Genomic DNA, 115,343 nt, shown 5'->3' with positions numbered 1-115,343 from the left:
GGTGTCCTGGGTGTCGCTGGCGTCGAAGAACATCTCGACGGTGAGCTTGCTGGGCTGCGACCCCTGGTACTCCGGCGGCCCGGAGCTCTTCGCCCCCTTGGCCGGAGTCCGCTTCCAGGAAGCCGCCTTGGTCAGGCTCAGCTCCTTCGGATTGAACTGGAAGTCGATCCGCCCGCACGGGCCGCCGGGCGTCAGCCCGCCCCCGGTCGGCGGGGTCCGCAGCTCCAGGTAGGCGTGCTCCAGCTTGGGCCGGGCCGAGCCGCCCTTCGCGGCGGACGCCACCCCCGACGTACCGGCGGCACTGAAGGCGATGGGTCCTGCCCCGGCCATGTGCTCAGCCCTCCATCACATAGCCGTGATGGGCGATCTCGATGGTCTCCATCGCGACCTTCGGCGACTCGGGTGTGAAGGACGGACCGGTCCAGCGCACGGGAACGACCTCCAGCAGCCCCCACTCGGCCACCTTCCGCCCGTCCCCGGTCCGCGCCTCGATGTGCGCGGTCTTGCGGCTGAAGCCGGTCGTCATCGTGGCGAACCAGCGCGCCACCTTCTCCGTCTCCCGGGTGAGCGGCCGGGACAGCTTCACGTTGGAGTACTTCAGGCGGGTCGGCAGCTGCCAGAGGTGGCCGTTGTTGCCGCCCTCCTCACGGGTTTCGAGCACCACTTCGCAGCCCAGGCCGTCACATGTGTTGAACGACCCCAGCTCGATGTCGTCGATGGTCACGACGAAGCAGACGCTGACGGCGGGGTCGCCGTCCTGGGCGGTGGCCATGACTCGTACCTCTCTCACTGGGCGGTGATCGGTTCTCACTGGGTGGTGATCGGTGACGCGTGGCGATCAGTGGCGGGCGGTCATCAGTGACGGGGGTTCATCGGTGGCGGGCGGTGACCAGTGGCGGGCGGTCATCGGTGGCAGGTGGTCATCAGTGGCGGGTGTTGATCAGGAATCCGGCGCGTTCGCGTTCCAGTCGGAGATCGGCCTTGAGAAGGCGGCTGAGCGGTGCATACAGGGCCCGGACCAGCTCGTCCGTCACGGCGGGCGCACCGCCCTGACCGGGCCCGGCCCCAGCGGCCCCACCGGCACGGGACTCCGGGGAACCCCCTGCGTCGGGGGACGCGGGATCGGATCCCGCCTCCATGTCCGGTACGGAATCGGGTACGGGGTCGGGTTCGGGTGCGGGATCGGGCGGCGGGGGCTCCTCGCTGATCTCCGCATCCCGCTGCACGACGGGCCGCGAGGTACCGGAGGAGAACGAAGGGAACGAAGGCGAAGCGGCGGACGGAAAGACCACGCTCCCATCGGCCATGCGCTGGGCGACCCCGGCCGCGACGGCGAAGGCACCGGCGGTGGGGATGCCGCTACGGCTGCCGCTCCCGGCCAAGCCCCCGGCGCCCGCCCCCGACAGGGACGCGGGGACCGGCGGGGGCCCTCCGCCCGCCCTTCGCTGCACGGGAAGGCGCGGGGGCATGGAGGGCGCACCTCCCGGGAAGGGGCCGAGCGCGCGCTGCACCGCGGCGGGCGGGGCGGCGGTCAGACCCACGGGAGCCACCGCCGACGCTCCCGGAGCCCCGGTGGTCCACCGCACGGGGACGGCAACGGGAACGGAGCCCGGCACGCCATCCGGCGCGACGGAGGAAGGACCGGCCCGCGAACCCTCCCCGTCCGCCGGCGAACGCTGCACGGCGGGCCCCACCGCCCCTGCGCCCCCGCCGCTACTGCCGGCGGTACGGGGCACCAACGGCCGGTCGCCGAGCAACGGAGCAGTAAAGAGGGCGGGCGCGGCAGGTACAGCGGACGCGGCAGAAGCGGCAGAAGCGACGGCGGAACGCTGAACCGGTGCCTCACCGGCACTCGTCCCCCCGTCTCCACCACCGCCACCGTCTCCGTATCCACCACCGCCACCGTCTCCGTCTCCGTCGCCGCCACCGCCGTACACGACGCCGACGAGCGGATCGTCACCGAGAAGCGGCGCGGCGACCTCGCCCGCGTCCGCGCCACCGGAGTCCCCGGCCACCCCGGCCGCCCCGGCCGCCCCGGCGCCGCCCTCGCTCGTGCCCCCGGGCACGGACGCGGCGGCCTGCCGCTGGGCCGTCGGAGGCAGACCGGGCAGAGGCGCACCGAGTCCGGGCACGCGCCGGGTCGGCTCCCCCGCCGGAGCCGAAGGCTCCACCGCACGCTGAACAGCGCCCGAGGCGCCTGGTGCCGAGGGTGCCGAGGGGGCCGGAGGTTCGAGGGACGCTACGAGGGGTCGCTCACCGACGAGTTGGCGTACGGGAAGATCGGCGACCGCGCCCTCGCCGACCGACGTCAGGGCGGGCTCACCACCCCCGTGAACACGCTGTACGGGGGCGGGTACGGATACCGCTGCGGGTACGGCAGACGGCGCGGGAACGGAACCCGCCGCACGCCCCGGCACGGTCTCCCTCCGCATCGGCATCTCGACGGACCGCTGGGCCGTGCTCGCGGCGCGCGGGCCCACCGGCGCCGGAGCGGTGATCCCGTGGACGAGCCCGGCGGGCGCCTCGGGGCTGACGAGGTGCCCCAGCGACGTACCGAGCGCGGTGTCCTGCCGGGTGGTCAGCGACTGCTCGAACCCGGAGGTGCCCATGACGAGATCCTGCTCGGCCACGGTCCGCTGGATGGGCGCGATCCGGCTCACATCGACACGTTCGCTCCGGGCACCCGCGTCAGCCGCCTCGGCCGCCTCGGCCGCCTCGGCCGCGTCACCCGTATCCGCCCGTGGACCGTCCGCGGCGGCCGGCGACGCGGACGCATCGCTGGAACGACCGCCGCGCAGCCAGGACATCAGCCCCATGGATCTCTCGTCCCCCCTGCGCTACTCGCTACCGCCCGTTGAGGCGAGCGACCTGTGCGACGAACTTCAGGCGTTCCGGATGTTCCAGGTCCAGCAGGTCGTCGAGCGGCCAGTGGAAGTGATAGGCGAGGTACGCGACCTCCTCGTAGAGCAGGTCGGCCGCGTACGTCACGATTCCCCCAGGCGGCCACCGGCGAGATCCACCGCGAACTCCTCCTGGCAGGACGGACAGGTGACGGCGGCGCGTGTGTGGCCCTCGGCATTGATCCGCCGATAGAAGTCCTGGAGGAACGCCAGGTCGGAGGCGAACAGATCCTCGATGACGCCCGGGTGGATGTCCTCGACGGTTCCGATCCGGGTGACGACGCGGGCGATGAGCACGACCGACAGGTACGCGGAGTTCTCCCGCACCCGGTCGTCCCGCAACGGCACCAGCTCGTCGCGGGCGGTCGCGAGCCGCATCACTCCGCTGCGGTGCACGACGCCCGCGTCATCGACGTACCCACGAGGCAGCTCGAAGGCGAACTCGGTGCGCAGGGGCTCGGGTTGAGGCGCCCGGGAATGCTCCACCCGCTCCGCCGGCCCGGCCTGCTGCTGCCCCGGGGCCTGGAACTGGACCGTACGCCGCATCAGTCGAGTTCCATGCTCTCGTAGGTGATCGCCAGCTTCTCCGTCAGGACCGAGGTGTCACCGGCCTTGAGCGTGCCGATCTCCAGGGACTTCGGCCAGGCGTTGATGAGCTTGTAGCGCTTGATCGGCATGCCCTCGTAGTCGTAGACGATGACGGCGCCGTTGCGTCGGGCATCCGTCATGCGGCCGAACCGGGAGTCCTTGATCCAGCGCTCGAAGCTGTTGTCCTCCGTGAGACCACGGGTGACGGTGACCTCTCCGGCCTTGGGGCGGCCGGGCAGCTTCTTGATGGCGTACTTGCCGTCGGCGGTGTTCTGCTTCAGCTCGATGACGTCCTGCTCCATCTTCAGACCGCTGACCTCGGTGATCTGCTTGATGATGACGCTGTCGAATTCGAGGCCGAAGGAATGCCCGACGGAACTGTCGAGATCGGGAAGTGGCACAACAGACTCCTTACGCCGTGCTCAGAAAGCCGTGCTCAGAAATAGGCCGGTCACCGATCGGGACGTCATCCCGGTCATTCGTCGATCCCTCCGGTGCCGCCCGTCAGCTGGGAGAGCCGGAACACCACGAACTCGGCCGGCTTGACCGGCGCGACACCGATCTCACAGATGACCTGACCTGCGTCGATGCTCTCGGGCGGGTTGGTCTCGCGGTCGCACTTCACGTAGAACGCCTCGTCGGGCGTCAGCCCGAACAGCGACCCCTTGCGCCATTCGTTGACCAGGAACGCCGAGACCGTACGGCGGATACGGGCCCACAGCGCATCGTCGTTCGGCTCGAAAACGACCCATTGCGTACCGGCGAGGATCGACTCCTCCAGGTAGTTGAAGAGCCGCCGCACATTCAGGTACCGCCAGGCCGGATCCGAGGCGAGGGTCCGCGCCCCCCACACCCGGATGCCCCGCCCGGGGAAGGCCCGGATGCAGTTGAGCCCGATCGGATTGAGCAGATCGTGTTCACCCTTGGTCAACTGCGTCTGCAACACCACGGCGCCCCGAACGACTTCGTTCGCCGGGGCCTTGTGCACTCCCCGGGTGTCGTCGTTGCGCGCCCAGACCCCGGCGATGTGCCCGCTCGGCGGTACGAGGACGGGGCGGCCGCCGGACGCGGGGGTGGCGATGCCGATCCAGGGGTAGTACAGGGTCGCGTACTTGGAGTCGAAGTTGGCGCGATCGGTGCGCCAGCCCTTGATCTGCTGGGGCGAGAGGCCCGGCGGCGGGTCGAGGATGGCGACGCGGTCACCCATCAGCCGGCAGTGCGAGATCAGTCCCTGCTGGACGGCGATCACCGCGTCCAGATCCAGCAGTCCGCGTTGCAGGGCACTCATCAGGTCGGGGACCGCCACCATGGTGACCTCGTCGACCGCTTCCAGGCCGCCCAGCCCGGTCCGGCGGTCGGCGTCACCGACGTACAGCTCGGGGGTCAGCGACCCGGCACCACCGGCGGCGGGCGCGGCGGGCGCGAGGGTGACGGACTGCGGCTCGGGCCGGGCGGGCGCGGCGCCGCGCCCCGACTCCCGTACCTCGATGAGCTCGGACCTGGCGTTGACCCGGGTGGCGACGTTCTCCTTGCTGCGCTTCGTCGTGACGGACGGGTACGTCTCGGCGACCTGGCCGTCGCGCTTCACGATGAGCTGGAAGACATCGGAGGGCGGATCGTCGCCCTCGGCCTCCGCGACCTCGACGCTGATCTCCCCGGTAACGCCGGGCCGGGGCTTCACGGCGTACGGCCCGACCTGGACCTCCGCCCCGGCCGCCGGCTCACCCGTCTCCCCGTCGCCGTCCCGCGCACCACTGTCGTCGATCCGGACGACGTAGCAGATGCCACCGCCGTTGGAGAAGAAGCCGTGGACGGAGGAGGCGAGGTACGCACCGTCGACGAAGTCACCGAAGGTACTGACGAACTGGCTCCAGTTCGTGATCAGCGTCGGCTCGTCGAAGGGTCCCCGCTGGGCGAATCCCACGAAGGCGGCGACGGACGTGCCCACCCCTTCGATCGGCCGGGATCCGGAATCGACCTCTTCGACGTAGACGCCCGGGGACAGGTACGACGGCATATGAGCCTCTCCTTGACGCGCTCCTCGACGTGCTCCTCGCCCCGTGCCTCGACCGGGGAACGCCGGCAATTCTCGCCACTCGTTCGATCACCGGGAACGGATGCGTGGCCGCCCCGCCGTGCACCGGCGGCTGCCCGAAGAGGCAACGTGACAGCCCCGTACGAACCGTCCGGGGGTGCCCCCGCCCTCGCCCGCGCACACTCCGCCCGACCCTGCCCGCGCCCGGCACCCTGACAGGCACCACATCCGGGCAACCCACGGCCGGCGGGAGGGTCGGGGAGTGAAGGCGGTTCCTGAGAAGGCCCCCACGACACCGACCCGTACCGACACCGTCGCCCGCACGGACCGGCCCCCCACGGCCCCGTCACCCTCGCCGTCCGTGGACCGCCGCTCGCTCCAGCGGCTCCAGCGGGCGGCGGGGAACGCGGCGGTGTCGCGTCTGGTGGCCCAGCGCTACACGGCCCCGGTGAAGCCGTCCCCGGCCCAGGCCCCGGGTTTCCGGGCGGTCAAGGCGGACGTGGCGGCGAAGAGGACACGGATCGCCGTTCACCCGCCCGCGGCCGCGGAGTCGAAGGCGTCGCAGGACGCGGCCGTGGCGCCCCCGGACGACAAGGAGGCGCAGGGCAAGGCGGCCAACGCCGAGAAGATGAACGCGGCGAAGCCCGGGGAGTTCGACAAGAAGGCGTTCGTCGACGCGGTCAACAAGGCGATCGACGCGCAGGCGCCGAAGAACCTCGACCAGGCCGACAAGTTCTCCAAGTCCGGCAAGGCCGACAAGATCAAGGACGAGGTCGACGGGAAGGTCACCGACGGCAAGGAGTCCTCGGCCAAGGACATCGACACGGCGACGAAGGCCCCGCCCGACACCTCGGCCGCCAAGGACAAAGAGGTCACTCCCCTCACCCCGGACCAGCCCCCGGCGAACCCGGGCGCCCCCTCGGCGTCCGACGCCGTACCGGCGAAGCAGCCGGCGGCGGTCACGGACTTCTCCGAGGGCCCGGCCGCCAACGACCGGGCGATGGCGGACGCCGAGATCACCGAGGAGCAGCTCGCCAAGGGCAACGAGCCGGAGTTCGACGAGGCGCTCTCCGCGAAGAAGACAGCCGAAACGGACTCCGCGAAGGCCCCGGCGAAGGGCCTGGCGGCCGAGGACCAGCAGCTGGCGGGGGCGAAGCAGAACGCGGCGGCCTCCGGCGCCCAGGCGATGACCGCCCTGACCGCGACCCGTGCCGCAGCCGGGAAGCAGGTCGACGGCGGCAAGGGCGACACCAAGTCCAAGGACGAGAAGAAGCGCGCCGAGGTCACGGCGAAGCTCCAGAAGGTCTACGACGGCACGAAGAAGGACGTCGAGACCACGCTCTCCGACCTGGACAAGAAGGTCGACACGGCGTTCACATCGGGCGAGAAGGCGGCCCGGGACGCGTTCACGGCGGACCACAAGCGCCGGATGAAGAAGTACAAGGACAAGCGGTACTCGGGCATCGGCGCCGGAGTGAAGTGGGCGAAGGACAAGCTCATGGGGATGCCGAAGGAGGCGAACAACCTCTACCAGGAGGCCCGCAAGCTCTACGTGTCCCAGATGCAGACGGTGATCTCCGCCGTCGCCGACCTCATCGGTACGGAACTGGGCAGGGCGAAGGCCCGTATCGCGAAGGGCCGCACCGAGCTGAAGGCCGAGGTCGACAAACTCCCCGCGGACCTCAAGCAGTTCGGCGAGGAAGCGGCGAAGGACTTCGCCGGCAAGTTCGAGGACCTGGAAGCCACGGTCGACGAGAAGTCCGAACAGCTCGTCCAGGACCTCGCCAACAAGTACACCGCCGCCCTGAACAAGATCGACGAGGAGATCAAGAAGCTCCAGGAGGCCAACAAGGGCCTGATCGACAAGGCGATGGACGCGATCGTGGGCGTCGCCAAGACGATCAACGAGCTGAAGAACCTCCTGTTCGGCATCCTCGCCAAGGCCGGCTCCGCGATCATGAAGATCCTCAAGGACCCCATCGGGTTCCTCGGCAACCTGGTCAAGGCCGTCGGCGCGGGCCTCAACCTCTTCATCACCAACATCGCCGAACACCTGAAGACCGGCGTCGTGTCCTGGCTCCTGGGCACCGCGGTCAAGGCGGGCCTCGAACTCCCCGCGAAGTTCGACCTCAAGGGCATCATCCAGCTCATCGGCTCGCTGCTCGGCCTGACCTGGGACAACATCCGCGCCCGCGTCACCCGCAAGGGCGTCCCCGACGAAGCGATGACCGCCGTCGAAACGTCCGTCCCCGTAGCGAAGAATCTCGCCCGCGAGGGCCCGGCAGGCGCGGTCAAGGAAATCCAGGCCGAGGCCGGCGACCTCAAGGCCACGATCCTGGAAAAGCTGACGAGCTACCTGATTCCCACGGTCATCGTCGCCGGCATCACCTGGATCCTCTCCCTCCTCAACCCGGCCTCCGCCTTCATCCGCGCGGTCAAGGGAATCATCGACATCGTCACGTTCATCGTGACCCAGGGCGCCCAGGTAGCCGACTTCGTCAACGCGGTCCTGGACGCGGTCATCGCCATAGCCAACGGCGGCGCCGCAGGCGTCCCGAAGCTGGTGGAAGCCGCCCTCGCCACCAGCATCCCGTTGTTGATCGGGTTCCTGGCCTCACTACTGGGCATCGGCGGCCTCGCCAACAAGGTGAAGAGCGTGTTCCACGCGGTGTCCCGCCCCGTCAACAGGGCCATCGACAAGATCGTCGACTTCATAGCCAAGAAGGGCAAAGCCCTGTGGGACAAACTCAGGAAGAAGGATGAAAAGAGCCCTGCAGGAAAAGGCCCAACCGCGAAAAGCCGGGCCGTCAAGGAAGATAAAGCAATCAAGGACGCAAACCGCCTACTGAACCGCAAACCGCCAAAGGAGGTCGTTTCCGATCGACTGCCCATTATCTCCCATCGGCACGGCATTCCATTGCATCTCGTAGTGGAGTCGAAAAATACCCATACCGAACGGGTCCACGTACAAACGATGTCGAGCAACAGCGCGAACTTGCCGACCGACAGCGACCCGGCTTCAAAGGTAGATCTCGTGGGTAAGAATTTCGTCGAACATGGAGAACAGCTCATACAAAAAGCGCATACCGACTGGTGGGACAAGCAACTAAAACATCCGGAAATCACAAACGGAAACACAAACAGAAAAATATGGGAAGACATTAGCATTCTCCCACCGACGAGCGTGCTGGCGAAAAGGCATCTTAACGATAGGAGCGCGCACGAGAAGGTAACAAAGGACTACTACTCCGACGATCGTAGCGATCCCAATAGAAGCCACTTCTACACCAAAGTTTTCGGAGACTCACAGAAATATTCACGAGAGAAAGTCGTCGGATTACTCGGCAATGCTGCGCTGAATACGATTCGCAAGGTTGGCCTCGAGAGCGCACGTCAGTCGCAAAACGGAGAAGCCGAAAACGCCCTCAAGAAGATGCGCTTCCTTCCAAACGAAAGCCACTATGGTCGATTCGACCCATTCCCCAAGGGCACCAAGACTCCGGATCGCGAATTGGAGAAGGCAATCGAACAGATCAGCGCTCCACCCAGGGAGAAGATCACCACCTTTCTTCAGCTGATCATGGAGGGCGAGACTGTCGGAACAATTAATTGGGGGACGTTCAAAGATCTCTGGGATAACCATGGAAATTCGAGAGCGTACGTGAAGACAAAATTCCGCGAAGCCGATGGAGGCAAGCACGAATGGATTCCGACGAACTACATCGCCGATGTGCTGCATTTTGCAGTGGAGCACAGAATGAGGGGGCGCCTCAAAGCCGCACGGGACTGGCTCACCTTGCATCATAAATTGCGCTCGTTCACTTCGGACGTGATCTATAGCGTGGAGATACCGCCCGGGTCCGAACGGATTACAGAAAGAGGCTCTATATTGGCTCATGCAGGTGCGTTCTTCACCGTCGACGGCCGGACATTCATCTTCAACGACGGCGATGACCCGTGGCACAAGGGACTGCGTGGATTATTTGATGACTTCATAGGAGCCAATCGGTCAGGAACTGCGTTACAGTTTTTGGAACTCCTTCAGGCCAAACTTCCCAAGCCTGGGACCGCCCCCGAGATCGAGCGGCTCATATGGGATCCAGAAGTCCGCCCCATCCCAGCTGCCATGCAAAATGTCGAGGTCGATGCAATATATCGCAGCATTACGGTAAATCCAGATGGAGTTGTCCGGACGGACGACCGCGCAAGAATAACTTTGGGTGATCTGGAAACTCTTCAGAAGATCAACTACGCACGGGTGCGCGCCGACTTTCAGAAGGTCCACGACATTCTTAGCGGGGAGTGAAGAACTCATGGGGAGCCCCATGGAGCCCGAGATCGTGAAAGGCGTTGAGCTGGCCCGGCTGCACAAACGACTGCGAAGGGATGATAGCGACACGATCAAAGAGCTTCATGTGGCTCACGCGAAATCCTTAACCGGACTCGCAAACTTTCCAGACCTTGAGATCCTCATTCTTGCTGGCTGTGATCCAGTAGCTCCTGAAACCCTGCCTACTCTGGAGCACCTTCTATCACTACGGATTCACGACAGCGGCCTCCGCGGCCTTGAAGGTATGAACAAATTCCCAAGTCTGCGCCTGCTGGCAATGCCAAGAAACTGGATTCACGATGCATCCCCGCTTCTGGATTGCAATCTCGCAAGTCTTGAGATCGAGGGTAACCCGTTGTCGCGGAACTCGTATGAGGTAGTTCTCCCGGAGCTGATGCGCCGCGGATGCGATGTTTCTCGGTCGCAGGAGCGTGAATGGAGAGCATCTCTCCGCATCAGGGAGACAAACATTCCTCTCAGCTGTTACGAGAACAGTGGCCAATATTATCTTTGCAGTCCAGGCCTTGAAATCACTGAAAGTCCTGACACCGACCACCCCGAGATCGAAATCGACGAGGTGGAAAATCTGCTGGACAGGGACCCGAATAAGCTCCTGGACCTGTTCCGTCAGCGAGGAGGCGTTTGGCCGCCTCCGGACCTCTGACAGCACCACTTAGATCAAATTGTGGGCTGGACGCCGATGCCAGCGTCAACCGGACCGGCTTCCGGCGCTGATGGAGTCCTTGGGGTCGTCGCGTACGTGCGCGCGGTCACCCTCGCGGAGGCCGATCCCATGGGTGCATACAAGGCGAGCACGGCCTAGGCTTCCTCGCGGTTCGTCGTCGCCCCAGTGACCGAGGAGACGGCCGCCCGCGCCATCGACACTGTCGTGGCGGCCACCGCTCCGCGTGTACAGAAGCCTGTGGTCGTGCTCACTTCGGATACCGAAGACATGCTCATTCCGTGCGGCACGGCTGTGGCCGTCGTCGAGGTCTGACCCGACGGTGCCGATCGCCGACCCGAAGCTGTTCAGGGCTGTGTCGCGCCTCGACCTCGCGTGAGGCAAACCGCACGTATCAAATCCTGCAACTCCCTCTTCCCAACGTCTTATTGATGACCCCTTCGCTTGATCGACCCACTCGGGCACCTGGAACGGGAGACGCATCATGTGTGCGAGAAGTGTTCTGGACCGGCTCGCTGCCACAGCGAGCTCCGCGCTGACCGCCGTGGGGGTGGGCCTGCTCGGGGCTTCTCCCGCCGCGGCCGTCGACTACTACAAGCTTCCCTACCCGGCGGGTGAGGCGTACACCGTCATCCAGGGGCCGGCGGGGACGTACTCGCACACCAGCCCGTACAACGAGTACGCCTCAGAGCGGCATCGAGGTCATCATCCGGCACTCCAACGGGCAGTGCACCCACTACGGGCACCTCAACCGGGCGACCTACAACACCGGTGACTGGGTTCCGCAGGCAGGGCCGGATCATCGGCTGGTCGGGCGGTATGGGGGCGGCCACCGCGCCGCGCCTGCACTTCCAGGTCATCAACTGCAACACCCGGGTAGTTATCCCCGCCCTCTCCAGGGCTGGACTCCCTACACCGGAACGGCTGCATAAGCTGAAGGCAGATGGTCGCAAACCGATTCTCGCCCCTGGAGTGACTGGCCTCCGTAGCGTCACGTCGCCTTGGCGTCACCTGCCACACCGTCAAAGGGCTTCGTGTCCAACCGGTGGGTCTACCAGACAACAACCTTGTGCGGTCGGTCCTAGACCGGCGATCGGCCAGCCCGTCATCCGGCAGTCCCCAAGTCATCGAACTCTCCCGCCTTAGCCCCTCTGATCCAGGCATCCATCTCGGCCCGAGTGAAGAAGACCACGCCCGCTTCAGGGTGATTGCTGTTGCGGACAGCTATGCGACCGTCATTCAAGGGCGCGACCTCCACACAGGCGCCCTGGTCGCCACTGAAACTGGACTTCCGCCATGCCGCATCCGCCAACACGGCGTGTGGATCGGCAGGGTCAAAGCTGTTCATGTGTACTCCTCCGCGATGTCTCGCACCATCTTGATCGACGCGTCCGGACTCAAAGCGAGCGCTACCAGGTGTTCGAAGGCCACATTATGCGCATCGATTTCGTGGGCCCCTTCGAGGTACAGGGCTCCAGCCCGGTGCTCCACGTACGCGACGCCCGGATCGGCCGGCCAGGGAAACCCCAGGATCTGGAACGGGCCTGCGGCCATGCCGGGGTGAGCACCGTGCGAGTACGGAAGGACCTGCACCGTGATCTTCGGGTGCTTGGCCATCTCGGCCATGTGAATGAGCTGGTCCCTCATGAGCGCCGCACCGCCGACCACCCTGCGCAGTACGGCTTCGTTGACGACCGTCCAAAGACGCAGTGGTTCAGTGTCCCGGCTGAGCGCAGTCTGTCGGGTCATGCGCAGGTTGATGTGTCGTTCCACATCCGCGTCGGCCCGCTCGGCAGTTCCGCGACGCGTGATGGCATCGGCGTACGCCCGGGTCTGGAGCAACCCGGGAACAGCTTCACTCTCGTAAGCGCGGATCTGTGAGGCTCCCTGTTCCAGCCCAACGAACAACGAGAACCAGCTCGGCACCGGGTTCCCGTCGAGCCTCTCCCACCAGCCCTTCTGGCGAGCGTTCTTGGCTGCTCCGAGGTAGTCCTCCCAGCGTTCTTCCGGAACGTTGTAGAGAGGCAACAGCACTTCGTCCAGGTCGCGCACAACGACTGGACGTTCAGCCTTCTCGTAGTAGGAGACCTTCGCCACGGTGCACCGCAGCGCCTTGGCCACCTCCCGCTGGTCCAGGCCCGCTTGCCTCCTGAGCCGGCTCAGTTCGAAGGCCAACCACCGCCGCCACACCGTGGGGCTGGATGTCTCCGTCACCGCACACTCCTTCCCGTAACTCGGCGCGGCTGTTGAGTCTCGCGCTCGGTTGAAGTACCTGCTTGCCTCATGGTGATGCCCCTCTGCAAGGACGCTCTGGCACATCACCTGTTTGAGCGACTAGTGGTCTGTTGAATGCAAATTTAGACTCAACAACAAGTTGCCCGACGGAGAGGCCTGACGTGCACTCAGCATCACAGCAGCCCACAGGACCACCCCACGACGTGGCCGGTTCTGCCGAGTGCGCGCCGTTCGTGGCGGAGGATTTCCAGATCCTCCTGGAAGACCTCGTCATGGACTCGGCACCACGGATGTTCGCCGTCGTCCAGGAACTCGGTGAACGGGAGGATGCATGGGTGGCTGCGTGGGGGCTGGCCTTCGAAGACCGGGCGGAGGTCGTCGGCATCCACGGCAGTACCCGGATGAGCCTCCGCTCGCCGGAGGCCGCACTGCGGTACTTCAGCCCGGACAAGGCGACCCGTCCACGACTGATCTGGGTACGCCCCGTTTCACTGGACGGGTAGCTGACGCCGCCGCAGGAGGTGGAGACAACTTCCCTCCCAAATGCCGTCCACGCCAGACCCACATGCTGAGAGGGCCGAGGACTCGCGGATCCATGAGTTCTCACACATCGGCCACCCGCACAGGCAGCGCCTTCAACCCGTTGATGAAGTTCGACACCAGGCGGCGCGGTGGGGCCGCCTGGTGGAATGTGCCCGGAGGCAACGCGCGGCACGTCTCCTCGTACAGGACCCGTAGTTGCAACCGCGCGAAGTGCGCCCCCAGGCAGACATGAGGGCCGTCGCCGAAAGAGATGTGCGGGTTCGGGGAGCGGGCCAGGTCCAGGGTGAACGGGTCGGGGAAGACGCGTTCGTCGTGGTTGGCCGAGGCGTGGAAGACGACCACCTTGTCGCCGGTACGGATGCGCGTGCCGGCCAGAGTCGTGTTCTGACGGGCAGTGCGGCGGAAGGACAGGACCGGGGGATGGCGGCGGAGCAGTTCGTCCACGGCGGTGGTGAACCCCACCTCGCCGTCGCACAGGCGGCGGTACGCATCCGGGTGCTGGGCCAGCAGGTGCAGGCCGCCGGGGGCCGCGCTGCGTACCGTGTCGTTCCCGGCCACCACCAGCAGGAAGAAGAACATCTCCAGTTCGGGCACGGTCAGTTCGGGGTCCTTGGCGAGGGCCGTCATCACGTCGTCGGCAGGCTTCCGGCGCTTGTGTGCGGCCAGCTCGTGCGCGTAGTCGAACATGTCGCGCAGTGACGCCGGAGAGCGCGGGTTGACCGGCTTGCCGTCCGGGCCGAGTGTCGGTGTCCCCGCCTCGTCGGGGTCCTGGTAGCCGATGACCCGCTGGGTCCAGTGGAGAAGGAGGCCCCGGTCGCTGTCCGGTACCCCCAGCAGGTCCGTCAGGTTGAGCAGTGCGTAGTCGTCGGTGACCTGGGTGACGAGGTCGCAGGTGCCATCGCCGCCCCGCGCCTCGGTGACCGCCCGGTCGAGCAGGGAACGGGCGCGCTCCCGGACAGCCGCCTCGAAGCGGTCCACCCGCCCGGGGGTGAAGGCGCGGCTGACGAGCGTACGCAGTCGCCGGTGGTGCGGTGGGTCCTGGTTGAGCATCATGCGGCGGACGAACGGCAGGTCGGCGGGGTCGGGGTCGCGGATCTGGGTGGCGCCGAGGTACGAGGAGTACGTGGAGGAGTCCTTCAGGACCCGGACCACGTCCTCATGCCGGGTGACCGCCCAGAATCCGGGGCCCGCGGGCCAATCCAGTACCTCCGGCTCCTCCTGCCACGCGACGGGGTGGTGATCGCGCAGGTGGCGGTAGCGGTCGTGGGGGATGCCCCGCGCGTACTGCCTCGGGTCGAAGACGTCCGGTGCGGGGGTTCGGGGGCTGGACCCGCTCACGCCCGTACCTCGAACAGCGTCCACCGCTCGGGCGGCTGAGAGCCTGTCGGGTGACCTCTGATCGGGCGGCCACGCCCTGGCACGCACGTTTCCGGCGTGCCGAAATGCCCTGGTAGCTCCGCTACGAGGCCATACCGGCGCCTTGGAATCGCACGCACCATGCCGCGTCCACTCGCCGATCGAAGGCCACCCGACAGGCTCTGAGGGAACTCCGGACGAGGGGCGACGGGCGGGTTCACTGCTCGTCGTCGAGGCCCTGGACGTCGACAGGCCGTGTTCCGTCGAAGGTCACGAGGATTCCGTACGGATCCGCCAGCCGGAACCGGCTCTCGGCAAAGCGGATCGCCCAGGTCCAGCCAGCCCAGTTCCTCGGCCGTGAGTTCGAACTGACGCTCCCGGAGTCGGGTGCGGCAGTACTCCATGGCTTGGCCGACGAAGACATCTAAACGGCTCACCACGTCGTGAGCGAGCCGGAGGGCCGGCTCGTCCGGCGGGGCGGCCGGCTCCATCACCAGACTCGCACCGGCCGGGTCCGCGCCTGCCGGCTCCGGAAAGTACCCGGTCCAGCGGGCCAGTGATGGAGGGCTCTCCGTCCGCACCAGCGCGAGCCCGGCGATATGCAGGGTCGCGGGCAACCCGGCTCCAGGGCCGCGCTCTTCAACGCCGGGCTCCACCGCGCGGGCCTCCACCGCGCCGGGCTCTTCGCCTCCCGAGCCGCCCGGTGGTACACAGTTGTCGGACATCGGCCCAGGCTAACCTGGGCCCACAACGTCATCGAGTGGTGTGGTCAGGTTCCCAGGCCGGCATCTCGTGCCAGCAGTGCGGCCTGCACCCGGTTCTCGCAGTCCAGCTTGGTCAGAATCCGGCTCACATACGATTTGACTGTGGCCTCGCTCATATGGATCCGCTGCCCGGCGTGAGCGTTGGACAGGCCCTCACCCAGAAGCGCCAGGACCTCCAGCTCGCGGTTGGTCAGCGAGTCCAGCCGGCGGCGGGCCTGCTCGGCCCGGTGAGCGCTCTGGCTGGACGCCAACGAGTCCACGACACGGCGGGTGGCACCCGGCGACAGGTACGCGTCTCCGGCCGCGGCGGCCCGGACCGCGCGGATGAGTTCCGCGGGCGCCGAGTCCTTGAGCAGAAAGCCCACGCCGCCCCCGGTCAGTGCGCGCAGTACGTTCTGCTGTTCCCCGAAGGTTGTCAGGATCAGCACCCGCGTGTCAGGCACGGTCCGGTGCAGCTCGGCCAGCGCCGTCAGTCCGTCCATGACCGGCATCTGGATATCCAGCAGCACGACGTCCACGCGGCGGGTCCGGGCCAGTTCGACCGCCTCACGGCCGTTCTCCGCTTCGCCGACGACTTCGATGTCGTCGGCGGAGGAGAGAATCATCCTGACGCCTGCCCGGATGAGCGGCTCGTCATCCGTGACGAGAACGGTGATCATGAATCCCCTGCGCGGTGCTGGAGTATCTGCCTGCGGTCACTCGCCATCATCCCTGACCGAGCGCCCGGCATTTCTCAGTTAGTCACCTCGAAGGACTTCTTCTCAATCAACTTGCCGTCCTTGAAGCAGAACCGGAAGACCGGCTCCATGTTTGGCTTGCCGCTCGACTCCGTGGACGTCAGGCTGAGGCACTCCGCGCCCTTGGGCACGGGCGGCGCACCCGATTCCAGGCCGTCGGTCACGAAGCGGTTCTCCTTGGGCAACTGCTTGCGGATCTCTGCCTCGGACTGGCCCACCTTCACCGCGTCGTACTGCTTCGGCTCGATCCTGGCCTTCTCCGCCTTGTCCAGAAGGACGTATCCCCCGACGCCGACGGCGGCGATCACCAGCAGCAGAGGGATCAGTACCGCCAACCCGCAGCCGATGGCTATGCCGCTTCCGTTCTTCCTGCTCATTGCCTTGGCCAGCTCCTTCAGGGCGTTCCCGTTCATGACAGGACCACCCTCGCCCGAGGAGTCCCCGGGGGTCTGCTGCCAAAAGGCGCCTGTTGGATCGACGAACGTCGTCGCCACGTTGCCGGGCGCGGGGCTCGGGACACCGCCTTCCGGCGATGTGTACGGCAGCACGCCCGCCAGCCGGAAGCCGCCGTCCGCCGTCGGGCCCGCGTGCGCCATGCCCCCGATGAGCCGGGTCCGCTCACCGAGCCCGGTCAGCCCCTGGCCTCCGCTCACCACGCCCCGGCCGTTGTCCGTCGTCCCGGTTGCAGGTCCGTTGGCGACCTCCACCACCAGCGAGTCCGGCTCATACCGCAGCTCGACGGTGATCGGCGCGCCGGGGGCGTGCTTGTGGGCGTTGGTCAGGCCCTCCTGGACGATGCGGTACGCCGCATGATCGGCGGTCGGGGGGAGCGGGCACGGCACGCCGGAGTGCCGCAGCTCCACGGCGGCGCCCACGCTCCGGGACGTTCCCACCAGGCCCTCGATGCCCGCCACCCCGCGCGACAGCTCCGTGATGTCCTCCGCCGCAGCCGCGACGCCCGGGGCGGTGCGGTCCTCGTTTGGGACCTCCCTACCGTCGCGCATCACCTGTACCACCTCGCGCAGCTCGTGCATCGCGGCCACCGACGCCTCGCGCAGCACCCCCACCGCCTCCCGCTGCCGTCCGGTCAGCTCGCGGTCCACCTCCAGCGCGCCCGCGTGCACCGAGATGAGCACCAGCTGATGGCCGAGGCTGTCGTGCATGTCCTGCGCAATGCGCTGACGCTCCCGCGCCCGGGCCTGCCCGGCGATCATCGCGCGCTCACGTTGCTGCTGGGCGTCGTACTCCCGGAGCGTGTCGGCCAGCGTATGGTGCTGCGCCCTGTAGAGGCCGGCCAGGCCGGGCGCGATGATCGCGACCAGCGGCCACAGAACGCCGAAGACCGAGCGGGACAGTGAGAGGTGAGGCAGCGCCTGCACGACTGCCAGGCCGACGTTGAGGACGTATGCGAGGGCGAAAGCGGCGACGGCCTTGCCGCCCCCGTCGATCCGCCGCCCCGCCGACCACGCGGCGACAAGGACCAGCGGAGCGAGAGCGCCGAACAGGACAGAACCGCCGGCGGCCACCAGCAGCACGGTCGCGGGCAGCGTCCGGCGCAGGAGTGACAGCGCTGCGATCGCCAGCCCGGCGGCAGCGATCCGTACGGTGCCGCCGTGGTCCAGGGCCGCGAGACCTGCTCCCAGCAGCCCGACCACTACGCTCAGCAGCGATTCGCCCACGATGCGCCAGGGAGACCACATTCCGGGGGCCAGGAGAGCCCTGCCCGGGGCAGCCGCCCGCAGGGTCGCCGAACGCAGCCACCCCGCCAGTGCCTGGCGAGCCGGTACGTCAGGGGCCGTAGATTCCACACGAGTCACCTGGCTACGTTAAGACCCTCTCGACCCCCTTTGCGCCGGCCATAGGTCGCGACGGCCAACGACGAAAGTCCCCACCGGCCTCGGCCGGGAGCTGTCCGGTACCTGCTTTTCACGGGGCCGCCAGGACGTGGAAACCGCGTGGTCGCCCGGTTCGCGGTGCCGGTATCGTCCGGTCCCACGCCCCGCCGTACCAGCGGCCTACGTTCAAAGAGCGATACGGATGACCGGCCGACGAGCGGTGACGACCTTGTGGCGGCCCACCGGCCCCGGGGAACTGGACCTGGTCCGCGAGCTCGACTGGCGTGCCTGGCCGCCCCGGCTGCCCGAACAGCCGATCTTCTACCCGGTCCTCACATGAGCCTCAGAGCCTGTCGGGCGGCCGGTTATGCGTGAAGCGTGACGGTCGCGATCTGCCCTCCGGGCATGGCGACGACCCCGGAATGATCACGTGGTGTGTGCCAGTGCGAAAACTCCGAGGCCGTCAGCGGCCCATGCTATCCGTCCAGCCTGACCGATGAGATGTGGGAGATCATCCAGCTGCTTCTTCCCGTGCGTGACCTGCGAAGAGGCGGCGGCGTGCGCAAGTACGGGGACCGGTTGGTGCTCGACTCGCTCTTCTACGTGCTGCGGTCGGGCTGCCAGTGGCGGATGCTTCCGCGCGATCTGATGCCCTGGGACGCGGCCCACCGCTGGTTCACCAAGTGGCGGCGGGACGGCACCTGGGACCGCGTCCACGACGAGCTCCGCCACCAGGTCCGGGTCGGGGCCGGACGCGATCCCGAGCCGTCGGCCGCCGTGATCGACGCCCAGTCGATCAAGACCAGCGAGGGCGGCGAGGCGCGTGGGTTCGATGCGGGCAAGCGAACGACAGGGCGGAAGAGACACGTGATCGTGGACACGATGGGCCTGCTGCTGGTCGGTTGCCGTCACCTCCGCGTCCCTGCAGGACCGGGCGCCGGAGGCCGCATCGTCCTGGCCCGTCTCGCAAAGGGATTCCGCACGGTCAGCCTGGTGTGGGCCGACGGCGGATACGCCAACTCCGTTGATTCCACGCTGCTTTCATGGGCCCACGACACGTTGAACATCGTTGTGGAGATCGTGAAGCGGACCGACGACGTCAAAGGCTTCAAGGTCTTGCCCCGCCGCTGGGTGGTGGAGCGTCCTGCCCCGCCGCTGGGTGGTGGAGCGAAGTCTCGGCTGGCTGGTCCGAAACCGTCGGCCGGCCCGCGACTACGAACGGCTTACCGCGACCTCCGAGGCCATGATCAAGGTGGCGATGATCCGCCTGATGCTCGTCCGGCTCGCCGGTCAGCCATCACGGTGGAGCCATGAATCCCACCGCAAGACCGCCCGAACCAAGACCATCGAGGACCTCATCACAGCGTAATCAACCGGCCACCCGACAGGCTCCGAGACAGGCCGGACGCGGGAACCCGAAGCGCCCCGAGGATTCCGCGCACCCGCTGCGGCGCGGGTGCCGACGTCCGCCGGATGACGGAGCCGCCCATCGAGTGGTCGATCAATGCGGTCACGCTGACTCCCGTCACGGTACGGCGATGATCTCCGGTCACCTAGCCCGCCCGTCCACGGTGGTGGCAGGAAACGGTCCGCGCAAGGGCACACGCGGGAACAGGGTCATCGTCGGCGTGGTCACCCCTCGTGGAGGCCGAAGCGTTCCGGGGTGCTCTCAAGGGAGGCAAACCGCATCTGCCGAATCCTGCAACCCCCTTTCATGGACGTCGAGTTGATGACACGTTCGTTTGATCGACCCACGCCGGGCACCTGGAACGGGAGACGCATCATGCTGTGTGCGAGAAGTGTTCTGTACCGGTTCGCTGCCACAGCGAGCGCCGCGCTGACCGCCGTGGGGCTGGGCCTGCTCGGGGCTTCTCCCGCCGCGGCCGTCGACTACTACTACGAGCTTCCCTACCCGGCGGGTGAGGCGTACACCGTCACCCAGGGGCCGGAGGGCACGTACTCGCACACCGGCCCGTACAACGAGTACGCCTGGGACCTCGGGCTTCCGGCGAACTACGAGGTGTCCGCCGCGCAGGGCGGCACGGTGCTCGTGTCGGACTGGTCGCCGTACTGGCAGAACGGCATCGAGGTCATCATCCGGCACTCCAACGGCCAGTGCACCCACTACGCGCACCTCAACCGGGCGATCTACAACACCGGTGACTGGGTTCCGCAGGGCCGGATCATCGGCTGGTCGGGCAGCACCGGGGCGTCCACCGCGCCGCACCTGCACTTCCAGGTCATCGACTGCAACACCCGGGTCGGTATCCCCGCCACGCTCCAGGGCTGGACCCCCTACACCGGAACCGCCCCGGTGAGCGTCAACACTCGGGCCTGACAGCCCCGGCGCACCCCTGGCTCACGGGCCCCCTGTCAGCGTGACGGCCCGGAGCCCTCACCCCTGCACCAGCCCCAGATACGGCCCGAACTCCGAGGCCAGGGTCAGCCGGCCCAGTTTCTGGTACTCCCGCTGGATCGCGTGGATCAGCGTCTCCATCGTCACCACGCCGCCCGTGTCCGCCGCCAGGTACGCCGCCGTCACCGCGATCGAGCGGATGTTGCCGCCCGCCAGCTCGAAGTTCTCCGCGCAGAAGGCCAGGTCCAGGTCCTTGCCCCTCGGGAGCAGCGGGCCCAGGCAGCGTTCCCAGAGGACCTGGCGCTGGTCCGGGTCCGGGACGGGGAAGTCGATGACCAGGTCCAGGCGTCGGGTGAAGGCGTCGTCCAGGTTGGCCCGGAGGTTGGTGGCGAGGATGGCCAGGCCGTCGAAGGACTCCATGCGCTGTAGGAGGTACGCGGACTCCACGTTCGCGTAGCGGTCATGGGCGTCCTTCACGTCGGAGCGCTTGCCGAAGATCGCGTCGGCCTCGTCGAAGAGCAGGACGCCGTTCACGCCCGCGGCCTCCGTGAAGATGCGTTCCAGGTTCTTCTCGGTCTCACCCACGTACTTGTCGATCACCGTCGCCAGGTCGACCGTGTACAGGTCCAGGCCCAGGTCCGCCGCGATCACCTCGGCCGACATCGTCTTGCCGGTGCCGGAGTCGCCCGCGAAGAGGGCCGAGACGCCGCGGCCCCGGCCGCCTCCCGGGCGCATGCCCCACTCCCCCAGAACCCGGTCGCGGTGCCGGGCGCGGGCGGTGAGTTCACGTAGCTGGGCGTGGGCGTCGGGCGGGAGAACCAGGTCGTCCCAGGTCACCGCAGGTTCGATGCGTCGGGCGAGGCGGTCCAGGCCGGCCGCGTTCTGGGCGCGGGCGCCCTGGCGTACGTGGTCGGCGGTGAGGGTTCCGCCGTTGAGGCGGGCCGTCCGGGCGGCGCTGTGCGCGGCGCCCGTGACCTGTTCCGGGGTGAGGAGGAAGGGGGCCAGCAGGTGGTCCGCGTCGATCGTGGGCGGGACGGGGGCCGGGGCCAGGTCCCGGTACGCGTCCGTCCACAGGGTCCCGCGCGCCGAGGGCTCCACCCGTGGGGCGTGCAGGAGCAGCGGCGGGGTGGCCGACCAGGACGCGTCCCACGGCACCCTGCCGACCATGACCGTCGGTACGGGGGTGGCGGTGAGAAGCCTCAGCAGGTGCGGGTGCTCCCGGGAGACCGCGTCCAGCGGGGCGCAGACCAGGCCCGCCCCGGTCAGTCGCGCCTCGCGGACCAGCGCCCGTACCGCCTCGGCCGGGGCGGGGTCCTCGGCCAGCCGGGCCAGGTCCAGGCCCAGGACCCCGAGGCCCGCCAGGCTGAGCGCGGAGGCAGCCAGCGCCGTACCCGCGCCGCCCTGGTCCTCGCTGAGGTAGGCCAGCGGAACGCCGTCGGACAGGACCCCCGCCAGTGGTCCCGGGTCGCCCACGCCCGCCACCGCGTGCCAGGGGGCCAGCAGGTCGGCGAGGCGTGGGGCCGGGGTGTCGTCGCCCAGGAGATGTGCGGTGACCCGGTCCGGTACGCGAAGGGCGCGGCTGAGGAACGGACGGTCCAGGTCCTCGACCAGGAGCAGCCTGCCCTCACGGAGCGGGGCGCGGGCCGACAGCCGTCCGCGTGCCGCCTGATCGGCGGGGGTCGAGCCGCAGAGGCCCAGGGCCAGGCCGATGGACGGGCGGCGGCGGGTCACGTCGTCGTTGAGGTAGCCGTAGAACGCCTCGAAGCGGTCGTCCAGGTCCGGTACGAGGGCGATGAGCAGGATCTCGATGTCGAGCGGGGTGAGCCCGAACTCGGTTGCCAGGGAGGTGAGCCGGGACGCGGGCCGCGCGGGGGCGTCGGGGACGGACGGGGCGGACAGGGCGGCGGGGGCGGACGGGCCGAACGGGGTGACGGAGGCTCCCGGGCCCTCCGGGACGGGCGGACCCTCCGGAACAGCCGAGCCCTCCGGGACGTGCAGGGACTCCGGAGCCACCGCGACCGGATCGGGGAACCCGCGTACCGCCTTCTCGTCCAGCAGCCTCACGATGTTCTCGTCCGTGAGGTACAGACCGCGGAACGCGTCGTCCGGGTCGGGATCGGTGCGCTGCCGGGCCTCGACCGCACGGCGTACCCGCTGCTCGACGGCTACCGCTCGGGCGAGCAGGTGGCGCAGGCTCGGATCGGCCGACGCGACCACGGGGGCAGGGGCAGGGGCAGGGGTAGCCGACGGTACGGGGCCGGGGTCGGCCGGGGTCGTCATGCGGTGCTGTCCTCCGTACGGCCGTCCCGGTCCTGGGAATCACGGTTCTCGGTGATGCGGAGCGAGAGGCCCCGCCGGGCCCCCGCCGTGCCGGAAGCCACCGGTTCCTCGCGGCCGGGGCGGGCCGGACGGCCGGGGCGGGACCCGTACACCGGCAGCCCCTTGCGGCCGGGCTGGTCCTGCGTCTCGCCCTCGGTTTGGGCGGGTATGTCGCCGAACCGCGCCTGGAGTCCCTCGTCCCCCACCGGGGGACCTGCCTCGTATCTCGGCGAGGCCGTCACCGGGACGCTGATCACCAGGTCCAGCGAGGGCTTCAGCTCACCGCCCAGCGCACTCCACACGTCCGCGAACGAGCGGTCCTCGGGCGGCGGCAGCGCGATCGACATCGGTACGGCGGCCCCGATCTCCGCCAGTGAGCCGGCCAGCCGCTCCGGGGGCAGCGCCTCGTAGCACAGCAGACACGCCAGCAGCGAGGACAGCAGCCGGTGCTCGTCCTCCGGGCGCTTCGTCCACGCCGTGATCAGGTACGACAGCTTGAAGTAGCGGGGCGGACGGCGGCGCGCGACGACCGCGCCGCGCTCGTCGTACTCGTTGTGCAGGCCGCGCTCGCGGCGCCTCATGTCCTCTCGGATGTCGTAGAGGTAGAGGTTGACCATGGGCGCGTTGACCTTCGCCGCCCACTCCCGCGTCGGCGCATCGAAGACGACCGAGATCTGACCGCCTTCGAGCACTTCTGCCCGGATCAGCGACCGTAGTACGTCGTCGACCTCGTGGATCATCCGGCGACCGCCCTCAACATGCTCGTCCCCCTCATGACCGTCGTACAGGTCATGACCGTCGTACAGGTCATGCCCGTCGTCCAGGTCATGCCCGTCGTCCAGGTCATGCCCGTCGCGCAGGTCACGCCCGTCGCGCAGGTCACGCCCGTCCCGCCCGTCCCGCCCCTCAGGACCGTCCCGCAGATCATGAGCGTCCCGCGAAGTCCGGTGGTTGCAGGTTGCGTTGGACGACCAGGACCGGTTTCCGGAGGCGGGGAAGGTCGCGTGCGTCCGCCCGCAGGACGCGCGGGCCGAGCGTGTCCTTGCGCAGCACCAGCATCTGCACCTCGAAGGTGCCGTCGCGGCCCACCCGCACACCGGACCGGTCGGCCGTGATGCCGATGTTCCACGTGAAACGTACGGTCTCGCCCGGCGGATAGTCCTTGCCCCGGGCCAGTACGGGCTGTCCCGGTCTGGCCACCTGCGGAGTGACGGTGAGCGAGGGCTTCAGGACCCGCAGCCGGTCCGTGGCCTTGTTGTTCGCCGTACGCCGGTCGGGCAGCGTGCCACGCACGGAGGCCCGTACGTTCCCGGTGACGGCCGCCCGGTACGTACCCGTCTGCGTCACCTCGATCCGGCCGCCGGCGGGGATCGTGCACGGCTTGGCCGCCGTGCAGCGGTTCAGGGACGGCAGGCTGCGGTCCTTCGCCCTGGAGGGCTTGGGCCAGGTCGCGCCGATGACGACCCCGGTCGCCGTGTCCGGGCCGGCGTTGGTGAGGGTGAAGTGTGCGCGGGCCGGGCGACCGACATACGTGCGGTCCGGGCGGACATCGGCCTTGACCGCGAGGTCCGAGGAAGGCGGCACGGGGGCCTCCAGCACCTCGAACTCCGCCGTGTCCGTACCGGTGTTCCCCGCCGTGTCCGTGGCCGAGCAGGTGACCGTGGTCCTCCCGACCGGGAACAGCGAGCCGGACGCGGGTGTGCAGGTCACCGGCAGCGTGCCGTCCTGGGCATCCGCGGCCGTGGCCGTGTAGCTGATCCGCACCCCGTCGTCGTCCTTCGCCCTCGCCGTACGGTCGTCCACGGTGACGACCGGGGCGTTGATGTCGTTCACGTCGATGCTGATCTGCTGCTGGAAGTCCGGATCGGGCTCGGCGGTGGGCCCGATGGTGTCCGTCCCCGGCACCTGGGTGCCCAGCAGGAACTGAACGGTGCAGGTGAGGGTGGTGCCCTGCGGTGCGTCGGCCGAGACGTCGACCGTCTCCGCGAACTCGGCGGTCTCACCGCTGGTCAGCCGACGGGTGGGCGGATCCAGCGCGACGGTGAGGTGCGGGTCGCAGTTGTCGAGGCGGTAGCCGACGGAGACGGGGAGGTTCTTGAAGCCTTCGATGATCGCGTCGGCGACCTTGTTCTCGTCAATACCTTCCAGCAGCCGACCGTCGGTGGCGTTGATGATGCGTGTGGCCTGTCCGCGCTCGGTGGGCGGATTCTCGACGTACTTCGGGTTTCCCGCGTCGCCGTTGCCGTTGAGGCCATCGCCGATCGAGGTGTCCACCTCGACACCGATCACCCGGACGCCCTTGTCCTGCAGATCGAAGATCGTGTCGTCGATGGTGTGGCCATTGCTGGGCGCGTGGCTGGAGGCGTCACTGACCAGGACGACGACGGGACTTGCACCCTCGCGGAACACCGTCGTGCCGCCCGACCCATTGGCGATCTGCCACAGACCGTTGATCCAGTCCTCGGAAGGCCCCCGGCTCTTCTGGCCGAGATCGAACCTCAGGCCGTTCACGCCCGTCTGCACGTCGCCGAGATCGTCCGTCAGCCCTTGGAGCACCTTGAATCCCGCGTCGACATCGCCCTCCTGGTCGCCGAACGTGGCGACGGCGAAGCGCGATTTGGGCTGCTCGCCCAGGATCTTGCCGGTGATGACGCTGACGTTCTCCTGAAGGTTCGTGATCGCACCGTCCATGCTGAGTGTGCCGTCCACCAGCAGCACTACCTCCGGCATCGGCGGGATCGCGGGCGTACGCACCCGCTTGTCCACGCCCGTCGAGCCGCCCGGGTCGAGGGCCTCGCGCAGGCTCGCCGGAGTGACCCAGGGGTCAGGGGGCACCGGTACGGCCGTGGCCACCCCGGTCACTCCCGAGGCGGGGGCCAGTCCGGCGGCCAGCAGGAACAGGACCAGCGCCGACGCACGACGCGGTCCGGCCGGCCCGCGTGATCCTTTTCCTGGCTGAAACCACCGCACGGAATTCCTCCCCCGAACCCGACCCGACCGGTTCGCACGGTCCCGTACGAACCGGGCACCCGCAGTGGAAAGCGAGCCCATTCCACGGGAAGCCGTCACTGCCCTTTGAGGCAATGCGGCGGAACGGGAAGATCAAATAAGGCCCTGCCGCATCGCATACGCCACCGCGTGGGAGCGATTGCGCAGTTGAAGACGGGTCATCACCGAATGGAGAACGTTCTTGATCGTGCGTTCCGAATAGGCGAGCTTCGTCGCGATGTCCGCGGTGTCGTAACCCTCGGCGACCAGCCGCAGCACGTCCACCTCCCGCGCCGCCAGCCCGGTGAAGTGGAGTCCGCGCGGACCCAGCACCTGCCCCTGGAGCCTGCCGACCTCTTCGAGAAGGCGTCCGAGCAGGTCGGAGGGCAGATGGCCTTCACCGCGAGCCACCGTCCCGATGACATGCACCAGGTGTTCCGGCGTCGACTCGGAACGCCTGACCACACCGGCGACCCCGCACTCCGCCGCACTCACCAGCTTCTGCTCATCGATGTCCGTGGTGACCAGAACCGCGCGGGCGCTGCTCGTACGCTGGATGTGACGCAGCGTTCTCAGGACGTCCTCGTCGACCGTGTCCACGACCACGACCACGACCTGGGGCGATTCCCCGGCCTCGTCCCAATCCGTGACGCTGACCTCGGGACGGGCCCGTAATTGGCTGGCCACACCCGCCTGAGAAATTGGATCTTGGGCTCTTAACGCGACAGTGATCCGCTCCATGGCAATGCTCCCCCTGGGCAACAGCCGTAAGCATCACAGCACGCCCAAGCTTCACAGCATGCCCAAAGCCTCACCGCTGCATTCGTCAGCCTCATGAGCTATGAGGCGGTCAGAAGATTCCCTTGATTACCAAAGAGGAAACTAAAAGGTTGTTACGGGCAGTAAATCTGCCCGAAAGTGTTCCTTCACAGCCGATGCCTGCCCCCGCCATCGACCTTACGGTCCGCCGTATGAGTCTCACGGCAAGTCTCGACGAGTCGTCCGTCGCCGCCGCACCGGGCGAGGAGACGGCCTTGCCCCTGCAGATCCTCAACTCCGGCCGGACCGTCGAGGAGTACCGCTTCGAGGTGGTCGGCGACTGTGCCGCCTGGTCCGCGGTGGAACCGGCGGTCCTGTCCCTGTACCCGGGCGACTCCAGGACCGTATCGCTCATGCTGCGGCCGCCGCGGAACTCCACCGTACCCGCGGGCGAGACCCCGTTCGGGATCCGGGTGGTGCCCGCCGGCACGCCGGACGGGACCGTGGTTCCCGAAGGCCGGGTGACGGTACTGCCGTTCACCGAAACGACCGCCGAACTGGTGCCGCGCGGTTCGCACGGCTCACGCGGCGGGCGGCACCAGCTCGCCGTGGACAACCGGGGGAACACACCGGTCACCGTGCGGCTCGGCTCCCGGCCCGGTTCGGAACTCGCGAGCGTCGCCTTCGCCGCGTCCGAACTCCGGATCGCCCCGGGGCACGCGGAGTTCGGGAAGCTGCGCGTGCGGCCGGCCAAGCGGATGTGGCGCGGTACGCCGGTCACGCACTCCTTCCAGGTGTACGCCGCCACACAGGTGGCCGAGGGCCAAGAGGCGGTGGAACCGGTCCTCGTCGACGGCTCCTACCAACAGGACCCGGTCCTTCCGCGCTGGCTGCCCCGGGCGCTCATCACCGCGGCCGTGCTGCTGATCGCCCTGGTCGGTCTCTGGTACGCGTTGCTGCGCCCGGCCGTGAAGTCGGCGGCCCGGGAGGCGGTCACGCCCGAGGCGCTACGTTCCGCGGCGGCGGCCGACACGAGCGGGGCACCGGACCAGGGCGGCGACCCGGCCGGGGCGGGCTCCGGCGGCGGCGACTCCGCAGGGGCGGGCACGGGCGGCGGAGCGTCGAAGCCCGTTCCGTCACCGGCCCCCGCCGCTCCCGGGGACGGCGCTCCCGGGGACGGCGCCTCGGCGGCAGCCCCGACCAGCGCCCAGGTACGGGTCAGGGACTCGGTGGGCGGCGGCTCGAACACCTCCACGGCGCTGGAGGTACCGGACGGGCACACATTCCAGCTGACCGACATCGTGGTGCAGAACCCGCAGGGGGACGCGGGAACGGTGACCGTCTCCGCCGGAAAGGACAACCGCGTGCTGAGCCTCGGGCTGGAGAACTTCCGGGACTCCGACTACCACTTCGTGACACCGATCCTGGTGCCCGCGGGCGGCAAGGTGACCATGACCATCGACTGCCGGAAGGTCGGCAAGCCGGTGGGCGCCCCGGCGCCTTCCCGATGCTCCGAGTCGCTGTTCCTCGGCGGCACGATGCGGCCGGACTCCGCGGGCTGAACCGCCCGGGACGCTGCGCGGGGCGGGCGGTGCAGGCACGCAGGCACGCAGGCACGCAGGCACGCAGGCACGCAGGCACGCAGGCACGCAGGCACGCAGGCACGCAAACAGTGCGCGCGGGCGGTTCGTCACCCGGTGCCTTCAGGCCGGTGGGGCTTCTTCCTCCTCCTCCGGTTTCTCCTCCGCACGCTGCACGAACGAACCCTGCACATCGGCCGGTTGCTCGTCCTCGTCCTCCGTGGCCGCCCGCTGCACTGCGGGAGCGGGTGCCGGCTCAGGTGCCGCCGGCTGGGATGCCACTGACTCGGGTGCCGGGTCCGACAGCACCCGGTCCGCGTTCGCCACAGCCTCCCGCTCGAAGCGGTCCGAGGGGTCACTGACCCGGATGCCGCCGGGCGCCTCCGTGCCCTCGACCGGCCCGCTGCGCTGCTGCATCACATGGGTCAGCTCATGCGCCAGCGTCGTACGGCCCTGGGGTGACGACGGATCGTACGCATCGCGCTGGAAGACCACGTTGTTGCCCACCGTGTACGCGTGCGCCCCGACGCCCTTCGCCGACTCGTGCGCGGCGGAGTCGTTGTGGATGCGTACGTCGGAGAAGTCCGCGCCCATGCGGCTCTCCAGGTCCGTCCGTGTCTCGGTGTCCAGGGGCGAACCGCCGCCGGACGACACGACATCGTGCACCGGAGAGCGCGGTGTCTCCTGGGCCTCCTGGGACTCCTCGGCCTGTTCGGACCGGGCGGCCTTGGAGCGCTGGATCAACGGACCGAGCGCCCCGTTGCCGACGGTCCGCTGAAGCACGCCCATCCCGGCCGTGCCGACCACGTCCGCGCGCCCTGCTGCGGCGGCCCGGAAGAGGTGATGCGAGTCCGCCCCGCCGTCATGGGCGTCGGCCGCCCTCGGCGCGGCAAAGGCGTCGCCATGCCCGAGCCACCCGCGCTCCTCCTCGTGGACGCTCTCCTGGTGGAAGGCGTGGTCATGGTCCCGCTCAGGGTCGTACTCGTGCCCGTGCTGATGATCCTGATCGTGGTCGTGGTCGTGGTCGTGTGCGTTCATCGTCATCTCCCCTGACCGCACCGGTCTCGGTCCTCCACCATCACGGGAGGCCCCCTGCCCCGTCCAGCCCCCGCCCGGCCCGTCCGGGGCACCCGCTGCTGCCTCTTCGGGCAGCCGGCCGGGCCGAGCATCGCGGTCATCCGGTCGCGCAGCCGCCGCGCCCGCTCCCGGCCGAACGAGCGGCCCGGTCGAGGACGGCCAGCAGTTCGTCGCCGACGTCCCCGGGGCGAGCAGCACATCGGTCATGTCCGAGTCCAGCAAGAGCTGGAGCGACCGCTTCAAATTCGTGACGGTTACACCCTGTGACTCGCTCCGCCAGGACGCCGAAGCCGTGCCTGTCTTGCGACGTTTCGTTCTGTGACGAGATCAGCACCTGCCCGCACCCGCGTGGCACTAGCGTCGGACGCATGATCGTATGGCTCAACGGCACCCACGGTGCAGGCAAGACGACGACCAGTGCACTCGTGCAGCAGCTGATCCCGGATTCACGGGTGTTCGATGCCGAGAAGGTCGGCGAGACACTCATGAACATCTCCCCCGGGCTGCCCTGGACGGGCAACTTCCAGCACTGGCCGCCGTGGCGACCGCTGGTGGTCGAGACCGCCCGCCATGTACTCGACTACACCGGCGGCACTCTGGTGATGCCGATGACTGTCCTGGTCGAGGAGTACTGGCGCGAGATCAGCGCGGGCCTCGCCCAACATGACATCCCGGTCCGGCACTTCGTCCTCCACGCCGACCAGGAGACTCTTCGCGGACGCATCGCGGGCGACACTGTTCTTGGCCCCGACTCCCCGTTCCGTCTCGAGTACCTCGAACCCTACGCCGAGGCAGCCCGCACGTGGCTGCACAAGGAGGCCGAGGTCGTCGACACGACGAACCTCACGCCCGCCCAGGCCGCACAGCTGATCGCGGAGGCCGTCAAGGGCTGAGTCAGCCGGCACACCCCGGCTGCCGACAGACAGCGACCCGGGCGAGAAGCGCAAGGCGAGAGACGAAACGGTTCGACTCGCCTCCCGCCTCCCGTTCGGGTCGCCTCGCGTCGCCCTCCCGCATCCCTCCCACATCCCGCCCTTCTCGCCCATCAGCAGCAGCTGGACTCGCCGTCCCCTGCCGCTCTCGGGATGATCGAAAGATGACTCGAAGCAAGAACGGCAAGGCCACTACGGTGCGGATCGCCCAGCAGCCCGAAGCGGACGAGCTCCTCGGGCGCAGCCCGCTGGCCGCCCTCGTCGGCATGCTGCTGGACCAGCAGGTACCGATGGAATGGGCGTTCACCGGCCCGTTCACGCTGGCACAGCGGATGGGATCGGACGACCTGGACGCCGGGGAGATCGCCGCCTACGACCCCGACGCCTTCACCGAACTCTTCACCGCCAAACCGGCCCTGCACCGCTATCCCGGCTCCATGGCCCAGCGGGTGCAGCAACTGTGCCAGTTCCTGGTGGCGGAGTACGACGGCGAGGCAACGGCGGTGTGGGCCGACGCCAAAACCGGGGACGAGCTGCTGAAACGGCTGAACGCGCTGCCCGGCTACGGCACCCAGAAGGCGCAGATCTTCCTGGCGCTGCTCGGCAAGCAGTTCGGTGTACGACCCACAGGGTGGCGCGAGGCAGCCGGTCCGTACGGCGAGGACGGCTCACGCCGCTCGGTCGCCGACATCACCGGCCCGGACTCGCTCGCCCAGGTGCGCGCGCACAAGCAGGAGGCGAAGGCAGCGGCCAAGGCCGCGAAGACGGCGAAGCAGGGAACCAAGAAGTGATCAGGAAACGGTCGCAGGTGGGACGCCGCCCATGAGGGGCCACGTATCGAATAACAACTGATCACAAACGGCCACAGCGGTTCACAGAAGTCACCTCACTCGCTAGCTTTCCCAGCACATCTGTTCAGATCGGAAGGACTCCTGTGCACGCAACACGTCGCAGAGCCATCGCGGTTGTGGCCGCCACCGCCCTGGCCACGCCGCTGCTGATGGCCGCGTCCCCGCACCAAGGCCACCCGTCCTCGCACGACCCCGCGAAGGACGCCGCCAAGCTGTCGCGGAAGCTGGTGCAGCGCTCGTCCGCTCAGGACGCGTACCGGCATCTCCAGCAGTTCCAGGCGATAGCCGACTCCACCGAAGGACACCGCGCCGCCGGTTCGCTGGGGCACGACGCCTCCGCCGCCTACGTCTACCGGCTGCTCCAGAAGGCCGGCTACCAGGTCTCGTACGAGAACTTCGACTTCATCTACACCGAGACCCTCGCCGAGAAGCTGTCCGTGGTCTCCCCCACGCCCCGCGACGTCACCATCAAGGCGATGACGTACACCCCGTCCACCAAGGTCGGCGGCCTCACCGCGGAGCTCGTCGGGGTCCCCGCCGACGACACCACGGGATGCGAGGCCGGCGACTACGCCTCGCAGACGTTCACCGGCAAGATCGCGCTGATCAAGCGCGGCGGCTGTTCGTTCGCCGAGAAGCAGGCGGCGGCCGCGACGGCGGGCGCGGCCGGCGCGGTCATCTACAACAACACCGCGGGGGTCCTGTCCGGCACCCTCGGCGATGTGCCCTCGGGCAAGATACCCACCGGCGGCCTCACCCAGGCCGAGGGCGAGAAGCTCGTCGCCGATCTGGCCAAGGGCGAAGTGAAGGTCGCCTTCGAGATCCGGGAGCTCCAGGAGAAGCGCTCCACCCGCAACGTCATCGCGGAGACCCGCGGCGGCGGCGCGGCGAAGACCGTGATGCTCGGCGCCCACCTGGACTCGGTCACCGAGGGCCCCGGCATCAACGACAACGGCTCCGGCTCGGCCGGCCTCCTCGAAGTCGCCCTGGAACTGGCCAAGTCCAAGGCCAAGCCCGCCAACAAGGTCCGGTTCGCCTGGTGGTCCGCCGAGGAGAACGGCCTCCTGGGCTCGGAGGCGTACGTCGCGGGGCTCACCGAGGCCCAGCGGGCCCAGGTCAAGCTGTACCTCAACTTCGACATGATCGCCTCGCCGAACGGCGCCCAGTTCGTCTTCGACGGCGACAACTCCGACAACGTGGGCGAGGGCCCCGGGCCGGAGGGCTCCGCCCAGCTGGAACGCGACATCAACGACTTCCTCGACCGCTCCGGCACCCCGCACGAGGGCACGGACTTCACCGGACGCTCCGACTACGGGCCGTTCATCGAGGTCGGCATCCCCTCCGGCGGCACGGACACCGGCGCCGAGGAGATCAAGTCCGCGGCCCAGGCGGAGAAGTTCGGCGGCGAGGCGGGCATCGCGTTCGACCCCTGCTACCACGCGGCCTGTGACGACCTGGACAACGTCGACATGGAGCTGTTCGACTCGAACATCGACGTGATCGCCAACGCCGTCGGCACCTACGCCCACGACATCGGCTCGCTGACCCGCCCGGTCGCCTCCACGCCCACCACGGGCGGGCCCGGCAGCGGCGGCGGCCTGCGCGACGGCCACGCGCACGGAGTCACCGAGTAACACGGGCGCCCGAGCGGGCCCCACGTCCCGCACGTCCCGCACCTCAAGGCGGCCGGCGCACATCGGCGCCGGCCGCCGCTCCCCTCGCCCGTACGCCTACCTCGCCGTGCGCCGCCGGACACGGGGCGGCTCTCAGCGCCTGCGGCGCGCCGTACCGAACAGCGACCGCGAGATCTCCCGCCCCAGCTGGGTCCCCACGGACCGTGCCAGGGACTTGAACATCCCGCTGCCGACCACCTGCCCGACCAGCGAGGTGTCCTCCTTGCCGCGCCCGCCGGGCGTACGCGCCGGCGCTTTCACCGCTTCCTCGACCGCCGCCCGGTCAGCCGCCTCCCGAGCCTCACTGGTCTCCTGAGCCTCACGGGTCTCCCGGTCCCCCTGCCCCGCGCCCGCCTCGCTCTCCGCGCCCGCCGCGCCCGCCGCGCCCGCCGCGAGTCTCTCGTAGGCCGACTCCCGGTCCACGGCCTCGGCGTAACGCCCGTACAGCGGCGATCCCTTCACGGCGGCGTCCAGGACGTCCGCCGCCACCGGGCCCATCAGCGACTCCGGCACCCGCAGCCGAGTCGCGGCGACCGGGGTCGGCGCGCCCTTCTCGCTGAGCACGGTGATCACGGCCTCGCCCGTACCCAGTTGTGTCAGCAGCTCCTCAAGGTCGTACGGAGAGTCCGGAAAGGTCTTCACCGTCGCGCGCAACGCCTTCGCGTCGTCGGGCGTGAAGGCGCGCAGAGCATGCTGCACCCGGCTTCCGAGCTGCCCCAGCACGGGTGCCGGTACATCCTGCGGGGACTGGGTGACGAAGAAGATCCCGATGCCCTTGGAGCGGATCAGCCGCACGGTCCGGGTGATCGATTCGAGGAACGCCTTCGACGCGTCGTTGAAGAGCAGGTGCGCCTCGTCGAAGAAGAACACGAGCTTCGGCCGGTCGAGGTCGCCGACTTCGGGGAGATCGTGGAAGAGGTCGGCGAGCAGCCACATCAGGAAGGTCGAGAAGAGCTGCGGCTTGTCCTGGACCGCGGCCAGTTCGAGTACGGAGACCAGCCCGCGCCCGTCCGGTGCCTGCCGCAGGAAATCGGCGGTGTCGAACTCCGGCTCCCCGAAGAAGTCGCCCGCTCCCTGCTGCTCGAAGGCGGTGAGCGAGCGCAGGATCACCCCGGCGGTGGCCGTGGAGAGCCCGCCGATCCCCTTCAGCTCCGCCTTCCCGGTGTCCGACACGAGAAAGGCGACGACGGACCGCAGATCCTTGAGGTCGACCAGCTCCAGCCCCTTGGCGTCCGCGTAGTGGAAGATCAGCCCGAGCGACTGTTCCTGCGTCCGGTTGAGCCCGAGCACCTTGGAGAGCAGGACCGGCCCGAAACTGGTGACCGTAGCCCGCAGCGGAATGCCCGGCCCGATGCCGCCGAGCGCGTAGAACTCGCTCGGGAAGCCTGTCGCCCGCCAGGTCTGGCCCACCTGCCCGGCCCGCTCCGTCACCTTGTCGCCGGACACCCCCGGGGCCGAGACACCGGAGACATCACCCTTGATGTCGGCGAGGAAGACCGGAACACCGTTCGCGGAGAGCTGTTCGGCGATCAGCTGGAGGGTCTTGGTCTTCCCGGTGCCGGTGGCACCCGCGACCAGTCCGTGCCGGTTGAGCATTCCCAGCGGGATGCGGATCTGTGCCGCGGGAAGACAGACGCCGTCCCACAGGAGCGCGCCCAGATCGAGGGCGGTGCCGGACGCGGAGTACCCGGCCGCGATGTCCTGGGCCGGCTGCGGCAGCGCCCCCGTACCGTCGGCCGCACCGGCCCCGGAGCCCGCACCCGCACCCGCCCCCGCACCGGAGCCCGCCCCCGCCCCCGTCCCCGTACCGTCAGCCGTATCCGCACCGGGGTGCGCTTCAGAGCCCGTGCGCGCGCCGGCGGCCGCACCGGCGCCCGCTCCGGCGCTCGCACCCGGGGCCGCGCCCGCTTGCCCGCCCGCGTCCGCGCTCCCACTCATGACGACCCCTGTCCCGGTATCAAGCGCTATATGGCATTTCGCCCAGCATCGCAGTACCGTTCCCCGGCTGCGCCCGGAGCCCCTTGCCCGGTAGGCTTTCCGTGTGATCTTCAAGCGCATCGGAAATGGGAAGCCATACCCCGACCACGGCCGGGAAAGCACCCGACAGTGGGCGGATGTCGCGCCGCGTCCGGTTCGCCTGGACCAGCTCGTGACGACCAAGGGTCAACTGGACCTGGAGACCCTCCTCGCCGAGGACTCCACGTTCTACGGCGACCTGTTCGCCCATGTCGTGAAGTGGCAGGGCGACCTCTATCTGGAGGACGGCCTGCACCGCGCGGTCCGCGCGGCACTCCAGCAGCGCCAGGTACTGCACGCCCGCGTCCTGGAAATGGGCTGACCCACCCACGTACCCCCGGCGCGATTCAGGCCTTTCGGGTGCTTTAGCGCGCATGCGGGTGCCATCGATTGATCATTTAGTACGCATCATCACCAGGTCGCACTACGCTGCGCCCATGAGCATGCTCACTCCCCCCGGCATGGGCGGAAAGTACCGCATCACGGGCGACAAGTACCCGCGGATGCGCCGTCCCCGTCACCGCCGCAAGCTCGTCCTCGCGGGCGTCTCCGCCGTGGTGGCCCTCGGCCTGGCCGGCTGGGGCACGCTGCAGCTCATCGACGTCTTCACGGGCGGCGACAAGAAGGCCACTGCCGCCGATCACAAACGCGAGTGCCCGACCGCGAAGCCGGCACCGCCCCCGAAGGCACTGCCGAAACCGGCCGGGATCAAGGTCAACGTCTACAACGCGACACCGCGCGGCGGGCTCGCCAAGGCCGCCGCGGACGAGCTGAAGAAGCGCGGCTTCACCATCGGCAAGGTGGGCAACGCCCCCGCCGCGTACGACAAGAAGGTCCCCGGCCCCGGAGTGCTGCTGGGAGCGCCGACAGCGGCGAACGGCACGTTCCCGGTGCTCGGTACGCAACTTCCGGGGACGGTGCAGAAGACCGACGCCCGGAAGTCCGGGGACATCGATCTGATCCTGGGCACGAAGTTCAAGGCGTTCAGTACGCCGCAGGCGGCAGCGGCGGCGCTCACGGCGCTGTCCAAGCCCGCAGCGGCCCCGCCGTCCTGCTGAGGCCGCACCCGCGACTCCTGAGGGACCGGCGACGGCGGGGGCAGTACCCGGACCCGCCTCGCCCCGTCCCCGCCACGCCCGAAGAGCTAGTCCGCCGTGCCGTACATGCGGTCGCCCGCGTCGCCCAGCCCCGGCACGATGTAGCCCTGCTCGTTGAGCCGCTCGTCGATCGAGGCGGTGACGACGGTGACCGGAGTGCCCGCCAGCTCGCGCTCCATGACCTCGACGCCCTCGGGCGCCGCGAGGAGCACGACCGCGGTGACATCGTCCGCACCGCGCTTGATCATTTCCTTGATCGCCGCGACGAGCGTTCCGCCGGTGGCGAGCATCGGGTCCAGGACGTAGATCTGGCGGCCCGAGAGGTCCTCCGGCATCCGGGTCGCGTACGTCTCGGCCTGGAGCGTCTCCTCGTTACGGATCATGCCCAGGAAGCCCACCTCGGCGGTCGGCAGCAGCCGCACCATGCCGTCCAGCATGCCGAGACCGGCGCGCAGGATGGGCACGACCAAGGGGCGCGGATACGAGAGCTTCACACCCGTCGTCGGCGTCACCGGGGTCTCGATGTCGACCTGCTCGGTGCGCACATCCCTGGTGGCCTCGTAGGCGAGGAGGGTGACCAGCTCGTCGGCGAGCCGCCGGAAGGTCGGGGAGTCGGTGCGCTTGTCGCGCAGCGTGGTGAGTTTGTGCGCCACCAGCGGGTGGTCGACGACGTGGATCCGCATGGGTCAACAGTAACCGCGCCTTCCGGCCGTCTGCGCTGGCATCAACCACCTGTTCGGGGGGAAGGTGGGGGCATACGGACCCGGCGTTGGGGTGGTGTGTCGATGCAGGACGGGGAGCGGCGGAAGCGGGAGCGGCCCCCGCGCGAGGTGGCGGAGGCATTCGAGGCACCCTGGCCGGACCGGACGGGCGACGCGCGCGACGCGACACCGGACGTGCTGGACGCGCAGGAGAGTGACGCGGCCCGGCGCAGACGACGCGCGCAGTTCCTCCGGGAGCTCCACGAGGCCAAACAGCTGCGGGACCGGGTACAGCCGCGCAGAGCCCGTGCGGCCCGTATGCGCCAACAGATGCGGATGCGTACGTTCCGCTGGTGACCGCCGTGGCGAACGGGTGGTCGGCCCGGCCCCGGATCGCCCCGGTCGGGAGCACCGCCGAGCAGGCAGTCCTGGAACTGATGGCCGACGCAACGTCGGAAGAGTTCTCGCGGGGCGCTTGTTTCTGCCACGATGCCGATTGGGCGGGGCACAGAGCAGGCGGATCACCGTCTGCCCTCCCGCCGGACCGATTCGCCTATGACCAGTGGGAGAGTCACGGTGTACTTCGCCGCACTGCTCGCGCGCACCGAAGACGGGTGGGAAGCGAGCGATACAGAGCTGGACGATGTGGAGACCCTGTCCGATCTGATGGATCTGGCCCGGGACGCCTCGGTGGACGAGGACACGGTCCTGGTCTTCATCGAGCAGGAGGACGCCTGGTTCGGCGTCATCCGGGTGGACGGTGAGGAGGACCCCCGTATCTACGTATCGGACGCGTCCGCCGCCGCCCGCTCCTCGTACGGAGAGATCCTGCTCACCGACGAACTCCTCGGCCGCGAACCAGAGGCCGAGGACGAGATCGCCGCACTCGAAGAGCTTGTCGACCTCGACGGTACGGAGGACGGCGAGCCGGACGGGACCGGCGGGGCGAGGCATTCCGTCCCCGCTCCCGCGGCCGGAACCATCGACGCCATCGACCCGGACGACGACCCCGACGCCGTACCGGCGGGGCCGATCGGAGAGCTCGGGATCCTCGCCGACCTCGGAATGTCCGAGAAGGAGCTGCTGACACTGCGGACCGACGCCCTGGTGGAGATCGCGGACGCGCTGGGAGCGGCCGAGGTCCTGGAGACCGTCCGTTAGGGTCCGCGGGTGACCGCACGACCGCCGAAACCCTCACCCCCGCCCGCCTCCGATCCTGGACGGGGTCCTCTACAGGACCCCCGGGACCCCGTACGCGATCCATGGCAGGCACCGATGCGCCGCGCCCTGGCCGAAGCGGCGCAGGCGGCGTCGTCCGGCGATGTGCCGGTCGGCGCCGTCGTCCTCGGCCCGGACGGCACGCTGCTCGCGGTCGGCCACAACGAACGCGAGGCCACCGGCGACCCGACCGCACACGCGGAGATCCTGGCCCTGCGCCGAGCGGCCACCGCCCTGGGCGAATGGCGCCTGACCGACTGCACCCTGGTGGTCACCCTGGAGCCCTGCACCATGTGCGCGGGCGCCCTCGTCCAGTCCCGCGTGGCCCGGGTGGTCTACGGAGCCCGCGACGACAAGGCGGGCGCCGCCGGCTCCCTCTGGGACGTCGTACGCGACCGCCGCCTCAACCACCGCCCGGAGGTCATCCCGGGCGTACTGGAGGAGGAGTGCGCGGCCCAGCTGACGGCCTTCTTCCGCACGCTCTGAGATTGGATTTCGATCCACGGCCCAGGATGGTCTAAGCTCTCTCTCGGTAGCGTGTCCGAGCGGCCGAAGGAGCTCGCCTCGAAAGCGAGTGTGGGGAAACTCACCGAGGGTTCAAATCCCTCCGCTACCGCCATCGACGCCCTCCTGAACTGCGGAAACGCAGATCGGGAGGGCGTTCGCGCACTCCCCGGGTGACGACGGCTGGACGGCCGCTTCGACCCCGCGTTCCCCGCTTGAGCGGGGGTGCCCCCTGGGGCGATCCACTTTGCAGGCAGCAACAGCATGGTCCCCGCGCACGCGGGGCTGCTCCTTCCTTCCTCAGCGACTGCCGCTCAACACCTCACGTTGGGGAGTGTGCGTGCGTCAAGTAACACCAACAGAGCGGCCGCTTGCCCATAAACCCTTAACTGGGGGGATCCATTTTGTAGGTGATAGCGCATTCGGGCAATAAGGGCCGACGCGCCGCTTCAAGCGGCATCACGAATAAAACACCTCGCGAGGCGCATCCTTGGAGGAAGTCGTCACCAATCGCTTCTTGCAGGTCAGTTGAATGCTGCCCCCATACAGGACCGGCCACAGCCTGGCTTTAGAGCGTGGGCATATTATTCTGCATATCCGAAGAAGCTTGAATACCACTAGGAGCGGAAATGGCCAGACCACATGTGGACGCTGGACAAAGCCCCGACCCGTCCCCTTCCCTCGTCGTCGCCCTCGTCTCGGCCGGCCTGGCCACACCGACCTTCCTCGAACGGTTCGCCCGCGCCCCCTGGGCCGGTGGCATCTCAGTGGTCATCGTGATCGTCGTGGTCGCCCTGATCACCCGTGGCCGTCAGCGTCGCTGCACCGCCCTCGCCGCAGATGGCCAGTGACGCTTTGCACACCTAGGCATTCCGACTCCACCCAGCGGTCACTCGGTCAACGCGCACAAGGTCTCAGCTAGAACCCCTCAGCCAGCAGGCGCACATACCTCGCAACCGTCACATATAGGCCTGTCAACAAATGCACGGCAGGCGCCCCCAAGGTTTTTACGACTTCGGGGGCGCCTTTTCTCTTCTGCCGAGGAAACCTCGCTATGCCGACCACCACACACTTGCTTGGGATACACCTACTGTGCGCCGCAAGTCCTGGGCAAGGCAGCCCCTCGGCATAGATGGCTTTTCGCGTATCCAGACCCACGATCAAGGCCGTCAACTACGGCATCGACAATGGTGTCCCGGGCCTCATCCACAACGCGCACGACTTCCCGCAGGCGGCCCAAGGACGGGCAGGGGCCGACCGACCACACGTCGCACAGCGAGCGCTGCGTGGTCGAGCAGCACCCGATGCGGCACCACGGCATCGCCCGCCGGTCGCTGCAGCGACTCGTTCACCACACCACCACCGCCCAGACGATCTTGCCGAGAGGGCGATTGTCCACGCCCCATCGCACCGCCAGCGCCTCAACCAGCTGCATCCCCCGGCCACGGACTCGTTCGTCCGATGCCGGCCTGATACGCGGCCTCCTCCTGCAGGCGTCGTGCACCTCGATACGGCAACTACCCGACTGGGCTGCCACCTTCACCATCAGCGAGTCGCCCGGCTCCGTTCCGTATCGCACCGCGTTGGTCACCAGTTCGCTCGCGACGAGTTCGAGGGTTCCGAGCGCGTCCTCGGTGACGGACGGCTCCTGGTAGGCGGCCACCTCTCTCACATAGCGCCGAGCAGCTCGGACCGACTCAGGCTCGGCGGAGTAGATCGCCTGCGGCGGCACACCCAGCGGGCCACAGGTGCGGGTCGGCGGTAACGCTCGCGGAGGCATGGCCATCGTGGGGACCCCTCGGGTATGGGCCGACCAGACGCACGTCGCTCTGCATCGGCCATGACTGCAACTCTTCCACCTAGAGTGACGCCCAACATCAGTGTCATGCAAGCCATTCACTCGAATGTGCAAATCTGCATTCAGCCGAGAGAACGGCCGGAAGGAAGAGGTGTTCGAAGGTGACAGCACGGCGGGAAGCGCGGCAGACTGAACGTGGCCAAAAGGAAGCGGGAGGGTACGTGTCGGCACCGACAGTCAGACGGCGGCAGCTCGGCCGAACCTTGCGTTCGATTCGGGAAAAGCTGGGACTCAAGCAGGAAGAGGCTGCGGAGAGCACCGGCGGTCGGATCTCGCCCGCCAAGCTCTCGCGTATCGAGACGGCTCGGAATGCGGCGTCGGCCAGCGACGTCGAGGCGCTTCTCGATCTTTACGGCGTCACCGACGCAGACCTACGCCGCGACATGATTCGCCTCACGCGGGAGGGTTCGCAGCGCGGATGGTGGCAGTCGTACCGGTCGGTCCTGTCGCCGGTATACGAAGACTTGATCAGCCTCGAAGCGGAAGCGAGCACCATCCGTACGTGGCAGCTCGCGTCTATCCCGGGCCTGTTGCAGACCCCGCAGTACGCGCACGCCGCGATTGCAAGTACCGCAATGTCGAAGGCAATCACCGACCGCGTGCAGGCGTTGGTCGAGGTCAGGCTTGCCCGGCAGTCGGTGCTGTCCCGTAGCGAACCGCTGCGTCTACGAGCAATCATCGGTGAGGCCGCTCTTCACACCCGACTGCCCGACACTTCAGTGATGCAAGACCAGTTGTCGCGTCTCGTGCACTTCGCGTCGATGCCCAACGTCGATGTTCAAGTGCTCCCGATCACAGCGCCGCTCACCGTTGGGCAGACCGGCAGCTTTTCCATCCTCGGTTTTGGTGAGCTGGCAGAGCTGAGCGTGGTGCACCTGGAGCAGCTGACCAGCGCCCTCTACGTCGAAGATGCGACGCAGGTCAGCACGTATGCCGACGCGCACGAGTCGCTAACCGCCGCTGCACTGTCGGTCGAGCAGTCACTCGACCTGATCACACACGCAAGGGACCAAAATCCATGACTGTCGCCGACTCCTCAACTCTGACCGTGACCTGGTGGAAGTCCAGCGCCTCACACGCTCAGTCCGACTGTGTCGAGTGCGGCGTCATCAGTCCGTCGGCCGTCGCCATCCGCGACAGCAAGTACCCGGCCGGCCCCGCCCTGCTTTTCAGCAATGAAGCGCTCACAGCGATGGTGGGAGCAGTCGCCACCGGACGCCTATGATTCACCGCTCCCAACTCGGCCGCTCCTGCCGTTCTCCTGTGCGGTTCGCGACCTGACACGTACGCGGACCGCAGAGGCGCATGAGAACTGCCGGTACGGCACACGTCAAAGCCCCCTGAAGTACGGGAAGTGCCCTATGCCCGAGTTTTGCAAAGTGAGTAAAAACAGGCTCCTGCCCACCTGAACACGCAGGTCAACAACTGTGGTCCCCGCGCATGCGGGGTTGGTCCCCTCCCCGGAGACGCCCTCATGGCCACCCGCCGGTGGTCCCCGCGCATGCGGGGTTGGTCCCTCGACAACATCGTTGTCGCCCATCGCGAGTCCGTGGTCCCCGCGCATGCGGGGTTGGTCCCCCGCCCGGCGCAGCCCTGTTCAGGGGCCGGTAGTGGTCCCCGCGCATGCGGGGTTGGTCCCGTTGCTGCCGAGCATCAAGGCGCTGTCGGAAGGTGGTCCCCGCGCATGCGGGGTTGGTCCCCGCCGCAGCGGGCGCAACCACTCCCAGTGCGAGTGGTCCCCGCGCATGCGGGGTTGGTCCCCGCGTCTACACCGACAGGGGCGCAGCGCACGGGTGGTCCCCGCGCATGCGGGGTTGGTCCCCCGGCGTCGTCGCCCCGGACTCCGAAGCACATGTGGTCCCCGCGCATGCGGGGTTGGTCCTTCACGCTGGGTTCTCCGCCCATTCCTGACTGTGTGGTCCCCGCGCATGCGGGGTTGGTCCCATCCAGTACGGGCTGGTCGAGATGCGCCGCGAGTGGTCCCCGCGCATGCGGGGTTGGTCCCCGCGCATGCGGGGTTGGTCCCTTCGCCCAGTACCCGGCGAGGGACGTGGTCTCGTGGTCCCCGCGCATGCGGGGTTGGTCCCTGGGACCAGGTACGCCAGTCGCCGAGCACATGGTGGTCCCCGCGCATGCGGGGTTGGTCCACGTGGCAGCGATGAGTTCGGCGACGCCAGGGGGTGGTCCCCGCGCATGCGGGGTTGGTCCCGTCCGGGTCTCCAGCACCGGGCTCCGCGCGACGTGGTCCCCGCGCATGCGGGGTTGGTCCCCAGCGCCCGTACGGCGGCCACACCGACCAGGAGTGGTCCCCGCGCATGCGGGGTTGGTCCCAAGTCCCGCGTCGCCCTGCACCACCTCATGGAGTGGTCCCCGCGCATGCGGGGTTGGTCCCGCCGCCGGAATACGCCGCTGCGCGGCCTGGCGGTGGTCCCCGCGCATGCGGGGTTGGTCCCCAGACTGGTTCGGGGCTGCTTCGCTGTGGAAGGTGGTCCCCGCGCATGCGGGGTTGGTCCCGACCGGCTGATGAACAACGACCTGCCCGCGGAGTGGTCCCCGCGCATGCGGGGTTGGTCCCCAGGTTCTAGCCGAGCTGGGGAAAGAACTCGTGTGGTCCCCGCGCATGCGGGGTTGGTCCCAGTGAGGGTGACGTGACCAGTGAAGAGATTCGGTGGTCCCCGCGCATGCGGGGTTGGTCCCGGCTCCAGGCCGCTATGCACGCTGACGTCCAAGTGGTCCCCGCGCGCGCGGTTGATCCCTCGTACGGGATCCAGAGTTCCGGTGATCACCGCCAAGTTCCCGCACAAGCTGCGTCGGCACCCGAGGTCAGGGGCGTGTACTGCTCACTGAACTCGCTTCCCTCGCCTCCGCCGGGCGAGCCCTCATCGTCGGCCATCGGGCGCGCTGCCTGCGGCCCACGCTCCCCGTGCTCCCGAACAGGGGCCCAAGCACGACACACCCAGCACATCAGCCCAGAGACACAGACGTGACGAATCGAGCAATCGCAGTCCCCAGACGGTCAATTCCCACCCTGCACACGAAGACCCCAATGACCGTCACTTCATATTCGGTCAGTTCTCACCCATTTTCGAACAGCTCACCCCGCCTCGCATCACGCCCTATCGAATAGCCCCATGCCCAGCGATCTTCCCGAATGCCCCACCGCCTACGCCAAGTTGTCCGCCGCATCCCGGACCGCCTGGGGCAAGCACGACCGGAAGACCGAGCAGTGGCTGCCCCTGTGGCGGCACATGGCGGACAGTGCTGCGGTCGCCGGGAAGCTGTGGGACGCGTGGGTGCCCGCGAATGTGAAGGCGCTCGTCGCGGAGGTGTTCCCGCGCGGGGCCGCCGATGCCCGGCAGGTTGCCGTCTATCTGGCCTGTGTCCATGACATCGGGAAGGCCACCCCCGCCTTCGCCTGCCAGGTGGACGGGCTCGCCGACCGGATGCGTCGAGCCGGGCTCGACATGCCGTACGAGAAGCAGTTCGGCGTGGACCGCAGGATGGCCCCGCACGGGCTGGCCGGGCAGTTGCTTCTTCAGGAGTGGCTGGCCGAGCGGTTCGGGTGGAGCGGACGCGCTTCCGGGCAGTTCGCCGTCGTAGCGGGTGGGCATCACGGGACGCCGCCGGATCATCAGCAGATCCATGATCTCGGTCTCCATCCCCGGCTGTTGCGTACCCGGGGCGACAGCGAGGATGCCTGGCGTTCGGTGCAGTACGAGCTGATGGACGCGTGTGCACGACGGGCCGGGGTGGAGGAGCGGTTCGCGGATTGGGGCTCCGTACGGCTGCCCCAGCCGGTGCAGGTGGTGCTCACGGCGATCGTGATCGTCTCGGACTGGATCGCCAGCGCGTCCGAGCTGTTCCCGTACGAGCCGTCGTCCTGGTCGCCACTCGGGGCCGTGGGCGAGGCCCGGCGGCTCGGCGCCGCCTGGGCCGGGCTCGATCTGCCCGGACCGTGGACGGCGGCACAACCGGACGGCACAGCAGCCGCGTTGTTCCGGGAGCGGTTCGACCTGCCTGAGGGCGCCGGGATCAGGCCCGTACAGGAGGAAGCCGTACGGGTGGCCCGGCAGATGCCTCCCGCCGGGTTGCTGATCATCGAAGCGCCCATGGGCGAAGGCAAGACCGAGGCGGCCTTCGCGGCGGCGGAGATCCTGGCGGCCAGGACCGGGGCCGGGGGCTGTCTGGTGGCCCTGCCGACGCGGGCGACCGGGGACGCGATGTTCCCCCGGCTGCTGAGCTGGCTGGCGAGGCTCCCTGACGACGGACCCCGGTCCGTCGTCCTCGCCCATGCCAAGGCCGCCCTCAACGAGGTCTGGTCCGGGATGACGCGGGCCGGTCACCGTACGATCGCCGCCGTCGAGCTGGACGCCCCGGACGCCGCCGTGTCCCGCGCCGGAGCCGCCGATCCGTCCCACCCCTCCGAGCTGCACGCCCACCAGTGGCTGCGGGGCCGGAAGAAGGCGCTGCTCGCCTCGTTCGCCGTCGGCACCATCGACCAGGTCCTCTTCGCCGGACTCAAGAGCCGGCACCTGGCGCTGCGGCATCTGGCGGTCGCGGGCAAGGTCGTCGTCATCGACGAGGTCCACGCCTACGACGCGTACATGAACGCCTATCTCGACCGCGTACTGGAGTGGCTGGCGGCCTACCGGGTGCCCGTCGTGATGCTCTCCGCGACGCTTCCGGCGAAGCGGCGCAGGGAACTGGCCGCCGCGTACGCCGGTGAGGAGACGGGCGAGCTCGCCGACGCCCTGAACCTCCCCGACGACGCCTACCCCCTGCTCACCGCCGCCGCGCCCGGTGGAGCCGTCCTGACCGCGCGCCCCGAAGCGGCTGCGGGGCGCCGTACCGAAGTGACGCTCGAACGGCTCGACGACGACCCCTCGCGGCTCGTGGAGCGACTGGCCGAAGAGCTGCGGGACGGCGGGTGCGCACTGGTCGTACGCAACACAGTCGACCGGGTACTGGAGATGGCCGGGCACTTGCGTGCGCACTTCGGCCCGGACGCCGTGACCGTGGCCCACTCGCGGTTCCTGGCGGCCGACCGGGCGCGCAAGGACACCGACCTGCGCGAGAGGTTCGGCCCCGGGGGCGACCGGCCCGCCGGACCGCACATCGTCGTGGCCAGCCAGGTCGTCGAACAGTCCCTGGACATCGACTTCGACCTCCTGGTCACCGACCTCGCCCCCGTCGATCTGATGCTCCAGCGCATGGGGCGGCTGCACCGCCATCCGCGTACCCGCCCGCCCCGGCTCGTACGGGCCCGTTGCCTGGTGACGGGTGTGGCGGACTGGAGTGCCGACCCGCCCGAACCCGTACGCGGTTCGCTCGCCGTCTACCAGGGGCCGCACACCCTGCTCCGGGCGCTGGCCGTGCTCGGGCCGCATCTCGACGGAGCCCCGGTGGTGCTGCCGGACCACATCAGCCCGCTGGTCCAAGCCGCTTACGACGAGCGGCCTGTCGGCCCGAACCGGTGGGCTCCTGTGCTGGCCGATGCCCGGCGCGCGTACGCGACCCGGCTCGCCGACAAACAGGAGCGCGCGGATGTGTTCCGGCTCGGTCCGGTACGCAGGGCGGGGCGGCCCGTAGTCGGCTGGCTGGACGGCAACGCGGGAGACGCCGACGACAGCCGCAGTGGACGGGCTCAGGTACGCGACAGCGAGGAGACCCTTGAGGTGCTGGTCGTCCAACGGCACGAGGACGGCCGGCTGACCACCGTGGGCTGGCTCGACGGCGGGCGCGGCGGACTGGACCTCCCGGAGCACGCGCCTCCGACACGCCAGGCCGCCGAAGCGGTGGCCACGAGCGCGCTGACGCTTCCTCGGCCGCTCACCCATCCGGGTGCAATCGACAGGACCATCGCGGAGCTTGAGCGATGGGTGGTTCCGGCCTGGCAGGTGAAGGAATGCCCCTGGCTGGCCGGCGAACTGCTGCTCGTCCTCGACGAGGAGTGCCGGACCCGCCTGTCAGGCTTCGAACTCCACTACAGCTCGGCCGACGGACTCCGTGTGACCGCCGTCGGCGCGCCCAAGGCAAAGGGACCCGACCCCATGGCGCCGCCCTCCTTCGATCTCGTCTCCCGGCCCTGGCTGCCCGTACAGCGCAAGGACGGAACCACCGCCGAACTGTCGCTCCTGGAGGTCTTCGCCCAGGCGGGCAGCGTACGACGGTTGGTGGGTGATCTGCCCACCCAGGAACTGGCCCTGCTGCGACTGCTGTTGGCGATCCTGTACGACGCCCTCGACGAGGCGGGGGGAAGCGCGGCAGGCGCTCCGGCGGAGCTGGAGGACTGGGAGGAGCTGTGGCGTGCGGAGGATTCGCTCTCCGTCGTCGCCGGGTATCTCGACCGGCACCGCGAGCGCTTCGATCTTCTCCACCCCGAGCGCCCGTTCTTCCAGGTCGCCGGGCTGCACACGGAGAAGCACGAGGTCGCCTCGCTGAACCGGATCGTGGCCGACGTACCGAACGGAGAGGCGTTCTTCTCGATGCGCCGGCCAGGTGTGGACCGGCTCGGTCTCGCCGAAGCGGCTCGCTGGCTGGTCCACACCCACGCGTACGACTCGTCCGGCATCAAGTCCGGGATGGAGGGCGACGACCGGGTCAAGGGCGGGAAGGTCTACCCGCAGGGCGTGGGATGGGCGGGCGGTCTCGGCGGCGTCCTCGCGGAAGGCGCCACGCTGCGCGAGACGCTCCTGCTGAACCTGATTCCGACGGGCGAGGGCATCCTGACGGCGGACCGGAAGGCTGATCTGCCCGTCTGGCGTCGCGAGACACCGCCCGGCCCCGGCGTGCTGGAGCACGACCCGTCCGTGCCCCGGCCTGCCGGTCCGCGCGACCTCTACACCTGGCAGTCCCGGCGACTGCTCCTCCACAGCGAGGGCAGCGACGTCACAGGGGTCGTCCTCGGCTACGGCGACCCGCTCGCCCACGCCAACCGGTGGAAGGCGGAACCCATGACGGGCTGGCGGCGCAGCCAGGCACAGGAGAAGAAGCTGGGCCGCCCGCTGGTCTACCTGCCGCGCCAGCACGATCCGAGCCGAGCCGCCTGGCGCGGTCTGGCAAGCCTGTTGTACGCGCAGAAGTCGGACAGCGATACGACGGGCAGGGGGACGGACCAGAGCCGGCCCTCCGGAGTAGTGAGATGGCTGACCCTGCTGACCAGTGAGGGCGTCCTCCCGAAGCAGTCGCTGATCCGTACGCGGCTCATCGGTGCGGTGTACGGGACGCAGCAGTCCGTGGTCGACGAGGTGGTCGACGACGGTGTCACCCTGCCTGTCGTCCTGCTCCACCAGGACCGCCCGCTGTACGGCGCGGCCGCGGTCGACGCGGTGGCGGACGCCGAGCGGGCCGTTGCCGCTCTGGGGCAGTTGGCCGGGAATCTGGCACGTGCGGCCGGTTCGGAGCCGGGACCGCCCACGGACACCGCCCGCGATCTGGGGTTCGGGGCGCTGGACGGACCGTACCGGCAGTGGCTGGCGGGGCTCGGGGCGGCACAGGACCCGGAAGCCGCACGCGTCGCGTGGCAGGCCGTCGCCCGCCGGATCGTTCTGGACCTCGGCCGTCAGCTGCTCGACACGGCGGGGCGGGCCGCGACAGAGGGGCGGGTGGTGGAGCTTCCCCGCCTCGGCAAGCGCTGGGTGGACAGCTCGCGGGCGGACCTGTGGTTCCGGACCCGGATCAACAAGGTGCTGCCGAAGCCTCCACCGGCCCCGCCCGCTCCCCCCGCCTCCTAGCCCCGAGCCCCGAGCCCCAGCCCGACGAAGCCCCTTGGACGGAACCGTATGACCACGACGACGACCGGCGCAGCCGCCGAAGACTCCTCCCACGATGCAGACGGCCCAGCCGAGGCGCCTTCGGAACACCGCCTGGTCGCACAGGCGACAGGACAGTACATCGCGCGCCTTCAGCCGCGGTACCTCAAGGACAACCCGGCGGCCGTGTCGGAGCTCGCCCGACTGCGGCGCGGGGCGGGCAGGCGGGCGCACCAGGTGCAGGACCTGTGGGGGGTCGGCGGCCTGGAGGAACTGGCCCGGCTGCTCGCGGACCGGCCGGACTTCCACCGCAGGGAGGACGCCGAGGAGGCGGTCTTTCTCGCTTCGACGCTTTGGGCACTGCACCAGCAGTCCGGGCGCGATCACGGCATGCACCAGAGAAAGCAGACCCTGGGCGGCGCGGTGCGCACCCTGATGCGGCTGGACAACGGGCCGGGCGCCGATGAGGAGAGGGACTCCCCGCTACGTACGCGACTGGTCCGGGTCGGTACCGCCGAGTCGGTCGAGTCCGTCGCCGTACGGCTGAGGGAAATCGTTCTCCTCCTGCGCGGAGCCCAAGTGCCGCTCGACTACGCCCGCCTGGCCTGTCAGCTCTACCGTTGGCAGTCCCGGCCGGGGCGTGCCGGTGTGCAACGGGAATGGGGGCGCGAGTTCCATCTCGCCGCCGCTCCTCGCGCCAGGGCCACGGCCAAGGACACCGAAGCCCAGGACGGCGGTGACGCGATCGATCTGTCGCTGAGCATGGATGAGGAGTACGGCGGCTACGCCTCCGGGGAGTGAGGCATCCGCCCCGCTCCCCCGTCCGATGTGTCCCCCCCTCTCTCCCCTCTCGCCCGTCCCGATCCTCCTCCCCGACACCCCATCCCGAACACTTCTACACAGAGGAACTGAGAACGCGTGACCAGGACGATCCTTGACATCCACATCCTCCAGACCGTCCCGCCGAGCAACCTGAACAGGGACGACACCGGGACGCCCAAATCCGCGACGTACGGGGGCGTACGACGGTCACGGGTATCCAGCCAGGCATGGAAGCGGGCCACGCGCGAGGCGTTCTCGGAGCTGCTGGACACGTCCCAGCTGGGTATCCGCACGAAGAAGGTCGCAGAGGTACTGGCCGGCCGCATTCTCGCCCTCGACCCTTCGCCGACGCGTGCCGCGGCCCTGGAGATGGCCGCCGAGACGATGCAGGTGGCAACCGGATCGAAGATCACCGTGCCCACCCGCAAGACCAAGGAGGACGTGGAGGACCCTGCCGGGGAGTCCACGTACCTCATGTTCCTGAGTGGCCGCCAGTTCGACGCTCTCGCGGGACTGGCCGTCGAGGGAGGCAAGGGCGGTGACATCAAAGCTCTCAAGGCCTTCCTCAAGGTCAAGGAGAACAGGGCACGCGCCAAACAGTTGGCGGGCACCGAACACTCCGTGGACATCGCGCTGTTCGGGCGAATGGTCGCGGACTCGACCGACCTCAACGTGGACGCCGCGGCCCAGGTCGCCCACGCCCTGAGCGTGCACGCGGTGGAGGTCGAGTCGGACTACTACACGGCGGTCGACGACAAGAACACGGACGCCGAGGCAGGTGCCGGGATGATCGGCTCCATCGACTTCAACTCGGCGACCCTCTACCGGTACGCGGCGGTCGATGTCGACCAACTGCAGAGGAATCTGGGCACCGGACAGCGCGAGGACCGGCCCGTGGAGCCCACGCGGCAAGCGGTCACCGCCTTCCTCGAAAGCTTTATCACCTCGCTCCCGACCGGAAAGATCAATACCTTCGCCAACCAGACCCTGCCGACTGCGGTGATCGTCAAGGTCCGCTCGCGGCGGCCGGTCAGTTACGTCGCGGCCTTCGAGAAGCCCGTCAGCACGGGCAAGGGCGGCGGCTTCCTCCAGAAGAGCTGCGAGCGGCTCGCCACGTTCGTCCCCGGGCTGGAGAGCAGTTATGGGCTGGCCGACAGCGGGCAGGGCTGGGTGCTCCGGGTGGGCGAGGAGACCGGGGCACTGGCGGCACTCGGGGCCGAGGTGAACCTGTCCGGACTGCTGACTGCTGTGGGGGACGCCGTGGAGGCAAGGCTGACCCCGGAGGTCCCGGCCGCCCGGCAGAGCGGGGACCCGGCCCTCGCCACGGAGACCGGGGCATGAGCGTGCTGCTGCTGCGGCTCGCGGGTCCCCTCCAGTCCTGGGGGTCCGCGGCCCGATTCACGCGCCGCACGACAGAGAACGCACCGACGAAGAGCGGGATCATCGGTCTCCTCGCCGCAGCCCAGGGTCGTGGGCGGGACGCCGACCTCGCCGATCTGGCAGCCCTGGAGTTCGGTGTCCGGATCGATCAGCCGGGCACGCGGCTCCGCGACTTCCAGACCGCGCACCACAGCGACACGGACAAGGCCATGCCGTTGTCGGAACGCTTCTACCTCGCGGACGCGGTGTTCGTGGCGGGTGTGAGCGGCGAGGCCGCGCTGGTGCAACGGCTGTACGAGGCGTTGCTGGAGCCCGTGTTTCTGCCCTATCTCGGGCGGCGTTCCTGCCCGCCCGCGCAGCCGATCCCGATCGGGGAGCCGTTGTCATCAAGCCTCGAACAGGCCCTGCGCGACGCGGAATGGGAAGCGTCCGCCTGGTACAAGGAACGCCTCGTCCGTTCCTCGCGCCACGCGACCGAGGCCGGCCCGGACCCCTTGGACGGGCTCGGTCTCCTTCTGGACTGCCCGCCGGACCAGGAGCCGGACATGACACTGCGCGACCTGCCCCTGAGCTTCGACCCCCGCAACCGGCGGTACGCGCTGCGGGGCGTTCACAGCAGAACCGTCCCCCGGCCCGCCGCACCACCGCCCCACGAACCGACCGCCCTGCTCCCGCCCGTCACACCGAGGACCGACTGATGTACCTCACCCGCTTCCGGGTAAACACCGGCCGCTCGGACGCCCGGCAGCTGCTCGGCTCCCCGCATCGCCTGCACGGGGCGGTGAACATGTCCTTCCCCACCCCTCCTCCCCGGGACGGAGCGGGCCCCCGGGTGCTGTGGCGGGTGGACCGTAACGGAGCTTCCGAAACTCTCCTGTACATCGTCGGCCCCACCCGCCCCGATCTGACTCACCTGGTCGATCAGGCCGGGTGGCCCGCCTCGGACGAATCCGGCTGGACGACGTTCGCGTACGCGCAGTTCCTCACAGCCCTTGACGTGGGCGACACCTGGGGATTCAGGCTCGCGGCGAATCCCGTTCACAACATCCGCCACCAGTACCTCAAGGAGGGCGAAAACACGAAGCGCGCCGCACACCGGACAACACAGCACCAGATGCGGTGGCTGCTTGAGCGGCAGGAGAAGTCAGGCTTCGAGATCGTCCAGAAGCCGGTGGAGCGCCGGCTCCTGGAGAAGGGCGACGAGTACGAGCTGATCGTCCGCGACCGGACCCCTCTCCAGTTCCACCGGCCCCCGGCCAAACCGAGCCGCAACGACGTACAGATCACCAAGGTCACGTTCGACGGCCGCCTGCGCGTCACCGAACCGGAGCGATTCCGCCGTACGCTCACCCACGGCCTGGGCAAGGCCAAGGCCTACGGCTGCGGTCTGATGACGCTGGCGCCGGTACAGGGGAAGCCATGAGCACGGTCAGCCGTCGGGGCGCCTCCTCACCCCGGGAACTCACGCGGGTCGGCGACCGGCTCTCGTTCGTCTACCTGGAGCGTTGCACCGTGCACCGGGACTCCAACGCGATCACGGCGGAGGATGCGGACGGCGTCACCCACATCCCGTCCGCCACCATCGGCACGCTTCTGCTCGGCCCGGGAACCCGCGTCACCCACCAGGCGATGGCCCTCCTCGGCGACAGCGGCGCGGGCGTGGCGTGGGTCGGTGAGCACGGTGTGCGGTACTACGCGGGCGGTCGGGCCCTGACACGTTCCTCCGGCCTGATCGAGACACAGGCAACGGCCTGGGCGAACCGTCGCACCCGGCTGAACGTGGCACGCGCCATGTACCGCCTGCGCTTCCCGGGCGAGGACACCGCGGGCAGGAACCGGCAGGACCTCCTCAGAATGGAGGGACGGCGCCTGAAGGACTGCTACCGGCAGGAGTCGTTACGCACCGGCGTCCCGTGGTACCGACGCGAGTACAACCGCGACGACTTCTCGGCGGGCGACGCCCCCAACCAGGCCATCACCGCAGCGGCTCAGTGCATGTACGGGGTCTCCCACTCCGTCGTCGTGGCCCTCGGCTGCTCCCCGGGTCTGGGCTTCGTCCACTCCGGGCACGAGCGCTCGTTCGTCATGGACGTGGCCGACTTCTACAAGACGGAGATCGCCATCCCCGCCGCCTTCGACGCTGCGGTCGAGGGAAAGGACGACATCGCGGCCCGGACCCGCCGGATGCTCCGGGACAGTATCAACCGGACCGGCCTCCTCGACCGCTGCGTAAGGGACATCAAGGACCTGCTGGGCTGGGACGGCAAACGCGACACAAGTGAGGCAGGAGGCGAGACACAGGACCGCGTCACGCTCCAGTCCGACGGAGACCTCCACGTCGAGAGCGGCCACAACTACGGAGACGAGCCCCTCTGGTGACCGTCATCGTTCTCACCAACTGCCCGGTCGGCCTGCGTGGTTTCCTCACCCGCTGGCTACTGGAGATCTCGCCCGGCGTCTTCCTGGGCGCCCCCACGACCCGTATCCGCGAAATCCTGTGGAACGAGGTACGCCAGTACGCGGGCCAGGGCCGCGCGCTGCTGGCCTACAAGACGAATACGGAACAGGGCTACGCGTTCGAAACCCACGATCACGCCTGGCACCCCACGGACCACGAGGGCCTCACCCTGATCCGCCGCCCGAACCAAAACGCACCACGCGCCGCGAAGGGGCCTGCGGACGTCCCCCGCCAGGGCTGGAGCAAGGCGTCGAAGCGGCGGAGGTTCGGGGGGCGGTAGGTGGGTGGGAGAGTGAGTGAGTGGTGTTGCAGGGTAAACACTTCGTCCTTTCCGAAGAGAGCCGAAAGGCCGCAATGTCGGAATTCGAAGAAGTAAGCAAAAACAGCCCCCTCGCTGCCTAAACCCGCAGCTCAGGGCCTGTGGTCCCCGCGCATGCGGGGTTGGTCCCCATGAAAGCTCCCCTGACGCACAGGAGTTCATGTGGTCCCCGCGCATGCGGGGTTGGTCCCCGGATCCCGGCGCCCACCGCCTGATACGGGGTGTGGTCCCCGCGCATGCGGGGTTGGTCCCCAGTCCGGTGCGGCCCGGAGGAACGCCCCGGCGTGGTCCCCGCGCATGCGGGGTTGGTCCCAAATTTGAACCTGTCCCCGAATCCGAGGTCATGTGGTCCCCGCGCATGCGGGGTTGGTCCCTGGGCGCGCTGGCCGCTGAAAAGCGGGCACGGGTGGTCCCCGCGCATGCGGGGTTGGTCCCCGCCTGTGTCGCCGTGTACGAAGCAACGTGCTGTGGTCCCCGCGCATGCGGGGTTGGTCCCCCGTGAGGCACTGGTGGGCAGGCTGAGGGGATGTGGTCCCCGCGCATGCGGGGTTGGTCCCCGGCTGACGGGCTGGCGCTGGGGTGTCCCGGAGTGGTCCCCGCGCATGCGGGGTTGGTCCCGCCCGCTGGACGACGTCGAGGAGGAAGGCGGCGTGGTCCCCGCGCATGCGGGGTTGGTCCCGGCGAGACGCGCCGAGTGGGCTGAGGCGATCGGTGGTCCCCGCGCATGCGGGGTTGGTCCCGTAAACGGAGATCCTGGGCCGCCCGAGGTCAAGTGGTCCCCGCGCATGCGGGGTTGGTCCCAACTCGTCCGAGCTGCAGATGCTGTTCCCGGAGTGGTCCCCGCGCATGCGGGGTTGGTCCCCTGCGCGGCGACGCCCACGGCAACGTCACAGCGTGGTCCCCGCGCATGCGGGGTTGGTCCCTCCGGCGGAAGAACGCGGAGACGAAGCAGAAGGTGGTCCCCGCGCATGCGGGGTTGGTCCCGGAACGGCCAGCTTGCCCAGCCCTCCGATCAGGTGGTCCCCGCGCATGCGGGGTTGGTCCCGAGCCGGATGTCACGCAGGCTTTGGCCGACCGGTGGTCCCCGCGCATGCGGGGTTGGTCCCCGAAGGGGCGTCCACCTGCGTCAACCTCGCGAGTGGTCCCCGCGCATGCGGGGTTGGTCCCGGTGCCCGGTCAGCGCCTCAATTCGCGGGGCAGTGGTCCCCGCGCATGCGGGGTTGGTCCCAGGTGGGCGACCTCGTGGCCCTCAATCTCCGAGTGGTCCCCGCGCATGCGGGGTTGGTCCCTGGAGGTCGGCGCCTTCTTCGCTGTCCTTCTGGTGGTCCCCGCGCATGCGGGGTTGGTCCCGGGGTGCTCCCGCTGTGAGGATCATCAGCCTGGTGGTCCCCGCGCATGCGGGGTTGGTCCCCGTCCGGCACCTGGGCATCGCCCCCGACCCGAGTGGTCCCCGCGCATGCGGGGTTGGTCCCCGGTGGCCGCCGTCTTCGACCAGTTGGCCGCGGTGGTCCCCGCGCATGCGGGGTTGGTCCCGGCAGCCAGGCGAGCCCGGTCTCGTTGCGGGTGTGGTCCCCGCGCATGCGGGGTTGGTCCCGAGCTGCACAGCTTGGAGAGCGCCAGCCAGTAGTGGTCCCCGCGCATGCGGGGTTGGTCCCATGCACGACCCCGGCAAGGACCGGGAGGAGAAGTGGTCCCCGCGCATGCGGGGTTGGTCCCGAAATCTGATGGCCCAGGAAGAGGAAAGCAGGGTGGTCCCCGCGCATGCGGGGTTGGTCCCTTCTGGAGCTGATCCTCGAAGCGATGGACGCCGTGGTCCCCGCGCATGCGGGGTTGGTCCCCTGCCGCGCTGGCGGAGCTGTGCATCGAGCAGGTGGTCCCCGCGCATGCGGGGTTGGTCCCGCGGCAGCACGCGCGGCGGCACTGTTCCGGGCGTGGTCCCCGCGCATGCGGGGTTGGTCCCCGGAGCAGATCCGGGCCGAGCTGATGGCGGAGGTGGTCCCCGCGCATGCGGGGTTGGTCCCCACCGTTTCCGCCCCCCCCGGTGGGAATGGAGTGGTCCCCGCGCATGCGGGGTTGGTCCCTGGGGGTCGTTGAGGAGGCTGCGCACGCGGCCGTGGTCCCCGCGCATGCGGGGTTGGTCCCCCACCCGGGCGCCGCCCACCCGTACGTAGGGTGTGGTCCCCGCGCATGCGGGGTTGGTCCCCCCACCCCGCGTGAGGCTCGCCATGGCTGAGAGTGGTCCCCGCGCATGCGGGGTTGGTCCCCCGCGCAAGGGCGTCACCCACACCCCCGCAGAGTGGTCCCCGCGCATGCGGGGTTGGTCCCGGCTCCCAGATCACAAAGGGCCGGGCGGACCAGTGGTCCCCGCGCATGCGGGGTTGGTCCCGGCTCCCAGATCACAAAGGGCCGGGCGGACCAGTGGTCCCCGCGCATGCGGGGTTGGTCCCGATGCGAGCATCCCCAGCACCAGGATGGAATCGTGGTCCCCGCGCATGCGGGGTTGGTCCCCAGACCGTCAACTTGGACCAGTTGGGCGGCGAGTGGTCCCCGCGCATGCGGGGTTGGTCCCCTGGGGGACGGAAGACCGCGTCTGCGGTTGGAGTGGTCCCCGCGCATGCGGGGTTGGTCCCATCGGCCGCACGGCCGAGGGCCGGGTCGTCGAGTGGTCCCCGCGCATGCGGGGTTGGTCCCTACGTCCTGTACCGCGACGCCGCCATGTACTGGTGGTCCCCGCGCATGCGGGGTTGGTCCTCGCCAGGGAGGACTTCCAGACCTACGAGCATCTGTGGTCCCCGCGCATGCGGGGTTGGTCCTCCGCATCAGGGTCGACGTCCAGGAAGCCCGGGGTGGTCCCCGCGCATGCGGGGTTGGTCCCCCGCCCTGCGGGTTCCCGTCGAGCGCACCGCAGTGGTCCCCGCGCATGCGGGGTTGGTCCCTCCCTCAAGCTTGCCCTGCTGGGGGTGGGCGAGTGGTCCCCGCGCATGCGGGGTTGGTCCTCTGGGCATCCACGCCGTCGTGGGTCTCCCGGAGTGGTCCCCGCGCATGCGGGGTTGGTCCCACGGTCGTGCAGCTGGCGGGCGCGGCCGGTGTGTGGTCCCCGCGCATGCGGGGTTGGTCCCCCCGCCCCCGCGGGTCGGTGTTCGACTTCGGCGTGGTCCCCGCGCATGCGGGGTTGGTCCCGCGCTGCTGGCTGACGGTGGCGGTGGATCCCTGTGGTCCCCGCGCATGCGGGGTTGGTCCCCTGCTGTGGAAAGTCGCGTCCGGCCAGGACGTGTGGTCCCCGCGCATGCGGGGTTGGTCCCGGTGATCTCACACGGCTGGCGGTCCCACGTGGTGGTCCCCGGCATGCGGGGTTGGTCCCTTGGCGAAGGCGGACACCGCGCCCGCGTTGTTGTGGTCCCCGCGCATGCGGGGTTGGTCCCCCCGACGACACCGCTCTGGCCTTCGAGAACGAGGAGACGTGGTCCCCGCGCATGCGGGGTTGGTCCCTGCTTCCGGTCGCAGAAGACTCTGTCTGCTGCGTGGTCCCCGCGCATGCGGGGTTGGTCCCCGGCGGTGTCGGGGTTCGACACAACGGGTCGGGTGGTCCCCGCGCATGCGGGGTTGGTCCCGCCCGGGTCGACGCGGACAGCAGCCCTTTCCGGTGGTCCCCGCGCATGCGGGGTTGGTCCCCTCGCACCAGGCCCACGTGCCGACCGTGGACAGTGGTCCCCGCGCATGCGGGGTTGGTCCCCACCTCGTACGGCTCGCCGTCCAGGGTGGCGTCGTGGTCCCCGCGCATGCGGGGTTGGTCCCGGGGGGTAGCCGGTGAGGACTTGGGCGTCGGCAGTGGTCCCCGCGCATGCGGGGTTGGTCCCCGTTCTCCTCGGAGAACGTCCTGAGGTCGCCCGTGGTCCCCGCGCATGCGGGGTTGGTCCCCGGTGTCACCGGCAACACCCCAATGCGGGGTTGGTCCCGACAAGGTCACGATGGAGCAGGGCGACCCGAAGTGGTCCCCGCGCATGCGGGGTTGGTCCCCGGCCTCTGCTGTCGCGGAAGATCGCGCCGCTGTGGTCCCCGCGCATGCGGGGTTGGTCCCTCCGGACCCGCCGTCGCCGTTGAACGCAGCCGGTGGTCCCCGCGCATGCGGGGTTGGTCCCAGAAGGATGAGGCGGACCGCCGGGCCCGCGCCGTGGTCCCCGCGCATGCGGGGTTGGTCCCGACTACTACCAGGGCAAGCAGTGCCTCAAGTTGTGGTCCCCGCGCATGCGGGGTTGGTCCCGGGCTTTGTCCTTGATGGCTTCGGCGAGCAGGTGGTCCCCGCGCATGGGGGGTTGGTCCCCCTCCGACCTCCGAGTCGGCCGCGGCTGTCTGGTGGTCCCCGCGCATGCGGGGTTGGTCCCGCCTGCTGTGCGCGGAGCGGACTCTGACCGTGGTGGTCCCCGCGCATGCGGGGTTGGTCCCGGCGAGCAGCGGAAGGTCATCACCTCCGTGCTGTGGTCCCCGCGCATGCGGGGTTGGTCCCCGCATGGCAGGCGTATCTCCTCGATGCGCCGCGTGGTCCCCGCGCATGCGGGGTTGGTCCCCCGTTCGGGCCGGTGCCGCCCCATACATACGGGTGGTCCCCGCGCATGCGGGGTTGGTCCCTGGGTGGCCGAGGGCTTCGACATGGCGATCTTGTGGTCCCCGCGCATGCGGGGTTGGTCCCCCTAGGGGTGCAAGGTCGTCCGGAAGGGCACCGTGGTCCCCGCGCATGCGGGGTTGGTCCCGAGACGAGAGGGAGGGCGGGCCGGTGGCCAACGTGGTCCCCGCACATGCGGGGTTGGTCCCTCGGCGCGGAGGCGCAGCCGAAGCCGCCCCGGGTGGTCCCCGCGCATGCGGGGTTGGTCCCACCTGAGTGGTCTCGATGAAGACGACATCGTTGTGGTCCCCGCGCCTGCGGGGGGTCTCCGCCCCGCTCCGAGGAACTGCGGCCTGAGCGGGCCAGGGGCCGGGCCAGGCCCCCGGCCGGGGTCAGGTGGGCGCCGGGCGGGTGGTTCTCGTGGGGTCAGTTGAGTGCGGCGGCGAACATGCCGGGTTCGTAGGAACCGCCCTTCTGGTGCACGATCACGGCGAGCCGGTTGGCCGCGTTGATGAGGGCGACCAGGGAGACCAGGGCGGCGATCTGGTCGTCGTCGTAGTGCTCGCGTACCTGGGCCCAGGTCTCGTCGGACACGCCCTGGCCCGCGTCGGCGAGGCGGGTGCCTTCTTCGGTGAGGGCCAGGGCGGCTTGCTCGGCCTCGGTGAACACGGTGGACTCGCGCCAGGCGGCGACCAGGTGGAGCCGGACCGCGGTTTCGCCGGACGCCGTGGCCTCCTTGGTGTGCATGTCGATGCACCAGCCGCAGCCGTTGATCTGGCTGGCACGCAGCGACACCAGCTCCTGGGTGGACGCCGGCAGCGGCGACTGGTGGATCACGAGGCCGGCGTTGGCGAACCGCTTGGCGAACTTGGAGGCGATCGGGTTGTCGAACAGGTTGAATCGGGCGTTCATGATCTCGTCCTCACTCGTGGCGTTGCACTGGACGAACACGAGATGCCGGCCGCCCGCTCCCCGTGACGGGACGGCCGTGTGACGTGCACCACCACTCCTGGGTGTCACAGAACGGCGGTGCCCGGCGTCTTGTGCGCGTGGCGGCGTCGAGAGTGAACAGGCAGGAGCAGCCGGTGAAGAGCGAGCACAGCGCGCACGCGGAGGACAGCCAGAGCACGGAGGACAGCGCGAGCGCGGAGAACGTGTCCGGGCCGCTCGCCGACGGCGAGGGCGAGAGCGTGGATCCTGCGACGGAGGTGTTCATCGCTCATCGGAATCTGTTGTTCACCGTTGCCTACGAGATGCTGGGCTCGGCCGCGGACGCGGAGGATGTGCTGCAGGAGACGTGGCTGCGGTGGGCGGGGGTCGATCTCGGTACGGTGCGGGAGCCGCGTGCGTACCTGGTACGGATCACCACCCGGCAGGCGCTCACCAGGCTGCGTACCCTCAGCCGCCGCAAGGAGTCCTACATCGGCCCCTGGCTCCCCGAGCCCCTGCTCACCACCCCCGACGTCGCCGACGACATCGAACTCGCCGACAGCGTCTCGACGGCCATGCTCCTCGTCCTCGAAACCCTCGCCCCCACCGAACGCGCCGTGTTCGTCCTGCGCGAGGTCTTCGCCCTCGGATACGACGAGATCGCCGAAGCCGTCGACAAGACCCCGACCGCCGTACGCCAGATCGCCCACCGCGCACGCACCCACGTCGCCGCACGCCGGCCACGCACCACCATCACCCCCACCGAAACCCGAGCCGCACTCGACGCCTTCAAACAAGCCACCGAAACAGGCGACCTGCAACGCCTCCTCGACCTGCTCGCCCCCGATGTCGTCCTCATGGGCGACGGCGGCGGGATCAAGCAGGCCGTCCCGCGGCCCGTCGTGGGCGCCGACAAGGTCGCCCGTCTGCTGACCGCCGGGATGGGCAGGATCGCCACGGCGGTGCTGCGGCCGGTGGAGGTCAATGGCTACCCGGCGCTGGTTCTCCGGATCGACGGCGAGGTCGACACCGTTGTGTCGGTACGCATCGACGACGGCCTCATCACCGGCCTCTACGCCGTGCGCAACCCCGAGAAGCTGTCTCGCATGCAGCGCGAGACCGCCCTGCGACGCTGAGACGGAACCCCGGAGCCCGGAAGCCGAGGCCCGGAACCCCGAGCCCGAGGCCCGGAGACGTCACCACGCGGTGGATCGCGAAGGAACCGGACAGTACGGGGACGAGCAGGGGGACGAGTACGGGGCGAGTACCGGGGCGGGGCGCGGACGGGCACTCAGGCCACGTACCGCTTCGCGCGGCGCCCGGAGAATCAGACCGACCGGCACATGGGGGTGGGTGAAGGAGCGGGACCGGGTGCGTGCGGCTGCGAGGCGGAGGATCGAGGCATGGCGGAGTCATGGTGATGGACGCCAACGCCGCAGATGTGTGTGCCCGGCCCCGTGACGCAGCCCCCCATGCGCCGCTCGGTCTTAGGTCGGGGGAAGCGGCATCGGGGGGACAAGCCGCTTCCCCCGATGAGAACAGGCCCTCCTGGTCCCCGCCGCAGTCAGGGGGAAGTCTCGCGGCGTGGACCCCACAGAGAGGTCCTGTTCCAGCCCCTCGGATTCCTGCCAGATCCGCTGGGCTCGTCACCCATCCTGCCCCTCCCCGGGGGCCGCCCCGGCGGGCAAAAGACCCCGACGGCCGGGCCATAGGTCCTTAAAGAGCGCATCAGTGATCGGAAACCACCACTGGATACGGCCAAGTGTGCGGATAGAATCGCCCGACTGCACACGGGATCGAAGGGGAGGCAGGGGCTGTGGTGCAAGCGAAGAAGATCGCGCTCTACATAGTGGTGGTCTTCGTGCTGTACACGATCATCACGTCCCCGGCCAGGGCCGCGGATCTCGTCCAGGTAGGGTTCGAAGGCGTTTCCAGCGCCGCCCAGGGCGTCGGCGACTTCATGTCCGAGCTGGTGAAGTAGGAGTACCCGATGATCCGCCACCTGGTCCTGTTCAAGCTGAACGACGGCGTCGAACGGGACGATCCGCGGGTGGTCGCCGGGGAGCGGGCCTTCCGGGAGCTCGACGGAGTGGTTCCGGAGCTGGAGTTCTGGGAGTGCGCGTGGAACATCACCGACCGGCCGATCGCGTACGACTTCGCCATCAACTCGGCGGTCGCCGACGAGGACGCCCTGAAGCGCTACATCGAGCACCCGGCCCATCAGGCGGCGGCCGGGCAATGGCGTGAATTCGCCACCTGGGTGATCGCCGACTACCCCTTCTGACGCACCGTCCGGCCCTTCGTTCCGCAGCCCCTCACCGCACAGGTGAGGGGTTTTTGGGTGTTTAAAACAAAACTGCCCCCAACACGGCTGTATCCGGTGCTTGCACACAGTGGACATGTCTTGTGATGCTATGACCGCTTTTGACGGATGAGTTGACCGCAGTTGACCGCAAAGGGGTGGCATCACCGTGCCGGCCAGTACAGCGCCTCAAGTGCCTCCCCAGAACGTCCCGAACGAGGACATCCAGACCGAGACCCCCGATCCCACCGCCCCGCCCGCCAGAACCCGGGGCGCGGACACCAGGGCGCTCACACAGGTGCTCTTCGGGCAGCTCAAGGACCTGGAGCCGGGCACTCCGGAACACCGCAGGGTGCGCGCCGCGTTGATCGAGGCGAATCTGCCGCTGGTGCGGTACGCCGCCGCCCGGTTCAGGAGCCGCAACGAGCCGATGGAGGACGTCGTCCAGGTCGGCACCATCGGCCTGATCAACGCCATCGACCGGTTCGACCCGGAACGCGGTGTCCAGTTCCCGACCTTCGCGATGCCCACCGTGGTCGGCGAGATCAAACGTTACTTCCGGGACAACGTGAGGACCGTCCATGTCCCCCGCCGGCTGCACGAACTCTGGGTCCAGGTCACCGGCGCCACCGAGGACCTGACGACCGCTCACGGGCGCTCCCCCACCACGGGCGAGATCGCCGAACGGCTGAAGATCTCCGAGGACGAGGTGCTGGCCTGCATCGAGGCGGGGCGCTCGTACCACGCGACCTCCCTGGAGGCCGCCCAGGAGGGCGACGGGCTGCCCGGACTCCTCGACCGGCTCGGTTACGAGGACCCCGCACTGGCCGGCGTCGAGCACCGCGATCTCGTACGGCATCTCCTCGTCCAGCTGCCCGAGCGCGAACAGCGCATCCTTCTGCTGCGCTACTACAGCAACTTGACCCAGTCTCAGATCAGCGCCGAGCTGGGCGTGTCCCAGATGCATGTGTCAAGACTTCTGGCGAGAAGCTTCGCCCGACTCCGATCCGCAAATAGGATCGAGGCGTAGTCGGAACGGGTAGACCGCAGGGAGAGCGGTTCTGGCGGCGTAAAAGCCCTACACCCCTTGTTATCTGCACAGACACGGCGCTGACTTGTCGACATGTCACTACAGCGCGTTGCCGACATGTGACATTCTGCTGGAACCGCGTTTGCCGCAGCCTCGCCTCCGGTATTCAGGTGGAGGCTGCGTTCCTCCGATGGTCGCGGTCACCGCGACCGTCCGCGACCTCAAGGGGGTGGCATGTCCGCAGAACAGGGCAGCTCGAAGGTGCTCACGCTCACGAAGAGCGTGTCGGCACCCGCCGTGCTCACCAGCTCGTCGGAAGCCATCGACACCCGTACTCTGTCCCGCTCCCTGTTCCTGCGGCTCGCCGCGCTGGGACCCGCACCGGGCCCCGAGGGAACGGACAGCCCGGAGCGGGCGTACGTGCGGGACACACTCATCGAGCTCAACCTCCCGCTGGTGCGGTACGCCGCGGCGCGGTTCCGGAGCCGTAACGAGCCGATGGAGGACATCGTCCAGGTCGGCACGATCGGCCTGATCAAGGCGATCGACCGGTTCGACTGCGAACGGGGCGTGGAGTTCCCGACCTTCGCGATGCCCACCGTCGTCGGGGAGATCAAGCGGTTCTTCCGCGACACCTCCTGGTCGGTACGGGTGCCCCGTCGCCTCCAGGAGCTGCGGCTCGCCCTCACCAAGACCAGCGACGAGCTCTCCCAGAAGCTCGACCGCTCGCCGACCGTGCCGGAGCTGGCCAAGGCGCTCGGGGTCTCCGAGGAGGACGTGGTCGACGGTCTGGCCGTCGGCAACGCCTACACCGCCTCCTCGCTGGACTCCCCCTCGCCCGAGGACGACGGCGGCGAGGGCTCGCTCGCCGACCGCCTGGGGTACGAGGACGCGGCGCTGGAAGGCGTCGAGTACCGCGAGTCCCTGAAGCCGCTGCTCGCCAAACTCGCCCCGCGCGAACGCCAGATCATCATGCTGCGCTTCTTCGCCAACATGACCCAGTCGCAGATCGGCGAAGAGGTCGGCATCTCGCAGATGCACGTCTCCCGGCTGCTCACACGCACACTCGCCCAGCTCAGGGAAGGGCTGATCGCCGACTGACCCGGTGCCGTCGGCACAAGGGTTCCGAATTGACGGACCGTCAGCCACACTGGCGCGATGCGACGTCAGACAATCGGCTCGACCGGCCGCCGGGGCACCGTGATCGCCGCCTCGGCGGCCGTGCTGTGTCTGGGCGGCACCCTGGCCGCCTGCGCGGGCGGCGCGGGCGACGGCGACGGATACGCGGCCGTGGGAGCCGCCGCAGGCCCTGAGAGGACGCCCGAGGGCGCCCGAGCCCCTTCGGGGCGGGTGACGCTGATCCCGCTGGACGAGGCCGGGATCGGCGGACCAGGGGGCGGCGGAAAGGGCAGCGGGAACCCCGGGGACAGCGCCGAAGGCGCCGGAAGCGGTCCCTCCGGCCGCGCGGGCGCGGCGGGAGGCGGCTCGGGGGGAGCGACCGGCCCCGGAGGTCCGGGCGTGCTCCCGGGGGCATCCGGCGGGCCCGGAACACCCGGTTCCCCGCCGGCACAGGGAGGCGGCACGGGCGGAACGGGCGGTGGTGCGGGAGGCGGCACGGGAGGCGGCGCCTCTCCCGGCGCACCGTCCACCACCCCCGGCACGCCCAGCACCCCCGGCACACCTGCTCCGCCCACTCCGGCGGTGCTGAAGATCGGCACCCCGGAGCGCACCCCTGCCGACAAGCGCTGGTGCGAGAACGTGAGCGTGGAGTTCCGCAACACCGGCGGCTCACCGGCGCGCTCGGGCACCGTCACCTTCGCCACGCACATCATCGGTGCGCTGGGGGTCGACTGGGCCACGATCGAGTCGACGCAGCCGCTGCCCGCGCCGGTCGGCGCGGGAGCGGTGCGGAAGAAGACGTACACCGTCTGTGTGGACGCCTGGCGGGTTCCCCTGGGGATGCGTGTCGAGACCCAGGACGTCACCGCCGTATGGAAGTGAGACACCCGCGTGCGCGCGGGTGCCCCGGTACGGGACCGGCCGGACGGCGGAGGGTCAGCTGAGCGCGAGCCAGGCGACCGCGCCGAGGACGACGACGACCGCTACGACCGCCGCGATCACCCCGGCCTTCGGCCCGGACGAGGTCGCCGCCGGCTGCTGCCGGCGCTGCGGCTCGCCCTCGTCGACAAAGGCGCGGAACATCTGCGTGCTGCCCGCCGGGTCGTGATTGCCCTCGGGGCCCTGCTGAGGGGCGTGGGGGTTGTGTGCCATGGGGCAGGACCCTAGCGAACTCGGACGTACGGCCCAACCCCCGGGGCCCGCAGGGAGGGTGGCCGCCGGGTACACATCACCTCTTTACGTCCGGCCGGGATGCCTTCTCGTTCCGTTCGGCGGGGACCATCCGGTGACGTACGGCCGGGGCGTCTCCGCCGACGCTGGGCCGGGGCGCCTCCGTTCGCGTACGGCGGGGCGCCTCCGCCGACGTACGGCGAGGTGCCTCCGCCGACGTACGGCGGGTGCCTCCCCCCGTCGCACCCGGGTCCTCCGCGGCCCGGCCGTACGGCGCCGGCGTGACGCGGGACACAGCCGGTGCGGGGTGGGCCATGGGGCCGCCGGGCGCTTGACCGGGACCCTACGGAGGCTTTTGCCTTCCTTTACTTCTGCAAGCCCGTTTTCGTTTGCCTGCGGCAACCAACGAATCTATGGTTGCCCTAAGCAACAAGATTTCGGTGAGTCTGTCTGGGGGTCCCGTGGCCAAGCGGAGCCAGTACGAAGAACTGGCCCGACAGCTCAGCGCCGTCGGAGCCGTCAAGCGCGGACTCGCCCGGCTCCTTCCCTCCGAGTGTCCCGGTGGCTCCGCCGCCGTGCTGGCGCTCCTGGCTCAGCACGGCGAGATGCGCATCAGCAGACTCGCCGAGCTGCTGGCCGTGGACATGTCGGTGACCAGTCGTCATGTCGCCCATGTGGCTTCACACGGCTGGATCGAACGGTCTCACGACCCTGCGGACAAGAGGTCCCGCATCCTGCGGCTGACCCCCGCCGGCACCGAGCAGCTCGATGAGCTGACCCGGCGGACCACCGAAATGTTCGCCCGCAATCTTCAGGACTGGTCCGACGACGAAGTCGGACAGCTCAACTCGCTGTTGGCCCGGCTGCGCGACAGCTTCGCCTGTCGCGGCTCCGGTGGATGCGCCCCCGGAACACACACCGGTGACTGCCGCACCCGGCCGTCCGACGACGCGCACACCCGTACTCCTGTGTAACAGAAGCAAAGAGAAGGAACTTCATGGCTACGACCACACCAACCGGTGTGCGGGGCGGCCACGCCAAGCACGGCGGCGCCGACGCCGCCGACGGCACGCCGATGACACACCGGCAGATCATGGAAGCGCTGACCGGGCTCCTGCTCGGCATGTTCGTCGCGATCCTGTCGTCGACGGTCGTTTCCAACGCCCTGCCGGAAATCATCTCCGACCTCGGCGGCGGCCAGAGCGCGTACACCTGGGTCGTCACGGCCTCGCTCCTGGCCATGACCGCCACCACCCCCCTGTGGGGCAAGCTCTCCGACCTGTTCAGCAAGAAGCTGCTGGTCCAGATATCCCTGGTCATCTACGTCGCGGGCTCGGTCGTGGCCGGCATGTCGACCAGCAGCGGCATGCTCATCGCCTGCCGTGTCGTACAGGGCATCGGTGTCGGCGGGCTCTCCGCCCTCGCGCAGATCGTGATGGCCGCGATGATCGCCCCGCGTGAGCGCGGGCGCTACAGCGGCTACCTCGGCGCCGTCTTCGCCGTCGCCACCGTCGGCGGCCCGCTCCTCGGCGGTGTCATCACCGACACCAGCTGGATGGGCTGGCGCTGGTGCTTCTACGTGGGTGTGCCGTTCGCGGTCATCGCTCTGATCGTGCTCCAGAAGACCCTGAAGCTCCCGGTCGTCAAGCGCGAGGTCAAGGTCGACTGGTCGGGCGCGTTCTTCATCAGCGCCGCCGTCTCGCTGCTGCTGCTCTGGGTGACCTTCGCGGGCGACAAGTACGACTGGATCTCCTGGCAGACGTACACGATGCTCGGCGGCACCGTCGTCCTCATCGGCCTCTTCCTGCTCATCGAGTCCAAGGCCAGCGAGCCGATCATCCCGCTGCGCCTCTTCCGCAACCGCACGATCACGCTGGCCTCGGTGGCCTCGCTGTTCGTCGGTATCGCGATGTTCGCGGGCACCGTCTTCTTCAGCCAGTACTTCCAGCTGGCGCGCGGCAAGTCGCCGACGATGTCCGGCGTCATGACGATCCCGATGATCGCGGGTCTGTTCCTCTCCTCGACCATCTCGGGCCAGGTCATCACCAGGACGGGCCGCTGGAAGGCCTGGCTGGTCAGCGGTGGCTTCCTGGTCACCGCCGGCCTCGGGATGCTCGGCACCATCCGGTACGACACCGAGTACTGGCACATCGCGGTCTACATGTTCGTGATGGGCCTCGGCATCGGCATGATGATGCAGAACCTGGTCCTCGCCACGCAGAACCAGGTCGCCCCCAGCGACCTCGGCGCGGCCAGCTCCGTCGTCACCTTCTTCCGTTCGCTCGGTGGTGCGATCGGTGTCTCGGCGCTCGGCGCCGTCATGGCGAACCGCGTCACCCACTACGTCAAGGACGGCCTCGCGGAGCTCGGTCCCGAGGGAGCCGCCATGGGCCACGGCGGTACCAGCGGCGGGGGCATCCCCGACCTGGACGCACTGCCCGGCCCGATCCGTACGGTCGTCGAGTCCGCGTACGGCCACGGCGTCGGCGATGTCTTCCTCTACGCCGCTCCGGCCGCGCTCATCGCCTTCATCGTGACGATCTTCATCAAGGAGGTCGCGCTGAAGACGAGCGCCGCGAACGAGGCCCCGGCCACGGCCCAGTCCTCCGCGCCGGTGCCCGCCCCGGCCTCCGCGCCCGTCCCGGCTCCGGTCCCCGCCCTGGTCGGGGCAGAGGCTCCGGCATCGGCATCGGTGTCAGCTCCGGCATCGGCGTCGGCCACGGCACTGGCACCTGTCGCCGGTACGGGTCCGGCGGCGCTCTCGCCCGAAGCTCCCATGGCCACCGTCCAGGGCACTGCGGTGCACGGTGTGGTGCGCGGCGCCGAAAACGCGCCCGTCGCCCGCGCCGCCGTCACACTGATCTCGCTGGGCGGCCGGCAGCTGGGCCGCTCCGTCGCCCGCGCCGACGGCGGCTACCGCCTGGACGCGCCGGGCCCCGGCTCGTACGTCCTGATCGCGTCCGCCGACGGTTTCCAGCCGCAGGCGACCACCGCGGTCGTCGGCGAGGAGCCGCTGGCCTTCGACATCCTGCTGGTCGGTACGAGCGGTCTCGCCGGAACCGTCAGGGCCGCCGAGTCCGGTACGCCGGTCGGGAGCGCCATGGTCATCGTGACCGATGTACGCGGCGACGTGCTGGCCACCGGCACGTCCGGTGAGACGGGCGAGTTCGCGTTCGGCGAGCTGGTTCCCGGTGCGGTGACCGTCGCGGTCAACGCCGCGGGCTTCCGCCCGCTCGCCCTGCCGGTGGAGATCGGCGGCCAGGGTGTCACCCGGATCGACGCCGCCCTCCGGGCCGGTGCGCTGGTCCAGGGTGTCGTACGGGCCGGTTCCGCGCGGGCCCCGCTGCCCGACGCACGGGTCACCCTGATCGACGCGGCGGGCAATGTGGTCGCCACCTCGACGACCGGCCAGGACGGGGCGTACGCCTTCACCGACCTGGACGCGGGTGAGTACTCGGTCATCGCGACCGGCTACCCGCCGGTGGCCGGCTCGCTGACCGTGACCGGTCACGGGGTCGACGGCCACGACATCGAGCTCGCCCACCCCGGCGAGTGAACCGGTAGTCCGCGGCGACGCGGATACCCCGGGATCAGAGGTATCCCGGGTGACAAGACCCCTGGCGGAACGGCACTCCCAGCGGAGAGGCTGTCCCGGCCGGTGGAAAAGGGCCCCGGCGGTGGGGACGGCAGGCAGGGGACGGCCTGCCGCCCCCGCCCCGGGGCCCGACTCATTTGACCCACCGGGTCGAGAAGCAAGGAGAGAACACGGGATGGCACTTCGCGCACAGGTACGAACGCGGGACGGCTGGGCGGTCCAGCACGCGGTCGTCACGGTCACCGACATGACCGGCACCCAGGTGCTGCGGGCCGCCGCCGACGAGAACGGTGCCGTCCGTACCGACGGCAGCCTGCCGGCCGGCGCGTACACGGTGATCGTCACCGCGGTCGGGTACGCCCCCGCCGCCTCCACCGCACTCGTCACGGCCAGTGGCCTGATCTCCGCCGGGCAGATCGTGCTGGCCCGGCAGGGCGGCGTGGAGCTTCCGCCGCCGGGCGCCTGGTCGCTGGACCCGGCGCACTGCTCGGTGGCCGCGGTGGCCCAGCACCTGGGGATCTCCAGCGTGCACGGCCGGTTCACCGAGTTCGGCGGGCGGATCGAGATCGCCGAGGACGTCTCCCGGTCCCGGGTGGACGCCGTCATCGGTGCGGCCAGCATCGAGACGGGCAACGGCATGCGGGACAAGCACCTGCGCTCGCCCGACTTCCTGGACGTGGACCGGTTCCCGGAGATCACCTACCGCTCCAGCGGGCTGACCCCGGCGGGACCCGACCGCTGGACCGTGCACGGCGAACTGTCGATGCACGGCGTCGCGCGGGCCATCGACCTGGACCTCAGCTACCTGGGCACCGGCCCCGACCCGTGGGGCGGGGTACGCGCGGCCTTCCACGCCACGGCCGAGCTGCGCCGCGACGACTTCGCCATGAACTACAACCAGGTGGTGCAGGCGGGCATCTCGGCGATCGGGACGACGCTGCGCGTGGAGCTGGACATCCAGGCCGTACAGGGCGAGGCCCTGCCGTCGTAGGGCGCGGCCCTGCCGTCGTGGGCGAGGCGGGAGGCGGTCCCGCGCCGCGGGGGCGGTCCCGCGCCGCGGCTGCGCCGCCGTACGGGACCGCCGCCGTAGGGTTGGCTCCATGGCACCCGCACCCGGAATCGCGACCAACACCACCGTGGAACTCGACGAGTTGCTGGCCTTCGTACGGCCCAGGCACCGGGCGGTCCTGCTGACCACCCGGTCCGACGGCCGCCCCCAGGGCTCCCCGCTCACCTGCGGCGTCGACGACGCCGGCCGGATCGTCATGTCGACCTACCCCGAACGGGCCAAGACCCGCAACGCGAAGCGGGACGACCGGGTGAGCGTGATCGTCCTGTCGGACGAGTGGAACGGGCCGTGGGTGCAGATCGACGGTTCGGCCGAGGTGATCGACTCACCGGATTCGGTCGAGCCGCTCGTCGAGTACTTCCGGAACATCTCCGGTGAGCACCCCGACTGGGACGAGTACCGGGCGGCGATGGTGAAGCAGGGGAAGTCGATCATCCGGGTCACCCCGGAGCGCTGGAGCCCGATCGCCACCGGCGGCTTCCCCGCCCGTCTCGCCCCCGGGAACTGACGCCCGCGTGGCTGTTTCCCCCGGCGGCGTCCCGGACCCGGACCTGCTCGCGCGGGCCCGGCTCCTCACCGCGCCGTCCCTCGACGCCTCCCTGGTGCGCGAGGTGGAACGGATCACCGGGCGCCGCGCGGAGCCCATGGGCAGTGCCCCGCCGGACGGTCCCCATCTCTGTGTCGGCGCGGCGCTGCCGGACGCCTGGCGCACCGGACGCCTGGTGTGGTTCCACAGCGTCAACGCGGGGACGGACGCGCTGCTCTCCGGTCCCTGGCCCGCCGGGGCACTGCTCACCCGGACCGTCGGACGGATGGGCGAGCGGATCGCGCAGTACGTGCTGGCCTGGGTCCTCGCCGAGTGCCAGTCCGTACCCGAGTTCACGGCGCAGCACGCGCGGGCCGAGTGGCGTCGTCTCCCGTCCGAACTCGCCGCCGGGCAGACGGCCCTGATCTACGGGACCGGCCGGATCGGTGCGGCCGTCGCCGGACTGCTGCGCGGGTGCGGAATCCGGACGGTGGGCGTGGCCCGTACCGCGCGTGCCGTGCCGCCGCCGGGCTTCGACCGGGTGATCGGGGCCGGTGAGGACAGCGGCGCACTCGCCACCGCGCGGTGGGTGGTGTCCGCCCTGCCGCTGACCGGGGCGACGGAGGGGTTCTTCGGCGCGAACCGGTTCGCGGCCGTGCGGGGGGCCACGTTCGTCAATGTGGGCCGGGGCGCGACGGTGGACATGGGGGCGCTGGAGACCGCGCTGCGGGACGGTTCGGTGCGGCGGGCGGTGCTCGACGTGCTCCCCGGGGAACCGGCCGCGCCCGGGGACCGGTGCTGGCGGCTGCCCCGTACGGTGATCACCTCGCACTCCGCGGGGATCACCGCCGACGAGGACGTGGCCACGGACTTCGGCACCTGCTGGGGTGACCTCCGCGAGGGCCGCGTGCCCCGTCTGGCCGTGGACGTGGGCCGGGGGTACTGAGAGCCGCCTCCGGGCACGGAGGTTACGGGGATGCCGTCGCGGCGTCCGCGCCCGCGTCCGCCGCCGTGCCCACCGCCGCGTCCGTGCCGGTGCCCGTGTCCGTGCCGGTGCCCGCATCCGTGCTCCCGCCCGGGTCCGGGTCGCCCTCGGACCCGGCCTCGGCGCTGTCGCGGTCGCGCATCGCCTCGATGCCCGCGATCAGCATGTCCATCGCGAACACGTAGTCCAGCTCGCGCATGTCCGCGACCGTCTCGCCGCCGCGGGCGTCCATCAGGTCCTGCGAGGTGGTGACGATCTCCCGCAGCTTCGGCTGGGCCCGGATCGTGCCCAGGGCCTGCTGGTAGTAGTCGTCCTCGGTGAGTCCCGCGCCCTTGGCCCGCTCGACGAAGTGGCCCTCGATGGTGCCGAATCCGTAGACGAACTGGAAGACGGCCGACAGCGCGCCGGACTGGTGCTTGAGGGGCAGACCGGTGGCCCGGATGACGTCCTGGACGGCGTACGAGAAGAGCATGGAGTGCGGGCCGATGTTGAGGAAGTGACCCGCCAGCGGGGACAGCCAGATGTGGCGGACGATCAGTTCGCGGTAGCTGCGTGCCAGCTCGCGCAGCCGGTCGCGCCAGTCGCCGTCCTCGCGCGGGCGCCCGATCTCGGCGTAGACCAGGTCCATGGCCAGCTCCAGCAGGTCGTCCTTGGTGTCGACGTACCAGTAGAGGGACATCGCGGTGACATCCAGCTCGGCGGCCAGCCGGCGCATGGAGAACTTGGCCAGGCCCTCGGCGTCCAGCAGCCGGATGGTCGCCGCGGTGATCTTGTCCCGGTCCAGACCCGCCGGGGAGTCGGCCCTGCGGGCGCGCGAGGTGTCCCGTTGGTCCAGCCATACGCTGGTCCTCGCGGGGTTGTTCGCACGATCGGCCGCGGACACCATGGCGCACTCTCCTCGTCTTGCCGGCGGAACGAGCCGGTGGCGGACGCACGTACCGGAAGGTGAACGTCCGGTACATGCGTCCCATCCGATGCTATGCCGCCGGACCGGTCGAGTCTGCCCGAGCGGACACCTCCCGGTCAGCACCGGTACCGGAACCGGAAGCAGAAACGGAAGCGGGAGGCGAGGCGGGACCGGGACCGGAACCGGAGGCAGAACCCGCGCCCGCCGCTTCGGCACGTTCGGCCCTGCGCAGCAGGAACGCGGCGGTCAGTCCGCCGATCAGTACCGCCGCGGCACCGACCAGCTGGCTGGTCTCCAGACCCGAGGCGAAGGCGTCCTTGATGCCCTGCGCCTCCGACTCGCTGCCGGCGGCGGCGAGGGCGGCGGGCAGCGAGGCCGCACCGGCGGCCGCGGGCACGACGGCGACGAACCGGGAGTTGAGCACGGCGCCGAGCACGGCGACCCCGAGCCCGTTTCCGAACTCGCCGAGGGTGCCGTTGACCCCGGCACCCACACCCGCCTTCTCCGGCGGGATGGCGCTCATGATGGCGTTGGCCATCGCGGGCATGGCGAACGCGATGCCCGCCCCCATCATGACCAGGCCGAGCAGCATGCCCGCGTAGTCGTCGCCGCCGAGCACCGCGATGGCCGCGAGGCCGGCCGAGAGACCGGTCATCCCGAAGACGATGGTGAGCGGTGTCCCCAGCCTGGGCACGAGCCAGGCGCCCACTCCGGTGAGGTTGAGGACGACCACGGTGATGGCGAGCGGAGCCGTACGAAGACCGGCTTCCAGGGGCTCGTAACCGAGCACGAACTGAAGGTGCTGGGTGAGCAGGAACAGCGATCCGCTCATCCCGAAGGCGACCAGGACCGCGCCCCCGACCGCGCCGACGAACTTCTGGTTCCGGAAGAAGTGCATGTCCAGCATCGGGTTCGGAATGCGCAGCTCCCACAGGACGAACCCGGCGAGGACGACGACGCCGACCAACACCGTCAGCAGCACCTGTCCGGAGGCCCAGCCGTGTTCCGGCCCGGAGATGATCGCGTACACGACGGCGGTCATGCCGATGGTGGAGAGCAGGGCGCCGAGCAGATCGGGGCGGTCGCCCTGCGGGTTCTTGGACTCCGGTACGAGACGGACGACGGCGATCAGGCCGATCACCGCGACCGGGATGTTGATCAGGAAGATCGCGCCCCACCAGTAGTGGTCGAGCATGAACCCGCCGAGGAGCGGGCCGACGGCGAAGCCGAGCGAGTTGACGGTCGCCCAGAGGCCGATCGCCTTCACGCGCTCGCTGTCGTCGAAGATCTGGACGATGACGGCGAGGGTGGTGGTGATCAGCAGCGCACCGCCGATGCCCATACCGGCGCGGGCGGCGATGAGCTGGCCGGAGGTCTGCGAGAGCCCGGCGGCCAGCGATCCGATCCCGAACAGGGCGAGGCCCGCGACCAGCAGCTTCTTGCGCCCGTACCGGTCGGCCGAGCTGCCCGCGGTGAGCAGCAGGCCCGACTGCACGAGCGAATAGGCGTTGATCATCCACTGCACATCGGCCGTGGAGGCGTCCAGTTCCGTGGTGAGGGAGGGGATCGCGACGTTCAGAACGGTGTTGTCGAGCAGCACGGTGAGCTGGGCGAGGCAGATGACGCCGAGGATCAGCCAGCGCTGCGGGTGGCCCCGGGGGGCGAGGTCTTTGGGCTCGGCGGCGGTTGCCGTCATGCGGGCTCCTTGCGCTCCAGCGCGACTTGTACAGCGTATGGGAGGGACGCCATACACCGTATGGGATGTCCTGTACGCCGTACAAGTCGGTTTGGTGTGGGCGCGCCGGGTGCCGGGAGCCCGGCACCCGGGGGCCCGGCCCCGGCATCTGGAATCGCCGCGTCGGGCAGCGGAAAACGCCTGCCACGCCTGCCCCGGAACCGACAGGGCCGGCTCCGGGGCAGGTCGAGGGATGGGGCGGGTCGCGCCGTGGGGCGGGTCAGGTGGTGGGCTGGGTCAGGTCGTAGAAGGTGGAGCTGCCGACGGTGACCTCCTCGAAGTTCTCCGTCACCCATGAGGAGATCTGCGATGACGTCCCGGCACCGCCCATACCTCCGCCGCCCATACCGCCTCCGCCGCCGCCTCCTCCCGAGATGAAGTAGTGGATCCTGCCGTCCGCCACGTACTTCTTGAACTGTGCGAGGGTCGGGGCGGGGTCGCTCCCGTTGAATCCGCCGATCGCCATCACCGGGTCCCCGGTGGCGAGTTGATAGCTCGCGGCGTTCTGCGCGCCGACGGCGGCGGCCGACCAGGTGTAGTCGTCGGCGTCCTTCTCCAGCAGTTTCCTGGCCTCGGCACTGACGGACGCGCCGTTCAGCAGCCCACCCATGCCGCCGCCGTCCATGCCGTCCATGCCGCCCGTGCCGCCCTCGCCCATGGCCCCGGGCGGGGTGCCGGGAACAGCGCCCTGCCGACTGTTGCCCTGCCCCTGGCCCGGTCCTTGACCCTGGCCCTGGCCCGGTCCCTGGCCAGGACCGCCGCCGGTCGGTGGCTGTCCCGGAGGCTGCGTCCCGCCGCGCGTTCCATCGCCGTCGCCCCGGGCGCCGCCGCCACCGGGACCGCCCCGGCCGCCTCCGCCCGGCCCGCCGAAACCGCTCGCGCCCGACGGTCCCGCCGTCACGATCGACCCCTGGTGCCCGGTGTTCAGCGTGCTGACCGTGTACGCGGCGGGCCCCGCCAGCGAGGCGGCGCAACTCAGCGCCACCGCGGCGAGCGCGAGCCGACGCCCGGCCCGTCCGGCGAGCAGCAGCCCGGCCGCACCCACCAGACCACCGGTCAGGACGGCCCACCGCAGCCAGGGCAGGTGGTCCGGGGTGCGCCCCAGCAGGACGTACGACCAGATGACCGTGACGGCGACGGTGGCGGCGAGCACGCCGCGCGCCCACCACGTGGACCGTTCCTCCCACAGGACCGTGGCGCCCATGCCGACGAGAGCGGCGATGTACGGTGCCAGCGCCACCGTGTAGTACTGGTGGAAGATCCCCGCCATGAAGCTGAAAACGACCGCGGTCATCAGCAGCGAGCCGCCCCAGGCGAGGAAGGCCGCACGGGCCGTGTCCGTCCGCTTCGCCTTCCGGGTCAGCCAGGCACCCGCGGCCAGCAGGATCAGCGCGGCGGGCAGAAGCCACGAAATCTGGCCGCCGATCTCGGAGTTGAACATCCGGCCGATGCCGGTCTCCCCCCAGCCGCCGCCCTGGCCACCACCCCGGCCGCCGCCTCCGACGCTGCCCGTCTCCTCGCCGTTGATCCGGCCGAGACCGTTGTAGCCGAAGGTGAGTTCCAGGAACGAGTTGTTCCGGGAGCCACCGACGTACGGTCGTGAGGAGGCGGGCCACAGCTCGACGATCGCCACCCACCAGCCGCCCGCGACGACCACCGTGAGGGCGGACAGGGCGAGTTGGCCGAGCCTTCTGCGTACGGAGCCGGGCGCGAACACCGCGTACAGCACTGCCAGCGGCGGCAGGATCAGGAAGGCCTGCAGGGTCTTCGTCAGGAACGCGAGCCCGACCGCGGCCCCCGCCCAGACCAGCCACTTCGTTCCACCGTTCTCCATCGCCCGCAGGACGCAGTAGACCGTGACGGTCATCAGGAGCGCGAGCAGGGCGTCCGGGTTGTTGAAGCGGAACATCAGCGCGGCGACCGGGGTCAGCGCGAGGACCGCGATGGCGGTCAGTCCGGCGGCAGCGCCGAAGCGGCGGCGGACGGCGGCGTACAGCACGGCGGCCGTGGCCACGCCCATCAGCACCTGCGGGACGAGGATCGCCCAGGAGCTGAGCCCGAAGAGACGTACGGACAGGGCCATCGGCCAGAGGGTCGCCGGGGGTTTGTCGACGGTGATGGCGTTGGCGGCGTCCAGCGAGCCGAAGAAGAACGCCTTCCAGCTCTGGCTGCCGGCCTGAACAGCGGCGGAGTAGAAGGAATTGGCGTAGCCGGAGGCGCTGAGATTCCACAGGTACGCCAGCCCCACGAGAAGCAGCAGCCCGAGGAACGCGGGCTTCACCCAGCGGGCGTCGGCGGCCGCCGGAGGGCTCGGGGCGGACGGCGGCGCGGGGAGCGGCGGGGGAACCGGCGGGGTGGTGCTCGTGGTCATCGGGTGTTCCTCATGTCATCCGTACGCGGGTCGGTGCGCCGGTCCGGGAAGACCCAGGCGCGGAAGAGCAGGAAGCGCAGCACCGTCGCCGCGAGGTTGGCCGCGATCAGCACGGCGAGTTCCGTGCCGTGCGAGGGCGATCCCGTGGCCGCCCCCAGCGCGGCGAGCGAGCCGCTGGTCAGCGCGAGGCCGATGGCGAAGACCACGAGCCCCTGGGCCTGATGGCGTACGGCACCGCCCCGGCCGCGTACGCCGAAGGTGAGCCTCCGGTTGGCCGACGTATTGGCGACGGCAGACACCAGCAGCGCTCCGGCGTTGGCGGTCTGCGGGCCGAAACCCATCCGGAACAGCGTGTACAGGGCGAGGTAGAAGAGTGTGGACAGGGCGCCCACGACGCAGAACCCGACCAGTTGGCGGGCCAGCGCTCCCGGCACCCCGGGCAGTGCGCGGTCGCGCGGGTCGTCCCCGAAGGGCCGGGCGAGCCGGTCCAGCGGCAGGGCGCCCACGGCCAGCGCCCGCCCCACCCGCCACACGCCCTTCAGGTCCTCGGTCGCCGTGCGCACGATGTGGACGGTGGAGTCGGGGTCGTCGACCCAGTCGACCGGCACCTCGTGGATACGCAGCCCGGCCCGCTCGGCGAGCACCAGCATCTCGGTGTCGAAGAACCATCCGGTGTCCTCGACCATCGGCAGCAGCCGTTCGGCGACCTCGCGCCGGATGGCCTTGAATCCGCACTGGGCGTCGCTGAAGCGGGCGGCCAGCGACGAGCGCAGGATGAGGTTGTAGGCACGAGAGATGAACTCCCGCTTCGACCCGCGCACCACCCGTGAACTGCGCGCCAGCCGCGAACCGATGGCCAGGTCGGAGTGGCCCGAGATCAGGGGGGCGACCAGCGGGAGCAGCGCGTTCAGGTCGGTCGACAGGTCGACGTCCATATAGGCGAGGACCGGGGAGTCGGAGTGCGACCACACGGTACGCAGCGCCCGGCCGCGCCCCTTCTCCTCCAGCCGGTACGACCGCACCTCCGGGAGAGCCGCGGCGAGGGCCGCCGCCACCTGGGGCGTGCGGTCGGTGCTCGCGTTGTCCGCGACGGTGATGCGGAAGCGGTACGGGAAGGTGCGGGCCAGATGGTCGTACAGGCGCAGGACGCCGGGTTCGAGGTCCCTCTCCTCGTTGTGGACGGGGACCACGACGTCGAGCACGGGGACGCCGGGCGCATCGGCCCCGCCCCTCTCGCCCCTCTCGCCCCTCTCGCCGGTCTCGCCCCTCTCGCCGGTCTCGCCGGCCAGGAGATGCTCCCTGGCCGGCAGACCGCTGGTGACTCCGCCGCTACCGCTACTACTACTGCTGCTGCCGCTACTACTGCTGCTCCGGAGGCTGTCGGTTCGCATGTCATCGACATTCGCCAACCGCCCTGTCACACCCGTGTGCTGAGCCTGTGCCCGCCCTGTGAGTCACCGGCTCCGGGCCGTGTGCCGGCCGGGTCGCCGGGTCCCGTGTCTGCCGGTCCGGTCGGCAGCTCGACGACGAAGACCGTGCGGCCCGGCTCCGAACGCACCTCCACCTGCCCGCCGTGCGCGACCACGACGGCCTGCACGATGGCGAGCCCCAGCCCGGTGGAACCCGCGCCGCGCGAGCGGGACGCGTCACCCCGGGCGAAGCGTTCGAAGACGTGCGGCAGCAGCTCGGCCGGGATTCCGGGCCCGTCGTCCTCGACCTCCAGCGTCACCCGGGGCCGCTCGGCGGACGCCGCCAGCACCCGGACGGTGACGGTGGTCCCGGGCGGGGTGTGCGTACGGGCGTTGGCCAGGAGGTTGACCAGCACCTGCTGGATACGGGGCGGATCGGCCCGTACGGCCGTGGGAGCGTCCGGCAGCTCCAACCGCCAGCGATGCCCGGCCCCGCCCCCCGGCCCGGCGCCCTCCCGCTCGCTCGCCTTGTCCACCTCACGCGCCTTGTCCACCTCACGCGCCTCGTTCACCTCACGCGCCTCGTCCGCCACGCGCGCGTCGCTGACCGCGTCGACGACGAGCGGCAGCAGATCGGTGCTCTCGTCACCGAGCGGCCGCCCGGCATCGAGCCGTGCCAGCAGCAGGAGATCCTCCACCATCCCCGTCATCCGCCGCGCCTCGGACTCGATCCGCCCCAGCGCGTGGCGGGTGTCGGGGCCGGTGTCCTCACGGCCCCGCCGGGTCAGCTCGGCGTACCCGCGGATCGAGGCCAGCGGGGTGCGCAGCTCATGGCTGGCGTCGGCGACGAACTGCCGTACCCGCGTCTCGCTCTCCTGCCGCACCGCCAGCGCCGAACCGACGTGTCCCAGCATCCGGTTGAGCGCGGCGCCCACCTGACCGACCTCGGTGCGGGGGTCGGCCTCGGTCTCCGGGACCCGGTCGAACAGGGCCACCTCGCCGCTGTGCAGGGGGAGTTCTGAGACCCGGGTCGCGGTGGCGGCGACCCGGCGCAGCGGGCGCAGGGCGACCCCGACCATGGCGGCACCCACGATCCCGGCGGCGATGAGCCCGGCCGCGGTGACGCAGACCTCGACGAGGATCAGGGTGGTGAGGGCGCGGCTCACCTCGTCGCCGGGGATGCCGACCAGGACGGTGTGCCCGTCCGAAGTGGCGACGGCCTCCACCCGGTATGCGCCGAGGCCGGGCAGATCAATGCCGCGCGCCTCCCCGTCCGCCCCGTCCGCCCCGTCCGGCAACCCGCCCATGAGCCCGTCGGCCAGCGCGCTCTCCAGCGCGGCCCGCTGGGCGCCGGTCAGTGGCTCGGGGGCGCTCTCCTGGGCGAGCTGACCACTGTCCTCGACCACCTTCGAGTCGGTGACGGCCCCGTCGACGATCACGGCCCCGAAGGTGCCGAAGGGCTGGCCGCCCCCGCCGATGAAGCCCAGCGTCCGGTTGCCGCGGAGACCGGTGGGAAGCGGCGCGGGGCCGGGCGGCCGCTCCGCGCGTACGGCGATGGAGTGCAGCTGGTCGTCGAGCTTGCCGTACATATAGCTGCGGAAGGCGATCGCGGTGACGGAGCCGATGACGGCGGCGACGACCGCGATGAGGGAGACGGCAGACACCACGAGCCGGGTCCGCAGCGTCCACGGTCCGCGCACGGCACCGCCGACCGGCCATGCCCGTCTCCGCGCGGCACCGCCGACCGGCCATGCCCGTCTCCGCGCGGCACCGCCGACCGGCCATGCCCGTCTCCGCGCGGCACCGCCCGCCCACCGCCGCGTCCGTCCCCTACTCACCGGGCTTGATGAGATACCCCGCCCCGCGCCGGGTGTGGATCATCGGCGTCCGTCCGGCATCGATCTTCTTGCGCAGGTAGGAGATGTAGAGCTCGACGACATTGGCCTGGCCGCCGAAGTCGTAGTTCCACACCCGGTCCAGGATCTGGGCCTTGCTGAGCACCCGGCGCGGATTGCGCATCAGGAAGCGCAGCAGCTCGAACTCGGTGGCCGTGAGGTGGATCGAGTCCCCGCCCCGGCTCACCTCGTGGCTGTCCTCGTCCAGCAACAGGTCGCCGACGACGAGCGTCGACTCGGCGCGTACCGTCGCCGCCGCCGTACCCGACCTCCGGATCAGCCCGCGCAGCCGCGCCACGACCTCCTCCAGGCTGAACGGCTTGGTCACATAGTCGTCGCCGCCCGCGGTGAGCCCCGCGATCCGGTCCTCCACCGCGTCCCGGGCGGTCAGGAAGAGGACGGGGACGTCGGAGTACTCCCGCCGCAGCCGGCCGAGGACGGACAGGCCGTCCATGTCGGGGAGCATCACATCGAGCACCACCGCGTCGGGGCGGAAATCGCGTGCCGCGCGTACGGCTCCGGCACCGTCCCCGGCGCTGCGCACGTCCCAGCCCTCGTACCGCAGGGCCATGGAGAGCAGCTCGGCGAGCGGCGCCTCGTCGTCCACGACCAGTACGCGCACGGGGCTGCGGTCCGGCCTGAGCAGTTCGGTACGCCCCTGGGGCGAGGTCGTCGTCGTCATGACCCCACCCTGCGAGGCGCGTCTGAGAGACGCCTGACCCGTTCCTGTGAATTCCCTGAGAAGCCCCGCCGGTGTCCGCGTCGGGGCTCAGCCGAACAACGCGCGCGCGTTTCCGTGGCACACGCCCCGCAGCCACGCGTCCCCCAGCCCCAGCCGCTCCAGCGCGTGCAGCTGATGGACGTACGGATAGGGGATGTTCGGGAAGTCGGTCCCCAGCAGGACGCGGTCACCGAGGTCCGCGAGCCGCGCCCGCTCCGCCGGCGGGAAGGGCGTGAAGCCCTCGGTGAAGTCGGTGAACGCCATCGTGGTGTCGAGCCGCACCTCCGGGTACGCCGCGGCCAGCGCCAGGAACTCCGCGTACTCCGGCATCCCCATGTGCGCCACCACGAGCCGCAGCCGGGGGTGCCGTGCCAGCAGTCTGCCGACCGGCTCGGGTCCGGTGTACGCACCCGGGGCGGGCCCGGACCCGCAGTGCATGACCACGGGGACCCCGGCCTCGGCCAGCAGCCCCCAGACGGGTTCCAGGAGCGGGTCGTTCGCGTCGTACGCACCGACCTGGAGGTGCGACTTGAAGACCCGGGCCCCCGCCTCCACGGCCTCCCGCACATACGTCTCCACACCCTCCTCGGGGAAGAAGGTGGCGGTGTGCAGGCAGTCGGGCACCCGCGCGGCGAAGTCCGCGGCCCAGCCGTTCAGCCAGCGGGCCATCCCCGCCTTGTGCGGATAGAGCATCGAGGTGAACCGGAGGACGCCGAACGAACGCAGCAGGGCGAGCCGTTCGTCCTCGTCGTGCCGGTAGGTGATCGGCCACTCCATGCCGGTCAGCGGCCCGGCGGAGTCGAAGTACGCCCACACCTTGCGCAGCACCCGCTCCGGCATGAAGTGCGTATGGACGTCGATGATCCCGGGGAGCCCGAGCCGCTCCCAGAAAGCCACGACCTCGTCCCGTTCCTGCCCCACGCGCGCTCCCTCGCCCTCACCGGCCGCCGACCGGCCCGCCATCAGAACAACCCACCCTGCACGCCGCCGCCCCCAATGTCGATGAGTGGGACACGTACTTCGCTTCCCGCGGGGCGCTCCGGGTCCACGGGGGAAGGGGAGGCCGACGGGCCCGCCGAGGACGTCGCCGAGGCCGGGGAGTCGTTCAGGGCACCCGGGGCCGCCGGAGCCGCCACGAGGTCCCAGCCGGTGATCAGCCGGGTGTCCAGCACCACCACCCCGCCGGCGCCCGCCCCGGCCGTCGCCAGATGCAGATCGGGCCCGGCCGCCGCGACGAGCCGCCCCGCGACGACCCCGCCGTCCACCAGCGCGCTCACGGCCCTGACCGCCTCCGGCGCGCCCTCCAGCCCGAACACCCCCACCTGGTCGACCGCCTCGAACGGCAGCCGCTCCAGCGACTCCGGCCAGCCGGCGCCCTCCAGCGCGACCGCCCGCCCGTACAGCTCCGCCACCTCGGCGGCCCGCTCCACCGCACCCGGCAGGGCTCCGCGCACGGCACGCTTCCTCGCGTACGGAATCCGGTCCGGCACCCCCAGCGCGGCCCGCAGCAACTCCTCGGTCCGCCGCGCCGCCATCAACGGCCCGCGCCCCAGCCAGCTGAACACCACGGCCCCCTGCTCCCGCAGCCGCGCCGCTCCCCGCTCCTCCCCGGTGATCCCGACCTTGACCATCCCGGGCCCGAACCACGCGAGATAGACGCGGTACGTGCGCGGGTCATCGGCGATCGTGTCGGCGGCCACCGAATGCGCCCGGTCCAGCCGCGCGCACTCCGCGCACCGCGCCCCGGTACTCCGCGCCGGCACCACCGCCCCCACCGGACACACGTTCCCCCGTGCCCCCACACAGTGCCGCTCCCCCACCGCGCGGAACCCGAGCTCCGCCCCGTACGTGAGCACGCTCACCCGCCGGGCGTCCCCTCTGCGCCACCCCAGCTCGGGACTCTCCCCCGGCCACCGCAGCCCGGTGCACAGCCACCCCATGTGCCGATACCTGCCCTCCACGGATCAAACGCGAGAGGCCCCCAGGATTTCTCCTGGGGGCCTCTGGCCTGCTGTGCACTCGGCAGGATTCGAACCTGCAACCTTCTGATCCGTAGTCAGATGCTCTATCCGTTAAGCTACGAGTGCTTGGCGTTCCGGGCTTTTCTGCCTGGTCGGCGTTGCGAGAACAACATTACATGACCTGTGCCGTGACGCGAAATCCATTAGCCATACCGCCGCTGAGCTGCGAAAACACCGTTTCGGGGCGGATCTCGGCCACCCTCTCGCACATTTTCGCCCCCACCGCCGCGAAGACGACGGCCCGGGGACGACCGAAGCCCCGTGCCGGTGGCACGGGGCTTCGGTGTTCGAGCGGAGGCGGAGGGATTTGAACCCTCGATGGGCTTTAAGACCCAAACCGCATTAGCAGTGCGGCGCCATAGACCGGACTAGGCGACGCCTCCAGCACACCCCGCGCGAACGCGAGTGGTGCGTGCAGATGATGACACAGACGAGCGCGCTGTCACCAATCGCCGCCCACGGTACTAGGCATGCGGGTGCCAGGGCAAAGCATCTTCCCCGTGCCGGTGCGCAACGTCGGGGCGCGCGGCGCGTTAGAGGAGACGGGGTCACGGCCGCCGATGACTGTCCGCCGGCCGCCGCCCCTCCACCGAGTCCGTCGAGTCCGTCGTGTCAGAGCACAGGAGCACCGCATGCTGCGTCGTCTCACCCTCACCGCCGCCGTTTCCCTCGCCTCCCTCGCCGCACTGTCCGCCGCCGCTCCCGCCGCGACGGCCGCGGGGCCGCTGTCCATGCCGATCCCGCCGTGGCCGGTGTTCCACGACCTCGGGGACGGGCCGGGCAGTGGCCTGGGCGACGGGCAGGGTGCCGGGTTCGGGGCCGGGCACGGCCGCTGGCTGGACGGGGCCGGTGCGGAGCCGACCCGGCTGACGGTGACGGTCTCGGAGTCCGGCGACCGGGCGGCCGACGGGGTCTTCGAGCTCCGGTGCGCGCCGACCGGGGGCAGCCACCCGCAGCGGCAGCAGGCCTGTGACCGGCTGACGCAGGCGGCGGGGGCGGACGAGGAGCTGTTCGCGCCGACACCCGCGGACGCGATGTGCACCCAGATGGACGGCGGACCCGCCGCCGCGCGCGTCGTGGGGACCTGGCGCGGACGCCAGATCGACACGACCGTGAGCCGGAGCAACGGCTGCGAGATCTCGCGCTGGAACCGGCTCGTTCCCCTGCTGCCGACGGTCAAGTAGCCGCCCCGGCCCGGCCCGCCGCCCTGTGTCCACGCACGTCACAGGGTGTGCGGACGGGCACACCACAGGCCCCCGGCGCGCACGGCGCGCACAGAACCTTGGTGAGAGCTCCCCCTCATCCGCCGCCCCTCGGCGCTCCCCAGCCTTTAGACTCCTCCAGTGACAGCCTGCGGCCCGAGGGGCAAGATGGGGCCCGCTGTCGGCAAGGTGCGGTAACCAGGGAGGAAGCGTCGTCGTGAGCAGCAGGCCATCCCGAGGCGCTGCTCGCCTCGCAGCCATACTCGACGCCCTCCCGGACGGGCTCCTGCTCGTCAATTGCAACGGCACGGTCGTCAACGCCAACACCATCGCCCTCGAGATGTTCGAGACCCCGGGCACCGCGCTCGTCGGGCGCGGACTGCTCGATCTGCTTCCGGAGTTCGACTCCAAGCTGATCCCCGGGTCGATGCGCCGGCCGGAGGCTGCGGACGAGCAGGGCAGGACCAAGCCGACGCGGATGACCGCGCGGCGCACCGACGGCAACGAGTACCCCGTCGAGGTCACCAGCGCGAGCCTGGACAGCGGACAGGCCGAGTACAACGACATCCACGCCAGTTACACCGGCGACGAGCTGCTGATGCTCGTCGTACGGGATCTGTCGGGCACCGTCGACACCGAGGCCGAACTGGCCCGTTCGCAGCGCCAGACCGAGATGATCCTGCGGGCCGCGTCCGAAGGTGTCGTGGGCACGGACACGGACGGCCGGGTCGTCCTCGTCAACCCCGCCGCCGCGCAGATCCTCGGCTTCCGGGCGAGCGACCTGGGCGGCCAGGAGCTGCACCCGCTGATCCTGCACTCGCGTGCGGAGGGCGAGCCGTTCCCGTACGAGGAGTCGCCGCTCGCCGACACCCTCAGGTCCGGGCGCAAGCACCGGGTGCGCGGGCAGGTGCTCTGGTCCAAGAGCGGCGCGCAGGTGCCGGTGGACCTGACGACCGCTCCGGTACGGGACGGGGACCAGCTCGTCGGCGCGGTCATGACGTTCACCGACCGTCGGCCGCAGCAGGAGCTCACCGAGCAGCACACGGCGTCCGTCGCCGAACTGACCGCGAGCCACACCGCCGAGGTCGAGGAGCTCACCGAGCGGCACGCGGCCGAGGTCACCGCCCTCACCGAGGCGCACGCCGCCGAGCTGGCCGACCGGACCGAGCGCTACGCCTCCGAGCTGGAGGAACAGGCCGAGCGCATCGCCGCACTGACCGGCCGGCACACCCAGCTCACCGCCGTGCTCGGCGAATCACTGCGCGGACCGCTGGAGGAGCTGCGCGGCGAGCTGTCCACGCTCGCCGCCGATCCGGCGGGCCAGCTCTGGCCCGAGGCCAACCAGATCCTGCATCACCTGGCCGCCGGATACGCCCGGATGACGACGCTTGTCGACAATGTGCTGGGCTACCAGCGGCTCGACGCCGGTACGGAGGGCCTCGCCAAGGCCCCCGCGCTGCTCGACGCCGTCGTGGCGGCGGGCGTCGACGGGGCGGTCGAGCTGATCGGCCCGGGGCGCGCGCAGTTCGCGGTGCACGCCCCGCCGATCGAGGCCGAGGTGGACGCGCGGCAACTGTCGACGGCCCTGGCCCATCTGGTGGCGGACGTGGCCGGAGTCGACTCGACCGGCAAGACACGGCCGGTCCCGGGCGGCGGCTATGTCGACTCGACCGTGGTCGTGGCCGCGGCGCAGCGCGGTGATGTCGTACGTATCGAGGTACGCGGGCCGTTCGCCGGTGGAGACCCGGTGCATGTGCCGATCGTGCGCGGGATCGTGCGGGCGCACGGCGGCGTGCTCCAGACGCACGAGGTGCCGGGAATGAGCGGCAGCGCGTACGTGCTCGAAGTGCCGCTCGGCTCCGGCTCGGGGACGGTCGCGCCCCCGGCCGCGCCCCCGGTCGCCCCGGAGGAGTTCGGCGCCCCGGAGAAGTTCGGCGCGCAGGCGGCAGGCGGTGCTCAGGTAGCCGGTGCGGGAACGGGTGCTGCGGAGAGCGTTGTTCCGGATGCCGGTGCTCCGGAGGCCACGAGTGGGGGGCGGCGACGGGCGCGCCGGTCGTCCACGGACGCGTTCCTGGAGAGCCCCGTGGGGGCGGCACAGGCCGAGGACACCGCCGCTGCCGAACCGACGGGACGGCGCAGGGCGCGTCGCGGGCCCGCCGCGACGGACGAGCAGCAGGCCCAGGAACTGATCCCGGCTCAGCAGGGCGAGGGCTCCGGCCGCAGGCGCGGCCGCCCCAGCCCGGCGGAGACCGGCGCGGTGCAGACCGGGGCGGTGCAGACCGGGGCGGCGGAGACCGGCCCGGTGGCGACCGGGCCTGTGGCCACCGGTGGGGTGGCGGCCGGTGGGGTGGCCGTTCCCGGAGGTCCGGCCGGGCCATCGCCCCAGCAGACGCAGCAGCCGGCAGGACAGCAGGGGCAGGCCCTCGCGCTGCCCGCGGCGGCCTCCGCGGCCCCGTCGGCCGGCTCCCCCGCACCCTCCGAGGGGTCCGTCGTCACGGCCGCCGAGGGGGCCCAGGCCGGCAGCGGGCGCCCGCAGCGGGGGCAGACCGTACCGCCGCAGGGCGTGCCGTCCGAGGCGCAGCAGCCGGTACCGCCCACGGGGCGCCGCGCGCGCCGCGACGGGGAGAACCGGCCCGCGCTCCCGGCGCTCACCTCCGGCAGCCATGACGCCGAGGTGCCCGGCAGCGCCCTCGCCGAAGCTCCCGTTCCTGCCGACGCCGATGCCGCGCAGCACTCCGCACAGGCCCAGCAGCCCGGTGGGCGACGGGCCCGACGGGCGCTGGCTGCGGCGCAGGAGCGTTCCGCGCAGGCCGAGGCGGCGGGGCCGCGCACCACGTTCGCCCTCCCGCCCGCCGACGCCGACCGGGTCCCGCCGGTCCCGCCGGTTCCCCCGGTTCCGTCCATGCCGGCGTCCGTGCCGGTCGCGCCCCAGGAGGTCCGGGAGCCCCGGGCGGGCCAGGAGCGCCACGACGCGGTACGCACCGCTCCGGACGCCGACCACACCCCGCCGCAGGCGCACCCCGCGCAGTCCGACTGGGGGCGGGGCGATCCGTCCGGTCAGAGCCTGGCCGGACTGACGGTGTACGACGACGTCGACGTACCGGAGAGCCGGCTGCCGGCACCGCACGCCGCACCGCCCGCCGCGCAGCCCACGGCCACACCGCCCGGAGGAATCCCCTCCGCCGGAACTCCTTCTGCCGGAACGCCTTCCGCAGGAACGCCTTCCGCAGGCGCACCGAGTCAGGCGCCGGACGACGTGTCCTGGGCCGCTCCCGGCCGCACCACGCACACCACGGGCACCACGGGCACCCCCGTCCCGCCGCACCCGGCCGACAGCGGCGCGGGCGCCCCCGTGCCGGACGCGCGACGGCAGCCGCTGCCCGGGGAGGCGCCGATGCCCGGGGAGGCGCCGATGCCCGGGGTGTCGTCGGATTCGACGCAGGGGCGGGCGTTCAGCGTGCGGACCCTCGGACAGGGTGTGCCCTTCGCTCAGCACCTCGCGCACCAGCAGAACCAGAGCCTCGGCGGTGCGGGACGGCGCCGTAAGCTCGCCGCTCCTCCGGAGGCCGATCCCACGGCCGCCGACCAGCCCGGCACGGCCCCTGCGGACGGCACCCCTGCGGACGGCACCCCGGCGGGCGGCACCCCGACGGGCGGTACCCCGGCGGCCGGCGCCCACTCCGGTGCCCCTCAGCCCGGTGGTACCCACGCCGCCGGCCCCCGCCCCGGTGCTGGGCCCCAGGCCGCGGCCACGGGATCCGGACCTGGTTCCGGCTCGGGCCGGCTGCTGGCTCCCCCGGCCGCCGAGGGGCGCGCGTACGCCATAGGCGCCCCCGACGAGGGTGCCGAGGGTCCGGAACCGCTGGACGGCCCCGGTGGCGCGGTCGAGGTCGCCAACCGCCCCCAGCCGCAGCCGGTCGACGACGAGCTGCCCCCCGAGCCGCTGGACAATCCGCGCCGGCTGCTCGTCTGGCCCGCGCCCGATGTCTCCACCCAGCAGGCGCTCAGCGACCGCGGCTACCGCCCGGTGATCGTCAACTCCCGCGAGGAGGTCGACGCCCAGATCGCGGCGTTCCCCGCCGCGCTGTTCGTCGACCCGCTGACCGGGCCGATCACCCGTACGGCCCTGCAGTCGCTGCGCCAGGCGGCGGTGGCGGCCGAGGTTCCGGTGCTGGTGACGGCCGGACTGGGGCAGGCGACCCGGGAGGCCGCCTACGGCGCCGACCCCGCCGTACTCCTCAAGGCACTCGCCCCGCGGGACAGTGAGCAGCACCCCTCGAGGGTGCTCCTGATCGAGGAGCACGAGGAGATCGCGCTGGCCCTGACGGAGACGCTGGAGCGGCGCGGGATGCAGATCGCGCGGGCGGCGGCCGACAGCGAGGCCGTCGAACTCGCCACCCGGATGCGGCCGAACCTGGTGGTGATGGACCTGATGCAGGTACGCCGCCGGCGCGCCGGGATCATCGACTGGCTGCGCGCGAACGGCCAGTTGAACCGCACCCCGCTGGTCGTCTACACCTCGGCCGGTATGGACCGGGCGGAGTTGCCGAGGCTCAGCTCCGGCGAGACCGTCCTCTTCCTGGCGGAGCGGTCCACCAGCGACGAGGTGCAGTCCCGCATCGTCGACCTGCTGGCGAAGATAGGGACCAACTGAACAACGGGCACAGCGGGACAGCGGGACAGCGGGACAGCGCACGGGTACACGAGCACAGCGCGCGGGTGCCGCGGCACGGGACGAGGGCGGTACGGAGCAAACTCCGTACCGCCCTCGTCCCTGTCCCGCCGATCCGCGCTCCCGCTGTCGCGTCAGAGCCGCGTGATGTCCAGCTCGCCGTCCGCGTACTGCTTGCGGATCACCTTCTTGTCGAACTTGCCGACACTCGTCTTCGGCACCGACGGAATGATCGTCCAGCGCTCCGGCAGCTGCCACTTGGCGATGCCGGACTCCGCGAGGAACTCCCGCAGCGCCCCGTACTCGGCGGCGGCCCCCTCCTTGAGGACCACGGTCGCCAGCGGGCGCTCGCCCCACTTGTCGTCCGGGACGGCGACGACGGCGGCCTCGGCGACATCCGGGTGGGCCATCAGCGCGTTCTCCAGCTCCACGCTGGAGATCCACTCACCGCCGGACTTGATGACGTCCTTGGCCCGGTCCGTCAGGGTGAGGAAACCGTCCTCGCTGATCACGCCGACATCGCCGGTCTTCAGCCAGCCGTCCTCGCTGAACTTGTCCTCGGGGCACGAGTGTTCGCCGTCCGCGCCGCCGTAGTACGCCCCCGCGATCCAGGGACCGCGGACCTCCAGCTCACCCGCCGCCTCACCGTCCCACGGCAGGTGCTCGCCGCCGGGGCCGACCAGGCGCGCCTCGACTCCGGCCGGGAAGCGGCCCTGGGTGACGCGGTAGGGCCACTCCGCCTCGGCGTCGAGCCCGGCGGGCGGGTTGGCCATGGTGCCCAGCGGCGAGGTCTCCGTCATTCCCCAGGCGTGGCAGAGGCGGACGCCGAGCTTGTCGTACGCCTCCATGAGGGAGGGCGGACAGGCGGCGCCGCCGATGGTGACGTTGGCCATCGAGCTGAGGTCGCGCGGGTTGGCGGTGACCTCGGCGAGCAGGCCCTGCCAGATGGTGGGCACCGCGGCGGCGTGGGTCGGCCGCTCGCGCTCGATCATGTCGGCGAGCGGGGCGGGCTGGAGGAAACGATCCGGCATCAGCATGTTCACGCCGGTCATGAACGTGGAGTGCGGCAGGCCCCAGGCGTTCACATGGAACTGGGGGACCACCACGAGGGTGGTGTCCTTGTCGGTCAGCCCCATGGACTCGGCCATGTTGACCTGCATGGAGTGCAGGTAGATGGACCGGTGGGAGTAGACGACGCCCTTGGGGTCACCGGTGGTGCCGGAGGTGTAGCACATGGCCGCGGCCTGGCGTTCGTCCAGCTCCGGCCAGTCGTACGTGGTGGGGCGGCCCGCGATCAGTTCCTCGTACTCGTGCACGCGCGGCGCGACCCCGGCGAGGGCCGCACGGTCACCGGGACCCGAGACGATCACATGCTCGACGGACGGCAGGTGGGGAAGCAGCGGCACGAGGAGCGGCAGCAGCGAACCGTTGACGATCACCGCCTTGTCGTCCGCGTGGTTGACGATCCAGACCAGCTGCTCGGCGGGCAGCCGGAGGTTGAGGGTGTGGAGCACGGCGCCCATGGAGGGGATGGCGAGATACGCCTCCACATGCTCCGCGTTGTTCCACATGAGTGTTCCCACCCTCTGGTCGCCGTCGATTCCCAGCTCGTCGCGCAGGGCGTTGGCCAGTTGCGTGGCACGTGCGCCGACCTCGGCGAAGGTGCGTCGTTGCGGCTCGGGTTCGCCGGTCCAGGTCGTGACCTGCGACTTCCCGTGGATGGTCATCCCATGGGTCAGGATGCGGGTCACAGTCAGCGGTACGTCCTGCATGGTGCTCAGCACGGCGTCCTCCCGGTGGGCGCTACGCGGCAGTAAGGTTCCGCTGATTCTGCTCACATACCACTCGGTATGTCACTACTTCCGGGAGTACGAATCGGTGTCGGCCGACGGAATCGGACGGTTCGGACCGCCGGATCCACGACGGATCAGCGGACCGGGCCGGCTGATCAGCGGGTCCGATGCGCCTGATCAGCGGTTCGGGCCGCCGGATCGGCGGGTTCGGACCGCCGGATCAGCGGACCGGCGTCAGCTCCGGGTCCTCGCGGAGCTTGCCGAGCGCGCGTGACACGGCGCTCTTGACCGTGCCGATGGAGACCCCGAGCACCTCGGCCGTCTGCGCCTCGCTGAGGTCCTCGTAATAGCGCAGGACGACCATCGCCCGCTGGCGGTCCGGAAGCTTCAGCACGGCACGCCACATCGCGTCGTGCAGCGTCTGCTGTTCGGCGGGATCGGCCGCCGGGACACCTTCCTGTTCGGGCAGCTCGTCGCAGGCGAACTCGTCGACCTTGCGCTTGCGCCACTGCGAGGTACGCGTGTTCAGCAGGGCCCGGCGGACATAGCCGTCGAGCGCCCGGTGGTCCTCGATCCGCTCCCAGGCGACATACGTCTTGGTCAGCGCGGTCTGCAGCAGGTCCTCCGCGTCGCAGGGATTCGCGGTGAGGGAGCGGGCGGTGCGCAGCAGTACGGGCCCCCGCGCCCGTACGTACGACGAGAACGACGCATAGGGCGGGTGTCCGGCGGCGGCAGCGGCTGCCCTGGAGGCGCCCGTGCAGACTGGCGTGGTCATGGCTCCACGCTAGGAGCGGGGGCCGCCCGGGGGATCGCCCCCAGGTCCCGAAGCCGGGTCCGCCTCAGGTTGTAGGGGCGGGGTGGACTGCACCTCCTGTAGGTGGAGGGGCCGCTGCCGCCGGTCAGGGTCCACCCCTGAGACAGGTGCCGGACCCCCGGCCGTACGCTCCCGGGGCCCGCGCGCTCCGGGCACTCAGCCGTCCCGGCCCAGGATCAGCCCCGATGTGGGAACGCCGGTGCCCGCCGTGACCAGGGTCCTGGCCGCGCCGGTGACCTGGTTCGCCGAGGTGGAACGGATCTGCCGGACCGCCTCCGCGATGCCGTTCATCCCGTGCAGATACGCCTCCCCCAGCTGGCCTCCGTGGGTGTTGAGGGGCAGCGCGTCGTCCGCCACGAACCCGCCGGCCTCACCGGGCCCGCAGAAGCCGAACTCCTCCAGCTGCATCAGCACGAACGGGGTGAAGTGGTCGTAGAGGATGCCCACGTCGATGTCGGCGGGGGAGAGCCCGGAGGTCCGCCAGAGCTGCCGGGCGACCACGCCCATCTCCGGCAGCCCGGTCAGCCCGTCCCGGTAGAAGCTGGTCATCTGTTCCTGGGCCCGCCCCGCCCCCTGCGCCGCGGCGACGATCACCGCGGGCGGCCGGGGCAGGTCCCGGGCACGTTCGGCGCTGGTCACGACGATCGCCTGACCGCCGTCCGTCTCCTGGCAGCAGTCGAGCAGCCGCAGCGGCTCCACGATCCAGCGCGAGGCGGCGTGGTCGGCGAGCGTGATCGGTTTGCCGTAGAAATAGGCCGCCGGATTGCGCGCCGCGTGACGCCGGTCGGTGACCGCGACATGGCCGAAGACCTCGGGCTCCAGTCCGTACGTGTGCAGATACCGCTGGGCCGCCATCGCCACCCAGGAGGCGGGGGTGAGGAGCCCGAAGGGAAGGTTCCAGCCGAGCGCCGCGCCCTCGGCGGTGGGTTCGCGCCGCTGCACCCCGGAACCGAACCTGCGCCCGGAGCGCTCGTTGAACGCGCGGTAGCAGACCACGACATCGGCCACCCCGCTCGCCACGGCGAGGGCCGCCTGCTGCACGGTGGCGCAGGCCGCGCCGCCGCCGTAGTGGACGCGGGAGAAGAACGACAGTTCGCCGATTCCGGCCGCCTGGGCGACGGTGATCTCGGGACTGGTGTCCATCGTGAAGGTGACGAGACCGTCGACGTCGGAAGGCGACAGGCCCGCGTCGTCGAGCGCTGCCCGCACGGCCTCGACGGCCAGGGTGAGCTCGCTGCGCCCGGAGTCCTTGGAGAACTCGGTCGCCCCGATGCCGACGATCGCGGCCTTCCCGCCCAGCGAATCGGCCCTGCGCACGCTCATGACGTACCTCCGGGCAGGACGACGGTGACCGTTCCGGCGACGTGCCGGCCGAGGCCGTTCGTACCGACGACCGCCACCTCGGCCACCGGATCCGGGCCGGGGGTGAGGGCGGTGACGGTTCCGGTGAGCACCATCGTGTCCCCCGGGTAGTTGGGGGCGCCCAGCCGGATCGCGACCTTGCGCAGGACGGCCGAGGGGCCGAAGTGGTCGGTGATGTACCGGCCGACGAGGCCGTTGGTCGTCAGGATGTTCATGAAGATGTCCGGCGAGCCCTTCTCCCGCGCGAGCTCCGCGTCATGGTGCACGTCCTGGTAGTCCCGGGAGGCGAGGGCCCCCGCGACGATCAGTGTCCGGGTCACCGGGATCTCCAGCGGTGCCAGCTCCTCTCCCACCCGCGTACCAACGCCTCCCTCCCGCGTACCACCGTCTCCCACCTGCTTCACGCCGCGTCCCACCCGCGTACCACCGTCTCCCTCCCGCTTCACGACGCCTCCCTCCCGTGTACCACCGCCTTCCTCCCGCTTCACGACGCCGCTCTCCCGCCTCACGACGCCTCCCTCTCCTCAGCGGCAGCCAGCGACTCCCCCAGCTCCTGGAGCACTTCGCTGCCACCTCCCAGATACGCGTCGAGCTGACGGCCCCAGAGGAAGTGCCGGTGGACCGGATGATCCAGGTCCGCGCCGGTCCCGCCGTGCAGATGCTGCCCGGCGTGCACGACCCGCTTGCCGGCCTCCGAGGCCCACCACGCCGCCGTCAACGCCTGCGTGTTGCAGGGAAGTTGCTGATCCCTGCGCCAGGCCGCCTCGTACGCCGTCACGCGGATCGCCTCCACATCCATATGCGCGTCGGCCGCGCGCAGCAGGACCCCCTGGTTGGTGGAGAGCGGGCGGCCGAACTGCTCGCGTGTCGCGGTGTGTTCGACCGCCCGCGCCAGTGAACCGGCGCACACTCCGGCCTGAAGTCCGGCGAAGGCGGTACGGCCGGCAGCCAGCACGGAGGCGTACGCACCGGAGCACGCCCTCTCCGTACGCTCCCCGGCGACCGTATTCCCCCCTGCGGCCGGACTCTCCCCGGAGGCCGGACCCTCCCCGGCGGCCGCCCCGCCCAGCCGTTCACCACGCGCGCCGTCGAGAACGAGCCGCGCCGCGGACCACGGCGCCGTGGTCTCCACCGGAAGCACCGTCACCCCCGGGTCACCGGTCCGTACGATCCACAGGCCCCGGTCCGCGTCGGCCACCAGTACGTGGGTGGCGTCCCGCAGCCACGGCACGTACGGCACCACGCCGGAGAGTTCCGCGTCGGCACCACCGGCCCCGGCCGGGGCCGCCCCGGCCACGCCGCCCGCGCCTGCCTCCGCGCCCGCCCCCGTTCCCGGTCCCGTTCCCGTTCCCAGTCCCGGTCCCGGTCCCGCGCCCACGGCTGCCGACCGCACCCCGCTCCGGGCCGGAAAGGCACCGGTCGCCACCGCCGTACCGTCGCGCAGTGCGGGCAGCAGCCGCTGCCGCTGCTCCGCCGTGCCGTGCTCCGCGACGGCGAGCAGCCCGTAGACACAGGTGACCGCGAACGGTACCTGCGCCGTGGTCCGGCCCTGTTCCTCCAGGAGCAGGACCAGGCCGAGCAGCCCGACGTCCTCGACGGCGGCGGGCAGCCCCGCCGCGCACAGGGCCTTCCACAGCTCCGCGTCGGTCCCCGTGCCGGCCGCCGCCAGCCGCTCGGGCGTCGACAGATCACCGAAGATCCGCGCGGCGAGCCCCCGCGCCTCGGCCTGCTCCTCCGTGGGCGTGAAGTCCATGTCAGGCCTCGCTCTCCCGGACGCTTTCCTCGGACCGCTCCCGTACGTCGCCGCGGAAGACGGGCAGTTCCAACTCGGGGTCCGTACGCAGGAACTCCAGCCGTACCGGCATGCCCGTGCGGACCTTGTCGTACGGCACACCGACCACATTGCTGACCATGCGGACGCCCTCGGCCAGTTCGATCAGCCCGACGGCGTACGGGCCGCCCTCACCGCCTCCACCGCTCTCCCCGGACGCGCCGCCCTCGGCGGACGCGCTGAAGGCGGGAAACGGCGGGTGGTGCATCACCACATGGCTGTAGACGGTCCCCTCACCGCTCGCCTCCACGGTGTCCCAGTCCCGGCCACCGCACGCGTTGCACCCCGGCAGCCAGGGGAAACGCAGTGTCCGGCAGTCTCCGCACCGCTGGATCAGCAGTCTGTGCTCGGCGACTCCGGCCCAGAATCCGGCGTTGTCCCGGTTGATCACCGGCCTGGGCCGCAGCTTCGCCCCGGAGGTGGCGGCAGCCCCGGGCCGCGCGGCCGTCGCCGCGGACCGGCTCACCGCCGCGGGCGCGTACTTGAGGATCCGGAAGCGGTGCGTCCCGGCCGGCTCCCCGTCCGCGCGGACGTCCATCCGGGTCGTGACGAAGTAACCCGCCCCGATCTTGGTGGACTTGCGTCGCGACACCGCCTCGATGACCGCGTCGAAGGTGATCCGGTCGCCGGGGCGCAGCGGTCGCAGATACTCCTGCTCGCAGTCGGTCGCGACCACCGAGATGTACCCGGCGCCATCGAGCAGGCCGAACAGTTCCTCGTACGCCGGTGAGCGGTTTGTGTGCCCCGAGAGCCCGCCCATCGTCCAGGCCTGGAGCATCGTCGGCGGGGCGATCGCCCCGGGCCCCCGGTAGGCCGGCCCGGTGTCCCCCATCGCCTCGCACCAGTGCCGGATCATCGCCTCGTTGACCGGGTCCTTGCCGACGCCCGCCGTGGCGGCGGAGCACCCCTCGTACGCCTTGAGCCGCTCGTACAGCCCGTCCGGCCCGTCCGGCCCGCCCTGTCCTTCCGGCCCGCCCCGTCCTTCCAGCCCGCCCCGTCCGACCGGCCCGTCCGACCCGTCCGGCCCGCCCCGTCCTTCCGGTCCTTCCGGCCCGGCAGCCGCGCTCATCGGTTCCGGCCGGCCACCCGTCATCGTTTACCCCTCTTCATGCCGAGCCGCATCGTCGCGACGATCTCCCGCTGCACCTCGCTGACCCCGCCCCCGAAAGTGTTGATCTGTGCCGCCCGGTTCATCCGCTCCAGTTCACCGTCACCGGCCCCGGTGTCGGCCCCATCACCGGCCCCTGCATCGACCCCGGCATCAGCCCCGGCATCGACCCCGAAGGAGCCGAGGGATCCGCCCCGGATCAGCCCTGCCTCGCCCAGGACCTCCTGGCAGATCCGGTACACCTCGACGGCGCTCTCGGTCCCCGCGAACTTCACGCCGCTCGCCTCGCCCGGCGCCAGCGTCCCCGCCCCCACAGACCCCACCAGGCGCCAGTTGAGCAGGCGTGTCGCCGCCAGCCGGGCATAGGCCTCGGCCAGCCGGGACCGCACCCACGGCTCGTCGATGCGGCGCCGCCCGGTCACGGGGTCGGGGGTGCGGGCGTGTGCGAGCGCCGCCCCGTAGAAGTCCTCGGCCTGCATCCCGATCGCGGCCAGCGCCACCCGCTCGTGGTTCAGCTGGTTGGTGATGAGGCCCCAGCCGGCGTTCTCGGCGCCGACGAGGTGGGTGGCGGGCACCCGGATGCCGTCGTAGTAGGTGGCCGTCGTGGTCAGCCCGCCCACCGTCTCGATGGGCGTCCAGGAGAAGCCCGGGGCGTCCGTCGGCACCAGGACGATCGAGATGCCCTTGTGCTTCGGCGCCGCCGGGTCCGTACGGCAGGCGAGCCAGATCCAGTCGGCGTGCTGGGCGTTGCTGGTGAAGATCTTCTGGCCGTCGATCACCCAGTCGTCGCCGTCCCGGACGGCTCTCGTCCGCAGGGACGCCAGATCCGTACCGGCCTCCGGCTCGCTGTAGCCGATCGCGAAGACGAGGTCCCCGCTGAGGATCCGGGGCAGGAAGTACGCCTTCTGCTCCTCGGTCCCGTACTTCATCAAGGTCGGCCCGACGGTGTTGAGCGTGACCATGGAGACGGGGGCGCCCGCCCGGTAGGCCTCGTCGAAGAAGACGAACTGCTCGTCGGGGCCTCGCCCCTGTCCTCCGTACTCGACGGGCCAGCCGAGCCCGAGCATGCCGTCGGCGCCGATCCGGCGCAGCAGGCTGCGCTGCTCGGCGCCTTCCCCGGGCCTTCGGCCGGGCATCACATCGCGGAAGTACGTGCGGAGTTCGGCGCGCAGCCGCTGCTGGCGCTCCGTCGGGGCGAGGTGCACGGTGGCGGCCTCCCGGGCGTACGGCTCAGGGCGGATCAAGGGACCTGACAGGTTTCTGACTGTCCGTCAGATTCGGGTGCCCTGTCAACCCCGGCACCACAACACGCACCCCCGCACCCCACGCCCCACGCCACGACTCTCACCCTCACCCCTCGCCCCACGCCCCACGCCCCACGACTCTCGCCCCACTCCGCCGAGGGGGGCGCCCCCGAAGCACCGCTTCACCACCCTCACGCCGCCCACCCCCTTTCTTTCTTCGAACGCTTGTACGAAAATGAAGGCATGGCCACCATCGACCGGCAGACCGCCACCCTGGCCCTGGCCCACGCCCTCTCCGCCGCCGGGCGCGGGCTCCCCGTCTTCCCCCTGTCCGCCACCAAGCTCCCCGCGCTGCGCTCGCCCCACCGCGGCGAGACCCCGCCGGTCCTCTGCCGCGGCGCCTGCGGCCTTCCGGGCCACGGCGTCCACGACGCCACCACCGACCCCGCCGCCGTCCGCGCCCTCTTCGCCGCTGCTCCCCGCGCCACCGGTTACGGCATCGCCTGCGGACGCGCCCCGCACCGCCTCATCGGTGTCGATCTCGACATCGACACCACCGGCGGCAACGACTCCCTGGCCGCACTCCAGCAGCTGGCCTTCCAGCACCTGTTCACGGTGCCGCCGACCGTCACGGTGCTCACCCCGAGCGGTGGCCGCCACCTCTGGCTGACCGGGCCGCCCGACGTCTCCGTACCGAACTCGGCCGGACGCCTCGCCCCGGGCATCGACATCCGCGGCGCCGGCGGGTATCTGGTCGGCCCCGGCTCGGTCACCACCCACGGCATGTACCGGCTCGCTCCCGGCTCGGCGGGGATCGCCCCCGCCCCCTGCCCCCGAGCCCTTCTGCGCCTGCTCACGCCCCCCTCACGCCCGCGCCGCACCGCCGGCCACGCCTCGCGCACCCGGCAGGGTCAGGGCCTCATCCAGTTCGTGCTCGCGGCGCACGAGGGACAGCGCAACACCCGGCTCTTCTGGGCAGCCTGCCGGGCGTACGAACACGGCTTCGGCGACGAACTCGCGGACGCCCTCACCGACGCGGCCGTCCGCACCGGTCTCACCGAACACGAGGCCCGCGCCGCCATCGCCTCCGCCGCCCGCCTCACCGCGGGCCGCCCCGAACACGCCTGAGAACAGAGCCAATCCGGGCTCACCGAGCAGCCGACGGCGGCCTTCGCCCTGCCGGTTCCCGGCAACGGACGGCACCCCGGAGGTGCACATGTCTCTCCTGTTCCGGGTGGCGGCCGACCTTGCAGAATGCGCGGGTGACTCCCCCGATGAGCCCGCCCCGCCCCATGTCCCGCACGGCGATACGCGCCGCCGCGGCCTTCGTCACCGTGTCCGTCCTGGTCGCCGCGTGGCTGCTGCTGGTCACCGTGCCGGACGCGCTCGCCGAGGAACGCGCCTTCCGGACAGCGGCAACCTGCGCTGCGGACGACAGCCATGACGGCGGTCATGACGACGGCTGCCTGCGGACCGTCGAGGCGCGGATCGACCGGGCCGACCGCGTGACGGGCCGGAAGACACCCCTGTACTGGCTGTACGTCACCGACGCGGACGGAACCTCCACCCGCACCCGTCTGACGGGCAGCCCGCAGGAACACCCGGTCGCCCGCCCGGGAGCACGAGTCGAGGTCACCTACTGGCGCGGGCAGATCCGGTACGTCGACTTCGAGTCCACGCGCCGCTACACCAACGCGGACCCGCGCGGCGACTACCGGCTGCCCTGCTCCATCGGCCTCGGCCTCGGCTTCTACGTGACGGTCCTCCCGGCGGGCATGCTCGTGGCGTACCGGCGGTCCCTGGTCTCGGCCAGGGTGTACTCCTGGCAGGTCAACCTCTTGGTTCTGGGCAGCTTCTGCCTCACCCCGGTCGCGGCGGCGGCACCGTGGCTGACCGACAGCGCCGGGGCGGCGCTCCTGCTGACCGGCCTGGCCGTCCCCGCGGTCCTGGCCGTCGGCACGGTGGCGGCGCTGTTCCTGCGCCGGCGGCAGAAGGACGACGACACGATCGCGGTGACACCGTCCGTGCCCGCCCGGGAACACGTCTTCCCGGGCACGGTCCTGGGCGATGTCCCGTACGCGGGCGGCGGCGGATATCTGGTGGCCGGCCCCGCCCTCCTGTCGTCCACCCCCGACCCGACCGGCGCCGCCTTCCGCCGGGAGACCCCGCCCACCCTGACCCCGGTCCGCGTCCGCCCGCCCTACCTGACGGACCCCGGCCGCCCCGACCGCACATGCCTGGTCCTGGAGTGCGAGGACGACGGCGTACCGGTGCTGGTCGTCACCCGCCGGAAGACGATGCCCTGGGTCCTGGGCGCCCTCCGGACGCCACCGAACGCCGACCCGCGCCGATAGCCGTAAGCATCCGTGATCCGGCCGCCCACGAGGGCCGCCCCCGACTGTCGGCGCTCGGTGATAGAACGCACGTATGACGTACAGGTTCACGGCACGGATGGCTTGCGGACTCGACGATCCGGACGCCGACGACTGCGTGATGGCGGGTGTGGCCGAGTCGGACGACGAGGAGGGGTTCTCCCTCCTGTTCATGTGCGACTTCGAGGAGCCCGACTCCCAGGAAGTGTCGCTCGGGATGGACACGCACTGCCTCGGCACGCCCGACCAGGGCACCGCGTACGGCTGTGTACGAGAGGTGGAGTTGAGCGCCGATGTGCTGCGGGTGACCCTGGACCCCGCGTCATTGGACGACCTCGGCCTGAGCGACCCCGTCGTCGAGGCCCTGCTCCACGCCCCGCCGACGGACGTGGCCCGCATGCGCGAGGTGCTGCCGCGCATCCTCGCCTTCGGACGCCCCGACGCCCGCCCGGCCCTGATCACGCGTTAGCCCACCCTGCGGCCGGCGCACAGGAGTACGGCCCCTGACCGTTTCGACCGGTCAGGGGCCGTACTCATGGCGGTGGGTGTGGGATTTGAACCCACGGTCACATCGCTGCGACGACGGTTTTCAAGACCGTTCCCTTAGGCCGCTCGGGCAACCCACCCCGCGTCATCGGCCGTCGGGCCCGGGGCCCGACGGTTCGACCGGCCCTTCAGGGGCGGTTCGACGCGTGGGACAGCCTAGCCGGTCAGCTGTCGCCCTTGCGCTCGCCCAGGGTGACTTCGGCCGTTGCCGTTCTGCCGTCGCGCTTGTAGGTCAGCGTGACCTTGTCACCCGGCTTACGGGTCCAGATCTCGCCGATCAGGGTCGGGCCGCTGTCGACCACGGTGTCGTTGAACTTCGTGATGACGTCGCCCGCCTTGAGGCCGGCCCTGGCGGCGGGACCGCCCGGGGTGACCGCCGGAGTGCCGCCCGCGCCCGCGGCCGAGATGGCCGCGCCACCGGTCTTCTCCTCCATCGTGACCGTCGCGCCGATCACCGGGTAGACCGGCTGGCCGGTCTTGATCAGCTGCTCGGCGACGTTCTTCGCCTGGTTGATCGGGATGGCAAAGCCGAGGCCGATGGAGCCGGCCTGGGACTGTCCGGCGCCGCCTCCGCTGGTCGACTGGATCGCCGAGTTGATCCCGATGACCGCGCCGCCCGCGTCCAGCAGCGGGCCGCCGGAGTTGCCGGGGTTGATGGAGGCGTCGGTCTGGAGGGCGCTCATGTACGAGTTCTTGTTGCTGGAGCCGTCGCCGGAGGCCACCGGGCGGTTCTTCGCGCTGATGATGCCCGTCGTCACCGTGTTGGACAGGCCGAACGGCGCACCGATCGCGATGGTCGAATCGCCCACCGCGACACTCTCCGAGTTGCCCAGGGGCAGCGGCGCGAGGCCCGACGGCGGCTTCTTCAGCTTCAGCACGGCCACGTCGTAGCCCTGGGCACGGCCGACCACCTCGGCGTCGTACGTCTTGCCGTCGGAGAACGTCGCCGACAGCTGGCCGCTGTCCGCCGCGGAGGCGACCACGTGGTTGTTGGTGAGGATGTGGCCCTCCTTGTCGTACACGAAGCCGGTGCCCGTACCGCCCTCGCCGTCGCCGCCCTGGGCATCGATGGTGACCACACTGGGCAGCGCCTTCGCGGCGACTCCGGCCACGGTGCCGTCCGCGCGCTTGAGGTCCTTCGGGGTGTCGGAGGCGGCGACCGTGGTCGACCCGTTGGAGGAGCCGCCGTTGCGGTCGGCCGCCCAGAAGCCGAGGGCTCCGCCGATGCCGCCCGCGACGAGCGCCGCCACGGCGACGGCCGCGATCAGACCGTTCGCGCGGGGCTTGCGCGGCGCGCCGGACGACGGAGCGACCGGCGCACCCCACACCGGGTCACCGCCACCGCCACCGGCGTACGACGGGACCGCCGGAGGGGGCGGGGGCGGCCAGGCACCCGCGGCGGCCGGGGGCTGCGGCGCGGGGTACGGCTGGTGGTGGGGCGGCTCGGGCAGGGGCTGTGCCGACTGCGGCTGGGGCGGCACCGGCTGCGTCGGCGCCTGCGGCCGGTCCCGGTACGTGGTTTCCGCACCGGGATCCGCGGCGGACTCGTCGGCCCGCGCCGCGGGCGTGACTCCGTCAGGGGTGCCCTCGGGAGTGGCGGCCGGCACTGGAGGTGCGGACGGAACGGACGGTACGGCCGGAACCGCGTTGCCCTCGTTGCCCTCGTTCTCGGTGCTCACAGCTCTTTACTCCTCGGTTCCACTCGGCATTCGGCAAGAGATCCGCTGTGCACGTGTCTGCGGTCAGCTTTTCCCACAGCACGTCGGGCCACTGTAAGCAGGACCTGTGCATCCGCACACCAATACTTACATCAGACAAAACAGTCCTCCATGACGACGTGCCCGCACCCGCCGCGTCACGGTGACACCATGACGCGGTGACCCACGCACGGCAGCACACACCACAGACGCCCATCCAGGTCATCGCCCACCGCGGAGCCTCCGACGACGCACCCGAGCACACCCTGGCCGCCTACCGCAAAGCGATCGAGGACGGCGCCGACGCCCTGGAGTGCGATGTCCGGCTCACCGCGGACGGCCAGCTCGTCTGTGTGCACGACCGCCGGGTGAACCGTACGTCCAACGGCCGCGGCGCCGTCTCCGCGCTGGAGCTCGCCGATCTCGCCGCTCTCGACTTCGGTTCCTGGAAGGACCGCGAGGAGTCGCCCGACTGGGATCCGGTGCCGGGCGAGCTCACCTCCGTACTCACCCTGGAACGGCTTCTTGAGCTGGTGACCGAGACGCGGGCGGCCGGGCGGCCGCTGCAACTGGCCATCGAGACCAAGCACCCCACCCGCTGGGCCGGACAGGTCGAGGAGCGCCTCCTGCACCTGCTCAAGCGCTTCGGCCTGGACGAAGCACCGGCCGAGGGCCCGTCCCCGGTACGCATCATGAGCTTCTCCGCCCGCTCGCTGCACCGCGTCCAGGCCGCCGCGCCCACGCTGCCCACCGTCTATCTGATGCAGTTCGTCTCCCCGCGGCTGCGCGACGGACGGCTGCCCGCCGGGGCGCGGATCGCCGGACCGGGGATGCGGATCGTGCGCAGCCACCCCGGTTACATCGAGCGGCTCCACCGCGCGGGACACCGCGTGCACGTCTGGACGGTGAACGAACCGGCGGATGTCGAGCTCTGCGTGCGCCTCGGCGTAGCAGCAATCATTACAAATCGCCCGAAACAGGTCCTGTCCCAACTGGGTCGTCTTTAAGATCAGTTACGGGGAGTGCACCGGCGCATTCAGCGAGTGCCCGATCGTTACGAGTGCGTCACTGGGAGGGCTTTGACCGGTTTCCGGTTCAGCCCGGTGGGGCATCCAATCCGTGGCGTGGGGCAAAGGAGGTCTCGGGGGTGGCGTTTGTGGTGGCACAAGAAGTGCCCACGTCGTCGAGCATGGCCGTTCCCCATGGCCCTGCCGGCGTGGGCAAAGCGCGACACCGTATGCGTGAGCAGCTGCGCAGCAACGGAGTGTCCGACTCGGTCGTCGACGACGCCGTTCTGATCCTTTCCGAACTCCTCAGCAACGCCTGCCGGCACGGCAGACCGCTGGGGTGGCAGACGGAGATCGGTGACGGCGACGTCCGCGCCGCATGGCACATGGACAGAACCGGCGGACTGACCGTCGAGGTGACGGACGGCGGCGGGCCGACCCGGCCCATCCCCTCCACCCCCTCGGTGACGGCCCGGGGCGGCCGGGGACTCAACATCATCAGCGCCCTCGCCCAGGAGTGGGGCGTGCGGGACGACTCCTCGGGCGAGGTCACCGTCTGGGCCCTCGTGTCCGCCAAGCGGCACCGGTTCAACGGACTGGGCGGGCTGCCCGGCTTCGACGGACTGGAGTTCGCCGACGCCTTCGACGACGCGAGCTGACGGGACGACGCGGGGCGACGGCGCGAGCTGACGCCGCAGGCTGACGACGCGGGGCGAGGTCACAGGGCGACGGCCCGGGGCGAAGGCCCGGAGCGAAGGCCCGGAGCGAACACCGGCGTACGCGCACGGTGTCGACGGGCGCCCGGTGAGAGCCCGGCAGGAGCCGGCCGGGCCGCGCAACGACGGGCCCGGTGGCGGCAGTCGTGCAGGCGGGTGTGCCCCGGGGAGGCACCGGCGGGCTAGGCTCGCGCCGAGACCGCACTGTCGCAAACGGGAGAATGCCCACCATGGCCAAGAAGCGCCCTCAGACCAAGGCCGGGAAGCAGCAGCTCAAGGACGGTGAGATCCCGGTCGTCGGGGCCCGTGAGCCCTGCCCGTGCGGTTCTGGCCGCCGCTACAAGGCGTGTCACGGACGCGCCGCCGCCCAGGCCGTGACCGAGCTTGTCCACCGTCCGTTCGAGGGCCTGGCCGGTGAGTGCGACTGGGTTTCCCTGCGCGAACTGGTGCCCGCCGCCACCGTCGCGCTGACGCTGAAGGGCGGGTTGCCCGAGGGCGTGCCGTCCGTGACGCTCGCGACCGTCCTGCCGATGGCCTGGCCGGCCCTGCGCCGCGACGACGGCTCCGTCCTGCTGGCCCTGCAGAACGACACCTCCTCCGGCGACCTCAGCCGGGACCTCGCGGACACCCTGCTGCGGGCGCTGGAGACCGAGCCCGGTTCGCCGGTCACCGCCCGGCGCGTGCCCGCGGACGGACCGCGGCTGCAGGACCTGCTCGACCCGGAGGCCGCGTTCGCGCCGGTCGTCCACTCCGGCTTCGAGTTCTGGGTGCCCGACGCGGAGAACGCCACCCCCGAGGTGTCCGCCTCCCTGGAGCGCGCCAACGCCGCCGCGATCCCCACCACGCTGCTCTCCGGCGTGGACGCCGCGTACTGGTGCGAGACCCCGGAGAAGAACCACCTGCGCTGGGTCATGTCGCACCCCGAGGAGCAGCTCCTCGACGCCCTCGCCCGGCTGCACGCCGCGGGCACCTCCTCGCTCGGCGAAGGGACCAGGCTGGTCGGCTCGTTCCGGGCGCACGGGCTGATGGTCCCCGTCTGGGACCTGCCGACCTCGATGGGCGCCGAGGCGTGCGAGAAGCCCGCGGTCGAGTTCGCGGAGCGGCTCGCCGCGGCACTCGCCTCGGACGCCCCGCTCACCGCCGAGGAGCGGCGGGCGCGCGGCGGGCTCACGAACCGCCAAGTGACGCTCAGCTGACAGTGACGAAACCTGCGGCGGCTTGGTGACTCGCGTCACAACTCCCCGTACTCGCAGGTAAATCACTGTCCGAATAGGCGAGATCGAATTTGCGAACGGCAGATCTCTTGTTACCGTTCTAAAAGCCCGGTCGCTGGTGCATCCCCCGTCGCCAGCGATCGGGCGTCCTCATTTTCCGGGCGCGTTCTGCGTACGTACAACGCGCCCACGGTATGTTCTGGCCCACCGCAGTGCGGCGACCGGCCGAACGGCCCCGCCCTCCCGGCCGCGGAAGACCGCCCGGAGCCATCGAGGCCCTTCCTCTTCCCCATCGGTCCGACGCGTGGAACGGCCGATTCGGCCCGGAACGCGACAGCGGCGGGGCCGGGCGTTCCCCGGAAAGCTCACCCCGCGCACCCCGCCCCGCACTCCTGCCCCGTACCCGGCACTTCCGGACGGGTCGCGGGCGGGACCTCGGGGCGTTCTCGGCGCACGGGCGGCCGAACGCGGCGCCCCACCGGCGGTGTTGCGGCTGCGGGGCCGCCGACCGGGTCCTGCGCCCCGGGGCCGTACCGGCGCCGTCCGCAGTCCCGGACCGTTTGAATTCAGACAATGGTCCGAGTCCGGAAATCCTTTTCGACGGCCGTGAAGAAGGGGTGCCGGAAAGGGCTCGGGAAGGGTTCCCCGGGAAGGGCTGCCGGAAGGTTCGTCAGAATGCCTGCCCTCAGCGGATTTTGCCCCTCCGGCAAAGGATTTCGTATCCGCCGATACCGGATCCGCGCCGTCCGCCGACCGGACTCCCACACTCCGCGGAAGCCGTCCGGCGGAGATCACCACGACCATCACGGTCGATGACGCGGGGATTCCCGGCGGCTCCCACCCGCCGATTGCACGGGAATTTCTGACGGTGAGCCGAGATATCGGCGGAATACACGACACCGGTGCGCCGAGCACCCGTTTACCGCAGAACTCGGGCGGCCCACACCCGTACGAGTGAGCCACCCGGATCCCCGTCGGCACACGGACCGTCAGCACGGCCGGTACCCACTCCCCGCCCGGCGCCCGCGCCCCGCAGGCGGGTGCCCGCCCCGCCCGGTGCCCGCACCGCGGCCCACCAGGTGCCCGCGCCCCGCCGGTCAGTACGCGAGCCGGCTGCCGCCGTCGGGTGCGCTGTTGCTCGCCTCGACCAGAGCGTCCAGGACCGCCTCCACGTCCGGCAGCCAGGGCGCCGCGGAGCCGGGGGCCGGCGGGCGCTCCCAGCGCACCTGTCCCGTACCCGCCTCGGACGGCGGCAGCACGAGATAGCCGCCCTCGCCGTGGAACCGCAGGGAACTGGGCACCCAGTCCTTGGCGTGCAGCATCTCCCCGAGCCGTTCCAGGGTGTACGGGGCCACCAGCAGCGACCACCGGGTCGGCGTCGCCACCACGGGGCCCAGGCGCATCCCCATGCGGTCGAGTGCGGTCAGCGCTCTCGCGCCGGCCACGGCGGGCAGACTCACCGCACAGGGCGCACGGCCGCCGGTGGCCAGCAGGAGCGGGGCCGCCGGGCGGTTGGCCCACCACCAGCGCACCATGCGTTCGTCGGTGGTGGCCGCCAGGAGACCGGGATCGAAGGGGTGAGCGCCGGGTACGGCGCACTCGGGGTCGGGGCAGGCGCAGCCGCGGCCGCGGTCACCACGCGGGCCGGCCGGCGCCAGCCCGGCCCCGGGGAGCACGGGCCACTTCCAGGCGGTGGCGCAGGTCAGCGCCGCGTCGAGCTGAGCGGGGCCCCCCTTGCGCCGGAGCCGGAGCCTGCGTCGCCTTCCGAGGATCTCGCGCATGAGCGCTCGTTCCTTTCCGTTGAACGCCGAGGTCCACAGCACACCACGTGCGGGTCACACCACGTGTGCGTCTCTTCGCTGTGCGTACACACTCATCAGTTCTGCGGTACGGGCAAGCCCTCGATACCGAGCGTGAGCCGAGCCGAGCGGAGTGGAGCCGATCTGAGTGGAGCCGGGCAGAGTCGAGCTGAGCTGAGTCGAACCGACCCGGCGGAGCCGAACGGACGGCGCCGGATCGGGAGTGGGCCGGTGGCCGGCCACATCATGGCGAGGGTGGCACGCGCCCCGCGCTTGCCGTCCCTGGTGCAAACCCCGCCACTCGGGGGCGGAGGTGTAACCGTCACGGATAAGGACGTCCGGGCCCGCTGCCAGGTTCCGGGGCTGATCACAACTGCCCCTGCTCATCACCGATTAGGTACCCAGCACGCCCGGAATGACGCTCCCTCCGGCACTTCACCCCGAGGGCACCCCCTGTCGAGCACGACCAGTCGACCGCAATTTGCTTCCATAGGGTGCATTTTTTGGCCAAGTTAAGAGGGCCCCGGACACCACGAATCCTCCGGGGGCAATGCTGGACATCAGCTTACTTGTGCGTGTACATGTGGATGCATTGATAGCGGCGCAGAATGACATGGGGGTTTGCGATGCTATTCGACGAATCGCACCGGCCAGAAAGCTGGCTGCCATGAGCTCCCTCCACCCGCCGAAAGTGGCTGGAATCGACCCCACAGTTCCGGTTTCAACGCACACTGCCGCACCTCTGGCAGAAGTACCGGCCGCCCCCGGAGCCTTCATCCAGGACCGGCTGGCGAGCTGGGTCTCGGACCTCACCACGCTCCACGAACTCACCGAGCGCCTGGCCGGAACGAACACGCTCGACGAAGCCCTCCACGAGCTGCTGTGCGCCGGAGCCGCCCTGGTCGGCGCCCGCCGCGGACTCCTCGTCCTGGAACCCCCGGACGGCTCCGTACCCTCCACCACCATCGGCCTCGGACTCGCCCACGCCGAACTCGGGCACATCGAGACCGTGCCGCGCGGCGCCACCTCCTACGGCCGGATCCTCGACGGGCTCCCGGACGCCCAGGGCCCGCTGACCAACCCCGACCTGCTCGGCGACACGAGCCTCGACCCCCGCCAGCGCGAGGTCGCCGCCCGGCTCGGCTACGCCGCCAGCTACGCGCTGCCGCTCGCCACCGAGGCGGCCGGACGTCTCGGCGCGGCCGTCTGGCTGTACGACGAGCCCGCCGAACCCCTGGAGCGCCAGCGCCACCTCGTCGGCCTGTACGTCCGGTACGCCACCGAGCACCTGGCCCGGCTGCTCGAACTGGAACGGGCCAGAGCGGCGGTGGCGACCGTCGCCGAGGAACTGCTGCCCACCCGGCTGCCCCGGATCCCCGGTGTCCGGCTGGCCGCCCGCCGCCGGACCGCGGTCAGGGGCGGCGGCGACTGGTTCGACGCGCTGCCGCTGCCGGACAGCGCGCTCGGCCTCGCCGTCGGGTCGGCCGGTGGATCGGGACCGGGCGCCATGGCCGCCATGGGCCGGCTCCGGGCCAGTCTGCGGGCGTACGCCGTGATGGAGGGCGAGGACCCCGTCGCCGTACTCTCCGATCTCGAACTGCTGCTCCGGCTGACCGAACCGGCCAGGACCGCGACCGCGCTCTTCGCCTACTGCGAGCCCGCCGCCCGCAGGATCGTGCTGGCCGGAGCCGGACACGCGCCGCCGCTGGTCATCGGCGACCGCCGCACCGAGTTCGTGGAGACCACGCTGTCCGCGCCCCTGGGCATGCTCGCCTGCTGGGAGGCGCCGAGCGTGGAATTCACCCCCGGCCCCGGTGAGACCGTGCTGTTCTACACGGACGGGCTGCTGCGCCGCACCGGCGACACGATGGACCGGGCCTTCGCCCGGCTGCACTCCGCGGCAGCCGGAGTGTCCTCGGCCGACCGCGACGATCCCGGTGCCGTCGCCGACCACATCCTGCGGACGATGCTGCCCGACGGCCTCGACCCGAAGGACAGCACCGAGGACGTGGTGGTGCTGGCCGCGCGCTTCGACTGACGTACGCCCACCGCGTACGCACGTGTGCGAGGCCCGCGCCCAGCACCGGCGCCCGCGTCCGTGCCTGCCTCCGTGTTCCGTGCGCCCGCGTGCGTCCCCGTGCTTCGCCCGGCGCCGGACATGTAACAGGTCATTCGCCCCTGGGCCCCCTTACGCACACCCGTACGATGGAGACGGTCCAGTGTCGTATCAAGGAGAGACAAATCGTGTCTGAGGAGCTCACCCCGGAGAACCCGGAACCGGAGACCGAAGAAGCAGAGCCGATCAAGCAGCGGAAGAACGGCCTGTACCCGGGCGTCTCCGACGAGCTTGCCGACAGCATGAAGTCGGGCTGGGCCGACACCGAGCTGCACGGTCTGGAGCCGATCGCCCAGGCCGCGCACACCGCCGCCCGCCGCGCCGCGCTCTCCGCGCGCTTCCCCGGCGAGCGCCTGGTCATTCCCGCGGGCAACCTCAGGACCCGCTCCAACGACACCGAGTACGCCTTCCGCGCCTCCACCGAGTACGCGTACCTCACCGGCGACCAGACGCACGACGGCGTGCTCGTCCTGGAGCCGAAGGACGGGACCGGGCACGACGCGACGGTCTACCTCCTGCCGCGCTCCAACCGCGAGAACGGCGAGTTCTGGCTCGACGGCCAGGGCGAGCTGTGGGTGGGCCGCCGACACTCCCTCGCCGAGGCCGAACAGCTGCTGGGCATCGGCGCCAAGGACGTCCGTGAGGTGGCCGCCGCGCTGACCGAGGCCACCGGCCCGGTCCGCAACGTCCGCGGCCACGACGCGGGCATCGAGGCCGCCCTGGCCGACAAGGTCACCGCGGAACGCGACGAGGAACTGCGCGTCTACCTCTCCGAGGCCCGCCTCGTGAAGGACGACTTCGAGATCTCCGAGCTCCAGAAGGCCTGCGACGCCACGGCGCGCGGCTTCGAGGACGTCGTCAGGATCCTCGACAAGGCCGAGGCGACCAGCGAGCGCTACATCGAGGGCACCTTCTTCCTGCGCGCCCGCATCGAGGGCAACGACATCGGCTACGGCTCGATCTGCGCGGCGGGCCCGCACGCCACCACGCTGCACTGGGTCCGCAACGACGGCGCCGTCCGCGCCGGTGAGCTGCTGCTCCTGGACGCCGGTGTGGAGACCCGTGACCTCTACACCGCCGATGTGACGCGGACCCTGCCGATCAACGGCACGTTCACGCCGCTCCAGCGCAAGATCTACGACGCCGTGTACGAGGCGCAGGAGGCGGGCATCGCGGCCGTCAGGCCCGGTGCCGGCTTCCGCGACTTCCACGACGCCGCACAGCGCGTACTCACCGAGAAGCTCGTCGAGTGGGGCCTGCTGGGCGACCTGTCCGTGGACAAGGTCCTGGAGCTGGGTCTCCAGCGCCGGTGGACCCTGCACGGCACCGGCCACATGCTCGGCATGGACGTCCACGACTGCGCCGCCGCGCGCACCGAGTCGTACGTCAACGGCACCCTGGAGCCGGGCGTCTGCCTGACAGTGGAGCCCGGACTGTACTTCCAGGCCGACGACCTGACGGTGCCCGAGGAGTACCGGGGCATCGGCGTCCGGATCGAGGACGACATCCTCGTCACCGAGGACGGCAACCGGAACCTCTCCGACAAGCTGCCGCGCCGGGCCGACGAGATCGAGGCGTGGATGGCCCAGCTGAAGGGCTGACCCCCGCCCCACCTCCCGGCAACGGAGGGCGCGCCGCTCAGGACACCATGAGCAGCGCGCCCTCCCGCCATTTGAGGACCTTGTCGAAGCTCACCACCGCGCCCCGCCCCGGACGGTTGCCGAAGTGGACGTGATCGGCGAGCTGCTCGATGAGACCCAGGCCCCGGCCGCTCTCGGCGGTGGGCAGGGGTTGTGCGGCAGGGCGAAGCACGCGCCGGGCGGGAAAGCCCGGCCCCGAGTCGGCGACTTCGATACGGCACTTCTCGCCGTCCAGATACGCCGTGACGCGGTACTGCCCGGAGTCCGTACGGGGCTGCCCGTACCCGGAATCCTCCCGGCCGCCGCCATGCTCGACGGCGTTCGCACAGGCTTCGCTGAGCGCGACCGACAGGTCGTAGGAGATGTCCGGATCCACCCCGGCCGTTTCCATGGTTCCGAGCAGAAAACGACGGGCGAGCGGAACGCTCGCAGCTTCGCGCCGCAAATGGAGTGACCACCAGATGCTCATGCTCCAGCCTCCTGGCTGCGGCTCGACATACCGATACGTATTGCCGCACAGGGCGCCCTGTAAGCACAGAACGACTGTGAGAGCCCTCATTCGGCGGATGCGAATATTCCGCTCAGCGGTGTATGCCCGGCCCCGCGACCGCCGCGCCGGCCCCCTCGGCATCCCCCGCGAACAGGTGCAACAGGCGCTCTTACGGACGGAAGCAGATCTTCCGGACCTGCCGTACACGGGCATGGGGCGCAGTGCGATGATGTCCCGGCCATGTCCACGCCTGTCGCACGTGCCGGAGCCGGTCTGCGGCTCATGAGGGCCGCGGTGTTCGCCGCGGTCTGCGTCGTGCTGTCCGCGGCGGGACATACGTTCGCGGCGGGTGCCGCCGTGCCGGTCTGGACCGTGCTCGCGGGCTTCCTCGGGATCCTCGCGGCCGCCGTGCTGCTCGCCGGGCGCGAACGGTCGCTGCCCTCGATCGCGGGTGCTCTGGCCGGCGGCCAGCTCGTCCTGCACACCCTCTTCGGGCTCGGCGGCCACACGGCGGCCGGCGCCACGACCGCGGGCACGAGCGGTGAGGGCAGCCTCGTCCGGTTCGCCGCCGGACTCGTGTGCGGCATGGGGCCCTCCCAGCTGAACGCCGCCGAGGCCCATCGCATCGTCACCACCGCGGGCATCGACCCGGCGACCGTCGCCCCGGGGCACGAGCACCTCGCGTCGGCCGGAGCGGCCGCCGCACCCGGCCCCGTCCCCGGCGGCGGACCGTACGCGCCGGTGCTGGACCTGCTGCCCAGCCTGCCCATGTTCCTCGGACACCTGCTGGCCGCACTCGCCACCGGCTGGCTGCTGCGGCGCGGCGAGGCCGCCCTCTTCCGGCTGGCCCGGCTCTCGGCGCACGGCGCCCAGCAGCTCGCCGCCGGAGCCCGGCTGCGCTCCCTGCGCGCCGCCCTGGCTCTCGTACGCGCCCTGAGCGCGGGTCTGCCCGGACAGCGCACGACCGGGCCGCTCACTCCCCGTACGGCCGACGACGCCCCGGCGCCCGCCTCCGGGGAACACCTGCAGCACCTGGTGACCAGGCGCGGGCCTCCCGCCGTGTACGCACTCGCAGCCTGACGCGACACCTTCTCCGTCTCACCGCCTTCCGCGCGGCCGGGGTGTCGTGATGCCGTCGCGCACCCGCGCGCCGGAACACCTTTCCTCGTTCTCCTGTGGAGTGATCCCTGCCATGAACGTTTCACGTATCGCCATCGCGGGCGGCGTCGCCGCGTCCACCGTCCTGCTGTTCGCCGGTCCGGCCGCCGCACACGTCGGCGTACAGCCGCAGGGCGAGGCCGCCAAGGGCGGTTACGCCACCATCAACTTCAAGGTGCCCAACGAGCGCGACGACGCCTCCACGGTCAAGGTCGAAGTGAGCTTCCCGGCCGACCACCCGCTGTCCTCGGTCACCCCGCAGGCCGTGCCCGGCTGGAAGATCAAGGTCGACAAGACCAAGCTGGACAAGCCGCTCGACGTCCACGGCAAGAAGATCAACGAGGCCGTCTCCAAGGTGACCTGGACCGCGGACGGCGGCAAGATCGAGCCGGGCTACTTCCAGCAGTTCCCGCTCTCGGTCGGCCAGCTCCCCGAGGACACCGACCAGCTCGTCTTCAAGGCCCTCCAGACGTACGACAACAAGGAAGTCGTCCGCTGGATCGAGGAGCCCAAGGAGGGCGCGGCCGAGCCCGAGAGCCCGGCCCCCGTCCTCAAGCTGACCGCGGCGGCGTCCGACGCCCACGGCGGTGCAGCGGCCGGCAAGGGATCCGACGAGCACAAGACGGACGACAGGACCGCGTCCTCCAAGGAAACCGCGGCGTCCGGGTCCGCCAGCGACAACACCGCCCGCACCCTGGGCATCATCGGCATCGTCATCGGTATCGCGGGGGTCGCCTTCGGCGTCCTCGCAGGCCGTCGCCGTACCGCCTGACCCGCCGGTTCCACCACCCGCACCACACTCAGGAAACAACTCTCCATGCGCAACAAGAAGATGGTGCCGGCCGTGGCGTTCGCCGCCGCGGCCGCACTGACCCTGTCCGCCTGCGGCAGCAGCGACGACTCGGCGAAGAAGCCCGTCGCCGACGTCAGCGCCGAGGCCAGGACCCAGGCCGCGACCGTGCTCGACCAGCCGTTCACCAAGCCGAACCTCGTACTCACCGACACCCGGGGCAAGGAGTACGACCTCCGCGAGGCGACCAAGGGCAAGCCGACACTCATCTACTTCGGCTACACCAAGTGCCCCGACGTCTGCCCGCTGACCATGAGCAACATCTCGCTCGCCAAGCGGGCGCTGCCCAAGGCCGACCAGGACAAGCTCCAGGTCGTCTTCGTCACCACCGACCCCGAGCGGGACACCCCGTCCTCCCTCGGCAAGTGGCTCGCGGCGCAGGACCCGTCCTTCACCGGGCTCACCGGCGACTTCCCGACCATCCAGGCGGGAGCACGGCAGATCGGCATCGGCATCGACGCGCCGAAGAAGGAGAAGGACGGCACCGTCGTCTCGATGCACGGCGCCCAGGTCATCGCCTTCTCCCCGAAGACCGACCAGGGTTACCTGCTCTACGGCGAGGACACCACGTCCGAGGACTACGCCAAGGACCTTCCCGAGATCCTCAAGGGGGAGACCCCGTGAACCGCCGCACGACCCTCGCCGGCGTTCTGGCCCTCACCACCGGGCTGACGCTGGCGGGGTGCTCCACGGACAGCGAACCCGAGCTGAAGGTCGTCGGAGCGTTCATGCCGCAGCCCGTCAGCGACATGGCCGCCGCCTTCCTCGTCGTGCAGAACAGCGGCGGCACGGCCGACCGGCTCACCTCGGTGACCAGCCCGCTCTCGGACGACGTCACGATCCACGAGACGAAGAACCAGAAGATGCGCATGGTCACGTCCTTCGAAGTCCCTGCGGACGGCGAGCTCGATCTTGAACGCGGTGGCAACCACATCATGTTCATGAAGCTCAAGCAGATGCCCAAGCAGGGCGAGAAGGTCTCCATGGAGCTGCACTTCGAGAAGGCCGGCCCCATCAAGGTCGACCTTCCCGTGAAGGAGACCACCCACAACCCGAAGAAGCAGTGAGGGACCGACACACATGACCGCCACCGCCCCGCGCTTCGGGCCATCCCCGATACGACGGCCGCTCGCCCGGGCCGCGCTCCTCACCACGCTGATCAGCCTGCTGTTCGGTCTGGTGCTGGCCGGCGCGAGCCCCGCTTCCGCGCACGCGGCCCTCACCGGGAGCAACCCGCAGGACGGGGCGGTGGTGGACACGGCCCCCGGGGAGGTCACGCTCACCTTCTCCGAATCGATCGCCATGGGCGACGACTCGATCCGCGTCCTCGACCCCACGGGCAAGCGCGCCGACGACGGTGCTCCGCGCGACATGAACAGTCCCGGCACCGTGCAGTACGGCGTCAAGCTCCACTCCGGTCTGCCCGACGGCACCTACACCGTGGCCTGGCAGGCCGTGTCCGCCGACAGCCACCCCGTCTCCGGCGCCTTCACCTTCTCCATCGGCGCCCCCTCCGAGACCACGGTCGCGCTGCCCTCCACCAGTGCGGGCGGCGGCCTCGTCGGCACGCTCTACAGCATCGCGCGCTACGCGGCGTACGCCGGATTCGTCCTGCTCGTCGGCGGTGCCACGTTCGTGCTCGCCTGCTGGCGGCGCGGCGCGGCCGCCCGCCCGCTGCAACGCCTCGTCGTCCGGGGCTGGATCACCCTCACCGCCGCCACCCTGGTCATGCTGCTGCTCCGCAGCCCGTACACCGGCAGCGGAAAGCTCGCCGACGCCTTCGACCTCGACGGGCTGCAGGCCGTCCTCGACACCAAACCCGGTGCCGCGCTCGTCGCCCGGCTGCTCCTGCTCGGCGCCGGTGCCCTGTTCATCGCCGTCCTGTTCGGGACGTACGCGAAGCGCGAGGACGAGAAGGAGAAGAGGGACCTCACCTTCGGACTCGCCATCGGGGGCGCGGTCATCGCCGCGGGCATCGCCGGTACGTGGGCGCTCTCCGAGCACGCGTCGACCGGTATCCAGGCGGATCTCGCCATGCCGATGGACATCCTGCACCTGCTGGCCGTCGCCGCCTGGCTCGGCGGGCTCGCCGCGCTCCTCGTCGCCCTGTACCGGACACCCGGCATCGAGCGCGCGGCGGTGCGGCGCTTCTCCCGGATCGCGTTCGGCAGCGTCCTCGTCCTCACCGCCACCGGCATCTACCAGTCCTGGCGCCAGGTCGGCTCCTGGTCGGCGCTGACCGGCACCCGGTACGGGCAGCTGCTGATCATCAAGGTGGGACTGCTCGCCGTGCTCATCGGCCTGGCCTGGATCTCCCGGCGGTGGACGGGTCGGCTGACGGACGGGGCACAGCCGGGTACGGAGGCCTCGGATGAGGGGGAGACCGGCGAGGCGCCGAAGAGCCCTGAAGAGGGTGAGGGTCCTGAGGACGGAACGGGCCCCGAGGACGGGACGGACCGCGGGGAGGGGGAGAGCGGCCAGGAGCCCGCGCCGGAGGTCGCACCCGAGCGCGCAGCGCAGCTCGCCCGGCAGCAGGCCGTCCTGACCGCCACGAAGAAGAAGCGGGTCCGCGACGCCGACCCCGAGCGCTCCGGGCTGCGCCGCTCGGTCCTGGCCGAGGCGGCCGTGGCCGTGGTGCTGCTCGCCGTGGCGACGGTCCTGACGTCCACCGAACCGGCACGCACCGAGGAGGAGGCCGCCCGCAGCGCCACGACGGCGACCGCTCCGGGTGCCGCCGGCCCCGTCAACCTGAGCATGCCCTTCGACACCGGCGGCCAGAACGGCAAGGGGACCGTCCGGATCGACATCGACCCCGGTGGCACCGGCGCCAACGAGCTGCACGTCTGGGTCGACGGCAGCGACGGGAAGCCGATGGACGTTCCCGAGGTGAAGCTCGCCCTCACCCTGGAGTCCAAGGACATCGGCCCGCTGCCGGTCGTCCCCGACCGGCTCGCCGAGGGGCACTGGACGGCGAGCGATGTCCGGATCCCCATCGCGGGCGACTGGAAGATCGCGGTGACGGTGCGTACGTCGGACATCGACCAGGCCACCATCGACAAGAACGCAAAGATCGGCTGAGCACGGTGAGCAAGAGCACGAAGAGTGTGACGGGCGCGAGGAACGCGAAGGGCTCGAACGGCTCGAACGGCACCTCGGCGACCGCCGGAGCGGCTGGGGGCGCGGGAGCGGCTGCCGGGGCCGAGACGGTGGCCGGGGCGGGCGCCGGCTCGCAGGACCGTACCGGCACGGATGGCGTCGGCTTCTCGCGGCGGCGGCTGCTCGGCAGTGCGGGGGCCGCCGGGGCCGCCGGCCTGGTGCTCGGCGCCGCTGGAGGCTCGGCCGGGTACGCCGCGTCCCGCCCCGACGAACCGGCCGCGCTGACGGCCATCGGAGCCACCGAGGCGATGTTTCACGGGAAACATCAACCGGGGATCACCACTCCGCTTCAGGCCCGGGGTCATCTGGTCGCCTTCGACCTGGTGCCTGGCGCGGGACGCAAGGAGGCCGCCGCCCTGATGCGCCGCTGGTCGGCCGTGGCGCGGGAGCTCATGGCGGGGCGCCCGTCCACCGCCGGCGGCACGGACGGGCCCGGCCATGACACCGGCATCGCCCTGGACGCCGGGCCCTCCTCGCTGACCGTCACCTTCGGATTCGGCCGGACCTTCTTCGACCGCACCGGCCTGACCGGCCGCCGGCCCGCCGGGCTCGACCCGCTGCCCCCGTTCTCCTCGGACCAGCTCGACGCCAGGCGTTCCAACGGCGACCTGTGGGTCCAGATCGGCGCCGACGACGCGCTGGTCGCCTTCCACGCCCTGCGCGCCATCCAGAAGGAGGCCATGGGGGCGGCCGGGGTGCGCTGGCAGATGAACGGCTTCAATCGCACGCCCGGCGCCACCGGGCGTCCGATGACCGCGCGCAATCTGATGGGCCAGATCGACGGCACCGGCAATCCGAAGCCGGCCGACGAGGACTTCGACACCCGGATCTTCGTACCGTCCCCGTCAAGGGCTTCGGGGGCCTCGGGGGCTCCGGACGCCTCGCAGGACTGGCTGGCCGGTGGCTCCTATGCCGTCGTACGGCGCATCAGGATGCTGCTGGACGACTGGGAGAAGCTCCCGGTGGACCGGCAGGAGCAGGTCATAGGACGGCGCAAGTCGGACGGGGCCCCGCTCAGTGGCGGCACCGAGACCACCCCGATGGACCTGGACAAGGCCGGTCCCGACGGCAGACTCGTGATCCCCGACAACGCCCACGCCCGGATCTCCTCCCCCGAGAAGAACGGTGGCGCGGCCATGCTGCGGCGCCCCTTCTCGTACCACGACGGCATCTCGGCGGACGGCACCCCGGACGCCGGGCTGCTGTTCGTCTGCTGGCAGGCGGATCCGTTCCGGGGCTTCGTCCCGGTGCAGCGCAAACTCGACCGGGGCGACGCGCTCTCGCCGTTCCTCCGGCACGAGGCGAGCGGCCTCTACGCCGTACCGGGAGGCGCCGCGAAGGGTGAGTACGTGGGTCAGCGGCTGCTGGAGTCCTGAGGCTCCGGGCGCTGGAATCCGAGGCTCCGGCGGCCGGGGAGGCTGCGGCGCCGGGCGCCGGGCGCCGGGTCCCGCAGTTCCGGGTGCGGGCCGGATCGCATTCCGAGACGGCCCGGCACCGGGCGTACGGC

Annotated in this window: 93 protein-coding genes, 4 tRNA genes, 2 pseudogenes and 3 CRISPR repeat arrays (1 of these 102 running past the window's edge); of the genes and pseudogenes, 56 read left to right on the top strand and 43 right to left on the bottom strand. The window is 70.6% G+C overall.

Annotated elements, in window-relative coordinates:
- The 7 genes from ACIGJO_RS11580 to ACIGJO_RS11550 form a co-directional block, all read right to left on the bottom strand.
- Positions 1-330 carry the start of a peptidase M23 gene (locus ACIGJO_RS11580; protein ID WP_399955567.1) on the bottom strand. Its footprint begins 471 nt before the window's first position, so the window shows 330 of its 801 coding nt (coding positions 1-330); the start codon lies at positions 328-330; its stop codon lies beyond the left edge, outside the window.
- A gap of 4 nt (positions 331-334) precedes the next feature.
- A complete protein-coding gene (locus ACIGJO_RS11575; RefSeq protein ID WP_266932484.1) occupies positions 335-772 on the bottom strand; it encodes a phage tail protein in 438 nt (145 codons plus the stop codon).
- 151 nt (positions 773-923) lie between these two features.
- Positions 924-2,816: a hypothetical protein gene (locus tag ACIGJO_RS11570; RefSeq protein WP_399955564.1), complete on the bottom strand. Its 1,893-nt coding sequence runs from the start codon at positions 2,814-2,816 to the stop codon at positions 924-926.
- A gap of 28 nt (positions 2,817-2,844) precedes the next feature.
- A complete protein-coding gene (locus ACIGJO_RS11565; protein WP_327219427.1) occupies positions 2,845-2,988 on the bottom strand; it encodes a DUF6760 family protein in 144 nt (47 codons plus the stop codon).
- The gene (locus ACIGJO_RS11560) at positions 2,985-3,446 is read right to left on the bottom strand and encodes a hypothetical protein (protein ID WP_399955560.1); all 462 of its coding nucleotides are present in this window, start codon (positions 3,444-3,446) and stop codon (positions 2,985-2,987) included. Before ACIGJO_RS11560 ends, ACIGJO_RS11565 begins: the two co-directional genes overlap by 4 nt.
- Positions 3,446-3,889: a phage tail protein gene (locus ACIGJO_RS11555; protein ID WP_266932489.1), complete on the bottom strand. Its 444-nt coding sequence runs from the start codon at positions 3,887-3,889 to the stop codon at positions 3,446-3,448. Before ACIGJO_RS11555 ends, ACIGJO_RS11560 begins: the two co-directional genes overlap by 1 nt.
- A 74-nt stretch (positions 3,890-3,963) precedes the next feature.
- Positions 3,964-5,505, bottom strand: coding sequence for a phage tail sheath family protein (locus tag ACIGJO_RS11550; protein ID WP_399955557.1), 1,542 nt, complete (start codon positions 5,503-5,505; stop codon positions 3,964-3,966).
- 379 nt (positions 5,506-5,884) lie between these two features.
- On the opposite strand from ACIGJO_RS11550, the gene ACIGJO_RS11545 reads away from it, so the two are divergent.
- The 4 genes from ACIGJO_RS11545 to ACIGJO_RS11530 all read left to right on the top strand — a co-directional run bounded on the left by ACIGJO_RS11545 (position 5,885) and on the right by ACIGJO_RS11530 (position 11,310).
- Entirely contained in the window at positions 5,885-9,829 is a 3,945-nt protein-coding gene (locus tag ACIGJO_RS11545; RefSeq protein ID WP_399955554.1) for a hypothetical protein, read from the top strand.
- A gap of 19 nt (positions 9,830-9,848) precedes the next feature.
- A complete protein-coding gene (locus ACIGJO_RS11540) occupies positions 9,849-10,517 on the top strand; it encodes a hypothetical protein (protein WP_399955551.1) in 669 nt (222 codons plus the stop codon).
- Between the two features lie 186 nt (positions 10,518-10,703).
- Positions 10,704-10,850, top strand: coding sequence for a hypothetical protein (locus ACIGJO_RS11535; RefSeq protein WP_399955548.1), 147 nt, complete (start codon positions 10,704-10,706; stop codon positions 10,848-10,850).
- 169 nt (positions 10,851-11,019) lie between these two features.
- Positions 11,020-11,310, top strand: coding sequence for a hypothetical protein (locus ACIGJO_RS11530; protein ID WP_399955545.1), 291 nt, complete (start codon positions 11,020-11,022; stop codon positions 11,308-11,310).
- Between the two features lie 330 nt (positions 11,311-11,640).
- On the opposite strand, the gene ACIGJO_RS11525 is transcribed toward ACIGJO_RS11530, so the two are convergent.
- Together ACIGJO_RS11525 and ACIGJO_RS11520 are read right to left on the bottom strand one after the other, a co-directional pair.
- Positions 11,641-11,883, bottom strand: a complete 243-nt coding sequence (locus ACIGJO_RS11525) for a DUF397 domain-containing protein (protein WP_399955543.1) — start codon at positions 11,881-11,883, stop codon at positions 11,641-11,643.
- Positions 11,880-12,749 carry a helix-turn-helix domain-containing protein gene (locus ACIGJO_RS11520; RefSeq protein WP_399955540.1) on the bottom strand — a complete coding sequence of 290 codons (870 nt, stop codon included), beginning with the start codon at positions 12,747-12,749 and terminating at the stop codon, positions 11,880-11,882. Before ACIGJO_RS11520 ends, ACIGJO_RS11525 begins: the two co-directional genes overlap by 4 nt.
- 224 nt (positions 12,750-12,973) lie before the next feature.
- Between ACIGJO_RS11520 and ACIGJO_RS11515 the strand changes: the two genes are divergently transcribed.
- Positions 12,974-13,273 carry a hypothetical protein gene (locus ACIGJO_RS11515; RefSeq protein WP_399955537.1) on the top strand — a complete coding sequence of 100 codons (300 nt, stop codon included), beginning with the start codon at positions 12,974-12,976 and terminating at the stop codon, positions 13,271-13,273.
- A 100-nt stretch (positions 13,274-13,373) separates the two neighbouring features.
- Here ACIGJO_RS11515 and ACIGJO_RS11510 read toward each other — a convergent pair whose 3' ends face one another.
- The 3 genes from ACIGJO_RS11510 to ACIGJO_RS11500 form a co-directional block, all read right to left on the bottom strand.
- A complete protein-coding gene (locus ACIGJO_RS11510) occupies positions 13,374-14,651 on the bottom strand; it encodes a cytochrome P450 (RefSeq protein WP_399955534.1) in 1,278 nt (425 codons plus the stop codon).
- Between the two features lie 787 nt (positions 14,652-15,438).
- On the bottom strand, positions 15,439-16,092 hold the full coding sequence (locus ACIGJO_RS11505; RefSeq protein WP_399955531.1) for a response regulator: 654 nt from the start codon (positions 16,090-16,092) through the stop codon (positions 15,439-15,441).
- A 74-nt stretch (positions 16,093-16,166) separates the two neighbouring features.
- Positions 16,167-17,870, bottom strand: coding sequence for a sensor histidine kinase (locus tag ACIGJO_RS11500; protein ID WP_399955720.1), 1,704 nt, complete (start codon positions 17,868-17,870; stop codon positions 16,167-16,169).
- A gap of 337 nt (positions 17,871-18,207) precedes the next feature.
- Between ACIGJO_RS11500 and ACIGJO_RS11495 the strand changes: the two are divergent.
- The 4 genes and pseudogenes from ACIGJO_RS11495 to ACIGJO_RS11480 all read left to right on the top strand — a co-directional run.
- A pseudogene (locus tag ACIGJO_RS11495) lies at positions 18,208-18,339 on the top strand (ADP-ribosylation/crystallin J1); the annotation flags it as partial.
- A 101-nt stretch (positions 18,340-18,440) separates the two neighbouring features.
- Positions 18,441-19,136, top strand: a pseudogene (locus ACIGJO_RS11490) (IS5 family transposase); the annotation flags it as partial.
- A 28-nt stretch (positions 19,137-19,164) separates the two neighbouring features.
- Positions 19,165-19,374 (top strand): hypothetical protein, encoded by a 210-nt coding sequence (locus ACIGJO_RS11485; RefSeq protein WP_399955525.1) that lies wholly within the window; start codon positions 19,165-19,167, stop codon positions 19,372-19,374.
- A gap of 414 nt (positions 19,375-19,788) precedes the next feature.
- The gene (locus ACIGJO_RS11480; protein ID WP_399955522.1) at positions 19,789-20,343 is read left to right on the top strand and encodes a M23 family metallopeptidase; all 555 of its coding nucleotides are present in this window, start codon (positions 19,789-19,791) and stop codon (positions 20,341-20,343) included.
- 57 nt (positions 20,344-20,400) lie between these two features.
- Here ACIGJO_RS11480 and ACIGJO_RS11475 read toward each other — a convergent pair whose 3' ends face one another.
- The 4 genes from ACIGJO_RS11475 to ACIGJO_RS11460 all read right to left on the bottom strand — a co-directional run bounded on the left by ACIGJO_RS11475 (position 20,401) and on the right by ACIGJO_RS11460 (position 26,409).
- Entirely contained in the window at positions 20,401-22,641 is a 2,241-nt protein-coding gene (locus ACIGJO_RS11475) for an ATP-binding protein (protein ID WP_399955520.1), read from the bottom strand.
- A complete protein-coding gene (locus tag ACIGJO_RS11470; protein WP_399955517.1) occupies positions 22,638-23,420 on the bottom strand; it encodes a DUF4255 domain-containing protein in 783 nt (260 codons plus the stop codon). The genes ACIGJO_RS11475 and ACIGJO_RS11470 overlap by 4 nt, the downstream gene beginning before the upstream one ends.
- A gap of 184 nt (positions 23,421-23,604) precedes the next feature.
- Positions 23,605-25,650 carry an HYR domain-containing protein gene (locus ACIGJO_RS11465; protein WP_399955515.1) on the bottom strand — a complete coding sequence of 682 codons (2,046 nt, stop codon included), beginning with the start codon at positions 25,648-25,650 and terminating at the stop codon, positions 23,605-23,607.
- Between the two features lie 132 nt (positions 25,651-25,782).
- Positions 25,783-26,409: a response regulator transcription factor gene (locus ACIGJO_RS11460; RefSeq protein ID WP_399955512.1), complete on the bottom strand. Its 627-nt coding sequence runs from the start codon at positions 26,407-26,409 to the stop codon at positions 25,783-25,785.
- A gap of 230 nt (positions 26,410-26,639) precedes the next feature.
- Here ACIGJO_RS11460 and ACIGJO_RS11455 point away from each other — a divergent pair, with 230 nt between their 5' ends.
- On the top strand, positions 26,640-27,989 hold the full coding sequence (locus tag ACIGJO_RS11455) for a hypothetical protein (protein ID WP_399955509.1): 1,350 nt from the start codon (positions 26,640-26,642) through the stop codon (positions 27,987-27,989).
- A 141-nt stretch (positions 27,990-28,130) separates the two neighbouring features.
- On the opposite strand, the gene ACIGJO_RS11450 is transcribed toward ACIGJO_RS11455, so the two are convergent.
- Entirely contained in the window at positions 28,131-29,051 is a 921-nt protein-coding gene (locus ACIGJO_RS11450) for a DUF4157 domain-containing protein (RefSeq protein WP_399955507.1), read from the bottom strand.
- A 401-nt stretch (positions 29,052-29,452) separates the two neighbouring features.
- Between ACIGJO_RS11450 and ACIGJO_RS11445 the strand changes: the two genes are divergently transcribed.
- From ACIGJO_RS11445 to ACIGJO_RS11435, 3 genes are all read left to right on the top strand, one after another.
- Positions 29,453-29,977 (top strand): ATP-binding protein, encoded by a 525-nt coding sequence (locus tag ACIGJO_RS11445; protein ID WP_399955504.1) that lies wholly within the window; start codon positions 29,453-29,455, stop codon positions 29,975-29,977.
- 203 nt (positions 29,978-30,180) lie between these two features.
- Entirely contained in the window at positions 30,181-30,807 is a 627-nt protein-coding gene (locus ACIGJO_RS11440; protein WP_399955501.1) for an HhH-GPD-type base excision DNA repair protein, read from the top strand.
- Positions 30,808-30,983: 176 nt separating this feature from the next.
- Complete coding sequence (locus ACIGJO_RS11435; RefSeq protein ID WP_399955717.1) at positions 30,984-32,501, top strand: M28 family metallopeptidase; 1,518 nt, start codon at positions 30,984-30,986, stop codon at positions 32,499-32,501.
- Between the two features lie 132 nt (positions 32,502-32,633).
- Here ACIGJO_RS11435 and ACIGJO_RS11430 read toward each other — a convergent pair whose 3' ends face one another.
- Positions 32,634-34,478: a helicase HerA-like domain-containing protein gene (locus ACIGJO_RS11430; RefSeq protein ID WP_399955498.1), complete on the bottom strand. Its 1,845-nt coding sequence runs from the start codon at positions 34,476-34,478 to the stop codon at positions 32,634-32,636.
- Between the two features lie 103 nt (positions 34,479-34,581).
- On the opposite strand from ACIGJO_RS11430, the gene ACIGJO_RS11425 reads away from it, so the two are divergent.
- Both ACIGJO_RS11425 and ACIGJO_RS11420 read left to right on the top strand, forming a co-directional pair.
- Positions 34,582-34,878: a type II toxin-antitoxin system VapB family antitoxin gene (locus tag ACIGJO_RS11425; RefSeq protein ID WP_073727519.1), complete on the top strand. Its 297-nt coding sequence runs from the start codon at positions 34,582-34,584 to the stop codon at positions 34,876-34,878.
- A gap of 139 nt (positions 34,879-35,017) precedes the next feature.
- Positions 35,018-35,614, top strand: coding sequence for a LytR C-terminal domain-containing protein (locus ACIGJO_RS11420; RefSeq protein WP_399955714.1), 597 nt, complete (start codon positions 35,018-35,020; stop codon positions 35,612-35,614).
- 86 nt (positions 35,615-35,700) lie between these two features.
- On the opposite strand, the gene upp is transcribed toward ACIGJO_RS11420, so the two are convergent.
- Positions 35,701-36,336, bottom strand: a complete 636-nt coding sequence (upp, locus tag ACIGJO_RS11415; RefSeq protein ID WP_399955495.1) for a uracil phosphoribosyltransferase — start codon at positions 36,334-36,336, stop codon at positions 35,701-35,703.
- A gap of 96 nt (positions 36,337-36,432) precedes the next feature.
- On the opposite strand from upp, the gene ACIGJO_RS11410 reads away from it, so the two are divergent.
- The 5 genes from ACIGJO_RS11410 (at position 36,433) to ACIGJO_RS11390 (ending at position 38,927) form a co-directional block, all read left to right on the top strand.
- On the top strand, positions 36,433-36,711 hold the full coding sequence (locus ACIGJO_RS11410) for a hypothetical protein (RefSeq protein ID WP_399955492.1): 279 nt from the start codon (positions 36,433-36,435) through the stop codon (positions 36,709-36,711).
- A gap of 219 nt (positions 36,712-36,930) precedes the next feature.
- Positions 36,931-37,515, top strand: a complete 585-nt coding sequence (locus tag ACIGJO_RS11405; protein WP_399955711.1) for a hypothetical protein — start codon at positions 36,931-36,933, stop codon at positions 37,513-37,515.
- A gap of 114 nt (positions 37,516-37,629) precedes the next feature.
- Complete coding sequence (gene tadA / locus ACIGJO_RS11400; RefSeq protein WP_399955489.1) at positions 37,630-38,058, top strand: tRNA adenosine(34) deaminase TadA; 429 nt, start codon at positions 37,630-37,632, stop codon at positions 38,056-38,058.
- A gap of 45 nt (positions 38,059-38,103) precedes the next feature.
- Positions 38,104-38,191 (top strand) — tRNA-Ser (locus ACIGJO_RS11395).
- Between the two features lie 514 nt (positions 38,192-38,705).
- Positions 38,706-38,927 (top strand): hypothetical protein, encoded by a 222-nt coding sequence (locus ACIGJO_RS11390; RefSeq protein WP_399955486.1) that lies wholly within the window; start codon positions 38,706-38,708, stop codon positions 38,925-38,927.
- 497 nt (positions 38,928-39,424) lie between these two features.
- Here ACIGJO_RS11390 and ACIGJO_RS11385 read toward each other — a convergent pair whose 3' ends face one another.
- Positions 39,425-39,808, bottom strand: coding sequence for an ATP-binding protein (locus ACIGJO_RS11385; RefSeq protein ID WP_399955708.1), 384 nt, complete (start codon positions 39,806-39,808; stop codon positions 39,425-39,427).
- A gap of 287 nt (positions 39,809-40,095) precedes the next feature.
- On the opposite strand from ACIGJO_RS11385, the gene ACIGJO_RS11380 reads away from it, so the two are divergent.
- The 9 genes from ACIGJO_RS11380 (at position 40,096) to cas2e (ending at position 52,625) form a co-directional block, all read left to right on the top strand.
- Positions 40,096-40,956 (top strand): helix-turn-helix domain-containing protein, encoded by an 861-nt coding sequence (locus tag ACIGJO_RS11380; protein WP_399955483.1) that lies wholly within the window; start codon positions 40,096-40,098, stop codon positions 40,954-40,956.
- Complete coding sequence (locus ACIGJO_RS11375; RefSeq protein ID WP_399955480.1) at positions 40,953-41,159, top strand: DUF397 domain-containing protein; 207 nt, start codon at positions 40,953-40,955, stop codon at positions 41,157-41,159. The genes ACIGJO_RS11380 and ACIGJO_RS11375 overlap by 4 nt, the downstream gene beginning before the upstream one ends.
- Positions 41,160-41,361: 202 nt before the next feature.
- Positions 41,362-42,692: direct repeats of the CRISPR family, unit length 29 nt; unit sequence GTGGTCCCCGCGCATGCGGGGTTGGTCCC.
- Positions 42,693-43,065: 373 nt separating this feature from the next.
- Positions 43,066-47,667, top strand: a complete 4,602-nt coding sequence (casA, locus tag ACIGJO_RS11370) for a type I-E CRISPR-associated protein Cse1/CasA (RefSeq protein WP_399955477.1) — start codon at positions 43,066-43,068, stop codon at positions 47,665-47,667.
- A 48-nt stretch (positions 47,668-47,715) separates the two neighbouring features.
- Positions 47,716-48,486 carry a type I-E CRISPR-associated protein Cse2/CasB gene (gene casB / locus ACIGJO_RS11365; RefSeq protein ID WP_399955473.1) on the top strand — a complete coding sequence of 257 codons (771 nt, stop codon included), beginning with the start codon at positions 47,716-47,718 and terminating at the stop codon, positions 48,484-48,486.
- Positions 48,487-48,603: 117 nt separating this feature from the next.
- Entirely contained in the window at positions 48,604-49,848 is a 1,245-nt protein-coding gene (gene cas7e / locus ACIGJO_RS11360) for a type I-E CRISPR-associated protein Cas7/Cse4/CasC (protein WP_399955470.1), read from the top strand.
- Entirely contained in the window at positions 49,845-50,585 is a 741-nt protein-coding gene (gene cas5e, locus ACIGJO_RS11355) for a type I-E CRISPR-associated protein Cas5/CasD (protein ID WP_399955467.1), read from the top strand. Before cas7e ends, cas5e begins: the two co-directional genes overlap by 4 nt.
- Positions 50,585-51,310, top strand: coding sequence for a type I-E CRISPR-associated protein Cas6/Cse3/CasE (cas6e, locus tag ACIGJO_RS11350; RefSeq protein WP_399955464.1), 726 nt, complete (start codon positions 50,585-50,587; stop codon positions 51,308-51,310). Before cas5e ends, cas6e begins: the two co-directional genes overlap by 1 nt.
- Positions 51,307-52,266 (top strand): type I-E CRISPR-associated endonuclease Cas1e, encoded by a 960-nt coding sequence (gene cas1e, locus ACIGJO_RS11345; RefSeq protein WP_399955461.1) that lies wholly within the window; start codon positions 51,307-51,309, stop codon positions 52,264-52,266. Before cas6e ends, cas1e begins: the two co-directional genes overlap by 4 nt.
- Entirely contained in the window at positions 52,263-52,625 is a 363-nt protein-coding gene (cas2e, locus tag ACIGJO_RS11340; protein WP_399955458.1) for a type I-E CRISPR-associated endoribonuclease Cas2e, read from the top strand. The genes cas1e and cas2e overlap by 4 nt, the downstream gene beginning before the upstream one ends.
- 140 nt (positions 52,626-52,765) lie before the next feature.
- Positions 52,766-56,582: a CRISPR direct-repeat array (repeat unit 29 nt; unit sequence GTGGTCCCCGCGCATGCGGGGTTGGTCCC).
- A gap of 70 nt (positions 56,583-56,652) precedes the next feature.
- Positions 56,653-57,595: a CRISPR direct-repeat array (repeat unit 29 nt; unit sequence GTGGTCCCCGCGCATGCGGGGTTGGTCCC).
- A 95-nt stretch (positions 57,596-57,690) separates the two neighbouring features.
- On the opposite strand, the gene ACIGJO_RS11335 is transcribed toward cas2e, so the two are convergent.
- Complete coding sequence (locus tag ACIGJO_RS11335; RefSeq protein WP_399955455.1) at positions 57,691-58,176, bottom strand: carboxymuconolactone decarboxylase family protein; 486 nt, start codon at positions 58,174-58,176, stop codon at positions 57,691-57,693.
- Between the two features lie 242 nt (positions 58,177-58,418).
- Between ACIGJO_RS11335 and ACIGJO_RS11330 the strand changes: the two genes are divergently transcribed.
- The 6 genes from ACIGJO_RS11330 (at position 58,419) to ACIGJO_RS11305 (ending at position 63,527) form a co-directional block, all read left to right on the top strand.
- Complete coding sequence (locus ACIGJO_RS11330) at positions 58,419-59,330, top strand: RNA polymerase sigma-70 factor (RefSeq protein WP_399955705.1); 912 nt, start codon at positions 58,419-58,421, stop codon at positions 59,328-59,330.
- A 680-nt stretch (positions 59,331-60,010) separates the two neighbouring features.
- Complete coding sequence (locus tag ACIGJO_RS11325; RefSeq protein ID WP_266922054.1) at positions 60,011-60,175, top strand: hypothetical protein; 165 nt, start codon at positions 60,011-60,013, stop codon at positions 60,173-60,175.
- Between the two features lie 9 nt (positions 60,176-60,184).
- Complete coding sequence (locus ACIGJO_RS11320; RefSeq protein WP_329944814.1) at positions 60,185-60,478, top strand: Dabb family protein; 294 nt, start codon at positions 60,185-60,187, stop codon at positions 60,476-60,478.
- Between the two features lie 187 nt (positions 60,479-60,665).
- Complete coding sequence (locus ACIGJO_RS11315; RefSeq protein ID WP_266922056.1) at positions 60,666-61,526, top strand: RNA polymerase sigma factor SigF; 861 nt, start codon at positions 60,666-60,668, stop codon at positions 61,524-61,526.
- 234 nt (positions 61,527-61,760) lie between these two features.
- Positions 61,761-62,627, top strand: a complete 867-nt coding sequence (locus ACIGJO_RS11310) for an RNA polymerase sigma factor SigF (RefSeq protein ID WP_266922057.1) — start codon at positions 61,761-61,763, stop codon at positions 62,625-62,627.
- A 57-nt stretch (positions 62,628-62,684) separates the two neighbouring features.
- Positions 62,685-63,527 carry a hypothetical protein gene (locus ACIGJO_RS11305; protein WP_399955450.1) on the top strand — a complete coding sequence of 281 codons (843 nt, stop codon included), beginning with the start codon at positions 62,685-62,687 and terminating at the stop codon, positions 63,525-63,527.
- A gap of 54 nt (positions 63,528-63,581) precedes the next feature.
- Here the strand turns inward: ACIGJO_RS11305 and ACIGJO_RS11300 are convergent, their stop codons facing one another.
- Positions 63,582-63,797, bottom strand: coding sequence for a hypothetical protein (locus tag ACIGJO_RS11300; protein ID WP_329944812.1), 216 nt, complete (start codon positions 63,795-63,797; stop codon positions 63,582-63,584).
- Positions 63,798-64,276: 479 nt separating this feature from the next.
- Between ACIGJO_RS11300 and ACIGJO_RS11295 the strand changes: the two genes are divergently transcribed.
- The 5 genes from ACIGJO_RS11295 (at position 64,277) to ACIGJO_RS11275 (ending at position 69,951) form a co-directional block, all read left to right on the top strand.
- Complete coding sequence (locus tag ACIGJO_RS11295) at positions 64,277-64,789, top strand: MarR family winged helix-turn-helix transcriptional regulator (protein WP_399955447.1); 513 nt, start codon at positions 64,277-64,279, stop codon at positions 64,787-64,789.
- A gap of 23 nt (positions 64,790-64,812) precedes the next feature.
- Positions 64,813-67,371, top strand: a complete 2,559-nt coding sequence (locus tag ACIGJO_RS11290) for an MFS transporter (RefSeq protein WP_399955444.1) — start codon at positions 64,813-64,815, stop codon at positions 67,369-67,371.
- Between the two features lie 214 nt (positions 67,372-67,585).
- Positions 67,586-68,401, top strand: a complete 816-nt coding sequence (locus ACIGJO_RS11285; RefSeq protein ID WP_399955441.1) for a YceI family protein — start codon at positions 67,586-67,588, stop codon at positions 68,399-68,401.
- Between the two features lie 109 nt (positions 68,402-68,510).
- Complete coding sequence (locus tag ACIGJO_RS11280; RefSeq protein WP_399955437.1) at positions 68,511-68,987, top strand: PPOX class F420-dependent oxidoreductase; 477 nt, start codon at positions 68,511-68,513, stop codon at positions 68,985-68,987.
- Between the two features lie 7 nt (positions 68,988-68,994).
- Positions 68,995-69,951 carry an NAD(P)-dependent oxidoreductase gene (locus tag ACIGJO_RS11275; RefSeq protein ID WP_399955434.1) on the top strand — a complete coding sequence of 319 codons (957 nt, stop codon included), beginning with the start codon at positions 68,995-68,997 and terminating at the stop codon, positions 69,949-69,951.
- A gap of 22 nt (positions 69,952-69,973) precedes the next feature.
- Here the strand turns inward: ACIGJO_RS11275 and ACIGJO_RS11270 are convergent, their stop codons facing one another.
- The 10 genes from ACIGJO_RS11270 to ACIGJO_RS11225 all read right to left on the bottom strand — a co-directional run bounded on the left by ACIGJO_RS11270 (position 69,974) and on the right by ACIGJO_RS11225 (position 81,432).
- Entirely contained in the window at positions 69,974-70,876 is a 903-nt protein-coding gene (locus tag ACIGJO_RS11270) for a TetR/AcrR family transcriptional regulator (RefSeq protein WP_399955431.1), read from the bottom strand.
- Positions 70,877-70,967: 91 nt separating this feature from the next.
- Complete coding sequence (locus tag ACIGJO_RS11265) at positions 70,968-72,593, bottom strand: MFS transporter (protein ID WP_399955428.1); 1,626 nt, start codon at positions 72,591-72,593, stop codon at positions 70,968-70,970.
- A gap of 259 nt (positions 72,594-72,852) precedes the next feature.
- Complete coding sequence (locus tag ACIGJO_RS11260) at positions 72,853-75,003, bottom strand: ArnT family glycosyltransferase (protein ID WP_399955425.1); 2,151 nt, start codon at positions 75,001-75,003, stop codon at positions 72,853-72,855.
- Positions 75,000-76,313, bottom strand: coding sequence for a glycosyltransferase (locus ACIGJO_RS11255; protein ID WP_399955702.1), 1,314 nt, complete (start codon positions 76,311-76,313; stop codon positions 75,000-75,002). Before ACIGJO_RS11255 ends, ACIGJO_RS11260 begins: the two co-directional genes overlap by 4 nt.
- Positions 76,314-76,420: 107 nt before the next feature.
- The gene (locus tag ACIGJO_RS11250) at positions 76,421-78,112 is read right to left on the bottom strand and encodes an ATP-binding protein (protein WP_399955422.1); all 1,692 of its coding nucleotides are present in this window, start codon (positions 78,110-78,112) and stop codon (positions 76,421-76,423) included.
- Positions 78,113-78,242: 130 nt separating this feature from the next.
- Positions 78,243-78,989 (bottom strand): response regulator transcription factor, encoded by a 747-nt coding sequence (locus tag ACIGJO_RS11245; protein WP_399955419.1) that lies wholly within the window; start codon positions 78,987-78,989, stop codon positions 78,243-78,245.
- An 87-nt stretch (positions 78,990-79,076) separates the two neighbouring features.
- Complete coding sequence (locus ACIGJO_RS11240; protein WP_399955416.1) at positions 79,077-79,949, bottom strand: amidohydrolase family protein; 873 nt, start codon at positions 79,947-79,949, stop codon at positions 79,077-79,079.
- A 41-nt stretch (positions 79,950-79,990) separates the two neighbouring features.
- Positions 79,991-80,968, bottom strand: a complete 978-nt coding sequence (locus tag ACIGJO_RS11235; protein WP_399955414.1) for a DUF2797 domain-containing protein — start codon at positions 80,966-80,968, stop codon at positions 79,991-79,993.
- Between the two features lie 74 nt (positions 80,969-81,042).
- Positions 81,043-81,115: transfer RNA gene (locus ACIGJO_RS11230), tRNA-Arg, on the bottom strand.
- Between the two features lie 226 nt (positions 81,116-81,341).
- Positions 81,342-81,432: transfer RNA gene (locus tag ACIGJO_RS11225), tRNA-Ser, on the bottom strand.
- A 249-nt stretch (positions 81,433-81,681) separates the two neighbouring features.
- Here ACIGJO_RS11225 and ACIGJO_RS11220 point away from each other — a divergent pair.
- Together ACIGJO_RS11220 and ACIGJO_RS11215 are read left to right on the top strand one after the other, a co-directional pair.
- Positions 81,682-82,233 (top strand): SSI family serine proteinase inhibitor, encoded by a 552-nt coding sequence (locus tag ACIGJO_RS11220; protein ID WP_399955411.1) that lies wholly within the window; start codon positions 81,682-81,684, stop codon positions 82,231-82,233.
- A gap of 235 nt (positions 82,234-82,468) precedes the next feature.
- Positions 82,469-86,905 carry a PAS domain-containing protein gene (locus ACIGJO_RS11215; protein WP_399955407.1) on the top strand — a complete coding sequence of 1,479 codons (4,437 nt, stop codon included), beginning with the start codon at positions 82,469-82,471 and terminating at the stop codon, positions 86,903-86,905.
- Positions 86,906-87,057: 152 nt separating this feature from the next.
- Here the strand turns inward: ACIGJO_RS11215 and ACIGJO_RS11210 are convergent, their stop codons facing one another.
- The 7 genes from ACIGJO_RS11210 to ACIGJO_RS11180 all read right to left on the bottom strand — a co-directional run bounded on the left by ACIGJO_RS11210 (position 87,058) and on the right by ACIGJO_RS11180 (position 95,036).
- Positions 87,058-88,707 carry a long-chain fatty acid--CoA ligase gene (locus tag ACIGJO_RS11210; protein WP_399955405.1) on the bottom strand — a complete coding sequence of 550 codons (1,650 nt, stop codon included), beginning with the start codon at positions 88,705-88,707 and terminating at the stop codon, positions 87,058-87,060.
- A gap of 229 nt (positions 88,708-88,936) precedes the next feature.
- Positions 88,937-89,491, bottom strand: coding sequence for a SigE family RNA polymerase sigma factor (locus ACIGJO_RS11205; protein WP_399955402.1), 555 nt, complete (start codon positions 89,489-89,491; stop codon positions 88,937-88,939).
- A 195-nt stretch (positions 89,492-89,686) separates the two neighbouring features.
- Positions 89,687-90,853, bottom strand: a complete 1,167-nt coding sequence (locus tag ACIGJO_RS11200) for a lipid-transfer protein (RefSeq protein WP_399955399.1) — start codon at positions 90,851-90,853, stop codon at positions 89,687-89,689.
- The gene (locus ACIGJO_RS11195) at positions 90,850-91,245 is read right to left on the bottom strand and encodes a MaoC family dehydratase (protein WP_399955396.1); all 396 of its coding nucleotides are present in this window, start codon (positions 91,243-91,245) and stop codon (positions 90,850-90,852) included. The genes ACIGJO_RS11200 and ACIGJO_RS11195 overlap by 4 nt, the downstream gene beginning before the upstream one ends.
- 152 nt (positions 91,246-91,397) lie before the next feature.
- Positions 91,398-92,645: an acyl-CoA dehydrogenase family protein gene (locus ACIGJO_RS11190; RefSeq protein WP_399955393.1), complete on the bottom strand. Its 1,248-nt coding sequence runs from the start codon at positions 92,643-92,645 to the stop codon at positions 91,398-91,400.
- Between the two features lies 1 nt (position 92,646).
- A complete protein-coding gene (locus tag ACIGJO_RS11185) occupies positions 92,647-93,792 on the bottom strand; it encodes a bifunctional MaoC family dehydratase N-terminal/OB-fold nucleic acid binding domain-containing protein (RefSeq protein WP_399955390.1) in 1,146 nt (381 codons plus the stop codon).
- Positions 93,793-93,812: 20 nt separating this feature from the next.
- Positions 93,813-95,036 carry an acyl-CoA dehydrogenase family protein gene (locus ACIGJO_RS11180; protein ID WP_399955699.1) on the bottom strand — a complete coding sequence of 408 codons (1,224 nt, stop codon included), beginning with the start codon at positions 95,034-95,036 and terminating at the stop codon, positions 93,813-93,815.
- Between the two features lie 282 nt (positions 95,037-95,318).
- Here ACIGJO_RS11180 and ACIGJO_RS11175 point away from each other — a divergent pair, with 282 nt between their 5' ends.
- The 3 genes from ACIGJO_RS11175 (at position 95,319) to ACIGJO_RS11165 (ending at position 97,916) form a co-directional block, all read left to right on the top strand.
- A complete protein-coding gene (locus ACIGJO_RS11175; protein ID WP_399955387.1) occupies positions 95,319-96,203 on the top strand; it encodes a bifunctional DNA primase/polymerase in 885 nt (294 codons plus the stop codon).
- 134 nt (positions 96,204-96,337) lie between these two features.
- On the top strand, positions 96,338-97,429 hold the full coding sequence (locus tag ACIGJO_RS11170) for a hypothetical protein (RefSeq protein WP_399955385.1): 1,092 nt from the start codon (positions 96,338-96,340) through the stop codon (positions 97,427-97,429).
- A gap of 73 nt (positions 97,430-97,502) precedes the next feature.
- Positions 97,503-97,916, top strand: a complete 414-nt coding sequence (locus ACIGJO_RS11165; RefSeq protein ID WP_399955382.1) for an Imm10 family immunity protein — start codon at positions 97,503-97,505, stop codon at positions 97,914-97,916.
- Positions 97,917-97,983: 67 nt separating this feature from the next.
- On the opposite strand, the gene ACIGJO_RS11160 is transcribed toward ACIGJO_RS11165, so the two are convergent.
- Together ACIGJO_RS11160 and ACIGJO_RS11155 are read right to left on the bottom strand one after the other, a co-directional pair.
- Positions 97,984-98,073, bottom strand: a tRNA-Ser gene (locus ACIGJO_RS11160).
- Positions 98,074-98,157: 84 nt separating this feature from the next.
- Positions 98,158-99,672: a S1C family serine protease gene (locus ACIGJO_RS11155; RefSeq protein WP_399955379.1), complete on the bottom strand. Its 1,515-nt coding sequence runs from the start codon at positions 99,670-99,672 to the stop codon at positions 98,158-98,160.
- A 197-nt stretch (positions 99,673-99,869) separates the two neighbouring features.
- On the opposite strand from ACIGJO_RS11155, the gene ACIGJO_RS11150 reads away from it, so the two are divergent.
- The 3 genes from ACIGJO_RS11150 to ACIGJO_RS11140 all read left to right on the top strand — a co-directional run bounded on the left by ACIGJO_RS11150 (position 99,870) and on the right by ACIGJO_RS11140 (position 102,609).
- Positions 99,870-100,697 (top strand): glycerophosphodiester phosphodiesterase, encoded by an 828-nt coding sequence (locus ACIGJO_RS11150; RefSeq protein WP_399955376.1) that lies wholly within the window; start codon positions 99,870-99,872, stop codon positions 100,695-100,697.
- 53 nt (positions 100,698-100,750) lie between these two features.
- Positions 100,751-101,356 carry an ATP-binding protein gene (locus tag ACIGJO_RS11145; protein WP_399955373.1) on the top strand — a complete coding sequence of 202 codons (606 nt, stop codon included), beginning with the start codon at positions 100,751-100,753 and terminating at the stop codon, positions 101,354-101,356.
- A gap of 287 nt (positions 101,357-101,643) precedes the next feature.
- Positions 101,644-102,609: a DUF5926 family protein gene (locus tag ACIGJO_RS11140; protein WP_399955370.1), complete on the top strand. Its 966-nt coding sequence runs from the start codon at positions 101,644-101,646 to the stop codon at positions 102,607-102,609.
- Positions 102,610-103,724: 1,115 nt separating this feature from the next.
- Here ACIGJO_RS11140 and ACIGJO_RS11135 read toward each other — a convergent pair.
- Entirely contained in the window at positions 103,725-104,408 is a 684-nt protein-coding gene (locus tag ACIGJO_RS11135) for a bifunctional DNA primase/polymerase (protein WP_399955367.1), read from the bottom strand.
- A 568-nt stretch (positions 104,409-104,976) separates the two neighbouring features.
- Between ACIGJO_RS11135 and ACIGJO_RS11130 the strand changes: the two genes are divergently transcribed.
- Positions 104,977-106,464: a PP2C family protein-serine/threonine phosphatase gene (locus ACIGJO_RS11130; RefSeq protein WP_399955364.1), complete on the top strand. Its 1,488-nt coding sequence runs from the start codon at positions 104,977-104,979 to the stop codon at positions 106,462-106,464.
- A gap of 206 nt (positions 106,465-106,670) precedes the next feature.
- Positions 106,671-108,143 (top strand): aminopeptidase P family protein, encoded by a 1,473-nt coding sequence (locus ACIGJO_RS11125; RefSeq protein WP_399955361.1) that lies wholly within the window; start codon positions 106,671-106,673, stop codon positions 108,141-108,143.
- Positions 108,144-108,180: 37 nt separating this feature from the next.
- On the opposite strand, the gene ACIGJO_RS11120 is transcribed toward ACIGJO_RS11125, so the two are convergent.
- Positions 108,181-108,651, bottom strand: a complete 471-nt coding sequence (locus ACIGJO_RS11120) for an ATP-binding protein (protein ID WP_266922106.1) — start codon at positions 108,649-108,651, stop codon at positions 108,181-108,183.
- 261 nt (positions 108,652-108,912) lie between these two features.
- On the opposite strand from ACIGJO_RS11120, the gene ACIGJO_RS11115 reads away from it, so the two are divergent.
- The 6 genes from ACIGJO_RS11115 to efeB all read left to right on the top strand — a co-directional run bounded on the left by ACIGJO_RS11115 (position 108,913) and on the right by efeB (position 115,212).
- A complete protein-coding gene (locus tag ACIGJO_RS11115; RefSeq protein ID WP_399955357.1) occupies positions 108,913-109,752 on the top strand; it encodes a hypothetical protein in 840 nt (279 codons plus the stop codon).
- A gap of 112 nt (positions 109,753-109,864) precedes the next feature.
- Positions 109,865-110,602: a YcnI family protein gene (locus ACIGJO_RS11110; RefSeq protein ID WP_399955354.1), complete on the top strand. Its 738-nt coding sequence runs from the start codon at positions 109,865-109,867 to the stop codon at positions 110,600-110,602.
- 45 nt (positions 110,603-110,647) lie between these two features.
- Positions 110,648-111,304, top strand: a complete 657-nt coding sequence (locus ACIGJO_RS11105; protein WP_399955351.1) for an SCO family protein — start codon at positions 110,648-110,650, stop codon at positions 111,302-111,304.
- Entirely contained in the window at positions 111,301-111,747 is a 447-nt protein-coding gene (locus tag ACIGJO_RS11100) for a copper chaperone PCu(A)C (protein ID WP_399955349.1), read from the top strand. The genes ACIGJO_RS11105 and ACIGJO_RS11100 overlap by 4 nt, the downstream gene beginning before the upstream one ends.
- A 13-nt stretch (positions 111,748-111,760) precedes the next feature.
- Positions 111,761-113,758: a copper resistance protein CopC gene (locus tag ACIGJO_RS11095; RefSeq protein WP_399955346.1), complete on the top strand. Its 1,998-nt coding sequence runs from the start codon at positions 111,761-111,763 to the stop codon at positions 113,756-113,758.
- Positions 113,759-113,886: 128 nt separating this feature from the next.
- Complete coding sequence (efeB, locus tag ACIGJO_RS11090) at positions 113,887-115,212, top strand: iron uptake transporter deferrochelatase/peroxidase subunit (RefSeq protein ID WP_399955694.1); 1,326 nt, start codon at positions 113,887-113,889, stop codon at positions 115,210-115,212.
- The last annotated feature ends 131 nt before the right edge of the window (positions 115,213-115,343 follow it).

It is taken from the genome of Streptomyces sp. NPDC079020, assembly GCF_044542225.1.
In the GTDB taxonomy this organism is placed as follows: domain Bacteria; phylum Actinomycetota; class Actinomycetes; order Streptomycetales; family Streptomycetaceae; genus Streptomyces.
This window is presented reverse-complemented; position numbering and strand designations above follow the sequence as displayed.

What these genes read in the sequence shown, in the direction of transcription:
- ACIGJO_RS11300 (WP_329944812.1), bottom strand. Translation starts at nt 63,797, where the DNA reads ATGGCACACAACCCCCACGCCCCTCAGCAGGGCCCCGAGGGCAATCAC.
- ACIGJO_RS11140 (WP_399955370.1), top strand. Translation starts at nt 101,644, where the DNA reads ATGGCCAAGAAGCGCCCTCAGACCAAGGCCGGGAAGCAGCAGCTCAAG.
- cas6e (WP_399955464.1), top strand. Translation starts at nt 50,585, where the DNA reads ATGTACCTCACCCGCTTCCGGGTAAACACCGGCCGCTCGGACGCCCGG.
- ACIGJO_RS11270 (WP_399955431.1), bottom strand. Translation starts at nt 70,876, where the DNA reads ATGGTGTCCGCGGCCGATCGTGCGAACAACCCCGCGAGGACCAGCGTA.
- ACIGJO_RS11420 (WP_399955714.1), top strand. Translation starts at nt 35,018, where the DNA reads ATGGGCGGAAAGTACCGCATCACGGGCGACAAGTACCCGCGGATGCGC.
- ACIGJO_RS11185 (WP_399955390.1), bottom strand. Translation starts at nt 93,792, where the DNA reads ATGAGCGCGGCTGCCGGGCCGGAAGGACCGGAAGGACGGGGCGGGCCG.
- ACIGJO_RS11290 (WP_399955444.1), top strand. Translation starts at nt 64,813, where the DNA reads ATGGCTACGACCACACCAACCGGTGTGCGGGGCGGCCACGCCAAGCAC.
- ACIGJO_RS11265 (WP_399955428.1), bottom strand. Translation starts at nt 72,593, where the DNA reads ATGACGGCAACCGCCGCCGAGCCCAAAGACCTCGCCCCCCGGGGCCAC.
- ACIGJO_RS11570 (WP_399955564.1), bottom strand. Translation starts at nt 2,816, where the DNA reads ATGGGGCTGATGTCCTGGCTGCGCGGCGGTCGTTCCAGCGATGCGTCC.
- ACIGJO_RS11450 (WP_399955507.1), bottom strand. Translation starts at nt 29,051, where the DNA reads ATGACGATGAACGCACACGACCACGACCACGACCACGATCAGGATCAT.
- tadA (WP_399955489.1), top strand. Translation starts at nt 37,630, where the DNA reads ATGCGCCGCGCCCTGGCCGAAGCGGCGCAGGCGGCGTCGTCCGGCGAT.
- ACIGJO_RS11460 (WP_399955512.1), bottom strand. Translation starts at nt 26,409, where the DNA reads ATGGAGCGGATCACTGTCGCGTTAAGAGCCCAAGATCCAATTTCTCAG.
- ACIGJO_RS11220 (WP_399955411.1), top strand. Translation starts at nt 81,682, where the DNA reads ATGCTGCGTCGTCTCACCCTCACCGCCGCCGTTTCCCTCGCCTCCCTC.
- ACIGJO_RS11165 (WP_399955382.1), top strand. Translation starts at nt 97,503, where the DNA reads ATGACGTACAGGTTCACGGCACGGATGGCTTGCGGACTCGACGATCCG.
- ACIGJO_RS11320 (WP_329944814.1), top strand. Translation starts at nt 60,185, where the DNA reads ATGATCCGCCACCTGGTCCTGTTCAAGCTGAACGACGGCGTCGAACGG.
- ACIGJO_RS11205 (WP_399955402.1), bottom strand. Translation starts at nt 89,491, where the DNA reads ATGACCACGCCAGTCTGCACGGGCGCCTCCAGGGCAGCCGCTGCCGCC.
- ACIGJO_RS11575 (WP_266932484.1), bottom strand. Translation starts at nt 772, where the DNA reads ATGGCCACCGCCCAGGACGGCGACCCCGCCGTCAGCGTCTGCTTCGTC.
- ACIGJO_RS11550 (WP_399955557.1), bottom strand. Translation starts at nt 5,505, where the DNA reads ATGCCGTCGTACCTGTCCCCGGGCGTCTACGTCGAAGAGGTCGATTCC.
- ACIGJO_RS11525 (WP_399955543.1), bottom strand. Translation starts at nt 11,883, where the DNA reads ATGAACAGCTTTGACCCTGCCGATCCACACGCCGTGTTGGCGGATGCG.
- ACIGJO_RS11200 (WP_399955399.1), bottom strand. Translation starts at nt 90,853, where the DNA reads ATGAGCGTGCGCAGGGCCGATTCGCTGGGCGGGAAGGCCGCGATCGTC.
- cas1e (WP_399955461.1), top strand. Translation starts at nt 51,307, where the DNA reads ATGAGCACGGTCAGCCGTCGGGGCGCCTCCTCACCCCGGGAACTCACG.
- ACIGJO_RS11135 (WP_399955367.1), bottom strand. Translation starts at nt 104,408, where the DNA reads ATGCGCGAGATCCTCGGAAGGCGACGCAGGCTCCGGCTCCGGCGCAAG.
- ACIGJO_RS11560 (WP_399955560.1), bottom strand. Translation starts at nt 3,446, where the DNA reads ATGCGGCGTACGGTCCAGTTCCAGGCCCCGGGGCAGCAGCAGGCCGGG.
- ACIGJO_RS11480 (WP_399955522.1), top strand. Translation starts at nt 19,789, where the DNA reads ATGCTGTGTGCGAGAAGTGTTCTGTACCGGTTCGCTGCCACAGCGAGC.
- ACIGJO_RS11505 (WP_399955531.1), bottom strand. Translation starts at nt 16,092, where the DNA reads ATGATCACCGTTCTCGTCACGGATGACGAGCCGCTCATCCGGGCAGGC.
- ACIGJO_RS11540 (WP_399955551.1), top strand. Translation starts at nt 9,849, where the DNA reads ATGGAGCCCGAGATCGTGAAAGGCGTTGAGCTGGCCCGGCTGCACAAA.
- ACIGJO_RS11440 (WP_399955501.1), top strand. Translation starts at nt 30,181, where the DNA reads ATGACTCGAAGCAAGAACGGCAAGGCCACTACGGTGCGGATCGCCCAG.
- ACIGJO_RS11335 (WP_399955455.1), bottom strand. Translation starts at nt 58,176, where the DNA reads ATGAACGCCCGATTCAACCTGTTCGACAACCCGATCGCCTCCAAGTTC.
- ACIGJO_RS11260 (WP_399955425.1), bottom strand. Translation starts at nt 75,003, where the DNA reads ATGACCACGAGCACCACCCCGCCGGTTCCCCCGCCGCTCCCCGCGCCG.
- ACIGJO_RS11110 (WP_399955354.1), top strand. Translation starts at nt 109,865, where the DNA reads ATGAACGTTTCACGTATCGCCATCGCGGGCGGCGTCGCCGCGTCCACC.
- ACIGJO_RS11390 (WP_399955486.1), top strand. Translation starts at nt 38,706, where the DNA reads ATGGCCAGACCACATGTGGACGCTGGACAAAGCCCCGACCCGTCCCCT.
- casB (WP_399955473.1), top strand. Translation starts at nt 47,716, where the DNA reads ATGACCACGACGACGACCGGCGCAGCCGCCGAAGACTCCTCCCACGAT.
- ACIGJO_RS11175 (WP_399955387.1), top strand. Translation starts at nt 95,319, where the DNA reads ATGGCCACCATCGACCGGCAGACCGCCACCCTGGCCCTGGCCCACGCC.
- ACIGJO_RS11375 (WP_399955480.1), top strand. Translation starts at nt 40,953, where the DNA reads ATGACTGTCGCCGACTCCTCAACTCTGACCGTGACCTGGTGGAAGTCC.
- ACIGJO_RS11475 (WP_399955520.1), bottom strand. Translation starts at nt 22,641, where the DNA reads ATGACGACCCCGGCCGACCCCGGCCCCGTACCGTCGGCTACCCCTGCC.
- ACIGJO_RS11120 (WP_266922106.1), bottom strand. Translation starts at nt 108,651, where the DNA reads ATGAGCATCTGGTGGTCACTCCATTTGCGGCGCGAAGCTGCGAGCGTT.
- cas5e (WP_399955467.1), top strand. Translation starts at nt 49,845, where the DNA reads ATGAGCGTGCTGCTGCTGCGGCTCGCGGGTCCCCTCCAGTCCTGGGGG.
- upp (WP_399955495.1), bottom strand. Translation starts at nt 36,336, where the DNA reads ATGCGGATCCACGTCGTCGACCACCCGCTGGTGGCGCACAAACTCACC.
- ACIGJO_RS11310 (WP_266922057.1), top strand. Translation starts at nt 61,761, where the DNA reads ATGTCCGCAGAACAGGGCAGCTCGAAGGTGCTCACGCTCACGAAGAGC.
- ACIGJO_RS11285 (WP_399955441.1), top strand. Translation starts at nt 67,586, where the DNA reads ATGGCACTTCGCGCACAGGTACGAACGCGGGACGGCTGGGCGGTCCAG.
- ACIGJO_RS11105 (WP_399955351.1), top strand. Translation starts at nt 110,648, where the DNA reads ATGCGCAACAAGAAGATGGTGCCGGCCGTGGCGTTCGCCGCCGCGGCC.
- ACIGJO_RS11235 (WP_399955414.1), bottom strand. Translation starts at nt 80,968, where the DNA reads ATGGGGTGGCTGTGCACCGGGCTGCGGTGGCCGGGGGAGAGTCCCGAG.
- ACIGJO_RS11530 (WP_399955545.1), top strand. Translation starts at nt 11,020, where the DNA reads ATGTGTGCGAGAAGTGTTCTGGACCGGCTCGCTGCCACAGCGAGCTCC.
- ACIGJO_RS11445 (WP_399955504.1), top strand. Translation starts at nt 29,453, where the DNA reads ATGATCGTATGGCTCAACGGCACCCACGGTGCAGGCAAGACGACGACC.
- ACIGJO_RS11190 (WP_399955393.1), bottom strand. Translation starts at nt 92,645, where the DNA reads ATGGACTTCACGCCCACGGAGGAGCAGGCCGAGGCGCGGGGGCTCGCC.
- ACIGJO_RS11470 (WP_399955517.1), bottom strand. Translation starts at nt 23,420, where the DNA reads ATGATCCACGAGGTCGACGACGTACTACGGTCGCTGATCCGGGCAGAA.
- ACIGJO_RS11095 (WP_399955346.1), top strand. Translation starts at nt 111,761, where the DNA reads ATGACCGCCACCGCCCCGCGCTTCGGGCCATCCCCGATACGACGGCCG.
- ACIGJO_RS11500 (WP_399955720.1), bottom strand. Translation starts at nt 17,870, where the DNA reads ATGTGGTCTCCCTGGCGCATCGTGGGCGAATCGCTGCTGAGCGTAGTG.
- ACIGJO_RS11115 (WP_399955357.1), top strand. Translation starts at nt 108,913, where the DNA reads ATGTCCACGCCTGTCGCACGTGCCGGAGCCGGTCTGCGGCTCATGAGG.
- ACIGJO_RS11280 (WP_399955437.1), top strand. Translation starts at nt 68,511, where the DNA reads ATGGCACCCGCACCCGGAATCGCGACCAACACCACCGTGGAACTCGAC.
- ACIGJO_RS11305 (WP_399955450.1), top strand. Translation starts at nt 62,685, where the DNA reads ATGCGACGTCAGACAATCGGCTCGACCGGCCGCCGGGGCACCGTGATC.
- ACIGJO_RS11245 (WP_399955419.1), bottom strand. Translation starts at nt 78,989, where the DNA reads ATGACGACGACGACCTCGCCCCAGGGGCGTACCGAACTGCTCAGGCCG.
- ACIGJO_RS11455 (WP_399955509.1), top strand. Translation starts at nt 26,640, where the DNA reads ATGAGTCTCACGGCAAGTCTCGACGAGTCGTCCGTCGCCGCCGCACCG.
- ACIGJO_RS11130 (WP_399955364.1), top strand. Translation starts at nt 104,977, where the DNA reads ATGCTGGACATCAGCTTACTTGTGCGTGTACATGTGGATGCATTGATA.
- ACIGJO_RS11430 (WP_399955498.1), bottom strand. Translation starts at nt 34,478, where the DNA reads ATGAGTGGGAGCGCGGACGCGGGCGGGCAAGCGGGCGCGGCCCCGGGT.
- casA (WP_399955477.1), top strand. Translation starts at nt 43,066, where the DNA reads ATGCCCAGCGATCTTCCCGAATGCCCCACCGCCTACGCCAAGTTGTCC.